Source organism: Frankia sp. AgB32 (genome assembly GCF_023243045.1).
Lineage (GTDB): Bacteria > Actinomycetota > Actinomycetes > Frankiales > Frankiaceae > Frankia.
On the sequence record NZ_JALKFX010000016.1, the window covers coordinates 1 to 85,570 of the forward strand.

The window sequence follows — 85,570 nt, forward strand, 5'->3', positions numbered from 1 at the left end:
CCCCCCGGGGGGCCCCCCCGGGGGGGGGGGGCCCGGGGGGGGGGCCCCCCCCCCCCCCCCCCGGCCACCGGGGGTTCCCTGGGCGCCGGCCTGCGCGGTGATCGCGGCGGTGGCATCGCCGTCGGCGAGCGGGCGCCACGCCACGCGGTACCGCCAGCCCTCCCCGTTCCCGCCTTCGTCCGGCGGCGCCGTGGGTGCGCCCGCCGTCCCGTCCAAGGCCGACGCCGACCCAGACGCCGGCGCTGGCGCCCCGGTCGGTGCGGGGGCGCTGGCCGGGTCCGGGGTGGCCACCGGCGCGGGCGTGGTCTGCGGATCCAGCCAGTGGCGGCGGCGCTGGAACGGATAGGTCGGCAGGTCGACCAGGTGGGCACGGCGCCCGAGCACCGCGCGCCAGTCGACGGGAACGCCGTGGACGTCGAGCCCGGCGAGGGCGGTGAGCAGGGTGTCGGCCTCGGCCCGCCCGGCCCGCGCCGACGCGAACGCCACCGCCTCCCCGCCGCGGCCCGCCGGCTCCCCCGCCCGTGCGCCAGGAGTCGGGGCGGGCGCGGGCAGGCAGTCGGGCAGCAGGGCGGTGAGGATGGCGTCCGGGCCGAGTTCGACGAACACCTCGGCGCCCTCGGCGTCCAGGCGGCGGGCGGCGTCGAGGAACCGCACGGCGCCGCGGGCCTGGCGCATCCAGTGGTCCGGGTCGCGCAGCGCCGCCGGGTCCGGGGCCGCGGCGGTGAGGGTGGACACGACCGGGATGGCCGGGCGCTGGTAGGTGATCCCGGCGGCGATGCGGCGGAACTCGGTGAGCATGCCGTCCAGGTGTGGGGAGTGGAAGGCGTGGCTGACCGACAGGCGCCGGGTCCGGTGGCCGCGGGCCGCCCAGCCGGCGGCGACCTGTTCGGCCTCCTCGGCGTCCCCGGCGATGACGACGGCGGCGGGCCCGTTGACGGCGGCGATGCCCACCCGGCCGTCGGTCGCCGCCAGCGACGCTGCGACCTCCTCGGCGCCGGCCCGGATCGCGATCATCGCGCCGCCGGGCGGGCAGGCCTGCATGAGGCGGCCGCGGGCGGCGACGAGGGTCACCGCGTCGGCCAGGGACCAGATCCCGGCGACGTGCGCGGCGGTCAGCTCGCCGACGGAGTGCCCGGCGAGCAGCGCCGGGGTGACCCCCCAGGAGGTGATCAGCCGGTACAGGGCGGTGCCGTGGGCGAACAGCGCCGGCTGGGTGTAGCGGGTCTGGTCGAGCAGGGCGGCGTCGGGGGTGCCGGCGGCGGCGAACATGACCTCGCGCAGCGGCCGGTCGAGGTGGGCGTCGAAACGTTCGGAGATCTCGTCGAGGTCGGCGGCGAAGCCCGGGTAGGCGCGGTAGAGGTCGCGGCCCATGCCCGGGCGCTGGCCGCCCTGGCCGGTGAACAGCAGTGCGACCCGGGTCCGCGTGCCGGGCGCGGCGTCGCCCTGGCTGACGCCGGGTGCGGGGTGCCCGCCGGCCAGCGCCGCCAGGGCCGCGCCGAGACGGCGCCCGTGCGGGTCGGTGAGCGCGACCGCCCGGTGTTCGAAGCGGGTCCGGCCGGCGAGGGTGTGGGCGACGTCGACCGGGTCGAGCCGCGGGTGGGCGGCGAGGTGCGCGGCGAGCCGCCCGGCCGCCGCCCGCAGCGCGTCCTCGGTCCGTCCCGACAGCACGATCGGCACCGGCGCCGCGACGAGATCCCGTTCCGTCACGACGCCGGTCGCCGGCCGCGGCTCGGTCCCGGCGGTGCCGCGCGCCTCGGGATCGGTCGGACGGGGCGGCGAGGTGAGGTCGGTGCGGTCCTGAGGGGCGGTGCCGGCGCGGAAGTCGGTGCCGGCGCGGGCGTCGGCGCGGGCGCCGGTGGCGCGCCGCGGTGTCGGCAGGGGCGGTGCGGGCGGGTCGGCGGCGGGCGCTTCCTCGATGATCACGTGGGCGTTCGTGCCGCTCACGCCGAAGGCGGACACCCCCGCGCGGCGTGGGTGCCCGGGGCGGCGCGGCCAGGCGACGTCGGTGACGAGCAGTTCGACGGCGCCGGCCGACCAGTCGACGTGCGGGGACGGCTCGCGCACGTGCAGGGTGCGCGGCAGGGTCTCGTGGCGCAGCGCCTCGACCATCTTGATGATTCCGCAGACCCCGGCGGCGGCCTGGGCGTGCCCGACGTTGGACTTCAGCGATCCCAGCCGCAGCGGCCTGCCCGCCGGCCGGTCCTGGCCGTAGGCGGCGATGACCGCCTGCGCCTCGATCGGGTCACCGAGGGCGGTGCCGGTGCCGTGGGCCTCGACGGCGTCGACGTCGGTGGGGCGCAGGGCGGCGTTGGCCAGCGCCTGGCGGATGAGGCGTTGCTGGGACAGGCCGTTGGGCGCGGTCAGCCCGTTGCTGGCGCCGTCCTGGTTCACGGCGCTGCCGCGCAGCACGGCGTGCACCGGGTGGCCGCGGCGGCGCGCGTCGGAGAGCCGTTCGAGCAGCAGCACGCCGGCACCGTCGGCCCAGCCGGTGCCGTCGGCGTCGGCGGAGAACGCCTTGCACCGCCCGTCGGCGGCCAGGCCCTGCTTGCGGCTGAACTCCACCAGGATGCCGGGGGTCGACATGACCGTGACACCGCCGGCAAGCGCCAGGTCGCATTCGCCGGTGCGCAGTGCCTGGACGGCCAGGTGCACGGCGACGAGCGACGCCGAGCACTGGGTGTCGACGCAGAGCGCCGGTCCTTCGAGGCCGAACGTGTACGCGATCCGCCCGGCGATGACGCCGGAGGCGTTGCCGGTGAGCAGCTGGCCCTGCGCCGCGCTCGGCGCGGTGTGCCACGCCGGGCCGTAGTCCTGCAGCGAGACGCCGGTGTAGACGCCGGCGCGGCTGCCGCGCAGCGCCCGCGGGTCGATGCCGGCCCGTTCGATGGCCTCCCAGGAGATCTCCAGCATGAGGCGCTGCTGGGGGTCCAGGGCCGCGGCCTCGCGGGGGCCGATGCCGAAGAACGCGGCGTCGAACCGGTCGATGCCGGGCAGGAAGCCGCCGTGGCGGGTGTAGGCGGTGCCCGGGTGGGCCGGGTCGGGGTCGTAGAGGCCGTCGAGGTCCCAGCCGCGGTCGTCGGGCAGGCCGGCGACGGCGTCCCGGCCGTCGCGGACGAGTTCCCACAGTGCCTGCGGCGAGTCGACGCCGCCGGGGAGCCGGCAGCCCATCGAGACGATGACGATCGGGTCGTCGGCGACGCGGCGCCGGCCGCGCCCGGTCGCGGGGCCGGCGTTGGCGCCGGGCGCCGGTCCGGTGGGGGCGGGCGGCGCGGCGCGCCCGGGCAGCGCGGCGGGGCCGGCGGAAGCGGCAGGGCCGGCGGGAGCGGCAGGGCCGGCGGGAGCGGCAGGGCCGGCGGGAGCGGCAGGGCCGGCGGGCGGGATGTTCGCGGTGGGGGCGAGCAGGGCGCGGTGCAGGTGCTCGGCGAGCGCCTCGGGGGTCGGCAGGTCGAACAGCAGCGTCGCGGGCAGAGCAAGCCCGGTCCGCGCGGCGAGGTCGACGCGCAGCCGCTCGGCGACGTCGCGGTAGACCCCCAGGGCGCGCCACGGTGCCCGTGGGTCGACGCGGGCCGCCCGGCCCGTCACGGCGGCCACGCGGGCGGCGATCTCGTCGATCAGCAGGTCGCGCCTGGCCGCGGCGGGTGTCGCGGCCAGGCGGGAGCGCCATGCCTGTCCGGGCGCGGCCTCCCCTGGCGCGCCGGTCACGTGGGCTGAGCGGCCCGGGGCTTGGCGCGTATCGCGCATGCGTACTCCCACGGTGCTCGGGAACAGGGCAACGACGGCCGGCGACGGTCGGCGTCCGCATGCGGTCGGGGGCGGCGACCGGGGCGCGGACGTGTCGGGCACGGTGAGATGTCCGTGCCCGCGCAGCGGCGACGCGCCTGCCGCCGGGGTGCAGCACTACTCGGGAGAAACGAAGATGATCATCCTGGCTGCATGGGGGCATCCTGCCCGACGCCGACCGGGGCCGACAAACGCCGGTGGCGCGTCCGTGCCGGCGCCTTTGGGGGGCCGGTGCGCGTCCCCGCAGGTCCCGTGGGGCGTTCCCGGGGGCCGTGTCAGGATGGTCACGCCGGGGCACTCGCGTGGGCATACCCCGCTCGGGCGGTCACCGGCCGCCCTTCGCCCGGCGCCGCCGGGCAGCCGCCGCAGCAAGAAGGAATCCCCGCTTGAGCACCGTCACGCATCTCAACCCGCCCGCGCTGCACTCCTCCCCGGCCTACTCGCAGGCGACGGTCGCGGTCGCCGGCCGCACCCTCTACATCGGTGGGCAGAACGGCACGGACGCCGAGGGCCGGATCAGCGGGGGGATCGCCGAACAGTCCCGCCAGGCGCTGCGCAACGTCCTGACCCTGCTCGCCGCCGCCGGCGCTGGCCCGGAGCAGGTGGCGAAGCTGACCGTCTACCTGGCCGCCGGGGTCGACCCGGCGCAGGCCTACGCCGCGTCCGCGGAGGTCTGGGGTCCGCACCCGAGCGCCGTCACCGTGCTGCTGGTCGCCGCGCTCGGCCGCCCCGAGGCCCTCGTGGAGATCGAGGCCGTCGCCGCGCTGGGCTGAGCGCGGCTGGGCTCAGCCGACGGGGTGGCCGTCCTGCAGGTAGACGGCCCGGTCGTCGCGGCGCGCGGTGAGGCAGGCGGCGACCCGGCGGGCCAGGCGGGGTTCCATGAACGCGGCGAGGCGCCGCGGTGCGACGAACGTCCAGTCGGACAGTTCGTCGGCGGGCAGCCGGATGCCGGCGGCCTGCGCGGGGGTCACCAGGCCGCCGTCGTAGACGACGGTGATGCCCTCGGTGCGTTCCGGTGACGGCGACACCCAGTCCAGCGCGAGCAGCCGGCCCGGGGCGCGGTGCAGGCCGAGTTCCTCAGCGACCTCGCGGCGCGCCGCCGCGTACGGGGACTCGTCCTGTTCGACGACGCCGCCGGGCAGGTCCCAGCCGGGCCGGTAGGTGGGCCGGACCAGCAGCACGTTCGCCCCGTCATCGGCCGCCCCGTCATCGGCCGCCCCGTCATCGGCCTCGCCGGCGCTGGCCGCACGGACCAGGACGCACGCCGCGCTCATCCGCTTGCGGGGCAGCCCCCGCTGCCACCGCAGGCGCGCCGCGGACGACTCCGCCGGGCGCGGGGGCGGCCCGCTCGGCGCGTCCGCGACGGCGCGGTCGGCGGACCCGGACCTGCCGCTGTCAGACACGCACTGATCGTAACCACCGCGGGCGCGGGGCACAGCGGATCCGCGCCGATCAGTGTCCGTCGATGCCGCGCTGGCACAGCACCCGGCGCAGTTCCCGCACGGCGACGTGGTGGCGGGACTTCACCGTTCCCAGCGGCAGGTCGAGCAGGCCGGCGGTCTCGTGCTGGGTGCGGTCGAGGCAGTGCAGCGCGACGAGCGTCTCGCGGTGCGGCGCGGACAGCGTCCGCAGTGCCGGGAGCAGGTCGGCGCGCAGCAGCACGGCGTCGAGGCCGTCGGCCGCGCGGATGTCGGCGACGCGGGTGTCGCCGTCGGGCAGCGGGGCGGTCTCCCCCGGGCGGGCCGCACGGCGGCGGTGCCGGTCGACGGCGAGGTTGCGGGTGACCTGGAACAGCCAGGCGCGGGCGTTGGCGTGGACGGCGAGCCGCTCGCGGTGGCGCCAGGCGCGCAGGAACGTCTCCTGCACCAGATCCTCGGCCTGGCCGGGGTCATCGAGGCTGATTCGCCGGGCGTAGCCGAGCAGGTCCGCGGCATGCTCGTCGAACAGGTTCTGGACGACGCGGTCCGCGGGTTCGCCGGCCCACAGCTGGTCGGGGCCGGCGGTGGGGTTCGCCATCGAGCCGGCCCTCCTCCGCGAGAAGTTCGCCGACCGCCCTGTGCGGGTGGTCGGCCACGCAGCGCCAGCCTAGCGATATGGCCCGAATTCATCTTCTAATGAAGTTTTGTCCATTTCTTAGATGCTAAATGGACATTCAGTGGTCATTGTTCGTTCAGCTGTCGGTGGCCGCGGCCACCTCCGCGGGCAGGTCCGCGGGTTCCAGCCGGCGCAGGTCCTCCGTGGTCGCCACGTCGAGTTCCGCCACCCGCTGGGCCTGGCTCTCCGTCATCTGCTGGAACACCTGGCGGGCGAGGCGGCCGTTGCCGAACCCGCGGTCGCGGGACAGCGCCGCGAAGTAGGCGTCGAGGGCGGCCAGCGTCGGGTCGGGCAGTTCGTACTCGTGGGTCCGGCACTGGGCGGCCACGATCTGGACGAGTTCCGCGCCGCCGTAGTCGTCGAAGGTGATGACCCGGGAGAACCGGGACGCCAGCCCCGGGTTGGACGCGACGAACCGGCCCATCTCCGCCGGATAACCCGCCACGATCACCACGATCCGGTCGCGGTGGTCCTCCATCAGCTTGACCAGCGTCGCGATCGCCTCGGCGCCGAAGTCGTTGCCCAGACCATGCGGCACCAGCGAGTACGCCTCGTCGATGAACAGCACGCCGCCGAGTGCCCGGCGGAACACCGCCTGGGTCTTCGGCGCGGTGTGCCCGACGTACTCGCCCACCATGTCCGAGCGGTCGGCCTCGACCAGGTGGCCGCGTTCGAGCACGCCGAGCGCGGCGAGCAGCCGACCGTAGAGCCGGGCCACCGTCGTCTTGCCCGTCCCGGGATTGCCGGCGAACACCAGGTGCCGGCTCAGCGGCGGCGCGGGCAGACCGGCCTCCTGCCGGCGCCGGACCGTCCGCATGAGCTTGACCTGCGCGCCGACGTCCTGCTTGACCCGCTCCAGGCCGATCAGCTCGGACAGTTCGCCCAGCAGGTCCGCCAGGCTCTCGGCCGGTTGCTCGTCGCCGTGGCCCGCGCCCGACCCGCCCGGTGCCGTTCCTCCCGCCGCGGCCGCCGCGGCCGCCGCGCCCGCCGCGCCCGGCAGGCGCACCTCCCGCACGCCCCGTACCTCGCAGCGCTCGAACCGCGGCTCGGCGTTCTCGGCGAGGCTCAGATCCATGTCGCAGTCCAGGATGCGGCAGCCGACGAGGCGGGGCGCGGCGCCCGCACCCACGTGCACGCCCGGGAACCCGGACCCGGCGATCTCGCAGTCCTCGAACACCCCGCCGCCGCCGTCTCCGACGAACAGGCCGTTCTTCGCCGGGCGCAGCAGCCGGGTCGAGCGGACCGTGGGGTTCGCCCCGGTCCAGACCACCAACGCCGAGGCGCCCGTGTCCGCCACCTCGCACCCGCGGATGCTGGCGCGGGCATCGCGCGCCAGCACCACGCCGGCCGTCCCGGTCCGGGCGACCCGGCAGTCCCGCAGCGTCGCTTCGGCCTGGGCGCCGATCTGCACGCCCGCGCCGGAACCGCCCGTGATCCGGCAGTCGGTGCACTCGGCCGAGGTGCCGGGTGCCACGGTGAGCCCGCAGGCGTTGCCGTCGAGGTCGCAGTCGGCGGCCTCGACCGTCGCCGTGCCGTCCGTCTGGATGCCGGACATCGCGCTGTCACTGATCATGACGGATCGCAGCCGCGCGCGGGCCGCGCCGGCGACGTGCAGGCCATGCTCGGGTGTCCCGCGCAGCCGGGTGTCGCGCAGCTCGCCGTCGGCGTCCGCGCCGAGGTGGACGTTGCTGTAGGCGCTGTCCTCGACGGTGACGCCGGTCAGGACGGCCCGCGCCGAGTCGGTGACGAACACGCCGTTCGCCGCGCTGGCGCGCACCGCGCCCCCGCCAGCGCGCAGCGACGCCTCACCGCGGGCGACCAGCCCGCTGGTGCCCGCCTCGTCGACATCGCAGTTGTCGAGGCGCAGCACGGCGTTGCCGAGCGCGGCGACCCCGGCCTGGGCGCTGCGCCGGATCCGGCACTCGCGCAGCGAGACCCGCGCCGCGCCCTCGGCCAGCAACCCGTCGGCGCCGGCCCGGACGATCTCGCATTGCACGAGACGGACGCCGTCAGGGTCATTGTCGCCGGTCCCGTCCTCCTCCCCGTCGTCGTTCCCGGTTGTCCCGGCGTCGCTCCCGGTCCCGACGTCGATCCCGGCTGTCCCGGCGTCGCTCCCCGTCCCAGCGTCGCTCCCCGTCTCGTCGTCGTTCCCGGTCCTGGCGTCGTTCCCGGTCCTGGCGTCGTCCGGGAGCGCTGTGGCCGGGGGCGCGCCGTGCACGCGGACTCCCTCGGCGCCCGGGTGCAGGAACACGCAGTCGGTCAGCGTGGCGGTGGCTTCCTGCTCGACGAGCAGGCCGCTGCTGGCGGTCCGGCTGATCTCGCAGTCCCGCGCCCGCAACCTCGCGCGGCCGCGCAACCGCACCCCCGGGCCGTCCACCCGGCTCACCCGGCAGTCGGCCAGTTCCAGGCTCGCCTCGCCAGCGACGACCACCCCGCAACCCGCCGCGCTCTCGATGACGCAGTCCGAGAGTGTCGCCGCCGCGGCGCCGAGCAGATGCAGTCCGGCCAGGGCGGCGCCAGCGAGGCGGCAGGTCGAGAGTCGAAGGACGCCGGCGGCGGCCTCGATCCGGCCCCCCACGATGTCGCAGTCGACCAGGTCGACCGTGCCGGCCGCGACGACCAGCACCGCGGCGGCGGGGTCGGCGCCGCTCAGCCCGACGCCGCGCAGGGCGACGTCCGCCCGTACGACCACCGCGGCCGGCCCGGCCAGCCACACCGTCCCCGGCCCGCTCTCGGCGACGAGACGCACCCCGCGGTCGAGAACGACCTGCTCCGCGTAGCGGCCGGGCGCGATCGTCACCACCCCGCCGTCCGGCGCGGCCCGCAGCGCCGCGCCGAGCGTCGGGAACGCCCCCGGCCCGACCCGCACGCCCGGCGCGCCGGCATCCTCCCCCGGCACGGGTACGTCGGACGTGGGCGCCGACCATCCCGCCCCGCCGACACCGCCGCCGTCCGCGACGCCAGCTCCCCCGACGCCGGTTCCCGCGACGCCACTGCCCGGAGTGCCGCTACCCGCGACGGTCCCGGCGACGCGACCGCGCCCCGTTCGCTCCCCGCCCCGCACCCTGCGCATGCTCCTACTTCCGTCCTGCCCGCTCGAATCCCTCGACACCGCATCCGACACCGCATCGAGCTCCGCGTGTGCGTTCAGTCATCGCCGCCCGTACCGGCGATCTCGGGTGGCGCGACGATGTGGCTCGGCGCGGGGGTGCCCTGGCCGACGTCCTTGGGCATCGTGATGTTGTCCTGGGGACGCACGCCGATCGCCTTGAGCAGCAGGAAGGCACCCATCGCCCGTTCGGCGACCCGTTCGATGTAGATCGCGGTGAGGTCGACCAGGCCGCCGCGGTGGAAGTAGCGCCCGGAGCCGGCCAGGTGGGTGATCGTCCGGGCGCCACCGATCGTCGAACTGATGATCAGCGTTCCGGCGCCGCCCCAGGCGCCGGCGAGGGCGGCCTGGCCGCCGTGGAGCGGAATGTAGTCCTTGGGCAGACCGAAGGCGGCCGCGTTCACGGCGTTCGCGACGTACGAGGCGACGAAGTTCACGACGATCGTGCCCTGGAAGTAGTCGTAGGCACTCTGCCGCCAGCGGGGCGGGTTCTCGGTCGAGGCCCAGTCGTTGTCCCAGAACTTGTCGTGGTTGTAGGGGCTGCGGTTCCAGTCCTTGCCGCTGTCGAGGTTGGCCAGGCCGTCCTTGTAACCCTTGGCCACCTTCCACCGGTCGTGGACCACACTGTTGGTGATCTTGAGTGAGGTGCCGACGGCGGAACCGGTCAGCGCCCGGAACCAGTCCTCCTTGTGCAGGTCGCCCTGGTTGAAGGCGAGGGCCAGCCCCACCTGGGCGGTGAAGTCCATCAGGAACTCCTGGGTGAGGTCCAGCGCGGCCTTCTGCAGCGTGCGGCGCAGCGGGCTGACGAACTCCCCGACCAGTCCGTCGATCGCCTTGTACTGCAACCGGTTGGATTCCCGCCACATCCGGTTTTTGCCGCGGAACTCACTGGCGAGGCCCCGGAACTCGAACTCGCGGCCGACGGGGCCGAACCCGCGGTGCTGGATCGACCAGCGGTTCAGCGGGCCGCGTTCCCACACCGTGCCGGACAGGGAACGGAAACGCAGCAGCCGGCCGCCCGCGTCGGTCTCCCGCCACTGCTTGTGGAAGCTCTCGGTCTCCCGGAACAGCCCGGGTTCGGGCTCTGTCCGGGTCCGGAACACCGCGCCGTGGTCGTACTCCCGCCAGGTTCCGTGGCCGATGGGGTCCAGCGGCCCCCGGGGCGTGTCGTAGATGAGCACCCGGCCGCCCGCCGTTTCCCGAAGGACGTTGTTGGTCTGCTCGTCGACGTCGCGCCACGGGGCGCGCCCGGTGCCCGCCGGGGCATGATCCTGCCAGGTGCCGTTCGCGAGCTGGAACTCACGCTTCACCTCACCCCCCTCCCTGGTGCCGTCGATACCGCGGATCTCCGATCTCCAGCTTCCATCCGCCTGCCGCCACGCGGCGAGCGACCTGCCCCGGTCCAGGGCCCGCAGGTCGCGCACCGCGACCTGCGCGTTGCCCATGAGGGTGAAATCGCGGTAGGAATCGTCCCAGGCGCCGGTCCAGCGCTTGTTGCGGCCACTGACGCGGATCCCCGTGTGGGTGCCGTCGTCCCACGTCCACGTGCCGGTGCGGGGGTCGCCCTCGGCGTGCACCGTGATCGGCGCGACGGCGCCGTCCGCCCCCGCGGGGCCGCGCCCCGGCCACTCGTCACGACGATCGATGATCTGCCCCATGGTGTTGCGGGTGATCGTCCGCGCGGGCGCTTCGGCCGGGGCGAACGCCGCGGCCGGCGGCTGGTTCGGGTCGAACCTGGGCCGGTCGGCGGGTCGGACCACGTGGACGATGTTGCCGTGGGTGTCGGTGTAGCGCACGACCCGCCATTCGGCGGCGGCGTCGCCGCCCTGGGTGGCGTCCACCCAGTGCCGGCCGTCGCCGGAGAAGAACCGGGTGCCCGACTGCCCGCCGTTCGTCCAGCGCAGGGTCCGCCCGGCGGGTTGCGGGACTCCACCCGGCGGCAGCGACTCCCAGGTGCGGTGCGCGCCCTTGCCGATCTCCAGGGTGCTGCCGTCGTCGAGTTTGAGCTTCCCCCGGACGAACAGGCCGTCGCGGGTGAAGTCGGAGTACGAGCCGTCGGGGGTGACCGCCCGTACGCCGGAGTGCAGAACGTTGCCGCCCGCGGTCTGCTCGGTCCACCGGAAGACCTGGTAACGGCTGTCGCCGCGGACCAGGCCGGGGTTGGGGAAGTCGACCGCGCCGAGTTTCCTCCCCAGGACCCGGGCGGCGAACCAGTGGGCGCCGGTGAGGGTGTCGGGGTTGCGCCACAGCAGCTGCGGCGGTTTCTGCTCGGCCCAGCGCGTGGTCACCAGATGGTTGCCGTTGTGCAGGACCTCCAGGGAGCCGGTGTCCTTGAGCTGCGGGGAGAACTCCTTGTAGGCGACGGACGGCGCGCCCTGGGTGATCGGGTGCTCGCGGTAGTGCAGGGCGTTCGCGAAGGAGTGGTACACCGAGTTGTACTGCTGGGCGGTGGCCGGGGTGCCGGTCGGGTCGTGGACGTCGAGCCAGGTCTGCCGCATGCGGCTGAACACGCGGACGCCCTCGGCGGCCAGCGTGCCGTCCGCGGTGAACCGGTACCAGCGCCACGAGCCGTCGGCCTGGGCTTCGGCGCGCACCACCCCGTCGGCGGTCGTACGCCCCTTGCGCACGGTGATGTTCAACGGCCAGTGGTGCTGGTCGTCGACCCACATCCGACCCTCGGGGAGGTCCGTGAAGGTGCGCGTGCCCCGCCCCGTCCAGGTGCCGGGCGTGCCGGCGTGGCTGCCCGCCCACGCGTGCCAGTAGCGCCGGCCGCCGGTGGCACGGAAGACCTCCAGCGTGGGTCGCGGATGGCCGGTGCCCGTCCCGAGGGACTCGCGGCTGTAGAACGGTTTGCGGTCGGCGCCGACGAGTTCGACGTCGCCGGTGACCTTCGTCGTGACGCTGCCGCCGCTGTTGTATGCCGCGCGCGGGTTCCCGTCCCGGTCGAGGTTGCCATGGCCGGCCCGCAACCGGCCGGTGCCGTTCGACCGCGTCCACGTTCCGTCCCGTCCCGGTGGTATCTGGCCGTCGCGCGCCGGCTTCGGCCGGTAGGTGACCGACAGGTGGGTGCCGTCGGCGGTGCCGTCGCGGCGCAGCACGGTGATGTGTTCCGAGAGCAGCTTGCCGTTGCTGGCGATCACCCGGTGGTCGCCGTTGTGCGGACCCGGGGCGGTGTCGGTGATCCGGTAGCCGACGCCGGGCTCGACGTCGACCCGCACGCCCGGGACCGCGGCGTTGTTGTGCAGCAGGCGGGCCTGAACGGCGCCGTGGGCGTCCAGCTGGGCGTGGATGAGGTTCGGCCCGGCGGTGCCGTAGGGGCTGGACGTCAGGACGGTCTCCTCGACGATGCGGCCGTCGGGGGTCTGGCGCATCATCTCCCCGGCCGCGTTGGTGAACCGGTAGTCGCCGTTGACGCCGTGGATCGCGGTCCACTCCCGGGGTGCCTCCGCCGGCAGGCCCGCAAGATCATGGCGGGCGGTCCCGGCGAGCAGGTCGATGTGCACCGTGCCGGCGGCGTTCCCGCCGAGGTCGGTGAGGGCGCCGCCGCGGGCGATGAGGGTTCCCCGCGCGTCGAACCGCTGCCAGGACGCGGCCGCCGCGTCGGTGAGCAGATGGTCCCCCGCCGGTGTGCGCTGGTAGGTGAGGCGCCGCGGGTCCTGTCCCGGTGCCTGGCGCAGGTCCGCCCAGCCGCCGTGCGGGTCGATCTCCACCTGGCCGAGCAGGCCGGCCTGCGGGTGGCCGGGCGCGCCCCGCACGTCCAGGCCGAACCGGGTCAGGGTCCCGTCGGCGCCGAACAGCTGCCACGAGCCGTCTGGGGCGGTGATCCGATGCTCCCCGGCCGCCGTCCGCAGATAGTCGACATTGACGTCGCCGTCCGCGCCGTGCAGCACCCCCGTCCCGGCATTCGGGTCGACCTCCAACCGACCCAACGCGAGGTTGTCCGCGCCCCGTACGTCCAAGCCGAACCGGGTCAAGGTGCCGTCCGCGCCGAACTGACGCCACGAGCCGTCCACCGCGGTGATGCGGTGCTCCCCGGCCGCCATCTCCGCGTAGTCGAACCGGGCCTGCTCCCCGCCCGGCCCGTGCAGCACCGCCGAGCTCTCGTTCGGGCTGATCTCCAGCTGTCCCAGCGGTCCCGCTCCCGGGCCGGCGTCGCGGACCGGCAGGCCGAACCGGGTCAGGTCGCCGTCGGCGTCGAACTCGCGCCACGTGCCGTCCCCGGCGGTGATGCGGTGCTCCCCGCCCGGCCCCGCCGCGTGGTCGTAGGTGACCGGTGCCCGTCCGCCCGGGTCGTGCAGCGTCGCCCTGCCCTCGCCCGGACCGATCTCCAGGTGGCCGAGGCGGCCCAGGGAGTCGGTGAGGGTCAGACCGCCGCCGGAGTCGGTGAGGATGCCCTCGGCGTCGTACACGCGGTAACGGCTGGCATCGTCCGGGTCGACGATCCGGAAGCCGCCGGCGGCCTCGGTGACCTCGCCACGGAAGATCACCTCGTCGTCGGCACCGAGGATGTGACCGTGGTGGGTCGCGCTGCCCCACAGCGAACCGCCGGAGGGGGGCTCGACGATGAGGTACAGGTCGTGCGCAAGGTCGCGGCTGACGATGCTCTCGCCGCGACCGGCGAACCCGAACAGGCCGGCCAGGCCGCCCAGCACGGTGTTCATGCCGCCGAGGATGCGGGGCCGGGCGAGCAGGGAACGGCGCAGCTCGTCGAGCTCGGTGTCGTGCAGGTGGGCCGGGTTGAGGCCGAGGGCGTCGAGACGCTCGTCGGCGACGCCGAAACGGGTCTGGGCGTCGGCCAGGGCGGCGGTGGCGTCGAGCTGGGCGGGGGTGGCGGCGTTCTTGGCCCTGCCGAGGACGGAGGCGGGGACCGAGCTGGTGGCGCGCGAGGGCGCACCCGGCCGTGGGTGCAGCCGGTCGTAGGCGTCCTGGGCGTCGGCGAGCTGGTGCAGCGCGATGCGGTACTGCGCCCAGGCCCGTTCGCCCGCCGCCGCGACGGGATCGGCGACCCCGCTGGCCCGCAGCGTGGACAGGAGTTTGTGGTGCAGGGATTCCTTGATCTGCAGGTCCTTGGCGGCCCGTGCGAGCCGCACCCCGGCCGCGGCGGGATCCGGCCCGGCGGAGGCCCGCGTGACCGCGAGCTGTTCCTGGGCGTGGCGGACCTCGCCGTTGCTGCGGGCGAGGTCGTCGAGGGCCGCGTCGAGGCCCTTCGCCTCCGTCGGCCCGGTGTGCGCGGGGCCGCTGGGCGACGGGCCGTCACCCGGCAGTCCGCCGTCGGACGGGCCACCGCGGGAGGGACCGCTGTGGGAGGGCAGGGGCCGGGTTGGCTGGGGGTGCGCGGGCGTCGGGTCGAAGTGGGGCGAGGCTCCCGCGGTATCCAGGCGCGGGCCGGGGCCGTGGCTGCCGGCCAGGGACGGCTCGCCCAGCCGGGCGCTCGCCCCGTCCGGGCCGGCGCTGGGCCGTGCGTGCGTCACCGTGACCTCGCCGCGGGGCGGCTCGGCGAGCAGGTCGAGTGCGCTACGGACCGGCTGGTCGCCCGGCCCGGAGCGCCGCCCGCCGGCGGCGGCGGCCGAACCCGCCGTGGTGTGCTCGCCGGCGCCGGGCCGGTGCGCCCCGACGCCGACCAGTTCGCCGGGACGGCCGCCGGTCGCGGCGCCGAGCGTGCCCTCGGCGCCGCCGGTGAGATGAGTGCCGCGGATCTGTACTCCGCCGGCGCCGATGACCAGCTCGGGGCCGGCCTGCGCCGGCAGGTGCCCCGGGCCGCCGCCTGCCGCCGCCGGCCGGGCCGGGGCCGGCGCGGCAGTGTCGAGCGCGCCCGGCGAGGCGGGGTGGCCGGCACCGGTGAGTTCCGGGCGAGCGGCCGGGAGCGCCGGGGAGCCGGGCTGGACGAGGTGTCCCGGCTGACCGTCGCCGAGGGTCCGCACGGGTGAACGCCCCTCGGCGACGCTCCCAAGGTCCACCGTGCTCCCCGAATGCGCCGTACTCCCCGCGTGCGTCGCGCCACCGGAATGCACCATGCCACCGGGATGCGAGGTGCCGCCCGCATGCACGGTGCCGGCGAGGCTCATGGTGCCGGCGGGGTTCATGGTTCCGCCGACGTGCATGCTGCTGGTGCCGACCATGATGCGGCCGTCGTCGGCCGCGTTGAGGTTGAACGCGACCCGGCCGTCGGAGAGCTGCAGGGCGCTGACGTCGCCGTTCGCCGCCGCGCGCAGTTCCGGCAGCGCGGCCACCGACTGGTCGGTGGCGTGGTGGGCGGCGAGGCGGGCCGGTGAGGTCAGGTCACCGGCGTTCAGTCCCGCGGTCGGGGCGATCCCGCTCAGGGGGTTGCCGTCGCCGAGCGGGTGCAGGCCGGTCGGCGACAGGTTCGCCGCCGTCGACACGCCGTGGGCCAGGGCGGGGCTCGACCCGCCGGGCAGCGTGGTGGCGAGGTTCTCCCCGGCGGTGGTGGGCAGGTGGACGCCGGCCAGCGACGAGCCGGGCAGCACGACCTGCCCGCCGAGGCCGCCGGCCTGCCCCGGGTGGGCGGAGACGCCGGCACCCAGCATGGAGTGGATACCCGAGACCCCCGCGGCGGGCTCAGGCACCAGCAGGCCGGAGTCGGCGTGTGTCATGCCGGGCTCGGGGACGTGCAGGTTGTGCAGGACGCCGTCGGTGACGCGCACCGCACCGCCGGCGGCCTGGAAGATCTTGACCCGGGCGGCGAGCGCCGCGTGGTCGCCGATCCCCAGGCCGCGACCGAGCACGGCGAGCCGGAAGGCGTCGTGCACGCCGAGGGCACCGATCTCCACCCCGTGGAGCGGCAGGAAGATCTTGAGCCATTTCCACTCGCCGAACTCGTTGCTCAGCAGTCGCGGTATCGCCCGCAGCCCGCTGCCGATCCCGCTGACGAGGTCCCGGGCGAGTCCGGGAACGGCCGCCACGCTGGCGGCGAGCGCCTCCGGCAGCCGGCCTCCGGCGGCGGCGATGCTGCCTAGCAGTTCCCCGGTGGCGGCGGGGAACCCCAGCACGGCGCCCTTGAGGGTGACCAGGCCGCGCGACGCGAGGACGTCGGCGACGCTGAATGTTTTGATCTTCCACAGGGAGCCGGAGCGGACGGTGCGGCCGATCGTGGCGGCGATGTCGCCGATGCCGTTGACGATGGTCGTGAGGTTGAGGGTGGTGACCGCGTGCCAGAAGTCGTTGCCGAGCCGGGCGATCGTCTTCCCCGTCGCGCTGACCGCGTCCTTGATGGTGGTCAGGGCGCCGCGGACGATGTTCTTCAGGGTGGCCAGCGCGATGAGCGGTTTCGTGGAGGGCCCGAGCAGGCCGAGCAGGCCGATCACCAGGCCCGCGATGTTCGTCTTGCCCTCGGCGAAGTCGATGACCGCCTTGGTGGCCAGGACCGCGTTCAGGCCGAGGGCGAGCAGGCCGATGGGCCCGCCGACGAACACGGCGACGACCGTGATCGCCAGCACGATCCAGCCGAAGATCTCCCAGAAGACCTCGCAGGCGGACTTCTTCGGGTTCGGTGAGTGGATGAACCCCCGCGCGCCGCGGATGGTCTCGGCGGCGCTCTTCGCGGCCCGCTCCTGGTCGCCGCCGGCGGCCTTGGCGTCGCCGGCGAGGGTGTCTCGGCGCTGGTCGTCGGCGGCCAGGCCGGCCGCCTGGGCGAGCGCGGAATCCGCCCGGGCCTGGGCGTCGCGCATCGCGGAGAGGTAGGAGCGCACGGCCGGCTCGGTCTGGTGGAACGCCTGGCGGACCCCGCCGACGAAGTCCTGGATGGCGGTGTTGACGGTGTCGCGCAGCCAGTCCGCGGTCTTGCCGACGAAGGCCCCCTCGCCGCTCTTGGCGACGACCTGGCGCAGGCCGGTGTCGGCGGCGTCCGCGTGCCCGGCCATGGTGACCATGAAATCGGCGACGCCCGCCAGCGCGTCGGGGTCGCCGGGGGTGGGATCGCCGGGCAGTCCGAGCGGGGACCAGTCGGTCGGTCGTGGCACGCGGCCCTCCTCGTGGCTGCCCGCGGCGGCTCCCGGTGTCCGCGTGCGCGGAAGGTGCCGCTGTCGAGAGCACCTTCGCTCGACGGGTACTGCGCCCCCGTCGGGTACTACGCGCCGACCCGGTCGTCTGGTTCACCGGTGAACCCTGTGGCCCACGGCGCGCGTAGTAGGAGGCAGTGGGCCGTCCCGCCGGCCCGTCGCCGCGGACAGGAGCCGGCATGGTTGATCTCGTGCTCGACTACAACCTGCTGCATGAGCTGGCCGCCAGCATGCAGAGTCTGCGCGGGCAGATCCAGACCGACGTCGAGTCCGTCGGGGGGCGCGCGGTCGTCAGCAGCCAGGGCGAGGTCGGGTCGGACGCGGTGGGCAGCGCGACCCTGTTCGCCGCGCTGAGCGCGTTCTACAGCACCTGCCACAAGCCGTTCAAGGACTCGATGGACAAGCTTGACGAGCTGGCGAAGCTGCTCGACAGCGTGGCCAAGGCCTACTTCGACCTGGACAGCGACATCTTCACCAAGGTCAACGAGGGCCGGGTGCAGGCGCAGATCGCCCAGTGGAAATCCAAGGAAGAAGCCTGGAAGCACTACCAGGAGACCAAGGACCAGGTCATCACCTACAAGTACTACGACGAGAACGGCGTGCTGCGGACCGCGACCATCCCGCTGTGGGGCAAGGACCGACCGCCGCCGCAGGACCCGGGGGCGGCGCCGACCACCCTGGCGGGGCCGGGTGGCACCGGCACCACCACCGCCACGGAGGTCGACGGTGACGGCAGGGTGATCTCCGAGACCAGCAACATCACCTCGCCCAGCGGGCTGAGCTACTCGGAGAAGACGACCTACACCTACCAGGACTTCAACGGCGACGGGACGACCGACACCGTCGACTACACCACCACCGTCACCCACTCGGACGGCAGTAAGGAGGTCATCACGCAGACGACGAACCCCGACCGGACCTACGTGGTGACCAGCACCACCGACGACGGGACGACCTCGACCACGGTCACCCCCAGTGACCACGGGCAGTACCACAGCGTGACGGTTGACCCCGACGGCAACACGACCACCACCTCCGTCGTGCTCATGCCCGACGGCACGGGCACGAAGGTCGTCACCGGCCCGAAGGGAACCGACACCTACACCGGCGATCCCGAGCGTGGCCTGTGGACGTCGACGTCGCACGAGGACCCGCCGTCGGACGACCCCTACACCCCCATCAACGAGTAAGGAGCGGCGCATGGCGGACATCACGATCGACTACGAGCAGGTGAACGGGGTCGCGACGCAGCTCAACGCCGCCGTCGCCGAGACGGTGCCGAAGCTGACCGCGCTGCAGTCGGCGGTGACGGGCCTGCTGACCAACGGCGGTGGCCTGTGGCTGGTGCGGTCCAGCCCGACGCTGCAGCAGCAGTACACCGATTTCAACACCTCGGTCACCAGCGCAGTCAACAACATCACCAGCTTCGCGCACCAGTTCAACAACATCGTCTCGCAGCTGCAGGCGATGGACGCGGCGATCAGCAGCACCTAGCCGGGCGCACCCGGCCGGACAGCAACCTACGGAGGAATCAGCACATGGCGGAGATCGACGTCGACTACGGCCAGGTCCGCGCCGTGGCCGGCCGTCTGACCAGCGAGGGCAGTGAGATCCAGAGCACGCTCACGCTGCTGCAGTCGCGGGTGACCGAACTGCTCACCAGCTCCGGCGGACTGTGGATGACGCAGTCCAGCCCGGTGATGAGCGCCCAGTACGCCGAGTTCAACGCGTCGCTGACCGCGGCGATCCAGAACATCGGCAAGTTCGCGGAGAGCTTCAACATGATCTCCCAGAACCTGCAGACGATGGACGCCTCTCTGGCGAAGCCCTCGGGGTCGGACGCCTGAGGGCTCAGCGCAGCACGGTGTGGGGGATCGTGATGGTGCGCAGCGTCCCGGCCGCGTCGGCGATGTGACCGCGGCCGGGACGCACCCCGGCGCGCAGCAGGCTCGGCGGGATCCTGGTCCCCAGCAGGTCGCCCTCCAGGGAGGACTGCGGCGCGAGCAGCACCCCCTGGCGGGAGCGGCGGGCCTCCCCCAGCCAGCCGCTGATCGACTGGCTCAGCGCCTCGCCGCTGCCCGCGAAGGCCAGCCCGACACCCCGGTCCCGCCCGGCGGAGACGATCTCGCGCAGCGGCGCCTCCAGCGGTGAGGAGAACCCGAGCAGGTCCACGTCGTCGACGAGGACGACCGCCGGTCCCTCGACGGTGAGGTTCGCGTCGAGCCCGGCGAGGGCGACCTGGGGGTGGGCGGCGAGACGGCGCAGCGGTGAGTCCCGCGGGGTGAGCACGACCAGCCTGGTGCCGCCGGCGAGCAGCGACACGGCCAGCGTCGCCAGCGTGTTGCTGCGCCCCGAGCCGGGGGGCCCGGCGATGAGGAACGTGTGGGCGCGCCCGGCGAAGTCGAGCAGCACCGGCGCGGCCGCGTCGCCGCCGACGCCGAGCAGAGCCCGCAGCGGGCCGCGGTCGGCCGGTCCGACCTTTTCGAAGGCGTCGGCGAAGGCCATCGGGGCGGGCAGCGCGGCGATGGGGAACGGCCGCCGCTCGGCGGGCACGTCGCGGTCCCGGCCCGCGGCCCGCACGGCGATCCGGCGCAGCGCCTCGGCCTGCGCCTGGCCGGCCGGGTCGGGGTCGAGCAGCGCGATCTGGATCTCGCCCTGGTCCACCGACCGCCAGCCACGACCCGCCGGGACGTGGGCGGGGATGCGCTGCGGCGGGACGCGGATCGCGGCGTAGTCGCCGCGGTCGCCCATCCGCAGCAGGACGCGGTGGTCGTTCAGCCCGGCGGCGCGGCCCGCGAGCAGGCCCCGGTCGGCGGTGGCGACCAGGTGCATCCCGGCGCCGGTGCCCTCCCGCAGCAGGCTGAGCAGGGCCTCGTAGAGCCGGCCGCCGTCGTGCTCGGGCAGGGTCGCGGCGAGGGAGTCCCAGCCGTCGATGAGGAGCAGCAGATGGGCGGGGGCGCTGCCGGCGGGCATCGCCGCGCGCAGTTCGTCCAGGCCGGCGCAGGAGTACTCGGCGAGCAGGCTCTGGCGGCGGGTGAGTTCCGCGCCGAGACGGTCGCAGAGCCGGCCGAGCCGTTCCAGGTCGGTCCCGCCCACGACGGCGCCGCAGTGCGGCAGGTCGGCGAGCACGGCGAGCGCGCCGCCGGCGGCGTCGATGCCGTAGAGGTGGACCTCGGCGCAGGTGTGCGCGCGGGCCAGCGCGCCGGCGAGGGTGCGCAGCGTCTGGGAGCGCCCGGAGCGCGGCGCGCCGAGGACGTAGAGGTGCCCGAACGTCGCCAGGTCGGCGCACACCGGCTGCTGGTGCTGGCGGTGCGGCAGGTCCACCAGCGCGTACGGCACGCCGCGGGCCACGCTGTCGCGCAGGAGTTCGTCGAGGTCGTCGAGGACCACCCGCGGGCTCAGCGCCGGCAGCCAGGGGCTCGGCTGGGGCTGGTGGGGGGTCCGCCCCGCGGCCTCGCGGACGAGGTCGACGAGCACGTCGAGGTCGGTGGGTCCCAGGTCGCCCCCGGCGGTCGGGTCGTCGTCGTGCGTACCGGCCGGGTCGGGCGTCGCCGGCGGCAGCGCCCGGCCCAGCGCGCTCCACGGCAGCGCCACGGGGCTCACCGGCCCTTTGTCCGCGTCGGTCCCGGCGCCGCCGGTCGTTGCCGGGCCGGCGGTCGTTGCCGAGACGGCGGAGGATACCGGGGGCGGCGCGGTGGGCGGGCGGTGGGGGGCGCCGCAGTAGGCGGTCTGGAACAGCAGCGTGGACCGGTGCGCCACCCGGGCCAGCGCCCGCCCGGGGGTCGCGGCCGGGATGAGGGCCGCGTCCCGGGTGTCGACGACGTCGGTGCTCTCCATCGGGTCGGTCACCCGCAGGGCGATGCGCAGGTTGGTGTTCGCCCGGATGTCGCCGGTCACCACCCCGGCGGGCCGCTGGGTGGCGAGCACCAGGTGGATGCCCAGCGAACGGCCCCGCTGCGCGAGGCTGACCAGGCCCGGGATGAAGTCGGGCACCTCCCGGGCGAGGGTGGCGAACTCGTCGATCACCAGCAGCAGCCGGGGCAGGGCGGGCAGCCCCGGGTCCCGCGAGCGCAGCGCCCGGTAGTGCGTGATGTCCTTCGCCTCGGCCGCCGCGAGCAGCTCCTCGCGTCGGCGCAGCTCCGCGGCCAGTGACTCCAGCGCCCGCACGGCCAGCGCCGGGTCGAGGTCGGTGACCATGCCGAGGGTGTGGGGCAGCCGCGCGCAGCCGCGGAACGCGCTGCCGCCCTTGTAGTCGACCAGGACGAAGACCAGTTCGTCGGGCCGGTTGTGGGCGGCGAGCGCGCCGACGAGGGTCTGTAGCAGCTCCGACTTGCCGGCGCCGGTGGTGCCCGCGACCAGCGCGTGCGGCCCGTCGCGGACGAGGTCGAGCACGACCGGCCCGTCGAAGCCGACGCCGAGGGGGAAGCGGGTCGACGCCGGCTGGGCCGCCCAGGCGGCGACGAGGACGCGGGGATCGGGCGGCCCGGGCACGCCCGGGCCGGTGAGCCCCAGCAGGTCCAGCAGCCGCACCCGGTCGGGCAGCCCGTCCCCGGCGTCGGGGCTGATGTCGCGCAGCGGAGCCAGCGCGCGGGCGACCCGCTCGCACCAGGGCACCGTCACCAGGTCGGGACGCACCCCGGGCACCTCCGGCACGTCGGTCTGGCGCACCGCCAGCACGTCGCCGTCGCAGCGGATGACGGTGGTGCACTCCTCGGGCAGCAGCCGCACCTCGGTGTCCAGGCAGAGCGCGAAGATCCGCACGGCCGGGCCCTCGGTGAGCACCTGGATCATTCCCGGCACGTCGCGCAGCCGCCGGGCTCCGTCCACGAGCACGACCACGTCGGGCTGGGTGAACATCACCGGTCCGAGCGCCGACTCGCGGGCCTGCGCGCGGACCCGGATCTGCGCCTGCAGTTCGGCGACGCGGTGCGCGACGGTCTCGGGGTCGTTGCCGATCGACACCGCGGGCCCACCGGCGCCACCCGCGGCGCCCGGGCGGCTGTGCGGCAGCCAGCGGGTCCATGCCCAGCTCGACCGGCCGCCGCTGTCGGTGAGCACGACGATCCGCAGGTCGCGGGGGCTGTGCAGGACGGCGCACTGGACGAGCAGCCAGCGTCCCAGCGCGTGCGCGTGCGCCCGCGTGCCGGCCACGCCCACCACGCCGCGGGCGGCGACGTCCACCGCGAGGGGTACCTCGGGGACGTTCCACCGCAGCCGATGGTCGTGATCGTCGAGGGCGGGGTCCTCCACCTCGACGAGGGACGGCTGGTCGACGGTGCCGACCCGCAGCAGGAGATGGTCCGGATCGGTGCGCCGGCGTTCCCACAGCCGGTGGCCCGGGCCGGTCGCGGTGAGCCCGACCGCCGCGGGATCGGGGGCGGCCTGGGCGCGGGCCGCGCGTTCGGTGCTGACCACGGCGCCCAGGTCGGCCGCGACCACGGCGCGCCGTGCCCGGTAGCGTGCCGCCTCCGTCCGGTAGCGGCGGCGCCCGCCGCGCCGTTCCTGGTTCCAGTTGGCGAACGCCAGCACCGGGCTGAACAGCATGATGACGACGAAGAACAGCGTGTGGAAGAACCACACGAACGCCAGGCCCAGCAGCATCGGCGCGATCATGAGCAGCAGCGGGATGGGCCTGCGCACGGGCGGCGTCGGCGGCACGGGGAAGCGCTGGCGGGAGGCGAGCAGCGGCGGCACGATCCGCGGCGGCCGGTTGAAGTCAAGGCCCAGCACATCCTCCGACGGCGTGATGGCCGCGTCGGCGGTGAAGCACTCGGCCAGTCGCAGCAGCGCCGGTCCGACGACGAGGTCCGAGCCGTCCGCCCAGGCGGTGGCGCCCGGCGCGGTGGCGCCCAGGGGCGTCCAGCGCGGTGGTTCGGGCGGGTCGGGACGGTCCCGCCGTTCGATGCGCATCGCCGCGTGGTGGGGCTCGGTCAGGCGAAGCTGTGGCGCGCGGGGCTGGGTCGTGCGCACCGAGCCCGGGGCGAGATCGGTCAGCCAGGTGTCCCCGTCGTGCCCGACGTGCAGGACCGCGGCCCGGGCGGGGACGTCGTCGGCGGTGAGCCGGATCGCGCAGCCCACGCCTGCGCCGATGTCGTGCGCGCCGACCCCGACCCGCCAGATCCGCCCGGCGTCGGGTCCGCCGACCACCCGCACCTCGAACCACCTGGCGGGTCCGGCTGCGGGGTCCGACGGCTCGTCCGGCGCGACCGGGTTGTCCAGTCCGATCCGCCGGCCCGTCAGGATGCCGCTGTCACCGACCGTCGCGGCCGGGTCCAGGGGTTCGCCGTCCAGGAAGCAGACCGGGTCCGGCGAGGCGGTCAGGCCCTCGGTGAGCGCCCTGATGGTGGTCGTGGGCCGCAGGCGCACCAGCACGTCACGCGCCCCCGGCCCGGCGCTCCCGCCGCCGGTGCGGCCCGCGCCCGCGGTGGCCTCCCGGGGGTCGGGGTCGGGGTCGGCTTCGACGGTGAGAACGACGTCCGTGGTCACTGGCCCGCCGCCGCGGCTCCCGCCGCGACCTCCACGGCCGGTCGCTCACCCGCAGCGGCGGCCTGCCGGCCCACGCCGCGCACCGGCTCCGGGGCAGCGAGCTCGGCTGCCTCACCGCCGGTGGCCCCGGCCGCCGTGCCCACGCGACGGCGGGCGTCGCCGTCGTCGTCCTGGTCGGCCTGGCCGACCCGGACGCGCTCGCCCGCGGCGGCCACACCCAGGGGTGGCGCGCTCAGGGGTGGCGCGCTTGGGGTCGGCATGGTCGGGGTCGGCATGGTCGGGGTCGGCATGGTCGGGGTCGGCGAGCCTGGGGTGTGCGAACCCAGGGGCGGCGAACTCGCCGACGTCGTCCCGGTGGGCACGGTGCCGGCGTTCGGCGGGGCGGCGTCGTTCCCGCCGGGTCGGCGCCGGGTCCGCACGCGGCGGCGAAGCGCACGGTCCAGGCCGCGTTCGAGGGGGGCGGCGTCCGCGTGGACACCGAGCTCGGGCACCGTGACGTGTCCGATCGGATCGATCTCAAGCCTCCACCGCGTCATCCCGAGCCGGCCGACGGTGAGGATCCGCAGCTCGGGATGCTGTTGGACGAGCCGGCCCAGCCGTGGCAGCTCGTCGTCGTCGATACCGGCACACACCAGCACGGTCAGGCCGCCGGCCGGTACCGTGCCCGTGCCGGTCGCCTGCTCGGGTGACCAGTCCGAGTCCGGCGGGCCGTCGAGCAGATCGAGTGCCTCGGACAACGACGGTCCGCGGTAACCGGGCAGGAGCCCCGCCGTGACCGACAACCGCACCCCACCAGCGGTCGTGAGGCCGGCGGCGAGCTGCGCGGCGATCGCCGCGGCGAGCCGACGGGCCCGCGCGGGCGGCCCCTCGATGGTCCCGACCGCCGGGAGCGCGGCCAGGTCCAGCAGTGCCAGGGCCGCGCCCGCGCCCGCAACGAGCCCCACCACGACAGGACAGTGCCCCTGCCCCTGGCCGGCGGGGTCGACGGCCGCGGAGGTGCCGACGACCGCGGGGTCGACGGGCACCCGCGCCGACCCGGCGGCCCGAATCCGCGCCCGGTTGAAGACAGGTCGCGGGATGCCCGCGCCACGGCCGAGGAGGGTGACCCGGATCGAGTCGGCGCTCACCGCGGCGTGCAGCGGTCGGACGCCCGCCGCGCGAGCGGCCGGCTCGGAAGCGGCCGCCTCGTCCGCCGCCGCGGCGAGCGCGGTGACCGTGTCCCGGGCGAGCGCCGGGTCTGCGAGCAGCGCGGCGACGGCGCGCACGTCCCGGCGGAAGCGGTGTCCGGCGGTGCTCACCAGGGCGAGGTCGCGCAGCCCCAGCGCGAACTGACGGCCCAGGCTCCGGATCGTCCGCCGCCAGCCCCACGTGCGGGAGAACCAGTTCGCGAACACCAGCGCCAGGACACCCGCGACGACGGCGGTGAGAACGAGCAGGACGACGCCGCGGTGGGCCCGCAGGATCTCAGGCACGGACCCACCGCTGGTAGGAACCGTCGTTGCACGGCAGCGTGTAGGCGCTGCCGTCACTGCCGCTGTCGAAGCAACGTTTCGTTCCGACGTTGGTCATACTCACGCTGCTGTAGCCGGCGTCGACCATCTTCCACCACTGGTTGGGCTTGCTCTGGCAGACCCGGCTGTAGGCCTGGCCCTTCGCGTTGCTGTCCAGGCACAGTCCGGTCGACTGGTTCTTCAGCATCACCTGGCCGTAGCCGAAGACCGCCCATCGCTCGCTGAGCCGGCCGTCGCAGGTGCTGGCGTAGATGGTGCTGTCCGCGCCGCTGTCGAGGCAGAAGCCGGTGGCGAGATTGGTGAGGATCGCCACCCCCGACTGCGGCTGCCCGGTCGCCGCGGGCGGCGCGGGTGCCTGGACGGGCGCCTGCGCGGGTGCCGGCGGCGCCGGCGTCATGGACACCTCGGGCACGGTCGTCGCCTTCGGGGCGGAGGCCGGCGGGAGGGCCGCCGGCCGGGCGGGAGTGTTCTCCTGACGGTCCGTGCCGGCGGCCGCTGGCGGGCCGGCGGGCTGACGCGCGGGCGGGACGACGGCGCCCTGACCCGCGCTGCCCGGCCCGGGCGCGGGTGTCGCGGCGACTACCGACGCCGCCGGGTACGTGGCGTCAGGCAGCGCGGAGACCGCGGTGCCGCGCGGTTCGGCCGGGCCCGGTCGCGGGAGCCCGGCGGCGGCGGGGGTGTTCGGCAGGTGTGTCGCCGCCGGACTGTCCGCGGTCAGGGACCAGCCGGCATCCAGGCCGGCGGCGGAACCGAGCCCACCGATCAGCCCGACGGCCACGACCGCGACCAGCGCGCCGAGTGTGCCCCAGGCGCGGCGCGGAAGCCCGGCGCGGGGCCGGCGTCCGGGTGGCGTCCGGCGCCAGGCGGCGAGGAACCGCTCGGCATCGGCGTCGGGCTCCGCGCGACCGCCGACCGCACCCGTGTACCCGCCGCCGGCAGCGCCATCGGCGCCAGGGCCATCGGCGCCAGGGCCATCGCCGCCAGGGCCACCGCCGCCAGGGCCACCGCCGTCACCTGCGTCGCCGCCGCCGGCATCGCTGTCGCTGTCGCCGTATCCGGCGTCGTCGTACTGTTCGCCGCCGGGCCCGTTGCCGCCGCGGCCGTCCGTGACCGTGCCGGGGCCGTCGATCACCGTGCTACCCGCTCCGGCGCTGTCGGTCGCGGCGCCAAGTATCACCGTGCGTGGTCCACTGACGCCATACGGCGGCGCCTCCGGCACACCGGCCACCCCTGCCTCACCTCGCCGCCACCCGCATCCGAACCGACGTAGCACGTCAAACCCGAAAGAATCGCAAATCGCCCGATTGGGCACGTTACCGAGGGCAGACAACCGGGTCGAGTGCGTCACCAACCGTTCACATGTGCGTTGCCGCGCGGCCACCAGCGGCTGGCGCGGCCGGCCCACCCCGTCCGCGCCGCCGGGCCCGCGGCGACCGAACGAAACACGCCCGTACTAGAGTGACGGCATGCTCGCCCGCGGGAGTTCCTGGCGGGCCGCCTGTCCGGCGGCCCCGCTGATGCGCGCGTAGCACCATCCACGAGCACGCGGCCGCCCCTCCGGCGGCCGCCGTGGTCAACTCCCTCCCCGGCGTGGAAGCAGCGGCCCCGGTCAGGCCGGCTGTGTGTCCCGACCCACGAGGACACCGACCATGGACCTGCTCCGCCCCCTGCTCGCCGCCGTCTCGGCCGGCGGCGATCCCGGCCCGTTCGCCCTGCTGCGCCGCAGCGGTGCCGACCATCTCGACGTGCTGCGCGGCGAGCTCGCCGTGGTCGACCGGATCGCGGACATCCCGCTGCCGACCGGGCCCGCCGGGCCGCGCACGCTCGCCGTCATCCCCTTCCGCCAGCTCGCCGAGCAAGGCCTGCCCTGCGTCGACGACGGCGCCCCGCTGGAGTGCCTGCGCGTCACCGACCACGGACATCTGTCGCTCACCGAGGCCCTCGCCGCACTGCCCGCCACCGGCCCCGCCGCCACCGGTGGCCACTTCGACCACGACGACGACAAGTACGCCGAGACCGTCCGCACGGTGCTACGCGAGGAGATCGGCCGCGGCCAGGGCGCGAACTTCGTCCTGCACCGCACCTACACGGCCACCCTCGGCGGGCCGCCGCTGGCCGCCGGGCTCGCCGCGCTGCGCCGCCTGCTGAGAGACGAACCGGGCGCCTACTGGACGTTCCTCGTCCACACCGGCGCCCGCACCCTCGTCGGCGCCACCCCGGAACGCCACGTCAGCGCCGCCGGCGGGACGGTGCGGATGAACCCGATCAGCGGCACCCACCGGCTGGGGCCCACCGGCCCCGACCAGGCCGGGCTGCTGCGTTTCCTCGCCGACGCGAAGGAGACCGACGAGCTGTACATGGTCCTCGACGAGGAGCTGAAGATGATGGCCCGCGTCGCCGGCGGGGGCGGGGGGATCAGCGGGCCGCGGCTGACCCGGATGGCCCATCTCGTGCACACCGAGTACCTCCTCGACGGCCGGGGCGACGCCGACGTGCGGGACATCCTGCGCGCGACGATGTTCGCGCCGACCGTCACCGGCAGTCCGCTGCGCAGCGCGCTGCGGGTGATCGCCCGCCATGAACGGCGCGGCCGGCGCTACTACGCCGGGGTGTGCGCCCTGCTCGGCCGGGACGGCACGGGCCACCAGACCCTCGACGCGCCGATCCTGATCCGCACCGCCGAGCTGACCGCCGACGGCGTGCTGCGCGTCCCGGTCGGCGCGACGCTGGTGCGCCACTCCACCCCGCACGGCGAGGTCGCCGAGACCCACACCAAGGCCGCCGGCATCCTCGCCGCCTTCGGCCTGCGCACCCTGCCCCCCCTCCCCTCCCCCGCCGGCCCCCCGCCCCGCGCCGCCCAGCTCCCGCCGACGACCGCGCCGGCATCGGCGACCACATCAGCGCCGGCATCGGCGTCCGCATCCGTGTCGACGTCCGCATCCGTGTCGGCGTCCGCATCCGTGTCGACGTCGACGTCGGTGGACGCGCGGGCGTTCGCGGCGCTGGCCGGAGCCGCGCCGATCGCCGCCGCGCTCGCCGACCGCAACGCCGCCCTGTCCCCGTTCTGGATCGACCGTCCGGCGCCGCGCTCGGCCGCCGTCGCGGCGCTGAGCGGCCGCTCGGCGCTCGTCGTCGACGCCGAGGACGCCTTCGCCGACATGCTCGCCGAGCTGATGCGCGCGCTCGGCCTGGCCGTCACCGTGCGCCCGTGGGACAACCTCACCAGGCCGGCAGCCGACGGCCGGGCACACCGCCCCGGGCACGCGGCGCCCGCGCACCCATCGACTGGGCGCCCCTCGGCTGAGGACGCGGAGCCCAGGCGCGCGACGCGCGGAGGCGCCACGGCCGCGAAGGCGGAGCCTGGGGACGCGGAGCTGCTGGTCATCGGCCCTGGGCCGGGCGATCCGGGCGCGGCCGACGGTGACGGCGACGCGGGGCCGAAGATGGCGGTGCTGCGCGGGCTGATCGCCGGTCGCCTCGCGGCGGGCCGGCCGCTGCTCGCCGTCTGCCTCGGCCATCAGCTACTCGCCAGCCTGCTCGGACTCGCGCTGCACCGCCGCGACGATCCCTACCAGGGCCTGGCCCGCACCATCGACCTGTTCGGCCAGCCGCGCCGCGTCGGCTTCTACTCGACGTTCACCGCCGTGGCCGGGGCGGACGAGCTGGCCTCGGCGCACGGCCTCGTCCGCCTCGCCCGCGACCCCGCCGACGGCACGGTGCACGCGCTGCGGGCCGCGACGTTCACGGGCCTGCAGTTCCATCCCGAGTCGGTGCTCAGCCGCGACGGGCTGGACATTCTGCGGGACGTACTCGCGGATCTGCTCGCACCCACGCCCGCCGCGCCCACCATCGGATAATCCTTTACGTCCGTCCTGCGCGGGAGTTCGGAGGCGACATGGTCATCATCAGGGCGGCCGGCGCGGCGGATGCCGCCGGCATCCAGGCGGTCTACGCACCGTACGTCACCGGGTCGCCGGCGACGTTCGAGGAGGCGGTGCCCGGCCTCGCCGAGCTGCGCGCACGGATGGCCGCGGCGCCGCGCAAGCCGTGGCTGGTCGCCGAGGCCGACGGCGAGATCGTCGGATACGCCTACGCCAGCGCCCACCATGCGCGGGCGTCCTACCGCTGGTCGGCGGACACGTCGATCTACCTGGCCGCGGCCGTGCACCGCCGCGGCCTGGGCCGGGCGCTCTACGATCGGCTCCTCGCCGAGGTGCGCGCGTTGGGATACCTCAACGTCTACGCGGGCATCACGCTGCCGAACGCCGCCAGCGTCACGCTGCACACCGCGGTCGGTTTCGAGCCGACGGGGGTGTATCGCAACGTGGGGTACCGGCTCGGGGCGTGGCGTGACGTCGCCTACTTCGGGATGGCCCTGGCCAGCCCGCTGCCGCCCGCACCCGCCGAGCCCCGCCCCTGGCGTCCCGGCACCGACCTGCCCGCCGGCGACGCGCACGGCCCGGACGGGGGCGGCGGCGCCACGCGCGACGGCGGGGACACGTAGGACGGGCACGGGGCTGAGCCTCGACGCGGCCCGCCGGGCGGCGGGCGCACCGGCGGGGCAGGGTGACGGTAGGCGGACGGTGGGGGGCGACGGTGGTTCGGACGGTCGGAATGGTGCTGCATCCGCGGCGTGACTCCGCGCGGGCGGTCGCGGCGGTGCTCGACTGGGCGGCGCAGCGCGACGTGACGGTCCTCGGCGTCGCCGGTGAGATCGAACGGCTGCGCTGCGCCGCGGTCGCGGTCGACGCCGCGGAGCTCGCCGTCCGCTCCGAGCTGCTGGTCAGCCTCGGCGGTGACGGCACGATGCTGCGGGCGATGCGCCTGGCCGACCGCGGGCACGCCCCCGTCCTCGGGGTGAACCTGGGCCGGCTCGGATTCCTCGCCGAGGTCGACGTTCCCGAGCTGGCCATGGCGCTGTCCGCGATCGACCGCCACGAGTACACCGTCGAGCCGCGCCTGGCCGTCGACGCCGACCTCGGCGTCGACAACGGCGTCGACAACGGCAGGGGCGCGCACGGCGCCGTCCCGGCGAAGACGTTCGTGGATGGTGGTGAGCGCTTCGGTGCGCGGACGATGAGCGCGTTCAACGACGTCGCCGTCGTGCGGATGCCGGGGCAGGGCGGCAGCGCCGCGGTGGAGCTGCGGGTCGGCGGGCGACCGTTCGTCCGCTACGCCGCGGACGCGGTGGTCGTGTCGACCCCGACGGGCTCCACCGCGTACAGCTTCTCGGCGGGCGGGCCGCTGGTCAGTCCGTCCGTCGAGGCGCTGCTGGTGACGCCGGTGGCGCCGCATTCGGCGTTCAACCGGGGCATGGTGCTGTCCGTGCACGACTCGCTGGCCCTGACCGTGCTGCCGGGCAGCGCCCGGCTCGCCGTCGAGATCGACGGTGCGGTGCACGTTCATCTCGACGCCGGGGCGACGATGACGATGACCTCCCGGCCGGCGGCGGTCGGAGTCGTCCGCCTCGGGCACACGACCTTCTACGAACGCGCCGCCCGCAAGCTGCGCCTGGCCAGCTCCGCCGAGGTCGACGGCCCCGCGCCCGGCCCCGGCACGAACTGAACCGCCACCACCACCACCACCACCGACGGCCGCGCCGGGCGATGCCTGGGAACGGGGCAACCTGTCGCTTTGACCGGGGTCCGCATCCGATTTATCCCTGTCGAAGAGGCAGCAGGCGCCTTTCCCACGCACCAAGCCGGCGCCGGGCAGCCGGCTGCGCCGCCGACTGGCGAGCGCCGGGGCGGCGAGCGGCGAGGCTACGGCGTCAGGAGGTGCCGGAGCCGGGGCCGGCGGCCCAGCGGCGGTCGTCGTCGTCCCACTGTTCGTTGCGGGCGTCGAGGCGGCGGCGCCAGTCGGCTGCCGCGTCGGCGCTGTCGTAGGGGCCGAGACGGCGGTGGCCCGGGGCATCCGGTGGGTTCTCGACCCGCTCGTGGTCGAGGCACCACCAGAAGCCCGTCGGATTCCACGCCGTGCTGTCCGCCGGCCGCCGGCCCCGGCCGGACACCGCCCGCTTCAACGTCGTCCACATACCCGATCACTACCCGCGCAGGGACCTTTCACCACCGGTCTCGCGGCGGCCGTCCACCCGCGCCGGCACCATCGGGCCGGCGGCGGGCGGGAGCCGGCCGTCTAGAAGGCGGCGGCGACCGGGATGACCTGGTCGGCGAGAATTTCCAGCGGGCGCAGCGCCGCCACGCCCGGCACCGAGCCGTGGTAATGGGTGATGCCGAGGTCGGCGAGGCGACGCAGGTCGGTGAGCAGCGTGTCGATGTTCTCGCCGTCGGCGCCGGGGTCGAGCGGGCCGATGACGGTCTTCTCGATCTCGTCGTAGTCACGGCCGACGTCGGCGCAGTGCCCGCGCAGGACATCGAGCTTGTGCTCGATGTCCGGGGCGTTGAACAGGTTGCATGCCTGCGCGAAGCGGGCGACCAGGCGCAGCGTCCTGCGTTCCCCGCTGCCGCCGATCATGATCGGCGGGTGCGGGCGGCGCAGCGCCGCCGGCACGTTGAGGGTGCGTTCGAGCTGGTAGTGACGACCCTTGTACGGGGCGTCGCTGCCGCTCCACATCTGCAGGCAGATCTCCAGGGCCTCCTCCAGGCGCTCGAAGCGTTCCGCCGTCGACGGGAACGGCAGGCCGAGGCCGTGGGCCTCCTGCTCGAACCAGGCGGCGCCGATGCCGAGCCACGCCCGGCCCTCGGAGAGCACGTCCAGCGTGGTGACCGCCTTCGCCAGCAGGCCGGGCTCGCGGTAGACCACGGCGCTGACCCAGGCGAGCAGTTCGATGCGGCTGGTGCGCGCCGCGAGGTAGCCGAGCGTCGTGTAGGCCTCGAGCATGTCGTGCTCGGGCGGGCCGATGCCGCGGATCTGCCAGAGATGGTCCATCACGCTGAGCTTCGCGAAGCCGGCGTCCTCGGCGGCGACGGCGACGCGGGTCAGGTCGGCGGCGAGGGTCGACGGTCCGCCGGGCCAGGTGAAGTCGGAGATGTGCAGGCCGAGGTGCATGGTCGCCCTTCCCGTCAGAGAACGGAGGATCCTCCGATTAGGGACTGTATCGCCATCCGGCCGGCCTGTGGCGGCGCACACCGGCACCGCCGTTCGGGTACCGCCACACGGTCGGCCCCCGAGGAGCACCGGCGGCGCCGGGCGTACAGATCGGGTAGGACGGGACGAGGCGTGGCGCCACCGCTTCGGACGATCACGGTCAGGCAGGACGGCTGGAGGCAGGGCAGATGGCGATGGCGATGGCGATGGCGATGACGCGAGCGGCAGCATGAGCGGGACCTCGGCGATCCGCACGCCCACCGGCCGGCGATGGCCGCCGCCGGAGGCCACCGCGGCGCCGGCGGCGCGCGAGAGCGCCGAGTCGCGGCTGCGGGTCAGCCCGGGCGCGAGCGGCCCGCAGGGGACGCGGGTGTCGATGCGGCTCGGGCCGTGGCTGGCCGGGCCCGGCGGGGAGCCGACCGTGGGCGCGCTCGGCGTACTCGCCGACGATGCCATCGGCCTGGAGATCTACGGGCGCCGCCCGCCGAACACCCATGCGGTGACGGCTGAACTCTCCGTCGACGTGGTGGCCCAGCCGCCGTGGGCGGCACCAGGGCTGGTCGCCGACGCGCGGCTGCACGGCCGGGACGCGACCGGCGGGGTCGCCGGCTGCGAGATCCGCGACGGCGCCGGTCGCCTGGTCGCCCTGGCCACCGGCCGGTTTCGCTGGGTCGAGATCCCGCCGCCGGTCACGGCGCGCGGCAGCGCTCCCCCGCCGGCACGGCTGGCGCCGGGCGCGCACCACTCGCTGCTCGACGCCCTCGGCCTCGCCGGGGTCGGGCCGACGCGCCACGGCGAGCTCGGCCGCCTCGTCCTGCCCGGCGGCAGCGTGTTCGGCGGCCTGGCGGACACGGTGCACGGCGGGGTTCTGCTGTGCCTGAGCGACCTGGTCACCGACGCGCTGGCCGAACCGGGCCGCCCGGAACGCACCACCGGCATCCGGGTGCACTACCTGCGGCCCGCGGAGCTGTCCCAGGCCACGACGGCGACGGCGCTGACCGTGCACCGCGGCCGTTCGGCGGTGCTCTACCGGGTCACGACCGCGGGCCCGTCGGACCGTCCCTGCACCATCGCGACGGTCACCCGCGAACGCGCCGCCCACTGACACCCCGGGTCCGGGTCGGTTCCGGCTTTCCTGTCACCTGACAATCGCGGGGCCGACGCTGGGAAAACCCGCCCGCGGGCCGGTGTGGGTCGTTCTGTACATCAGCCGACAAAGGTCATCATGATGATCGCCGAGCTGCCACAGTTGCCTCACCAGTATATCGGCACGAGTGCGCGGGGGTCACCATGTCACGTCGTTTCGCCATGCCCGTTCCCAGGTTCGGAGTGTTGCTCGCCGCGGTCGCCCTGACCCTCGGGCTGACAGCGGCGACAACGCTGACCGCACCGGCGGCGCACGCCTCGACCTGCGCCAACAATCCGTATCAGGGAACCTGGAAGGCCACCGATCCGAACGGCCATCTCATCGTCGTCGTCCTGGACTTCCCGAACTGCTCGGACTGGAACAGCGTGAAGGTACAGGTGGTCTCGCACGCGTTCCTCGGGCTGCACAGCGGCCCGGACTACTGGGGTTACGCGAGCAGCGTGAAGTGGGAGATCTACGGCACGGCGCTCACCGCCAACTTCCGGTTCTCCGGGCTTACCGAATCGCTGTTCATCACGCCGCCGTCGGCGTACACCGGGCTGCCGGTCGTCGAGACGGAGTACTTCGCCAACGGTAGTCCCTACACGTTCCCCAAGCAGTACCTCGCCCGCGCCTGAGTCGCGTCCCGGGTGGCGGTCCCGATCCGGTTGGCCGGGTCGGGACCGCCGATGGGGCGTTCGCGACGCCGCGGGGAGATGCCCCCGGCGGCGGGTGTGGTTACGCGGCCGGCGCGGTTATGCCCGGACCGCGCGGATGCTTTCGCGCAGGGAGCTCATCGTCGCGGCCAGCGCGGTCGGCTCGTGGCCGCAGTGCGCCATGCAGTTCTCGCAGCGCGGGTCACGACCGCGGCCGTACCGGTCCCAGTCGGTGGTCTCGACCAGTTCCTTGTACGTCCTGGCGTAGCCGTCGGCCATCAGGTAGCAGGGCCGCTGCCAGCCGTACAGCGAGTAGGACGGGATCCCCCACGCCGTGCAGTCGAAGTCCAGCTTGCCCTCGAGGAAGTCCAGGTAGAGCGCCGAGTGGTTGAGCTTCCACCTGCGCCGCCGGCCGTCCGCGAATGCCTTGCGGAACAGCTCCCGGGTCTCCTCGACGCCGAGGAAGGTCGTCTGCCCGGGCGCCTTCTCGTAGGCGTACGCGGGTGAGATCATCATCCCGTCGACGTCGAGTTCGTTGTTGAGGAAGTCCAGCACCTCAATGACGTTCTGCGGGGTGTCGGTGTTGAAGAAAGTGGTGTTCGTGGTGACCCGGAAGCCGCGCCGCTGGGCATCCTTGATGTTGTCGACGACCTGGTTGAACACTCCCTTCTTCGCGACGACCTCGTCGTGGCGCTCCTCCAGGCCGTCGATGTGCACGGCCAGCGAGAGATACGGCGAAGGTGTGAGCTTGTCAATCTTCTTCGGCAGCAGCAGCGCGTTCGTGCACAGGTACACGAACTTCTTGCGCTTCACCAGTCCTTCGACGATCTGCTCGACCTGCGGGTGCATGAGTGGCTCGCCGCCGGCGAGGCAGACGACGGGGGCGCCGCACTCGTCGGCGGCGGCCAGCGCCTGTTCGACGGGCATACGCTGCTTGAGCACATCCGCCGGATGCTGGATCTTCCCACATCCGTCACAGGCGAGATTGCAGGCGAACAACGGCTCCAGCTCGAGAGTGACGGGAAACTTCTCCCGTCGCAGCAGCTTCTGCTTCAGCAGATAGCCGCCGACCCTGATCGCCTGACGTGGCGGAATGGGCATAGTTACCCTCCTGGGAGTTGGTGTGGCTTCGCCGGGTGGGTGGGATGGTGGACTGCTGCCGCCAGTGTAGGTTCACGCCCGGTCAGCTTCGGAATCCGCCGATGGTGAGTTCGCGTACGCATCCGGCATCGGCATCGGGAGCGGCCCGCCCAGGTGGCGAAAGAAACACCCCAGCCGCCCGCGAAACGGGGGCTGACGTCGGCGGGAACACCGCGCGCCGAACCAAAACGTATGCGGGTTTGTTACTCCCTGCACTGTTGTTTTTCTGGTGTCGGCGGCGGTCATCGGCTGGCCTTTTCGACGGACCGTCGATGCGGTGGCCCACCCGGGCCGGTGGGACGGGCGGGCTAGGCTGACGCCATGCGCGTTGTGCTCGCGTCCGCCTCGCCGCGCCGCCACGCGCTGCTGACCCGTCTCGGCGTCGCGTTCGACGTGGACGTCAGCGGGGTCGACGAGTCGCGTCCGGCGGCGACCGACGCGCCCGGGATCGCCGCCGAGCTCGCCGAGCTCAAGGCCCGGGCCGTCGCCGCCCGCCATCCGGGAAGTCTCGTGCTCGGCGGCGACACCCTGGTCGAGGTCGACGGCCGAGTCCTCGGCAAGCCGGCGACGCCGGCCGACGCACTCGCGATGCTGCGCGGCCTGCGGGGCCGCACCCACCGCGTCGTCACCGCCGTCGTCGTGCTCGACACGGCCACCGGCGTGGCCCGCGGCGCGGTGGCCACGACCGCGGTCACCATGCGCGAGGTTCCCGACGCCGAGCTCGCCGCCTACGTCGCGACCGGCGAGGCGATGGACGCCGCCGGCGCCTACGCGATCCAGGGCGGCGCGGCCGGGTTCGTCACCGCCGTCGACGGCGATCTCGACACCGTCATCGGCCTGCCCACCGCCCTGGTCCGCGACCTGCTCACCGCCGCCGGCGCGGCGTTACCCGGTTCCGGCCCCGCGCAGGCACTCTGACCCGCCGCGTCGGGCGGGGGCGCGGGTAGGTCCGGGCCTCGGACTCGTGGCTCGCGGTCCTCAGGCGGGACCGGCCCGGCCGGACAGGATCAGCCGGCGGCGAGGCCCGCGCGCTGGCGCCATCGACCTACGCCGCGCTGCGACCCAGGGCGTTCAGATGGCGAAGTCCTCGCCCTGCCAGACGCCGCCCTTGGGCGGGTGGATGGTGGCGCCGGCGCTGGTCGGTTCGCGGTGGGCGTCGCCGGTGCCGGTGTGCGCGGCGGCCTCCAGGCGGTCGACGCGGGTGAGCAGCGACTGGAGGCTGAGGCCGACGAGGTCGGGCATGCCCTCGTCGTGCGCGGGGCGCGGCCGGCTGCGGGTGATGACCTGGCCGGGGACGCCGACGACGACCGAGCCCGGCGGCACGGCGCGCACGACCACCGCGTTGGCGCCGATGCGGCTGTCGGCGCCGACGGTGAACGCGCCGAGGACCTTCGCGCCGGCGCCGAGCACCACCCGGTCGCCGATGGTCGGGTGGCGCTTGGTGGGTTCGAGGCTGGTGCCGCCGAGGGTGACACCGTGGTAGATCGTCACGTCGTTGCCGACCTCGGCGGTCTCCCCGATGACAACGCCGGTGGCGTGGTCGATGAACACCCCGTCGCCGATGCGGGCCGCGGGGTGGATCTCGACGCCGGTGAGCGTGCGGGCGACGGTCGCACCGACGCGGGCCGGCAGCACCGCCCCCCGCGTCCACAGCCAGTGGTTCACCCGGTACGCCCACAGGGCGTGCACACCCGGGTAGCACAGCGCGACTTCCAGGGTGGACCGGGCGGCGGGATCGCGGTCGCGGGCCGTGCGCAGATCCCGGCGCAGCGTGCGCAGCATGGGGTCAGTCCCCGAGGCCGGCGAACAGCGGGGTGGACAGGTAGCGCTCGCCGAAGTCGGGCAGGACGACGACGATCAGCTTGCCGGTGTTCTCCGGGCGCGCGGCGAGCTGCAGCGCGGCGGCGACCGCCGCGCCGGAGGAGATCCCGACGAGCAGCCCCTCCTCGCGGGCGAGGCGGCGGGCGAGGACGAGCGCGTCCTCGGCGTCGACCTGGACGATCTCGTCGACGATCGCGGTGTCGAGGACCTTCGGGACGAAGCCGGCGCCGATGCCCTGGATGGGATGCGGCCCCTTCGCGCCCCCGGAGAGCACCGGGGAGGCGGCGGGTTCGACGGCGACGAACCGGGCCGACGGGCGGCGCTCCTTGATGACCTCGGCGACGCCGGTGATCGTTCCGCCGGTGCCGACGCCGGCGACGAGGATGTCGATCTGTCCGTCGGTGTCGCGCCAGATCTCCTCGGCGGTGGTCGCCCGGTGGATCGCCGGGTTGGCCGGGTTCTCGAACTGCTGCGGCATGAAGTAGTTCGGGTTGTTCTTCGCGAGCTCCTCGGCCTGCGCGATCGCGCCCCCCATGCCCTCGGGGCCGGGGGTGAGCACGAGCTGCGCGCCGTAGGCCCGCAGCAGCATGCGCCGCTCGACGCTCATCGTCTCCGGCATCGTCAGCACGCACTGGTAACCGCGGGCGGCGCACACCATCGCCAGCGCGATGCCGGTGTTACCGCTGGTCGGCTCGACGATGACCGTGTCCGGACCGAGGACGCCGGCCTGCTCGGCGGCGTCGATGAGCGCGAGGCCAAGGCGGTCCTTCACGCTGTGCGCCGGGTTGAACGACTCCAGCTTCGCGACGACCTGCGCACCGACCCCGTCGGTGACCCGGCGCAGCCGCACCAGCGGTGTGTTCCCGACCAGCGCCGTGATGTCCTCGGCGATCCTCATCGACGTCCTTCTCCTCGCATCGGCGCGCCCGTTTTCGACCCCGGGCAAGGGTATGCCGCGGGTGGAGCGCGCAGCAGGCCATTGGAAAACAGGCACTGTCGGGCCCCGGCCCGTGTGGGGGTACGCGGCGCGGCGGCGTCCCGTGGCAGCCGTCCGCACGCATGCGGGATGCTCCTGGTGGCCGCGGGGCGACCCTGCATCGCCAGGAAGGCCGGTTTCCCTCAGGACGGCTTGTCACCACCACCAGTCGGCGGCGATCAGCTACGGACGTCGGTGTAGGTCGTGACGGGCAACGCGTTGCCCGAGCTCGGCTGAGCCGTGGTCCCCTCCGAGCAGGCCGGCCCCGCCGCTGGCCGTGGCGCAGGTCGGTCAGACCCGCCCCCGGCACACCTCCGAGTGGGCGGCGTCTCGGCTGGTGCCGACGGCGAGATCAGTGGCCCCCGCAGCGAGTCGCCGGTGCAGGACACAATCCGGGCCGCGAACAGTCGGCGCAGCGCGCGGTTCGTGCCCAGTACCGCCCCGGCCGCCGGCGGCGTCTCGTCACCCGCAGCCACGGCTGTCATGTCATGTCAACGATGTCGCGCATCGACGCACGGTACGGCCGGGCAGGCTCGGCGGCGAGCGGGTTTTGCCGTGCGCTCGGGCGGTTCGCCGACGTCAGAGGCCGCCTGGTCGCCGAGGTGTTCGAGTGCTGCCGGTAGGGTGATCTCCGGTAGCGGTCGGGCCGGGCGGCGGCGGAGTTCACATGGGGTGCGGCAGTGGCGCGTGAGGTTATCTCGATCATCAACGTGTGGTGCGACAACACCGGCCGTCATCCGCACGACCGGGTCGCTGCCACGACGAGCGCCGCGCTCGCCTACGACGGCCAGCTCGTCCGCCTCGACCTGTGCAGCGAATGCCGCGACGAGATGACCTCCGTGCTCGGGGAGTACGCCGAGTTCGGCGAGTCGACGTCGCTGGCACGCGGCGCGAAGATCGACACGGCCTGGACGGCGATCGAGGACAACGACGCGGGGAGCGCACCGCCCGAGGCGGAGTCGGCGAAGGCCTCCGCCGCCACCCGCCCGCGGCCCCGGGTGCGGCGCCCGCACCAGTCCGCGTCGACGACCGAGGTCCGCGCCTGGCTGGGCGACCACGCCGACGATCATGGCCTGCCCGTCCCCGCCCGGGGCGCGCGGCTGTCCGCGCAGCACAAGGCCGCCTACGACCGCGGCCACGGCTGGGACGAGATCGACGGCACCTGGCGGCCCACCGACCCGTCGCCGACGGCGCCCACCGACTCCGACAACGCCGACAGCACCGACGACGAGCGCGACCGCGATTAACTGGGCCCGCCAGACGCCTGTTTTTGCGCGAACCTGCAGGTCAGAGCCTCCAAATTTGGAACTCGAAGTCCTCCAGATCCCGAATTCGAGCCGCTCGACTTCCCTAGATCGATTAGACTGCTGGCCATGACCACCCCACTGCACGGGCTGGTGCCCCGGCGGCTGGCACCGATCGTCGCGAGCCGCATGGCGGAGGAGCCCGTGGTGCTCCTGCAGGGTCCTCGGTCGGTGGGGAAGTCCACCCTGCTCCGCAGCCTCGCCGCCGAGCTCGGCGCGGAACTGGTGGACCTCGACGACGTGGCCGTCCGCGACGCCGTGGCCAGGGATCCCGGGTTGTTCGTCTCCGGTGCACGGCCGGTCTGTATCGACGAGTACCAGCACGTTCCGCTCGTGCTCGACGCCATAAAGGCGGAGCTCAACCGCGATGGCCGGCCCGGCCGGTTCGTCCTCACGGGTTCGGCGCGGCACGAGGCGCTGCCCCGCGCCGCCCAGGCGCTCACCGGCCGGTTGCACCGGCTGCCCGTCTACCCGCTGTCGCAGGGCGAGCTGCGCGGGTCCCGTGAGCATCTACTCGACGACCTGTTCACCGAGCCGGCCGCCGCCGTCGCGGCCGCCGCGGGCCGGCCGTCGCGGACGAGCCGGGAGGAGTACATCGATGCCGTCACCGCGGGTGGTTTTCCCTCGGCGCTGGGACGGGCGTCCCTGGCCTCGCGCAACCGCTGGTTCGACGACTATGTGAGCCTCAGCGTCGAACGCGACGTGCGGGACGTGAGCAGGATTCGCCAGGCCGCCTCGCTGCCGGCCCTGCTGGAGCGGCTGGCCGGGCAGACCGCGCAGGTACTCAGGATCGCTCGGGCCGCGTCCAGTGTCCGCCTCGACGAAGGGACCGCGCAGAGCTATGTGCGGCTGCTCGAGGCGGTGTTCCTGCTCTACCGGCTGCCGGCCTGGGGCACCACGCTCACGACCCGCTCGACCGCGTCACCGAAGATTCATGTGCTGGATTCCGGGGTCGCCGCCCGGCTGCTGCGCCTGACCCCGGCGAAACTGGCGGCGCGCAGCCCGACGGCGCTGACCGAGTTCGGCCACCTGTTGGAGACGTTCGCCGTGACCGAGCTGCTCAAGCAGGTCTCCTGGGCGGACTGGCTCGGCGGGGTCGGCCACTGGCGCACGCACGACGGGGAGGAAGTTGATCTGGTGGTCGAGCGCGACGACGGCGCGCTGCTCGCCTTCGAGGTCAAGGCGGCAGGTCGGGTGCCGGGAGAGGATCTTGCGCCGCTGCGCAAGCTGCGCGACGCGGCCGGTGATGCGTTCGTCGCCGGGGTGGCGCTCTACCTGGGAGCGCGTTCCTACACCTACGAGGACCGCCTGCACGTCATGCCCGTCGATCGGATCTGGGCACCGTAGCCGGGGCCGGACCCGGAATCGGCGTGTGTCGGTGGGCCACTCCCACCCGAATATGCCGGACAGTGGTTACCTGGCTCCCTGGAGTGGCCGAAGCCGGGATGGCGAACGACCACCTTCCGAGGGGCGGTGGCGAGCGCGGTGAAGGCGATCAGGGTGGCGGCGGCCGCGGCGATGACGGCCACGGTCACGATGACCGGCGTGGCGCTGGCAACCGGAGTGGCGCTGGCTGCGGCACCCGCCGCGGTGGTGCAGCCGGCCGCGGTCGCGGTGGTGCAGCCGGTGGACCTCGGCGCCCTGCCGGGCATCACCACGAACAGCGCGACCGCGATCAACGATCGCGGCGACGTCGTCGGCTCCGGCTACAACTCGGCCTACGACAGCCACGGTTTCCGCTGGTCGCGGGGGGTGCTCACCGCCCTTCCCGACACCGCGCGGGCACCGTTGAGAATCACCAACGCCGGGCAGATCGCCGGCAACCTCCCGGGCCGCTCCTACTCCCCGGGTTTCGTGATCCGTCCCGGCGGCGCGCCGCTCGGCCTCGGGTTCTCCGTGGCCGACCAGGGCGAGGGCGGCCAGGTGGTCGGGACGGGCCCGGTCGCCGGCGGGACGCACGCGATGCTCTGGCGCGACGGCCACACCTTCGACCTCGGCGCGCCCGCCGGTCACACCAGTGACGCCCGCGCGGTCAGCGACAACGGGTGGATCCTCGCCGAGATCCAGAGCGGCGATCACCGGGACGACCACTTCGCCCGCTGGATCCAGGGCCGCTGGGTGCCCCTGCCCACCGCGGGCGGCTACGGCTCCGACATCAACAGCCGCGGTGACGTCGTCGGCTGGGCCACGACCCCGGCAGGCAGCACCCACGCCATGCAGTGGCAGGGCGACCGCGCCATCGATCTGGACCCGCAGGATCCCCTCAGCACGGCGCTGGCCATCAACGACGCCGGGCAGATCCTCGGGTCGACGTTCGACCCGGTCACCGACCTCGGGCACATCCTGCTCTGGGATCAGGGCCGCCGGATCGACCTGGGCACCTTCGGCGGCGAGTTCGCCCGGCCGATCGCCCTCAACGGCCGCGGCGACGTCGTCGTCCTGACCAGCACCGCAGCGTTCCGCTGGAGCCACGGCCGCACGGTGCGCCTCGCCGGCGCCGGCGTGCCCACGGCGATCAACAACCGCGGCCAGGTCGTCGGCACCCTCCTGCGACCCGACGGCACCAGCCACGCCGCTCTGTGGACCTGACCGCGGTGACAGCGGCGAAGAGCGCGATCAGCGGTCCAGTGCCGTGTGGTAGGCGGTGAATCCCTCGGCGCCGAGGAGGTCGGTGTAGCTGTCCGGGGCGTCCAGGCAGGAGTCCAGGTCGGCGGAGCCGACCAGGGCGGCGAGGCGCTGGCCGAGCTCGATCGGATCGGGCCGCAGTTCCTCGCACAGCCGCAGGTGCAGCGCCGCGAGGGCGTCGGCGACCTCGCCGGATTCGTCGGTGTCGTAGGCGTCCCAGGCGTCCAGCAGATACCCGGCGAGTTTGTCCCAGACGCCGACGGCGTCCTCCACCACGTCGACGAACCCGGCGCTCGCCGGGCGCACCGCGACGATCTCCAGCTCGGCGAGCATGTCCCGGCCCGCGTCCAGCAGATCGTGCAGTTCCCAGCGGTCGTTGCTGTCCGGTATCCGCCCGGTGTGACGCACCAGGGCGCGCAGCCGCGCCAGCTCACCGGCGTCCGCCGGCCCGAGCCGGCCGGCCCGCTGCAGCACCCTGGCCTCGAACAGCCGATCCTCCGCGGCCTGCGTCACGACGAGGCGCACCAGCTCCGCCCGGGTCAGACTCGCCGCCGCCTCGGCGACCAGCCGATCCTCGTCACCGTCGGTATCGGCGGCGCGGGACACGGCCATCGAGGTCCAGGAGATCCCCGCGTCGCGGGCGGCCAGCACCGCCGCTACCGCATGCTCGCAGGGCTGACCGGCGCTGTCGCTGTCGCGGTCGCAGTCGACCACCAGCGCTCGGCTGACCACGGTGACGAACACCTGCGTCTGCCCACCCCGAGGCTCCGCCACCGAGGCCCGCACCCCGCCGTCGACAGAGGTCAGCCCACTGACCGACCCCTGTGCGACATGCTCACGCCCGGCCTGCCCAGCACTGGGACCCGCTGCCGCGATCAACGCTTCAACATCCACCGAAACCGCCACGCGCACATCCAACCGCGCACCGCGACCAGGCCATCGTCCGGGGTCTGTCGACCCACGAAGGCGACGGGGGCAGTGCCCCGGCCGGACTCCGGTAGTGCCGGCGTCCCACCTCCAGCGTCCGCCCGTTGCGCCCGGCCAGGGCGGCGATTCCCTCAACCGGACAAAGGCGTGCCGCTCACGAGCCACGTTCAGAGATCCGCGAGGTCAAGGCGGTCGAGGAGACTGGGTTTGCGCGCATGGCGCTGCCGGAGGTCCGCGCACCGCTGGGTGAACTCGTGCGACCGGGCGTTGCGCTCGGTCACGATCCGAAGGTCGGCGAGGAGCGCTACAGCCGTGTCGTAGTCGGTCTGCTTACGGGTCTCGATCAGCGCGTCCACACGGGCCCAGGCCGCCGGTTCGTCTCGGGCCAGCTCTGCCAGCCGTTGTTCGTGGGCGAGAACCCGGGCGGCTTCGCGGCGTGCTTCCTCCTTGGCCTGCATCGCGGCCTGCCGGCGCTGCCGTTCGGCGCGCCCGTGCGCCGCGCCGTCCAGAAGATCGCCCACGGTGCGGCCGGGCGGAGCAACAACGCTCGGGCGGGTGTCATCGCGGAATCGGCGCAGGAGCTCCAGCCGGACGGCCGCGGCCTGATCCTGCGCGACGCGCAGTATCAGGCGATCCTTCTCCGCTCCTGGCAGTTCCCTCACCCAGGCGGTGAGGCGGTCGGGATCGTCGGCGGGTTCGTCGAGCGGCGGGCTTGTCTCGGCCGCGATCGCGAGCAGGTCGTCGTCGAGGCGGAGGAAGTCGGCCAGCGCGCGCTGCGACGCGGTGAGGGCGCCCAGCCCGGCGGGTACCGGCGGTTCGCGTTCGCCGTCCACGTCTCGGTCAAAGGCATCTTCGTCACGCTCCCACCTGCCATACCCGGCCAGCCAGGCCAGATACAGCGCGCGAAGGTCACCGGCGGCGAGCTCGGCCCGAATGCCGACGATGGCGGACAGGAATCCCTGCGGTTCAAGGTCCCAGTCGCCGGATTCGTCCTCGCTCGTGAGATCGAGGACGAGATACTGACCAGCGGTCCGGACTGTGACATGGTTGTCGACGCAGTATCGCTCGACCGCCTCCAGACCGAGCAGGCTTCGCGGCAGGCGGAGCAGAATCCGCCGGGTTCCCCAGTTGGCCAGATAGAGGTGGGCGTCGTAGTACCGATCCACCAGCTCGTCCGGATCGCCGCGGAAATCGCCCCGGTGATACTCGTTGACGAAGCTGGTGGCGGTGATCCTGGCCCGGGTGGACAGCGCGCGCACCGCGGCCAGGGCCTGCGCGTCGAGGGGCCGGTCTACCGCGAGAAACTCGTAGTACTGGTACTCGCTCAACGCCCGTCCCGCGAGTGCTTCGCCGTGAACGGAACCGCGCGGAAGCCCGAGTCGTCCCCCCGGTGAAAGAACAGATGACCGGTGAGCGCCCCGTCCTTGCCCAGCTCGACCCAGCCGCGCCCGCTGACCTCATCGCCCTCGTCGCTACCGACCCAACTGAACTCCACGAAAGGCCGGCCGTCGCGCTGGGTGAAGTGGCAGTCCATCTCCCCCCGGACGGCGATGAATCCGAACTCGCCTGTCCCCTTCCCGGTGAACGCGATGAAGCCGGGCCTGACGAGGTCGATGGCCTCCTGATCCCACAGGTCCATCGCCACGATCCGCCATCGCCCTGCCAGGCCCGCCATACGATCCTCCACCGTCGCCGTTGCCGTCGGGTGCCCGAAGCGTATCCGGGCAGGCGGATACGCCCCGAGTGCACGCTCGGGTGCTCAGGACACTCGCGCGGCCCGGGACGTTACTCGCTGTCGGGATGGTGCGTTCCGGCTGTGTCCGTCATGTCGTACGAATAACCTGCATCGGTGGATCTGGATCCGTTGAGTGTCCCGGCTCTGGTCGCCGTCATCACAGCAGTCCTGGCGGGCACCGCGAGTGAGGCCGGCGTACAGGTGTGGAACGCGCTGCGGAGCCTGGTCGGCCGGGCTTTCGGCTCCGGTTCGACCCCGGACGAGCTGGTCGAACGGGACCTCGCGGGGCCCGAGGCCGACGCGGGGGCGATCGAGACGCTGTCCCGGCACCTGGCCGCCCGGGCGCTGCTCGATCCCGACTTCGCCGACGCGCTGCGGGCCTGGACGGCGACCGCGACCGCGACCGCCGGGGAGGACGCCGCCGGGTCGGTGACGAACATCGTGGGCGATCAGGCCCACATCGAGGGCGGCCTCGTCCAGACCCGTGACGTGTACGGCTCCATCACTCTCGGCGGGGCCGGCCACGGAAACAGATCGGCACGACCGACAGCGACGATGGGCGAGAGTTCCCGTCGGGCCGGACGCCGGCCTGGGCCACGGTGCGTCGCCACCGCCTGGTTCTGGCGATTGTCCACAATGTCACCTCGATGACCCGACTTCTGGACGTGCTGGTTGTCTTCGATGCCGACCCGCGGGTCCAGGTGGTGTTCACCTGGACCGAATCCTCACCCTTCGCCCACGGCGTTCAGGAGTTTCTCGACGCGGCGGGCGCCCTGACCATTCCCTGGTCGCAGGCGATGACCATCGACGTCGATCTGGCCATCACCGCCAGGCCCGCCCGCCGACGCGTCGAGGGCAGGGCAGCGGTGATCGGTGTTACCCGCGCGGCTGGCTGCCCGGGCTTTCAGCGAACAGTCATGGAGTGCGCGAACGCGAGTTTCTCAGTCACCGTTCGCCCCTCCGGGGACCCAACCATGGTCCAGGTGGACGGCAATGGACCACCGATATCGCCACACGGTAGACCCATGTCCCGGTGACGCCTCGACCCCCGGCCGGAGGTGACTGGCGATCGTACTAAATTCAGGTTTTTACGCCGTCCCGCACGTCGTCGACGAGCGGGGAAGGATTCACTGATCCGCGGGGGATGACGTGCGTCTTGTTCATGCCGCTGACCTTCATCTGGACAGTCCCCTGCGCGGGCTGTCCAGGCTCGGCGACGACGCACTGGCCCATCAGCTACGCGAGGCGACCCGCCGGGCGTTGGAGAACCTCACGGAACTGACGGTTACCTGCGGGGCGGACGCGCTGCTGCTTGCCGGCGACATCTACGACGGGAACTGGCCGGACTACGCGACCGGACGGTTCTTCGGGGACCAGCTCAGTCGGCTGCACGACGAAAACATTCCGGTGTTCCTGGTCCGCGGCAACCATGATGCCCAGAGCACGATCACGCGGTCCCTGCGCCTGCCCCCGAACGTCACCCTGTTCGACACCGACAAGGCCGGCACCGCCGTTGTCGACGACCTCGGGCTGGCGGTGCACGGGCAGAGCTATGCCACCCCCGACGTCGGGACGAATCTGGCCCGGGCCTACCCGGATGCCGTCGCCGGCCTGACCAACGTCGGGTTGCTGCACACCGCCGTCCAGGGCGCCGAGGGCCACGCGCCGTACGCGCCGTGCACCGTCGATGATCTCACCCGGACCGGTTACGACTACTTCGCGCTGGGCCACGTCCACACCCACCGGACCTTCGGTGACGGCCGGCGGGTCGCCGCGTACAGCGGGAACCTGCAGGGACGCCATCCTCGGGAAGGCGGTCCGAAGGGCGCACTCGTCGTCGACCTCGAACCTGGCGAGGCACCGCGGATCCGCCTGGAACCGTGCGATGTGGCCCGCTGGGCGACGCTGCGCCTCGACGTGGCGGCGTGCCGCACGTTCGACGACGTCCTGAGCTGCGCCGACCAGGCGCTGCGCGCGGCGCGCGCCGAGACGGGTGAGCGGCCGCTGGTCGCGCGGGTCACCGTCGTCGGCGCCTCCCCGGCCGCGCCCGCGCTGACCGACACCGAACGCCTGCACGCGGAACTGGCGGCGCTGGCGGCCGGGATCGACGCGGTGGCCCTGGAGAAGATCGAGGTCAGGGCGACGAGCCCGCGCCCGCCCACCACGGTCGACCCGGAGCTGGCAGCGGGGATCCGTGCCGCCGTCGAGGGCTTCGCCGGGGACACCGAGCGGCTCGCCCGTCTCGCCGAACCCCTGGAACGCGAGGTCGGACGAGACCTGCGGCGCGCGGGTCTGCTCGACCTGGGCGATCACGCGGTGCTGGCCGAGCTCGCCCGCCGGGCCGGGGCCGACCTGTTCACCCGGCTCGCCGGCGACGGCTGCGAGGAGCAGTGATGCGGATCCGCTCGTTCGGCCTGGAACGCTACGGCGCCTTCGAGGGTCGCGAGGTCGCGTTCGGCGCGGGCCTGACCCTGGTGGTCGGCGACAACGAGACGGGCAAGTCGACGACGCTGGCGGGACTGTCGGATCTGCTGTGGGGTTTCCGCCCCCGCCATCAGGACCACACCTTCGCCGTCGGCACGCTGAGCCTCACCGCCCGGCTCGACCTGCCCGGCGGGCAGGAGGTCGATGTGCGCAGGCGCCGGACCGGGCTGTCGACGAGCCCGGACGGGCAGCCGTTCGCACCGCTGTGGGGCCACGACGGCCGTGAGCTGTGGCGCCGGGCGTTCGGCCTGTCGCTGGCGGATCTGCGCGACGGCGCCGACGCGGTCTTTCGCGGCGCGGGGGACCTCGCGGAGCTGGTGTTCGCGGCCCGCAGCGGACGGGCGGTGCACGAACTCGCCCAGGCGTTGGAGAAGGAACGAGACGGGCTCTACAAGTCGCACGGCAACGGCCGCAGGTCCCAGGTCCGGGCGGCGTGGAACGAGTTCACGCGGGCCCGCGACGGCGTCGAGGACGCCATGGTCAACGGGGAACTCGTCGCGGTCGCGGAGACCGAGCTGGCCCGGCACGAGGGCAGGGCCAGGGCCGCGGCAGCCCGGCTCGGCTCGGCCGCGGCCCGCCATGCCCGCGCCGAGCAGCGGTGCCGTGCCATGGCGGAGGTCCAGACCCTGCTCGGCCTGCGGGCCGAACGTGCCCGGCTGCTCGACGGCGGGCTGGTGCTGCCGGCCGGGCAGCTCGACGCGTTCGACGCCGTCCTCGACGTTCTCGACGACCTCGACACCGCGACCGGTGAGACCGGGTGGCTGCGGGCCGAGCACGACGAGAAGGCCGCCGAGCGGGCGGAGCTGCGCCTCGACGAGGCGCTGCTCACCGACGGTGACGCGATCAGCCGGCTGGAACGCCACGTCGAGGCCCGGACCGGGGACACCGCCGTCGCCGCCGACCACGACCGGGCCGCTGCGGAGCAGGCCGGGGAGGCCATCCGGCTGCTCCATGACCTCGTCGGCCCGGATGATCCGCGCCCGGCCGGGGAGCTGCTCGCCGCGCTGCACGTCCCCGTCGACGTCGCGGCCGGCCTGGACGCGCTGGGCGCCCGCGTCGACGCCCTGGGCGCCGAGGTCGCCCAGGCCGAGGAGACGGTCCGGGTGGCCTGCGCGCGGGAGGATGCCGCCGCCACGGTGGCGCCGCACGATCCGATGCTGATCGGACTGTTGCGCGACGTGGTCACCACGATCCGCGCGGACGGTTCGGCCTCGGCGCTGTTCCGCGCGTCTGTGGACAGTGCGGCGACCGCGCTGGGGGATCGTCGCGACGCCCTCCGCCACGCGGGCGCGGGCGTCGTGGACGCGGCCGCGCCCGCGGCGCCGAGCCGGGAGAGGGTCCGCGACGCCTGCCAACGCCTCGCGGCGGCCGAAGACGCCTGGGACGGCACCGCGACGCAGGCCGCCGCCGCCGGTCAGGCCGTGGAGCAGGCAGGTCAGCAGCTGGCCCGCAAGGCCGACGGGCAGCGCCTGCCCGACCCGGCGGCCCTCGCCCGGGTCCGCGCGGAACGCGACGATCTGTGGGCCCGGCTCACCAAGGCCGCGGCGGACGGGCTGAGCGCGGCCCGCGCCGAGGAACTGCTCCCCTGCCTGGCCACCACGACCCGCCGCGCCGACGACCTCGCCGACGACCTGCTCGCCCACGCCTCCGCCGCGGCGAAACACGCCCAGCTCCAGCGCGCTCTCGCCGAGGCCACCGAGCGCCACCGCGACGCCCTCACCGCCCACGAGCACGCCCATCACGCGCGGGACCAGGCCCGGCGCGACTGGGACGCCTTCTGGACCGACCTCGGGCTCACCCCACCGACACCGGAGCAGGCCGACGACGTCCGCCGCGCACTCGACGACGCCCAGGCGGCGCAGACCACGCTGCTCGCCGCGGAACGCCGCGGCACTGCCCTGAGCGCCCAGGCCGATGCCCAGCGCGCCACCCTCACCGAGGCGCTCACGGCCCTGGGCCAGCCGCCGTCCGGCGGCGACCTCGACACTGTCCTCGCCGCCGCCGAACGGATCCTCACCGACGACGACGCCGCCCGCGAGGAACGCGCCAGCACCGCCCTGCACGCCCGCCAGACCACCGAGGCCCGCCGGGCCCACGCCGGGAAGACCGTCGAGCTGGACACCGCCCAGGAGCAGTGGGCCGCCGCGGCGCGAACCGCGGGCCTGCCCGCGACGATGACCCCGCCCGGCTGGGTGGCGCGGCGCGGCACGCTGGCCCAGGCCCAGGCGGCCCACCACGCCGCGACGCAGGCCCGTGCGAGCGCGGCCGACGCCCGCCGCCGCCTCGACGCCTTCACCGAGGAGATCGCCGCGCTGGCCACCCGCCACGGCGAGGACGGGCCCGGCGACGCAACCCCCGCGGCTGTCCTGGACCGCCTCGCCGCCCGACTCCGCGGCGCCTGTGAGGCCCAGGCCGCCGCGAAGGTCCTCGACCGCGCCGTCGCCGAGCTCACCGACCGTCTCGACAGCGCCGCCGAGCAGCACGCCACCGCCACCGCACGCCTGGACCGGCTGCGGGACGAGGCGGGCCTGTCCCGGGACCAGCCGCTGGCCGACATTCTCGACCGCAGCCGGGCGGTCCAGGCCGTGCGGGCACAGGAGACGGCCACCGCGGCGATGATCCGCACGGCGGCGCCCGAGGACGATCTCGAAACCCTGGTCAAGGAACTCGCCGACCGCGACGACGCCGACCTGGACCGGGACCTCACCGCCGCCGCGGAGGACCGCGACGCCTGCTCCGCCGCCCAGGACGCGGCCGCCCAGGTCCTCGGCGCGAGCCGCGAACGGCTCCGGCAGCTGCGCGACGGCCGCAGCGTCGCCGAGCAGCACGCCCAGGCCCAGGAACACCTCGCCCTGGTCGCCGAGGGGGCCGAGCGCTACCTCATCGCCACCATCGCCCAGCAACTGCTCCGCGAGCAGCTCGAAGCCCATGCGCGCCGCCACACCTCACCGCTGCTCGGCGACGCCGGGCGCCTGCTCGAACGCCTCACCGGCGGGACGTGCGTCGCGCTGCGCGCCGAGGACCGCGGCGACCAGCGGTCCCTGCGCGTCGTGCGCGCCGACGAGCTGGAACGCGCCCCCGGCGAGCTGTCCGAGGGCACCGCCGACCAGGTCTATCTCGCGCTGCGCCTCGCCGCGATCGACCAGCTGCAACGCGACCGGGCCGCCCGCGGCGACGTGCCCCTGCCCGTCGTCCTCGACGACGTGCTGATGGCCTTCGACGACCACCGCGCCGTCGCCGCCCTGCACGTCCTCGCGGAACTCGCCCGCCACTGGCAGATCATCGTGTTCAGCCACCACCGCCACCTCGCCGACCTCGTCGCCGCCGATCCGGTCCTGGCGGCAGCCACCCAGATCAGCCGGCTGCCCCAGGTGACCCCACCGCCCGGCCTGCGCGCCGCGGACCGGATCAGGGCCTCCGTGGCCACCGCGACCGCCACCGCCGGTCCCGGTGACATTGCCGTTGCCCGTTCCTCGCTGCCCTCGGCATCCTCCGGTCGTCCCCCGCGGGAACGGCCGTCAGCTCCGGCCGTCGACCACGATCGGACGGAGATCCGTCGGTGGGCCCGGGAACACGGCTACCATGTCGGCGACCGGGGCCGCATAGCCCAGAACATCATCGATGCCTTCCACCAGGCACACGCCCACTGACGCCCGCTCCGTCACCCGTGACCCCGCTCAGCCATGCCCGAGAAGCATGATCGACATAATTCTGGCTCATACTGGGCGCATGTGGAGGTCGTGTTGCACCCCGAGGTCGAGCAGTGGTTCCTCGATCTGTGCCGCACGGACTCCATCACCGCGGATCTGGTCGCCGAGGCAATCGACGTGCTCGCCGAGAACGGGCCGGGTCCTGGTCGCCCACTGGTCGACAGGCTCAAGGGCAGTACCTATCACCATATGAAGGAACTCCGACCAGGCTCGACCGGCACAAGCGAGATCCGAATGATTTTTGCCTTCGATCCGCATCGTGAAGCGGTCTTCCTCATTGCCGGCGACAAGTCCGGCGCCTGGCGCTCCTGGTATCAGACCGCGGTCCCGCTCGCAGACGAAAGATTCAGCGAACACCTGAGCTCACTCAAAGCACAGGAGGGGTCATGACCACACCGGCGAGCTGGCGTGATGTCAAGGCCCGTGCGCGCGCGGCCGATCCCGAATGGGACATCGCCGCACGCACGTCCCGCCGCTCCGAGATGCGAGGGCGGATGCTCGCCTCGGTCAGTGGCGCGCAGCTCGCCGAGATCCGCGGGCAGCTCGGCGTCACCCAGGCACAGCTCGCCGAGGCCACCGGCCTGACCCAGGCGAGGATCAGCCAGATCGAGAGCGGCACGGCCACCGGACTGGACGTCCTGCGCGCCTACATCACCGGCCTCGGCGGCCACGTCGACATCGTCGCCCGCATCGGCAACGTCCACCTCAACATCGCCTGACCGCGCGCCTTCGACGGGAGGATCAGTCGACATCACCTTCGTCAGGCGCACGTCAGCTGACCACCCGATGTTCTCCGTTACCCGCGCAGCAGGGTGACCGGGCGGCCGGCGGGGCTGAGGGTGGTGGTGATGGCGGTGCGTTCGTCGATGGCGGGGGCGGCGGGGCGCTGGTCGAAGATGGCGAGGGCGCCGGTGTCGAGACCGAGCCGGTCGAGGTAGCGGTCAAGCTGGGCGAGGCCCTGGCGCAGCGGATCCGCCCAGGTCGGGCGCCAGGTCTTGATTTCCAGCGCCTCGCGCTGGACGCGGCGGGAGCCGTCGGGGGCCCGGTAGGGCCAGCGGACATGCAGGTCGATGCGGCCCGAACCGACCGCGTATTCACGCTCGACGAACCCACCGCCGTTCACGACCCGCCGAAGGTAGCCCATGAGGATCAGGTGGGGGGCCGCCTCGGGGTAGAAACCCGTCCCGAGAAGGAATTCGCCGTTCTCGATCCACCAGTCGGCGAACTCGTCGAGCACCTTGGGAAAGTCGAAGCTGCCGTCCGGTCGGACGAACGAGCGGGGATCGGCGGTGACGCTTTCCTGGACGCTCGACGACAGGACCCGAGCGATGACCTCCCGGTAGATCGGATTCGCGACCCGCACGGGCGCCGTCGCCGCGATCAGGCCAAGATCACGGACGTAGACGAGGTCGTCGTCGTAGGGCTCGAGGGCGAGCGGATCTCCCGTCAGCAGGGGGGCGATGATGCGCCGGACCCGCGGTTCGGCGAGCCTGGCAGCCAGCGAGTCCAGATGCGTGGCTCGCTCCAGGACGAGTCGTTCCTTCGCTTCGTCCAGCTGCGCGACGCTGATTGTTTCAGTGCTGGCCCCCGTCATTTTCTCGACGACCTCGCGGGCGAGCGCGTTGACCAGCCACGGCTGGCCGCCGGTCAGTTCGTAGGCATGGTCGACGGCGCCGGGGGCGAACCGCTGCCCGGTCTGCGCGGTGTGCTGGCCGTAGAGCTCGGCGACCTCGGCCGGGGTGAAGTCCCCAAGCCGCAGGGATTCCACTTTCACGTTGAACGGGCTCGCGGTCCCCAGCCGGTCAGGATCGCCGCCGGCGAGAACCTTGTAGTCGCGCACGTCGCGCAGACCGCACAGCGCGACGGAGACGGGGAAGTCCCGGGATCGCGTCGGGAAGCCGGCACGCAGCTGGCGCAGCACGCTGATCAGGCTCTGTCCGCGCAGCGCGTCGATCTCGTCGAAGAACAGCACGAGGGGCCGCGGGCAGGTCAGCGCCCACGTTCGCAGGGCCACCTGGAGCAGGCTGCCCGCCGACTCCGCGGGCCAGGCCGACGGACGGAGATCCGGCGCCAGCTGACTCTCGGCGTTGATCCTGATCTGCGCGAGAATGTCATGGTTGGCCGCGCCGTAGTCGTCACCGGCAGCTTCGGCGACCTCGCAGGAGAAATGTAGTGCCGCGTGGCGGCCCCCGGGCGGTCAGGTCCTGCGCGAGCGCACGCAGCGCCGTCGTCTTACCGGTCTGGCGGGGGGCGTGGACAACGAAGTAGGCAGACTGATCGACCAGGCCCGGCGCCTCCGGCAGCCGTTCCAACGCCGGGATCATGTAATGATCGACCGGGTCACACGGACCAGCCGTGTTGAACCGACGGCTCACCCGATCACTCTTCCCAAGCGTCCTTCACGCAGGTCCGCCACGGCATGCTCCGCTCGCCAGCCTACCTTGATCGACATGCGGCGAAGATCTGGTGATCCAGACGCAGGAGGAGCCGTGACGACACCGTCGAACCGGCGAGTGCGGAGGCGTCGATGATCCGCGCTCAGCGCATGCCGGTGGCGGCTTGTGCGTCGGACAGCGTGGGCCAGCCGGTGCCGAGCATCATCCAGCCGTCGTGGCCGGAAAGGCGGTTGATGGGATCGTGCACCTTGATCTGCCAGTTACCGGCGCTGGTTTCCCGGGCGTAGGCGGATTTGCCCTCGTACGTCCCGTAATAACTACCGAGATCTGCTGTCGGCTCGACGTTCGCGGGGCCGGGTACGTCTTCGGAGGTCATGTGCGGCTCCCACCGGGCGGTCACCGGGACACCCGGCGGTGAGCGGTCCTGCTCGCGGGGCGCAGCGGATGGCAGCGGTCCCCGACCCGGGTCGGTTGGTCCTCAGCACCCTTATCGTAGGCCCTCGTTGCCATCCGGGCCGCCAACGGCTCGCGCGATCAGGTCACAGGCCCGACGCCGCAACGGCGCCGAGATGGTGGCCGCCGGCCCGGGCCGACTCGGCACGTCACGCCCGGTCAACCGGTTGGGTCGGCGGTGACCTGGTCGCGGGTGTGCAGGGAGGCGAGGTCTGCGGCGGCGCGGCCCGACGCCCATCCCTCGCCGTCGGTCGCCGTCACCGACTGGGAGACGATGTCCGGGAACATCGTCTCGGTCGCCTCCCGGACGGAATCGGTGCGGGCGGCGAGCACGGGCAGCAGCCGGTCGTCGCCCGTCTCGGCCGCGGCCTGCTCGCTTGCCTGCTCGGTCGCGGCGCGCAGGCGCTGGCCGATGCGGATCGCGAACGACGCGAGGAACGACTGGCGGAACGACCGGGTGCGGGAACGCCCGTGGCGGTCCTGGCGGGACCCGGCGCGCATCATCGCCGAGGTCGCCTGGACCAGCAGCGACGTGTAGAGCAGTTCGACGGCGTCGAGATCGGACTCGAAGCCGATCACGGTGGTGAAGCCGAGGCTCTTCGACCACACCGCTCGGGCGCGGTTCGCGTCGGCGACCACGTCGAGCAGGCTGGCCTTGGCGACCTCGTAGGGGTTGTCGACGCCGATCCGCCGGCCCCCGGCTTCACGCGGGTGTCCTGTTTCGCCGCGAGCAGTGCCTCGTCGATGCTGTGCCGGGCCATGAGCTGCTGGGCCTTGGCGGTCAGCGCCTCGGCCTCCTCGGCGAACCCGGTCGACTCGGCCTTCGCCAGCAGCCCGCGGACCTTGTCGAGGATGCGCGTGTCCGCACCGTGACCGGCGGTGCTGGTCCCGCCCTGGCCGGTGCCCGGCGGCGGGCACAGGGTTTCGATCCTGGGCATCGCGTGCAGCACCCCGAGCAGGACCAGGGCATCAGCGAGCACCGCCGCCCGGTCGCGGCCCTCCCGCTCGCCCCAGCGGTCCAGCCACTCGTCGTCGCGCTCCCACCAGACGGCGGCGTCGAGGCCTCGCAGCTGCGCCGTCCACCGCTCGTCCACGGTGGCGGCGGCATACCGACGCATCTGGGCGGCGATCGCGTCGACGGCGAGCCGGGCGTGACGCTGGCCCGCCTGGCGGATCACCATGCGGTGCACGTCGAGCGGCTGCCAGCCGTCCTCCCACGTGGCCTCGACGACGCGGTCGAACCAGCCCACCAGGCTGCGGTTGACAACCCGGCGCCCGCCTGCCCCGCCCGGCGGGTCGGCGAGAATCTCCACCTGCTTCGCGAACGCCTCGTGGTCCTCGGCGAGCTGTGCGTTGACCCCGGCGGCGACCAGCAGGTCGGCCACCTGCAGGAGCTGCTCCCGCTGGCTGCGTTCCTCCTGGAAGAATCCCGCCGAGGAGCCGGCGGCCCGGGCTCGGCCGTGGCTCGTGCGCGCCTTCTGCTTGGCCTTGCGTCGTTCACGGTTTCGGCTGCCCATTCCCACCCCTCACCCTGCCCGGTCTCCTGCCCAGTGTCGCAAACGCCGGTCGGCCCACCCGGGTCGGTTCCCGAGACTGAAGTGGGCCTGGCTGTGGTCTCGACGGGGCCGGGTCGACGCCGACCGCGCGCCCGCGGCGGGCAGGGCCGGATCAGGGTTGCCAGTGCGGCTGGGTCAGAGGTCGGCGCAGGCCACTCGCTTGGTCAGGGCGCCGACGGGGTGGATGACCACGGACTTCGCGCCGTCGCCGACGGGCCGGGCGTTGGTGACCGTCGCCGTGCTCGCGCCGGCGGCATCGGCGTCGACGGTCAGATGCACCTCGTTGGGCGGCGTGGCCGGGCCGTTCGGGTCGAACATGAAATGGCCACCGCCGTTGTCCTGCGCGCATGGCTTGGCGTGCAGGTGGGCGACGTAGTGCGCGTTCGGCGCCAGGCCGGTCACCGCCACCGTGAGGGTGGTCCCGGTGGTGGCCTCCTGCGCCAGCCAGGCGGTGCCCCGGACCCCGTCGAGCCCCGCCGGCCGGGTGTTCAGCAGCACGAACGTCGACCTGCGCGCGCCGGCGATCTGGCTGGCCGGCGTCGCCGACGGATCGATCATCGGCGCCATGGACGTCGTGGCCGACGCCGACGCCGTGGTCGACTCATGGGCCGATTCCGGGGCATGGGCCGAGACGCCCGCCGGCGCCGCGGTACCGGACGCCGTGGTGTCGTCCCCGCAGCCGGCCGCCAGTGCGGCGATCACGATCAGTCCACCGATCATCCCTGCGCCGGCACGTCCCCGCGTGAGACCGCGAACCATGAAAATCTTCTCCCGCCTGTGGCTGTGTCGGTCGACCGCCATGGTCGACCGCGACGCACCACCTTGGCGCGCTCCGACGCGCCAGCACCCGAACTGTCGCGAATGCGCCAGGTCGACCCGCCGGACGAGCCCCCCTGACCAGGCACGCGTGTTGCAGGTGCGTCGTGAGCAGCCGTCGGAGGCGTCGCGTGTGATCTCGTCGGTCGCGAAGCGGCTGGATGTGCATCCGGCGACGCTGCGGCTGTGGGTGAACCAGGCTGAGGTCGACCCTCGTCCGGGAACCACCTCGCCGGACGTGGCGCGTATCGCCGAGCTGGAACGTGAGAATCGTGAGCTGAAGCGCGCGAACGAGATCCTGAAAGCGGCGTCGGTTTTCTTCGCGCGGGAGCTCGGCCCGCGACTGCCGCGGTAGTCGCGTTCATCGACCAGCGCAAGGAAGACCTCGGTGGGGTCGAGCCGAGCTGTGATGTGTTGCGGGTTGCCCCGTCGTCGTACTACGCCGCGAGGAAGCGTCCGCCGTCGGCGCGTTCCCTGCGCGACGCCGAGCTCCTCGTCGAGATCGAGCGGGTGTGGGAGGAGGACTACGAGGTGTACGGCGCGCGGAAGGTGTGGCGGGTGTTGAACCGGGAGGGGATCGCGGTGGCCCGGTGCATGGTGGAGCGCCTGATGCGGGCGGCCGGGCTGACCGGGGTGCTGCGCCGCGGGGCCAGGCCCCGCACGACCCGCGCCGATCTGGCCGCGCCCAGGCCGGCGAACCTGGTGGACCGGCAGTTGACCGCGGCGGGCGGACTGGTCGGCGATGAACCAGCCGGTCGGACGCCGTTCGGCCTCATAGCTGTCGAGCAGGGCTGGCGCCGCCTCACCACGCAGCACCGCGGCGGGTTTCCAGGCGAGGTTGTGGACGTCGGCGATGCCGGTGTTCGCGCCGGATGCGGCGTACGGCGGCAGGACGTGCGCGGCGTCGCCCGCGAGGTGCACGCGGCCGGTGGAGTAGCGGTCGGCGATGGCGGCGAGGGCTGGCGGCTGGCGCTGCGGGCGCTCGGCACGTCGGGCTGGCAGGCCGTCGAGCGCCATCCGTGGTTCGCGCGGCTCGCGTTCAGTCGTCCGCCGTTCGGGCCGCTCGCGCTGGGCGTCCACGACGCCGCACTCGCCGAACTCGAACCGCTGGGTCTGCCGGCGGCGACCCGGATGGGTTTCGTCTCCACCGTGCTCGGCCACGTCCTCGGTTCCGGTCTCGCCCTGCTCGAGGAACGGACGATGCGGGCCCGCACCGGCCTGACCACCGACGCCGACCTCGCCGCCGCCGCCCCCTACCTCGACCAGATCGCCGCCACCGGCCGGTTCCCGCACTTCAGCCGCTGGGCGGCCGAGCCCGACCGGATGAGCCCACCGCCTCAGACCTTCGAGGCCATCCTGGAATGGCTGCTCGACGGCCTGTCGTCGCTGGCCGGGTGACGCACGCCAAGACCGCCGGTATCGCGGCGCGTCGCCGGACTCAGCGCTGGAGACCGTTCCAGGACCATCGCGGGAGGGCCAGTTCCGCCGGGACGTCGTCGGCGGAGTCGTGGTACGCGGACATGGTTGTCGTGGTGGCCCAGGCGAAGTAGTCGTGCAACGCCTGCCGGAGCGGTTCGCTGAACGCCGGGCGGACGTCGCTCAGCGCCCGGTCGAAGCAGGCGATCGCCCGGCGGTCCATCTCCTCGTGCGGGCCGTTGCCGCTGTGCATCCGCACCACTGACGTCTCGTCGCCGTAGGCGTCGGAGTACGTCGCCGGCCCGCCGAGGGCCTGCGCCCAGTAGGTGGCGAGGCGTTCACTGTGCTGCGGATGGAACCCGTGGCTGAACCCGTGGCTGACGACCTCGTCGGCCATCACCCGTCGGTGCCACGCCTCGGCCAGGCGCAGCAGACCCTCGCCGCCGCCCGCGGCTTCATAGATGCTCTGCATGGCCCCAAGAATGACAAGGCCAAGGTACTGATGACGGCGCGGTGAGACCGACGGCGCGGTGAGACCGACGGCGCGGTGAGACCGACGGCGCGTTTCGGACTGGCACTCCCAGCCGCGACCCGACGGAATCCCATGGAGCGTCCCATGTGATCATAGTTTTGGGTAATCGACCGGTGACGTATAAACGATGACTGGATCACTTTTGGTGTCGGCAGGGGAGCGCAGTGTCACACTCCGGAAGTACCGACTTGGCTGGCGCTGCGGACGAGGGCGGCGACGCGGTCAGTCCCGCGCCGACCGACCCGACCGCGGGTGCATCAGCGGGTCCCGCTGCGTCCTCCGCCCTGCTGGCGAAGGACATCGAGCCGCTGCGCAGGGCCCGCGTCGCCAGGACCGCCACCCTCGGTCTGCAGACGGAGGACCTCACCGCGGAGCGCCCTGCGCCCGAGGCAACAGGTTGGTCCTGCGCAGGGTGGATCAGAAGTCGGCGCAGGCCACCCGCTTGTCCAGGGCGCCGACGGGGTGGATGACCACGGACCTCGCCGCCTCCCCCACCGGCCGGGCGTTGGTGACGGTCGCCGTGCTCGCACCGGCGGAGTCGGCGTCGACCGTCAGATGCACCTCGTTGGGCGGAGCGGCCGGGCCGTTCGGGTCGAACTTGAAGTGACCCCCGCCGTTGTCCACCGAGCACGGCTTGGCGTGCAGATGGGCGATGTAGTGCGTGTTGGGTGCCAGACCGGTCACCGCGACGGTGAGGGTGGTGCCGGTGGTCGGGTTCTGCGCCAGCCAGGCCGTGCCGCTGACCCCGTCCAGCCCCGCCGGTCTGGTGCTCAGGAGCGTGAAGGTCGACTTCTGCGCGCCGGCGATCCGATCGGCCGGGGTCGCCGACGGATTGATCATCATCGGACTCATGGACGGCTCAACCGACGCCGACGCCGACGCCGACGGCGAGACGGTCGTCGCCGCAGCGCCGGAATCCGACGTACTGCCATCACCGCAGCCGGCGGCAAGCGCAGCGAGCACGACCAGGCCCGCGACTGCCATCGCGCTGGCACGTCCTCGCACAAGACCGCGAATCATTAAACTTTTCTCCTGCCCGTGGCTGTGTCCGACGACTGCCATGGTCGACCACGACTCACGACCTTGGCCCGCTCCGACGCGCCGGCGCCCGAAGTGCCGCAATTATTCCAGGTCATCCCTACGACGAATCCCCTCGGCCAGGCCCGTCCGGGGGCCCCCGGCTTCGTTGGCCTCTCCCCCTACCCGCCGAGGATGCGGGAAGCCGATCTGCGTCATCCCAGTTCCGAGCACGACGTCCTGGTCGGTTCTGCCTGTTCGTTCGACCACGTAGAACGGCTCACTCCTCACCGTGAAGGTCGTCAGGTTCGCCGATCTTCCCGATCCCTATCTGTGGATGTGGAAACAGCCACCGACGTTTCTCGTCGAGGCGCTGCGTAGCAGGTTCCTGGGGCTTGGCGCGGCGCCGCTCGCGTCCGCGCTGGCCGCCGGGTCGATCGGCGGATGGTCCGCGGCGGTTCCCGATCCCCCGGGTTTTCATCCGGCTCGGGCCGACGCCTACCGCCGCCCTGTCTCGGCCAGGGCGTGCGTCTGGTGTGGGGGCCACCGGGCACCGGGAAGACGACCGTCCTCAGCCGCGCCATCTGCGATCTCACTGGCCAGGGAGACCGGGTGCTGCTGGTGTCCGCCACCAACATCGCGGTGGACAATATCGCGGTGGACAATGCCCTGCTGGGCGTGGTGAAACAGCGGCGGCACACCACCGGCCAGATCGTCCGGGTAGGGCCACCGCAGCTGAAAGCGACCGCCGACGACCCCGACGCCTGCCTCCCGAAGACCGAGGTGCTCGACGCGGCCACCGCGAGTGAGGCGGCGGCGCTGCGCAGCGCCGGGCGTCACCGTCAGCTCGAGGACGCGCTCGCGTTACTGGAAGCCCAGCGGGGAGTCGCCCGATGGCGCGCGAAGGACCGTCGCGAACAGCTGCAGGCCGAGCTGCGTACGGCCGAACAACGGGCCCGCCAGGACGCTGCGGACGCGGCGCGTGCACGTGTCGTCGCGGACGCCCGCGGCGAGGCCCTTGACCGGCACCTGAGCGCGCTGATCGCCCACATCCCGTACACCCGTGACCAGAGCGATACCCACCAGGCCGGCTTCCGCCAGGCGTGGTCTGCCCATCAGCTGGCCGACCAGCAGGTCCGTGAGGTGCGCCGAAAGGCCGACCTGCGGCAGCGGCAGGCGCGGCGCGCCAAGGAGGCGCAGACCCTCACCGCCGACGCCGAGCAGCGGGGTTGGCCGGCCCGTCACGCCACGATCGAACGTCTGCGGCCGCAGGCTGCCGAGGACAGCCGGGGGGATCTGAATGCCGAGCTCTTCGCCCATCCGCCGCACTGCGGCCAGTGCGGCGGGACCAGCATCGAGATCCGGCGCCGCAAGAACGACACCTGGTTCTGGCGCTGTTACGACGGCGTCTGCAAGGCGGACCCAAGGGCGGAAACAGGAGCAACGCGTGGACACAGGACATAGCCATGGCCGGCGGAAAACCGGTGGGCAGGGCGATGGGGTGATGCGACGCTGACGGCACGGAAACCCCTGCGACCGGGTCCCCGCATCTCACGCCCACCCGGGCGCGCGACCGGTTCGACGACGACCTGGACCGGATCCGCGCGGTTCTCGACGAGGCGCGGATGTGCCATGTCGGCGTGGTCGTGGACGGCTGGCCGCATGTGCTGCCGACCCTGCACGTCCGCCGCGGCGACACCCTGCACCTCCACGGGTCGGTGGCCGCCCGGATGCTCGCCGCCGGCAGCGCCGCCGCCTTGCCGGTCTGCGTGACGGTGTCGCTGCTGGACGGGCTCGTGCTGGCCCGTTCGGCCTTTCATCACTCGGTGAACTACCGGTCGGTGCTGGTCCGCGGCCTGGCCACCCCCGTCACCGACGAGACGGAGAAACGCGCCGTGCTGGACGCGTTCGTCGACCGGACGGCGCCGGGCCGCTCGGCCGCCTGCCGCCCCCCGAACCGCCGGGAGATGGCCGCTACCACGGTGCTGGCCATCGCGCTCACCGATCCCGCCACCAGGTCACCCTCAAGGCGCGCACAGGCGGGCCGGTGGACGAGCCCGAGGATCTGGCCCTGCCCCACTGGGCCGGGGTCATCGCGGTCCACACGGTCGAAGGCGAGCCGCAACCAGCCGCGGACCTGGTCGACCTGACCGCGCCGATCAGCGCATGACAGCAGGCCGACTCACCCTTCCCGAACATGGCCGTTGATCTTCGCCTCGGAGACCTCTTCGGCTCGGTTCGACGATCTTGCGGAGCTGGCCGGCCGCGTCGCGGGTGTACGGGTCGTCGGACAGGATCGTGCGCAGCTCAGACCACTTCAGGTCGGTGCCCGCGGCGGCGCGCACCGACCGCGCCGTGGCCACCAGGGCGTCGAGCGTCGCGATCTCCGCCCGCAGCTCCGCCCGGGTGCGCGCCGCCGTCGCCGCGTCGGTGACCTCCTCCAGCCCGACGACGTCCTCCTCGGCCAGGTCGAGGGCCAGCTCGTCGAGGCAGACGGCCAGCGATCCGCCCGCCAGCGGCGCCAGTGACCTCTCGGCCTCGCGCGTGAGCCGTCCACCGCCGTCGACGAGCTGCTGGCGCAGGCGCTCGCGGCGGCGTTCCAGGCTGCGCAGGATCGCCTCCGGGCTGGAGGCGAGCCGCCGCTGCAGGACGGTCATCGCGAAACCGACCGTGTTGCCGCACTGGACCTCACCGCTTTCCCGCAGCCGGTCCGCCCGCCCCATCTCGTAGCGCACATAGTCGGTGACCGCCTCGTAAAGCTCCCGCTCCGCCGGTGACAGCGTGAAGGGCACCGTGTAGGCACGGCACTCCGGGAAAAACGGCCGGCCGTCGAGCGTACGCAGATTCTCCTTGAGCAGGCGGCGCCTGAGACCGGTCGTGTCCGCGACGCCGCCGTCGGCGGTGAAGTCGCCTCGAACCGGTCCGGGTCGAGCAGCGCGAGAAAGGCGTGGAAATCCTCGTGCCGGCCCGCGTGCGGGGTCGCCGTCATCAGCAGCAGATGGCGGGTGCGGTCGCGCAGCAGTTCGCCGAGTTCGTAACGCCGGGTGGTCCACAATTCGTAGCCGGAGTAGTGCGCGGACATGCGGTGTGCCTCGTCGACGATGACCAGGTCCCACTCGCTGGCCGCCCGCAGCCGGACGAGCAGGTCATCGTTCCTGCTGAGCTGATCCATGCGGGGCGAGCAGCAGCGGATGGCGTCGAAGACCTCGCTGCCGGGAGCCGCCGCCAGATCAGCGCTGGGCCGCTCGAACACGAGCCCGAACCGTTCCCGCAGCTCGCCCTGCCACTGGTCGATCAACGATCCCGGGACGACAATGAGGCAACGCCTGACGTCGTCCCGCAGCACCATCTCCTTCAGGTAGAGACCGGCCTCGTGCGAGCGTCGCAACACCGATCTGCGCGCCACCCCGTCATCACCACGGTATTCGACGAGGACGCCCGGACCGACCCATCGGACCGAGCTGACCACAACCGCCTCGCCGTGCGCGATACCGGCGACCCGCAGCCCCGGTCGCAGGTCCTCCAACGGCATTCCCGCAGGTACCAGGCCGCTGTCGTCCCCCTGGACCCAACCCCCCACCACCGCGACCGTGAACATTGACAGTCCACCATATGCACAGAGCCTCCACGGCCGCGGTGGCACGTGATAGAACCCGGAACAGTCCTTTCTTCCCTGACCTCGGAGGAAGTATCTTGGCCGCACGACGCCCCGCTCGGACGCGGCAGCGCACCCGCTCGCCGCGCAGCACCCGGAAAAGCACCCGCCGTGAACGCCGTAACCTGCAACTTCTCGCGTTCACCCTCGTCGCCCTTGCCGGAGTTTCCCTGGGCGTGTCGTGGCGGTGGTGGTGCATTCCGGTCGCGGCGCTCGCCATCGCCTTCACGCTGGCCTTTCGCTGGCCGACGCTGTGCCGGGCACACCGCACGGACCGCGGCGTCTGCGAGGCCACGGTGAATGGCTGGCTCACCGGATGCGAGCATCATGTGGCCGTCAAATGGCGTGATCTGCGCGCGGTGCTGTGGCCACCCAACGAGGTTTCGCCCTTCCACCGGGCGGCGCTCGCCGTGCGTATCCCCGCCCGGGAGGCTTACGCCCAGGCCATCCTCGACGGCGCCCCGCGACACATCACCCTGCGCAACCTCGCCACCGCGATGGTCCTGGTCATCAGCTTTCTGCTGACAGTGCTCGGCATCGCTCTCGGCTGACCGACGAACCGCCATCACCGCCGCCGGCAACGAGCACGGCGATCACAGCCACGTCGGCGATGTCAGCCACCTCGTTCGCCGGTGACCTCGTCGCGGATGCGCAGGGAGGCGAGGTCGGCGGCGGCGCGGCCGCAGGCCCATCCCTCGCTGTCGTTGGCACGCAGGGACTGGGCGGCGATCCGCGGGAACATCGTATCGGTCGCCTCCCGGACCGCGTCCGTGCGGGCCGCCAGCGCGGGCAGCAGGCGCCCTTCGCCGGCTTCGGCCGCGGCCGCCTCGCAGACCTGCTCGGTCGCGGACCTCAGGCGCTGGCCGATGCGGATCGCGAAGGAGGCGAGGAACGACTGGCGAAACGACCGGGTGCGGGATCGTCCGGCGCGGTCCTGGCGGGAACCGGCCCTCATCATCGCTGTCGTCGCCTGGACCAGCAGCGACGTGTAGAGCAGTTCGACGGCGTCAAGGTCGCCCTCGAAGCCGACGACCGTCGAGAAGCCGAAGTGCTTCGACCACACCGTGCGGCAGCGGTTCACCGTGGCCACCACGTCGAGCAGGCTGGCCTTGGCCACCTCGTAGGGGTTGTCGATGCCCACCCTGCGGGCGGCCGGTTCCGCGGGGTTCCCGGCCCCCGCGGCGAGCAGTGCCTCGTCGATACTGTGGCGGGTCATGAGCTGCTGGGCCTTGGCGGTCAGCGCCTCGGCCTCCTCGGCGAACCCGGTCGACTCGGCCTTCGCCAGCAGCGCGCGGACCCGGTCGAGCATGCGTGGGTCAGCGCCGCGGCCGGTGGGCGGGGCGGCGCGGGGCGGGGGTTCGCGTCGGGCGGTGCCGGGCGGGGGACAGAGCACCTCGAGTCGCGGCAGCATCGCCAGCAGGTTGAGAACGAAGTGGGCCTCGGTGAGCGCCTGCGCGCGGCCGCGACCTTCGTTGTCGGCCCAGGCATCGAGCCAGTCGTCGTCGCGGTCACGCCACGCGAGGACACCGAGGCTGTGGAGCTGGGCTTTCCAGCGCTTGTCGACGGTCACGGGGTCGTAGCGGCGCATCTGGGCGGCCATGGCGTCGACGACGAGGCGGGCCTCCGCCGGGCTGGCGCGCCGGCTCACGACCCGGTGCGCGTCGGCCGGCTGCCAGCCGCGCTCCCACGCGTCCTCGACGATGTTGTCGAACCATCCGGCGAGCACCCGGTTGACCAGCCGGCGTCCCCTCGACCCGCCCGGTGGATCAGCCAGTATGTCGACGCACGACGCGATCGCGTCGCCGTCCTCGGCGAGCATGGCGTTCAGCATCGCCGCGACCAGCGCGTCGATCGCGTCGACAGGCGACGCGCTGCCGATCGGTTCATCGCCGGCCCGTTCCGCGCCGGCTCGCTCCGCTGTCCTTCCGGCGGCCCGTGCGCGGCCACGAGCCGCGCGGGCCTTCTGCGTTGCCTTGCGGCGTTCGCGGTTACGGCTACTCATCCTCACCTCGCACACGCTCTGCCCCACCCGGGTCTTCGCATGTCAGCTTTCCCATGTCGGCCGGAGTGAGGCTACGAATAAAACTCGAGTCTCGGGAGGCCGGTCTTTTCCAGCGCCACCGGAGAAGCTTGTCGCTAACCCTAGGGCATGACAGAAAGGTTTGGGTCGTCCTCGCGGAAAATGCTGCCTACAATCGCCAGAAGCCAGCAGTGAATCAGCCGATGAGAGGCAGTCCGAAATCAATCAAACCGACAATGACGATAAACCGTGTTACCAGCTTCAGGATTGAGTGGCACCGAAGACGGCCAGCCGCAGCGCGGACAGGTCGGTGAGGTCGGCGAGCACTGCCGCCGCACCGGCGGCGGCGAGCTCAGCGGCGCTGTCACGGCCGGTGGCCACGCCGACCGGCCGGACACCGGCATCGAGGGCGCCCTTCACATCGTGGATCGTGTCGCCGATCACGACCACGCGGCGCCGGGGAAAGATGACGTCGTGGGTGGCCTCGGCCTGGGTGACGGCGAGGGTCACCAGCACCGCCCGGTCAAGCGCGGCATCGCCGTACCCGCCGACGTCGAGGTCAAGATGTTCGGTCAGATTGAAGGCAGCCAGCTTGGTCTCGGCAACGGGCCGGAGATTACCGGTGACCACCGATTGGACGATGCCCGCTCCGACAAGATCAGCGACGGCCTGATGGGCGCCCGGCAGTGCGTGGCCGCGGGCCCGCATCGTGCCCCGCAGCTCGCGGGCGGCGTCGGCCATCGCCGGGTAGAAGGCGCTGAGCAGCGGCTCCGGGTCGGTGACGCCACCGAGCCGCAGCGTTTCCAGAACGATGGCCCGCTCGGTCCGGCCGGTGAGATCGGCCAGTTCGTCGAGCGGCCGGCCGACGACCTGCTCGAACGCACGGGAGTAGAGCCCCCGGCTCACGCCTCCACTGTTCAACAGCGTGTGGTCGATATCCCACAGGACAAGAGCGGGCGCGGCCACCCACGCATGCTTTCACATTCGGGTTCGCCCCCGGGCCGCAAAGCCGCCGACCGCCCAGCCGACAGCGACCAGCGCCGGCATGCGGGCGCACCGTGCCCACCTCACGTCAGATCGAGGCGCCGCCGTCGATGACCCGGTCGTGCCCGACGGCGAACGCCGCCTCGGTGGACAGCAGCCACAGCACGGCGTCCGCGACCTCCTTCGTCGTCGCGGCGCGTCCCGCCGGATTCGCCGTCCGCAGCCGCTCGTCGCGCTCGGCCTGGGTCTCCCCGAGGCGCAGCGACATCGGCGTGTCCACCGGCCCGGGGCCGACCGCGTTGATCCGCACGCCGTCGCCGATGTACTCCAGCGCCGCGGCGCGCGTCAGCGCACTCGCGCCCGCCTTCGAGGCGACGTACGCCCCCATCCCCGGCAGCCGGGCGTGCGCACCGAGGTTCGAGGCGAGGCATCTGCTCGTTCCTTCGACGCCTCGCTGGCGCGACGCCGTCCTCGATGTTTGAGACCGATCGATCTGTTATCCGGCGCATCTTGCTTCGCGGCCAGTCGCTCGCCGCACGTCAGACGGCGGCCGCCGCCAGGACGCCCAGGGCCTGTTCCGCGGCCATCGACAGGCTGGTTCGACCGTTGGGGCTCTTGCCCAGCACCCTGACGCCCTGAAGGACGGCGAGCAGGAAGGCCGCCAGCGGTCGCGGATCGACATCCGCGCGCAGCTCGCCCTGCGCCCGGCCGCGCTCCAGCGCCGCCGTCAGCGCCACCTCCACGGTCGTCCAGCTCGTCTCGACCCGGCGACACACGTCGGCGTCCACAGCTACCCGTTCGATCGCCGCGTTGACCACCAGACAGCCACGGAAACCCTGAGCTCCCAGGCTCTGCGCGACGTAGCCCTCGACGACCATGCGCACCAGGGGCAGAACCGGGCCCGGGGGCCGAAAGCCGCCGCACGATCTCCGGATCGCGCTGCCGGATGTAACCGGTCCAGGGCCATCAGGTACAGCTCGTGCTTGCCCCCGTAGATGGCGTAGATACTTGCCCGCGCGACATCCAGGCTCTCGACGAGGGCAGACATCGACGTGGCCTCGTAACCCCGCTCCCAGAACAGCTCCAGGGCGGCCTGCAGCGCCACGTCCTCGTCGAACTCCTTCGTGCGGGGCATGGCGCAACGTGGTCAGGCGGCGAGGTTCATCAGTTCGACGGGCTCGCCGGCCCAGCGTTCCGGCTCCGCGGTCGCGATGACCGCCTCGACGGGTCGCTCGGGTTGCGGGGCTGCCGCGTGGCGGGTGTGCGCCGCCCCCCAGGTCCGTCTGCGGGCGACGGCGATGGTGGCCGGCAGGTCGAGATCCAGGATGCCGACGCCCGGCAGGGACGCGATGTGCTCGGCGACGCCGCGGCGGATGCGGTCAGCCTCGACCAGTGCGCAGGTCGGCGCGTACAGATGGATGCCGCCGCCCTCGCCGGCCTGGCAGACCAGCCGGGAGGCGCGGCGGTTGCCGCGGGCGATCAGGAGCATCGCGGTCGGGTCCAGGACCACGTGCAGGGGTTGGTTCATCGCGTTGCCGGCTGCCGGTACCGCGCGAACCAGCGCTGGAAGTCGGCCTCGTGCTCGGCGGCCTCTGCCGGTGTCGGGTCGTAACCGGAGAAGGCGAACAGGGCTGCGAGCGCCCGCTCCGAGCGTTCGCGCCGCTCCTCCTCCGAGTAGACCTCGACCGAGTGGGCCAGGCGTGTCAGGTACGCCCGCAGTGACATTCCGGATTCCTGGGCGATGCGTTCCAGTCTTTCGCGGACGTCTTCCGGGACGCGGATGAGGGCTTCGGTCACGGCCATGTCATCTCCTGTCAGCAGGCGCGCCGGACGGTGTCCGATTAGCCTACGACAAGTGAAGGGCAAGTTGATCTGCTTTGAGGAAAATGCTGTCGAGTGACCTGTGCGGAGCGCACAACCGGCGAGGAACGCCGACGCCCCCCCCCCGGGGGGGGGGGGGGGGGGGGGGGGGGGGGGGGGGGGGGGGGGGGGGGCGGGGGGGCCGGCGGGGGGGGGGGGGGGGGGGGCGGGCGCGGGTTCCTCGGCCACCTCTCCGCCGTAGGAGCGGATCAGTTCCGCGAGGCCGCCCTGGAAGCCCTGGCCGATCGCGGCGACCCGCCAGACCCCCTTGCGGTAGACGTCGCCGATCATCACGGCGCGCTCGCTGCTGAAGTCGGCGCCGGTGAACGGGTAGCGCAGCACCTCGGTCCCACCAGCGACGACGCGCAGGTAGCCGGCGGAGATCGCGGCGGCGCTGCCCGCGCCGTCCAGGGCCGCGCAGAACGACAGCCGGCCGATCGAGGCCGGCACCCGGTCGAGGTTGATCCGGAAGCCCTGGCTGTCACCCTGCTGTGGGCTGACGAGCTGGATCGACGACTCCGGCGAGTTGGGCTGGTTGAAGAAGACGAAGTAGCGGTCGTCGGAGAGCCGGTCGTCGGTGTCCAGGCCGAAGCAGGAGATGTCCCACTCCCCCGGCGCGTTGATCTGGATCCCGACGTAAAGGTCGGCGCTCTGGGTGATCGTCGACAGCTGCGCCTTCTGCCCGCGACCGAACTGGGTGACCAAGGCACTCCCTCCCTCGCCTGCCACCGGCCGCGCCGACCGGCCAGGCCCGTCCGCCTGCGAACCGGACTGCGGGCAAACTAGCAGCTACCCGCCAGCTGACCGAACACGCCAGCCGCCCGGACCCTGTCAGTGACAGGACAGCGGGCGACACCGAGGACATCAGCGTCGCAGCCGTCGCGCCCGGGGCGGCCGAGGTGTCGTTCACTGTACGGATGCGCTATATCGAGGGCAGCGTCACCACAAGCCCGAAGCGGATCTCGAAGATCGGTCTTGGTACCTGGCAGTTCGGTTCCCGGGAATGGGGCTATGGCAGCGGCTACGCCGCCACGGACGCGGCCGCCATCGTCCGGCGGGCCCTGGAGCTCGGGATCACCCTGTTCGACACGGCCGAGGTCTACGGCGCGGGCCGCAGCGAGCGCATCCTCGGCGCCGCCCTGGCGAACGACCCCGACGCGTCGCAACGCGCGTACCTCGCCACGAAGATCATGCCGGTGCTCCCGATCGCCCCGGTCGTCGAGCAGCGCGCGGTCGCCAGCGCCGCCCGCCTCGGCACCCGCCATCTCGACCTCTACCAGGTGCACCAGCCGAACCCGCTGATCCGCGACCAGCGGACGATGCCGGGGATGGTGGCCCTGCGCACCGTCGGCCTGATCGGCGACGTCGGCGTCAGCAACTACTCGCTGGACCGCTGGCGCCAGGCCGACGCGGCGCTGGGCGCCCCGGTGCTGTCCAACCAGGTGCAGTACAGCCTCGCCCGGCCGCGCCACGGGGCGGCACTGCTCGAGTTCGCCGCGGCGGAGTCCCGCATCGTCATCGCCTACAGCCCGCTGGCGCAGGGACTGCTCTCGGGCCGTTACGACGCCTCGAACCGGCCCGCCGGGCGGATCCGCTCCGTCAACTCGCTGTTCCTGCCGGAGAACCTGCACCGGGCGGCCCCGCTGCTCGACGCCCTGCGCGAGGTCGCCGCCGCCCACTCCGCGACCCCGTCACAGATCGCCCTGGCCTGGGCCATCCACCATCCCCAGGTCGTGGCGATCCCCGGCGCCTCCAGCGTCACCCAGCTCGAAAGCAATGCCGCCGCCGCCGACATCACCCTCGCCGCCGACGAGTACGACGCCCTGAGCGCCGCCTCGGCCCGCTTCACCCCGACCACCGGCCCCGCGAGCCTCGCCGCCCTGGCCCGCAGCGCCCTGCACCGCTGAGATCCCGCTCGCCCGCACGAACCCCTGCCCCACATCGCCCATCACCCGGCGCGACAGCCGTGCGTGGGAGGGACGGTTCCTGACTCTTCGGCAGGCTTCGGCGGGGACGAATCGGACACGAAGCCCTGCGGAAGAGTCAGGTAGACCCGTTCCCACGCATCCCTGCCGCCCAGGGCCGGCAGCCATCGCCGCCACCACCACTCGCCGTGACCCCCGGCTGCGGCCGGCGGGGCCAGAGTGGTGTTGACCTCACCTCCGGTTGAGGTTCTAGCGTCGGCTCCCGAGGGGCCGTCACGACGCCGCGAGGCCCTGCCCGCCGCGGAAGGGACAGCCATGACCCCGCACGTGCCGGAGTACCCCGACGAGGTGCTGGCCCGCCAGCCGATCGGCTACTGGACCGGCGAGGCCTACCGCACGATCGTCGGCCAGATCCGCGCCGACCTCGCCGTCGAGGGGCTCACCCAGCCACACTGGTGGATCCTCAACCACGTCGCCGGCGACTCCGGGACCTGGGACCGGGACGGTCTGGTCCGCCGGCTGGCGCGCTTCGACGATCTCGACACCGACTTCGACGCGGTCCTCGACGACCTCCTCGGCCGGGGCTGGCTGGCTCGCTCGCCCGCCGGGGCCTTCGTGCTCACCGCACGGGGCGAGGCCGGACGACAGCGGGCGGCCGAGCGCGGCGCGCGGACGAACGCGCGCATCCACGAGGGCATCAGCGCCCAGGGGTACGCCGCCGCCCTCACCGTGCTACGCCGCATGATCGCGAACCTCGATGGCGAGGCCGACCTGCCCGGCTGACCCTGGCTGGCTCCGCGGGCCCGCGCGCGGACTCAGCCCGCGCGGACGGTGCCGTCGGGAGCGTAGACCTCGTCGGAGGAGATGATGTGGAACGGCGGGCAGACGCCGGACGAGTGATGGGCCGCAGCCTCCAGGGCGAGGCGCACGCGGTGCTCCGGGTCCTGGCCGCGGGTGCTGTGCAGCGAGCCGCAGGCGTACTCGTCGCCGCTGCCGACCGCGTAGTACTCGTCGACGCTGCGGCCGATCTGGTAGTCCGAGTCGATCCGGTAGAGATGGCCCCGGATCCCCACGAGGAACAGCCCGCCGCTCTCACTGCCGGAGTCGTTGCGGGCGAAGCCGCCGTCACGCAGGCAGTCCCGGACCACGGCGATGAAGTCGGTCGCCATGAACCGATCCAGATCCCAGTCCTGTGGGGACGGCGGGACGAGGCTGTAACGGAGCAGTTGGCCCATCCGGAACGAGTCGGTGAAGCCCATGATGAACTCACCGTTGCGAAATACCTTGGTATCCGCACGCACAGTGATGGACCAGCCGGCCACACCGGCGCTGTCCCCACCGATCACGACCCGGCCGCCCTGCTGTACACCGACGATGCAGGTCACGAAGCGGAATGCTACCGGTTCGAGACGCAGACAGATGCCCCACCCGTCGCTGTCCGCCGGCTTCGTCACGGACCGTCCCGAGTGCCCCGACCGATGTCGGCTTGCCGACCCCGCCGACCTCCCCCCGACGGGGCGCCGTAGAACCGCGGCGAGGATGTGTGGCGCGGCGCTCGGGACGGCGCCGGCGCGACGACGGCACCGGCCTGGCCGGGGAGAAGGGCATACGACCATGGTGATGAAGCGGTTCATGTCGCGGCTCGGGCTGGGCAGCGCCGAGGTGGAGACCGTGCTCGACCGCCCGGACACACAGCCGGGCACCGTGGTCACGGGCCTGACCACGGTCACCGGCGGCAAGGTCGACCAGGAGATCGAGAAGATCCTCGTCGCGCTGGAGGCGACCGTCGAGGTCGACCGCGGTGACGAGACCTGGTACGAGCAGGTCACCTTCGGTTCGCAGCAGATCGGCGGTGGTTTCACGATCCACCCGGGGCAGCAGGTCAGCGGCCGGTTCGAGCTGCCAGTGCCGTGGCAGACCCCGATCACCGACGTCGGCGGCTGGCACCTGCGCGGCATGAAGATCGGCGTACGTACGAAGCTGGCGATCTCCGGCGCCGTCGACCCCGGTGACCTCGACCCGGTCAGTGTGCACCCGCTGCCGATCCAGGAGGCGGTGCTGGCGGCGCTGGGCGACCTTGGCTTCCACTTTCACTCCGCGGACGTCGAGAAGGGCCGCCTCGCCGGCTCCGAGCTGCCGTTCTACCAGGAGATCGAGATGCGCCCGGGCGGTGAGTACGCCCGCCGGATCCGCGAGCTGGAGGTGACCTTCCTCGTCGACGCCGCCGGCACGGACGTCGTGCTGGAGGCCGACCGCCGCGGCGGTCTGCTCTCCGCCGGCGGCGACGAGCTGAGCCGTTTCCGGGTCGCCCACCACGACCTGGACCGCCGCGCGCTCGCCGGCCTGCTGCACCAGCAACTCGAACACCTCGGCCGCCGCCGCGGGCTGTTCCGCTGACCGACGGGCACCCGATGCCGGCCCGGCGGCGGCCTGGACGGGTTCAGGACCCGTCGCGGTAACCGACCGTGACGTTGCCTGCGACCGTCCAGGCCCGCAGCCGGTGCGCCGCGGCGGCGTCCCGCCCGATCGAGACGTCCCGGGTGCCGCCGGCGGTGTGCACGTCCGCGTCGTACGGCGGGGCGCCGGGTGGCAGGTACACCTCGACGGATCCCGCGACGCTGCGTGCGTTGACGTCGTCCGGGGCGACCTCGGTATCGACGAGCACGTCGCCGGCCGACGTCGAGACGTCCACCCGCCGGGCGCGGGAGTCGACGATGGACACGTCGCCGGCGCTGCTCGTGGCCTCGATGTCGCCGCGGGGCCGGTCGACCTCCACGTCGCCGGCCGTGCTGAGCAGCCGTACCGGGCCGTCCAGGCCGGTGGCCGCGACGTTGCCCCCGGCGGTGTCCACATCGACGCGTGTCCCGGTGGGCACGCGCAGGTAGAGCGTGGCCGTGCAGTCCCAGAAGGCCCGGCAGTGCCGGGACACACGCACGGTGTCGCCGTCGACGTGGGTGCTCAGGGTGGGTGGCCGCAGGACGCCGCCCAGCCGCGCGACAACGCCGATGCCGCCCGGCTCGCCGCCGGCGGTGGCCGCGGGGAACGAGATGCCCGCCGCGGGCGTCTCCCCGGGGCCGTAGAGGTAGACGTCGCTGGCGGTTCCCTCGACGACGAGATGGGTGACCGAGGCGGGGAAGGCGCGCGCCTCGACACGATGCTCCCGCCCGGTGGTGCCCTGGATGACCGCGATCGCCGCGCACAGGGTGAACACGACCACGGCCAGGGCACCGAGGGCCAGCACGGCGCGCCGGCCGCGAGGTCTCCGCCGCACGGGTCCCGGCCCGTCGACGGGCGGGAAGCCGCCGAAGCCGCCGACGCTGCCGGGCGGGGCGGGCGGTGACGACCGGTCGAGCGTCGCGGAGACGGACGGCGGGCTGGCAGCGGGCTCGGACATCGTGGGCTCAGGCATCGTGGGCTCGGACATCGCGGGCTCGGACATCGCGGGCTCAGGCATCGTGGGCTCAGGCATCGCGGGCTCAGACATCGTGGGCGCTCCTGCGAACGGATCCTGGTGCGGCCGGCGGCCGGTCGGTGCCGGCGTCGGTCGAGTCGAGGAAGCGCAGCACCGCGAGTACGCGGCGGTGGTCGTCCCCGTCCACCGGAAGATCGAATTTGGTGAAGATGCTGGTCACGTGCTTCTCGACGGCGCGCTCGGTGATCTGCAGGGCGGTGGCGACGGCCAGGTTGGTACGCCCCTCGGCCATCAGCCGCAGCACCTCGGTCTCCCGCGGGGTGAGCCGGTCGAGCGGGTCGCGGCGCCGTGAGCGGACCAGCAGCTGGGTGACGACCTCGGGGTCGAGCACGGTGCCGCCGGCGGCGACACGGCGCAGCGCGGCGTGGAACTCGTCGAGGTCGGACACCCGGTCCTTGAGCAGGTAGCCGACGCCCCGGCTGGCCTCGCCGGCCACCAGGTCGACGGCGTAGCGCTCCTCGACGTACTGGGACAGCAGGAGCACGCCGACCGCGGGCCACTGCCGGCGCAGCACCAGCGCCGCCCGCACCCCCTCGTCGGTGAACGTCGGCGGGAGACGCACGTCGACCACGCACACGTCCGGGGGCGCGGCGGCGACCGCGCGCAGCAGCCCTTCGGCGTCCTCGACGGCGGCGGTCACGGTGACGCCGAGCTCCTCGAGCAGGCGGGTCAGGCCCTGGCGCAACAGGACCGAATCCTCGGCGATCATGACTCGCACGGCAGCTCCAGACGCAGGGTCGTGCCCACTCCGGCCGGGCTGGTCAGGCTGAACGCGCCGTCGACGGCGCGGGCCCGGTCGTGCAGGCCGGTGAGGCCGGTACCGTCACGTTCCCGGGCGCCGCCGCGGCCGTCGTCGGCGACCTCGACGACGAGGCGCCCGTAGCCGCGGCGCACCAGTACCCGGGCCCGGGACGCGGCGGAGTGCCGGGCGATGTTCGTCAACGCCTCGGCGACGAAGAAGTAGGCGACGGCCTCCGCGTCGGGATCACGCCGTGGCACCCTGTCGATGTCGATGTCGACGGGCACCGGGCAGCGGGCCGCGAGCCCGGACAGCGCCGCGTCGAGGCCGCGGTCGGTCAGCACCGAGGGGTGGATGCCGCGGGCGAGGTCGCGCAGCTCGGCGAGCGCGCGCTTGGTCTCCGTGTGCGCCTCCGCGACGAGGTCGGCCGCGCCGTCCGGGTCCTCGCCGAAGCGCGCCCGCGCCCGTCCGAGGGTCATCGCGACGGCGACGAGGCGCTGCTGCGCGCCGTCGTGCAGGTCGCGTTCGATGCGGCGGCGCTCGGCGGCGGCGGCGGCGACCATCCCGGCCCGGCTGGACTCGAGGTCCTCGACCCGGCGGGCCAGCACTTCCTCGCCGCGCGGCGAGAGCAGCCAGCGGGCGACCTCGTAGTGCGCGGTGGCCAGGCCGCGGGCGAGCCATGGCGCGGCGAGCAGCGCGGCGGCGCCGAGGCAGACGTGCAGCGCGAGCGAGCCGCCGTAGCCGAGATCCAACCCGAAGACCCGCTCGGGGGCGCCCAGCGCCGGGGCGTACGCCGGGAACAACAGGAACGCCAGCCCGCCGCCCCAGGCGACGAACAGCAACCAGCCGCCGACCCAGCCGAACAGCGGCTGGACCACCAGCGCGTAGACCACGTCCAGCCAGCTGCCACCGGACCGCAGCCGGCGCAGCTCGCCGCGCACCAGCGCCGGCAGCCGGCGCAAGCCACCGCCGCCACCGACGCCGCCACCGACGCCGTCGGGACAGCGGGCCGGCGAGTACCGCAGCGCCAGCCGCCGGCCCAGCAGCGTCTCGAACCGCCACGCGTCGACGCTGGTGGCCAGCCGGGCCGAGAGCAGCGCGAGCCAGATCAGGGGCACGCCGACGAGTCCCACCAGCGTCAGCGGCACGCCGACGACGAGCAGGATGAAGACCATCAGGAAGACGGGCAGGGCCAGTACCGCGGTCAGCGCGGTGAACACCGCACTCACCCAGGCCGTCCCGGCGTAGCTCCTGCCCACCAGCGCCCGGGCCCCGCCGGCGGAGACGCCGGGGCGGACGAGGCCGTCCTGCTGAACCGTGCTCACGATCGCCTGCCTTCTCGCGTCGACCCGACGTGGCGCGCACCGACCCCGGGGCGGATGGCGGACCGCCCGGTCCTCGCTGCTGATCTAGACGGTAGGGCGCGGCGGGTCGGCCGACGACAGAGCTGCCCGGTCAGTCCGGGCGGGGGCTACCCGTACCGCCGCCATCCCTTGCGGACGGGACCGCCGGCAGGCGTGGCGGCCGGGGCTCACGGGGGATCGACGTCGCTCGCGAACCGGCAGGGCCACGGTGGGTGGTCCTTCTGTCCGGTGCCGTGTCTGTTTTATCGATATAGAGCCGTTTTATCGGTATAGAGCCGTACGGAGCGACCATCGGGCTGCCTCGAGACCGGCCTGTCCACGGCGTGCGGTGTCGGCGGACGGGCCGGGCGCGGCGCGGCTAGAGGCGGCGGGTGAGTTCGAACGAGGAGATGGTGTAGCCGGTGCGCAGCGCGAGGCGGTGCGCCTCGTGCCGGTGGGTGCCGGCGGTGAGGTGCATGTGCTCGCAGCCGAGCCGGCGGGCCTCCCGTTCGGCCCAGGCCAGCAGCCGGGTGGCGTGCCCGCGGCCGCGGGCGGCGAGCAGGGTGGTGAGGTCGTCGATCGCGAGGGTTCGGCCGTTGGCCAGCGACGTCACCTCACGGAAGCCGAGCGCGGCGACGACCCGGCCGAGTTCGCCGTCCCAGGACGCGACGAGGCGGTAGCCCTGTGGCCGCTGCGCCTCGTTGACCAGCCGGACGAAGCCCGTCGAGGTCAGGTGCGGCCGCAGCTGACGCATCGGGTCGAACGCCAGCCAGGTCCGTTCCGCGCCCAACTCCTCGATTTTCACCCTTCGTATTGTGACAGTGCCGACTCCGTGATGTTCGGGCTGTTCGGCTGGGTGTCCCCCGGGCCGCGGGAACGCCGCTCCGCCGGGACTACCGCCCGATGCCCGCGTGGCCGGCGCCGTCGCCCACCGGCTGGGGTTCGACGACCTCGGCCGCGCGGGCGACGACGAGGTCGGCGAACGGCGGCTGCCCGAGCGAACCGCCGGCCCGCGTACCGTCCGGGCCGAGTGCCGAGCCGAGGCGTTCCGGGCCGACGAGTTGCGGGCCGACGAGTTGCGGGCCGACAAGCTGCGGGCCGACAAGCTGCGGGCCGACAAGCTGCGGGCCGAGTTCGATGCCCGCCTCCCGTGGCTGGGGCACTCGCGGCTCCAACAGGCAGCCGGCGAGCCAGTCGGCGGCGGCGCGCACGAACCGAACCCGGTTGGTCAGCCCCACCACCTCGTGCCCCTCCCCCGGGAACAGCAGGTAGCGGCAGTCCACCCCGCGGGCGGTCGCGGCGGCGACGGCCTGCTCGGCCTCGATCACCGGGACGTTGGTGTCGTTGGCGCCGTGGACGACGAGCAGCGGTGCGGTGAGCGCGTCCATCCGGTGCAGTGGCGAGAGCGCCCGCAGGAGTTCCGGCTGGGTGCGCGGGTCGCCGTACTTGGTGAGCGCCGACGCCGCGATCCACGGTTCGGTGTGCCGGTAGAACGTCTCCAGGTCGACCATGCCGCAGACGTCCACGCCGACGCGGAACAGCTCCGGGAAGCGCACGAGGGCGGCCAGGGTGAGGTAGCCGCCGTAGGAGCGGCCGGCGACACCGATGCGCTCCGGGTCGGCGTCCCCGGCCGCGACGAGCTCCCGCACGCAGCTCGCCACGTCCTCGATGCCGTCGGCGCGCCGTTCCAGGTGGTCGGCCTCCTCGTAGGAACGGCCGAACCCGCCCGAGCCGCGCACGTTCGGCGCGAACACCGCGACCCCGCGCGCGACCAGGGCCTGCAGCAGCGGGTTGTAGGTGGGCCGCTCCTGCGCCTCCGGACCGCCGTGCAGGTAGATCAGGGTGGGCTGCGGGCCGGTCGTGGACGACGGCCGGTACCACCAGCCGGACAGCGTCCGCCCGTCGTGCGCGCGCACGGTCCGTGCCACGGGCCGGACCAGCGCGGCAGCCCGGGCCGGCGCGCGGGAGACCAGACACCGGTAGACCACCGCCGGCATCTCCTGGCCCACCGCCGGCAGGTCGCGGACCGGCTGCGCACCGTGTCGCGGGCTGGCGCCGCCCGGGCCGGCGGCGGCCGGCCGGGGCGTCCCGGTGGCGTTCGCGGGCAGGTCGCACGTCCAGATCTCCGGCGGTGCCAGGGAGTCCTCGACGGCGAGAACCAGCTCGCGCCCGTCGGGGCGGGCCAGCAGGCCGGTGATGACCGCGCGCGGCGGCGCCGGCAGCGGCTGGCTACGCCCGCCGGCGAGGTCGACGAGAGCGAGCTCGCTGCGGCCCGCGACGTTCCAGGCGACGGCCGCCCGCGTGGCGTCCGGGCCGAGCGGCGCGAACCACTCGACGTCGGCGTCGGCGCGTTCGGCGACGACGAGCGCCGCACCGGCCGCGTCCACCGGGACGTCGAGCAGCGCGACGCGTTCACGGCCGAGGTCGCAGGCCAGCAGGGCGCGGCGCCCGGCGGCGGTGAACCGGCCGGCCAGCGACGTCGCCGACCCGCCGGGCAGCTCCCAGGAGGCGTACGTGTCGCCGCCGGCCGGCGGCACGGTGAGCCGCACGTCGACGACGAGCACACGGCGGACCCCGCGCGGGCCCTCCCGCAGCAACAACCGATAGGCCCCCGCGAGCGGGTCGACGCCTGGAGCCCGGTCACACCCGGCGTCGCTGTCGGTGCTGGTGCTGGTGCTGGTGTCGGTGTCGGTGGCCGACGGCGCGGCGGGCAGTGGCACGACGTCGAGGACCTGCAGGGCGATCCCCTCCGCGAGCACGGTGCTGCGACCGTCCAGGGCGACGAGCACGGCGGCCGTGCAACCCGCGGGGTCGGCCCGGTCGGACTCGGTGACCAGCAGCGCCCGGCCGTCGGCGGTCCAGCGGGCCGGCGCGGCGGCCCGGCCGTTCCCACCGGCGAGCCACCGCACGCCGACCGCCTCGCGGGTGGCGCCGGGATCGACGATCCGCACCTCGGTGAGCTCCCCGCCGCCGGGTGCCACGTGCACGGCGATCAGGTCCCCGGCCGGCGACCACAGCGCGGCCCGGACATGCCCGGGGCCGGTGTCGAGGCGCCGACGCCGGCCGTCGGCCGAACGCACCCACAGCCGCGGCCCGTCGGGGCCGTCGACGACGTAGGCGAGCCGGCCGTCGTGCGCGAGGGCGGGCGAGCGCACGCCCACGGCGGCCATCCACTCCTCGGGAAGCTCCACCGGGACGGCGCCCGCACCCGCGCGCAGGAGCTCGCCCGCCAGGGCCAGCTCCGCGGCTCTACCCAGCTCCGCGCCGCGGCCCAGCTCCGCGCCGCGGCCCAGCTCGCCCCGGCCGAGTTCCCCGGCGCTGGCCGGAGCCGCCGCGGTGGCCGGCAGCTCGCCGGCGCGGCCGCGCGGGGTCAGATCGTCGAAACGGCGCAGACGGGCCATGTCACTCCCTCGGCAGGTCCGGCGCGATCACGTCACGCCATGGGTCTGCAACCACATCTCCAGCAGCGCGGCCTGCCACAGGGCGTTGGCGCCGAGGGTGGTGCGGTTGTCGTTCGGGGCGGCGAGCATCGCCTGCACCCACGACGGCCGGTACAGGCCGCGGGACTTGGCGGCCGGGTCGGACAGCGCGTCGCGGACCCGGTCGAGGAACGGACCGTGCAGGTGGCGGATCGCCGGCACCGGGAAGTAGCCCTTGGGCCGGTCGATGACGTCGACCGGCATCAGCGGGCGGCCGATGTCCTTGAGCACGCCCTTGCCGCCGGAGGCGAGCTTGAGCTCGGGCGGGCAGGCGGCGGCGAGCTCCACCAGCTCGTGGTCGAGGAACGGGGTGCGGGCCTCGAGGCCGGCGGCCATCGTCATGTTGTCGACGCGCTTCACCGGGTCGTCCACGAGCATGATCGTCGAGTCGATCCGCAGCGCGGCGTCGACGGAGGTCTCGGCGCCGGGCCGGGCGAACCGGTCGGCGACGAACCGCCGGGACGCGTCGGCGTCGAGGAGGTGGTGCGGCTCGACCATCGCCGGCAGGTCCCGGTGCGGCCGGTCGGCGAAGACCCGCAGGTAGGCGTCGACGGCGTCGCCGCGGGGCACCTCCGCCATCGGCGGATACCAGGAGTAGCCGGCGAAGACCTCGTCAGCGCCCTGCCCGGACTGCACGACCTTGACGTGCCGGGACACTTCCTGGGAGAGCAGGTAGAACGCGACGCAGTCGTGACTGACCATCGGCTCGCTCATCGCGGCGACGGCGGCGTCGACGGCGGGCAGCAGCCGGCTGCCGGGCACCCGGATCTGGTGGTGGTCGGTGGCGAAGTGCCGGGCGATGATGTCGGAGTAGGCGAACTCGTCGCCGGACTCGCCGCCGGCGGCCTCGAAGCCGACACTGAAGGTGGCCAGGCCCGTCTGCCCGGCCTCGGCGAGCAGGGCGACGATGAGGCTGGAGTCCAGCCCGCCGGAGAGCAGCACGCCGACGGGAACGTCGGCGACCATCCGGCGGCGCACGGCGGTGCGCAGCCGCTCGGCGATCGCGTCCTGCCAGTCCTTCGCGTCCCAGCCGGCGTGCGCCGGGTCGCGGGTGAAGGCGGGGCTCCAGTAGATCTCGTCGGTGCTCGTGCCGTCGGGTTCGACGACGCGCACGGTCGCGGCGGGCAGCTTGCGGATCCCGGCGAGGATCGTGTGCGGCGCCGGCACCACCGAGTGGAACGACAGGTAGTGGTGGAAGGCGACGAGGTCGATGTCGGAGCTGATCCCGCCGCCGGCCAGCAGCGCCGGCAGGGTGGAGGCGAAGCGCAGCCGCTCGGCGTCGGCGGCGTAGTACAGCGGCTTGATGCCGAGCCGGTCGCGGGCGAGCACGACGCGGCCGGTGTCCCGCTCGGCGACCGCGAACGCGAACATGCCGGCGAAGTGGTCGACGCAGTGCGTCCCCCACCGGTGGTAGGCCTTGGCGATCACCTCGGTGTCGGAGGTGGAGAAGAACCGGTAGCCGGCGGCGCTGAGCTCGTCGCGGATCTGCTGGTAGTTGTAGATGCAGCCGTTGAAGGCGGTCGTCAGGCCGAGCTCGCTGTCCACCATCGGCTGGGCGCCGCACTCCGACAGATCGATGATCTTCAGTCGGCGGTGGCCGAACGCGACCGGCCCCATGGACCAGACACCCACGCCGTCCGGGCCGCGCGGCACCATCGTGGCCGTCATCCGCGTCACCGCGTCGACGTCCGCCGACCGGCCGTCGAACCTCAGCTCACCACTCAACCCGCACATGCGCGCTCCCGTCGGTCGGCCCAGCGATCAGGCGTGGTCCCTTCCCCGAACGTTCTGCCCGGCACCCGGGTGAGTGGTGGTCCGTCCACCCTCAATGCCGGACGTTTCACACTCGTATCACTCGGGTTGCGGTCCCACGCCGGTCGGGGACACCCAGGTCGCGGGTCACCCGCCGCAGGCGGGAACCACCCCGGTGGTGGGGGTGACCACCCGCGACGGGGGATGGCAACGGCAGACCCCGGCCGCCACAGGCAGCGGCCAGCGAGGGCCAGGGAGGCCCGGTGGGTCAGGTGGGTCAGGTGGGTCAGGTGGGTCAGCGGCGGGGGATCCAGGTGTCCTTGGAACCGCCGCCCTGGGAGGAGTTCACGATGAGGCTCCCGGGCGGCGCCACCCGGCTCAGCGCCGCCGGCACCACGACCGGTTCACGCCCGGCGTAGACGAAGGCCCGCAGGTCGACCGCGCACGGCTCGAGCTCGCTGTCATGCCAGGTGGGATGGGTCGACAGGTCGATCACCTCCTGGCCGATCCAGCGCCGGGGGTCGGCGAGGACCTGCTCGCGGACCTCGGTGAGCTGGTACGGCTCGGCGTGCGGGCCGATCACCACCCCGGAGCCGCCAAAGCCGTCGACCGGCTTGACGACGAGCTGGTCGAGGTTGGCCAGCACGTGCTCGCACTGCTCCGGGTCGCCGCAGACGTAGGTGGGGACGTCGTCGAGGATCGGCTGTTCGCCCAGGTAGTACGTGACCATCCGCGGCACGTAGGCGTAGACGACCTTGTCGTCGCCGACGCCGTTGCCGGGCGCGTTCGCGACGCTGACCTGCCCGGCACGCAGGGCACGCAGCAGCGCCGGGCCGAGCGGGGCGCCGTCGGCGGCGGTCGCGCCGAACAGCTCGTCCTCGTCGATGCGCCGGTAGAGGACGTCGACGCGGCGGCGCTGCCCGTCGGCGAGGTGGTGCACGCCGTCGTCGTCGGCGAGCAGGTCGCCGGGTTCGAGCAGCGCGACGCCCATCTCCTCGGCCAGCAGCTTGTGCTCGAAGTAGGCGGAGTCGCTCGGGCCGCTGGTCAGCACGGCCAGCGTGGGTTCGCCGTCGACGGCGGCGGGTGCCGCCGCGACGAGCGCGTCGCGCAGCAGCGTGGGCACGCCGTCCAGGCGCAGGATGCCCGAGGGCGGCCCGAGCTCCGGCAGCACCGACGCGGCGAGGCGCCGGCCTTCCATCGCGTAGGCAATCCCGGACGGCACCCGCAGGTTGTCCTCGAGGACCAGCCAGCCGCCGTCGCCGCCGCGCACCAGGTCGATGCCGGCGGTGGTGACCCGGATCGCCTCCGCGGGGACGGCCCGGCCCCCGTGGCGCAGCCCCGGCGCGTCGTTGACGATCCAGGACGGCACGATGCCGTCGGCGACGGCGGCGCGCTCGCCGTAGACGTCGTGCAGGAACGCCTCGAGCGCGCGGACCCGCTGGCGCAGCCCGGCGGAGAGCACCGACCAGTCGTCGGCGGCGATGATCCGCGGCACGATGTCGAACGGGAACGGCCGGTCCGCCGACTCGCCGTCGACCCGGAAGACGATGCCCCGGTCGGTCTGCTCCGCCTGGCGGGCACCGACCCGTTCGTCGAGGGCGTCCGGGCCGAGCCGCTCCAGCGTGCGCATCACCGCCCGGTACTGGGGCCGCACCGCGCCGCGTTCGTCGACGATCTCGTCGTAGCCGGTGGGCTGGTAGCGCTCCAGCAGGTTCGGCGCGATCTGGTCGGGCGCGGACACCGCGGGCGCGACCCCGAGGGTGGTGCCGGCCGGCGGGACGTCGCGGGTCTCGGCGAGGATCAGGTCGGCGACGTCGGTGAGCAGTCCGCGCCGCGCGAAGGCGCGCCGCTGGCGCTGCGCGGAACTGCCGCGCCCGGCGGCCTGCTCGGCGAGGTTGTCGATGAGTTCCCAGTCGTCGAGCTGTTCCAGCTGCGGGCGGACCTCCTCGAGCAGCCGGCGCAGCATCGCCCGCGCGGGCACCGGCCCGGTGCCGAGGATGTCGACGAGGTCGCCTTCCAGGCCGGAGCGGGCGGCCCGCCAGGTGGCGGCGCGCAGCAGCTCGGCGCGGGGTGGCGGCGCCTGGCCGCCGGCCTCGATCTCCTCGATCGCCCGGCAGACCAGCGCCCGGAACAGCCCGGCGATGAGGATGACGTTGTCCACGTCGGGGCAGGCGTCGCAGATGCGCAGCTCGACGGTGGGCAGATGCGCCGACGGGCGGACGTCGAAGTAGACCATCCCCGGGTCACTGATCACCCCGGACTTGATCAGGTCGGCGATGAGCTGGTCGTACTCGGCGGCGGTGCGGAACGAGCCGGCGACGCCGGCGGTGGGCCAGCGCTGCCAGACCAGCGTGCGCATGCTGGCGTAGCCGCTGTCGGCGCCCATCCAGTACGGCGAGCTGGCCGAGAGCGCCAGCAGCATCGGCAGCCACGGCGCCGTCCAGGCGACCACGGCCATCGCCAGGTCCCGGTCGGCGACGTCGACGTGCACCTGGGCGCCGCAGATGAGCTGCTCGCGGGCGACGATCTGGTAGTCCTCGGTCATCTGCTCGTACCGGGCGTCCCGGGAGACGTCGAGCAGGTCCATGTCGAGGATCGGCACGGTGCCCGACGCCGCCGGGCCGAGCCCGAACCGCCCCGCCACCTCGGCGAGCTGGCGGCGCAGATCAAGCAGGTTCGCCCGCAGTGCCAACAGATCCGCCGTGGGCGCACTGTTTGTCTCCACGACGGATTTCAGCAGTTCCGGCGAGAACGACTCGCCGTCGAGGCGCTGAAGTATTTCCTCGGCCCGGGGAACGAGCTGACGAGTGGTGAGATCGAGGATGTGGAACTCTTCCTCGACGCCGACCGCAACAATTCGTGCGTCGCCCATGGCCGCCTACGCTACGGCCGGCCGGTTACGCATGCATGACGGCCGTGTATCTCGCACCCCGGCAGGTCGGTACCCGGCAGGTCGGTACTTAGGAGCAGACATGCCACCGCCTCGGCCCAGGTCGGCGTCCCGACCGAATTCGACGTATTCGTCCCGCCCGACCGGTGCGATCAGCGCGCACCGACCCGTCGGCCGGCCCACGGCTGCGCCGGCCGGTCACGATGCTTTCTCCTTGTCCCACCGGCCGTCGCTAAAACGTGACGAAGCCCGCAGGCGGCGGGTGGTTACGGTCGGGACGTACACGCGTCACCCACACGGAGAAAGCATCACGAGATCGGTCCGGCGGGTGGGTGCCCGTTCACTCTCCGCGGGTTAGGCGGGGATTATCCGCGGATCCGGCGAGGTCGGTCCGTCGGCCGGGATCGGGATGAGGTCGAGGCCCGCACCGGGCAGGGCGACGCGGAACTGGTCGGCGAGCAGCTGCCAGTCGCCGACCCGGGCAGAGGTGGCTCGGTGGGCCAGGCCGATGCGCCGGTGCGGCGCCGGGCGGCGGAAGGTCGCGACCGCGAGGCCCCGGCCCTCCCCCACCTCGACGCCGACGGCGCCGGCGGGCAGCAGGGTCAGCCCGAGCCCCCCGGCGACCATCTGCACGATCGTGGACAGGCTCGCCGCGCGCAGCGCCGAGCGTTCCCGCGCACCCGCCTCGCGGCAGACGTCGAGCGCCTGCGCGCGGAAGCAGTGGCCGTCCTCCAGCAGCAGCAGGTCCTGGCCGGCCAGCGCGGCGGTCGGGACGGCGGCGCCGCCGGCGAGCGGGTGCCCGGCCGGCGTGACCAGGACGAAGTCCTCGTCGTAGAGGGGGATCTCGGTGATGCCGGGCTCGTCGTTGGGCAGGGCGAGCAGCGCGAGGTCCAGCGCGCCACCGCGCAGCTCGGCGAGCAGTGTGGCGGTCTGCGCCTCCCGCAGCCGCAGCCGGGCCTGCGGCCACCGGTCCCGCAGCGCCGGCAGCAGCCGGGGCAGCAGGTAGGGCGCCACGGTCGGGATGACGCCGAGGCGGATGTCGCCGACGAGCGGTTCGCGGGCGCGCACCGCCACCTCGGCGAGGTCGTCGACCGCGCCGAGCACCCCCCGCGCACGCCGGACGACCTCCTCCCCCACCCCCGTGAGCAGCACGCTGCGGGTCGTGCGCTCGACGAGCTGGACGCCGAGGGTGCGTTCGAGGGCGGCGACGGCGCTGGACAGCGTCGGCTGGCTGACGTGCAGCCCGGCGGCCGCCCGGCCGAAGTGGCGGTGGTCGGCGACGGCGACGAGGGCGCGGAGCTGGGTGATCGTGGGCTGCGGACTAGCCATAGAGCGAGGCTATCAAAATTGCCTAATCTTTTGATTTCTCTTCTTGGTCGGCGATGACGAGAGTGGGTCCCGTACCCCCGACCCCTCGAGAGGAGCACCTCACGTGCTGACCGTCGGCGACGCCTTCCCCGCCTACGACCTGACCGGAGTCGTGTCCACCGACCCCGACACCGCCTTCGCCCGGGAGACCGCCGCCAGCCGCGCCGGCCGCTGGCGGGTCGTGTTCTTCTGGCCGAAGGACTTCACCTTCGTGTGTCCGACCGAGATCGCCGCGTTCGGCCGGATCAACGACGAGTTCGCCGACCGCGACGCCCAGGTCCTCGGCGTGTCCACCGACAGCGAGTACGTCCACCTGGCCTGGAAGCAGAACCACCCGGACCTGACGAACCTGCCGTTCCCGATGCTCGCCGACCTCAAGAAGGAGCTGACCAGCGCGGCCGGCGTGCTCGGCGACGACGGGGTGGCGCAGCGCGCGACGTTCATCGTCGACCCGGACAACGTGATCCAGTTCGTCATGGTCACCGCCGGCAGCGTGGGGCGGAACCCGGCGGAGGTCCTGCGGGTCCTCGACGCCCTGCAGACCGACGAGCTCTGCCCGTGCAACTGGCAGAAGGGCGAGGCGACCCTGGGGGCAGCGGGCCCGGCCCCGGTCGAGGTGACGGTCTGATGTCCGTCGCCCGGCTCCGGGAGCTGCTGCCCGACCACGCGAAGGACCTGCGGCTCAACCTCGGCTCGGTGACCAGCCAGTCGCAGCTCTCCGCGCAGCAGCTGTGGGGCACCGTGCTCGCCGCCGCGATCGCCAGCCGGGGACGCACCACGCTCCTCGAACTGGAGGCCGAGGCGCTGGAGCACCTGAGCACCGAGGCCGCCACCGCGGCCCGCACCGCCGCCGCGGTCATGGCGATGAACAACATCTACTACCGCTCCCTGCACCTGCTGGAGGACGCCGTGCCGGACGGCGGGGAGTACTCCCGGCTGCGGGCCGGGCTGCGGATGAACGCGCTGGCCAACCCTGGTGTCGACAAGGTCGACTTCGAGCTGTGGTCGCTGGCCGTCTCGGCGGTCAACGGCTGCGGCCGGTGCCTGGGCGCCCACGAGCGTGAGCTGCGCGGTCGTGAGGTCGCGCGCGAGATGATCCAGGACGCCATCCGGGTGGCCTCGGTCGTGCACGCGGTCGCCGTCACCATCGAGGCGGCCGAGATCTCCAGCGGCGCCACCGCGACGCCCGCCGCGGTCTGACCCGCCTCGTCCGCACCGACACCGCACCGCACCGCACCGCACCGCACCGACCAGCACCGCACCGACCAGCACCGCACCGACCAGCACCGCCCCCCCCCCGCGCGCCCCGCCCCGCCCCCCCCCCGGGCCGCCGGGCCGGGGCCGGGTGGGG

The 85,570-nt window shown here is 73.5% G+C and carries 67 protein-coding genes, 5 pseudogenes and 1 other annotated feature; of the genes and pseudogenes, 30 read left to right on the forward strand and 42 right to left on the reverse strand.

Translation table 11 applies throughout. The features are described from left to right. The coding region (locus MXD60_RS07240; RefSeq protein WP_518467511.1) for a type I polyketide synthase at positions 1-3,741 on the reverse strand (3,741 nt) is incomplete at its 3' end. A gap of 425 nt (positions 3,742-4,166) precedes the next feature. Here MXD60_RS07240 and MXD60_RS07245 point away from each other — a divergent pair. Then, positions 4,167-4,553 (forward strand): RidA family protein, encoded by a 387-nt coding sequence (locus MXD60_RS07245; protein WP_248818207.1) that lies wholly within the window; start codon positions 4,167-4,169, stop codon positions 4,551-4,553. Positions 4,554-4,565: 12 nt separating this feature from the next. Here the strand turns inward: MXD60_RS07245 and MXD60_RS07250 are convergent, their stop codons facing one another. The 4 genes from MXD60_RS07250 to MXD60_RS07265 form a co-directional block, all read right to left on the reverse strand. Next, complete coding sequence (locus MXD60_RS07250; protein ID WP_248818208.1) at positions 4,566-5,183, reverse strand: NUDIX domain-containing protein; 618 nt, start codon at positions 5,181-5,183, stop codon at positions 4,566-4,568. 49 nt (positions 5,184-5,232) lie between these two features. Then, positions 5,233-5,796, reverse strand: a complete 564-nt coding sequence (locus MXD60_RS07255) for a sigma-70 family RNA polymerase sigma factor (protein ID WP_248818209.1) — start codon at positions 5,794-5,796, stop codon at positions 5,233-5,235. 154 nt (positions 5,797-5,950) lie between these two features. After that, positions 5,951-8,947, reverse strand: coding sequence for a right-handed parallel beta-helix repeat-containing protein (locus MXD60_RS07260; RefSeq protein ID WP_248818210.1), 2,997 nt, complete (start codon positions 8,945-8,947; stop codon positions 5,951-5,953). Between the two features lie 74 nt (positions 8,948-9,021). Further along, positions 9,022-16,959, reverse strand: a complete 7,938-nt coding sequence (locus MXD60_RS07265) for a hypothetical protein (RefSeq protein WP_248818211.1) — start codon at positions 16,957-16,959, stop codon at positions 9,022-9,024. Positions 16,960-17,177: 218 nt separating this feature from the next. On the opposite strand from MXD60_RS07265, the gene MXD60_RS07270 reads away from it, so the two are divergent. Genes MXD60_RS07270 through MXD60_RS07280 form a run of 3 tightly spaced genes read left to right on the forward strand, consistent with a single transcriptional unit; the run spans position 17,178 to position 18,845 of the window. After that, positions 17,178-18,188 carry an LXG domain-containing protein gene (locus MXD60_RS07270; RefSeq protein WP_248818212.1) on the forward strand — a complete coding sequence of 337 codons (1,011 nt, stop codon included), beginning with the start codon at positions 17,178-17,180 and terminating at the stop codon, positions 18,186-18,188. Between the two features lie 10 nt (positions 18,189-18,198). After that, a complete protein-coding gene (locus MXD60_RS07275) occupies positions 18,199-18,492 on the forward strand; it encodes a hypothetical protein (protein WP_248818213.1) in 294 nt (97 codons plus the stop codon). A 44-nt stretch (positions 18,493-18,536) separates the two neighbouring features. Further along, positions 18,537-18,845 carry a WXG100 family type VII secretion target gene (locus MXD60_RS07280; RefSeq protein WP_248818214.1) on the forward strand — a complete coding sequence of 103 codons (309 nt, stop codon included), beginning with the start codon at positions 18,537-18,539 and terminating at the stop codon, positions 18,843-18,845. Positions 18,846-18,849: 4 nt separating this feature from the next. On the opposite strand, the gene MXD60_RS29310 is transcribed toward MXD60_RS07280, so the two are convergent. Genes MXD60_RS29310 through MXD60_RS29315 form a run of 3 tightly spaced genes read right to left on the reverse strand, consistent with a single transcriptional unit; the run spans position 18,850 to position 26,223 of the window. Continuing rightward, positions 18,850-23,484 (reverse strand): FtsK/SpoIIIE domain-containing protein, encoded by a 4,635-nt coding sequence (locus tag MXD60_RS29310; RefSeq protein WP_248818215.1) that lies wholly within the window; start codon positions 23,482-23,484, stop codon positions 18,850-18,852. Then, complete coding sequence (locus MXD60_RS07290) at positions 23,481-24,956, reverse strand: hypothetical protein (protein ID WP_248818216.1); 1,476 nt, start codon at positions 24,954-24,956, stop codon at positions 23,481-23,483. Before MXD60_RS07290 ends, MXD60_RS29310 begins: the two co-directional genes overlap by 4 nt. Continuing rightward, a complete protein-coding gene (locus MXD60_RS29315) occupies positions 24,949-26,223 on the reverse strand; it encodes an RICIN domain-containing protein (protein ID WP_248818217.1) in 1,275 nt (424 codons plus the stop codon). Before MXD60_RS29315 ends, MXD60_RS07290 begins: the two co-directional genes overlap by 8 nt. A gap of 421 nt (positions 26,224-26,644) precedes the next feature. Here MXD60_RS29315 and MXD60_RS07300 point away from each other — a divergent pair, with 421 nt between their 5' ends. The 3 genes from MXD60_RS07300 (at position 26,645) to MXD60_RS07310 (ending at position 30,560) form a co-directional block, all read left to right on the forward strand. Next, positions 26,645-28,852: a chorismate-binding protein gene (locus tag MXD60_RS07300; RefSeq protein WP_248818218.1), complete on the forward strand. Its 2,208-nt coding sequence runs from the start codon at positions 26,645-26,647 to the stop codon at positions 28,850-28,852. 38 nt (positions 28,853-28,890) lie between these two features. Next, positions 28,891-29,499, forward strand: a complete 609-nt coding sequence (locus MXD60_RS07305) for a GNAT family N-acetyltransferase (RefSeq protein WP_248818219.1) — start codon at positions 28,891-28,893, stop codon at positions 29,497-29,499. A 110-nt stretch (positions 29,500-29,609) separates the two neighbouring features. Then, positions 29,610-30,560 (forward strand): NAD(+)/NADH kinase, encoded by a 951-nt coding sequence (locus MXD60_RS07310; RefSeq protein ID WP_248818220.1) that lies wholly within the window; start codon positions 29,610-29,612, stop codon positions 30,558-30,560. Positions 30,561-30,765: 205 nt separating this feature from the next. Here MXD60_RS07310 and MXD60_RS07315 read toward each other — a convergent pair whose 3' ends face one another. Beyond that, positions 30,766-31,029, reverse strand: a complete 264-nt coding sequence (locus MXD60_RS07315; RefSeq protein WP_248818221.1) for a hypothetical protein — start codon at positions 31,027-31,029, stop codon at positions 30,766-30,768. Positions 31,030-31,130: 101 nt separating this feature from the next. Further along, on the reverse strand, positions 31,131-32,003 hold the full coding sequence (locus MXD60_RS07320; protein WP_248818222.1) for an LLM class F420-dependent oxidoreductase: 873 nt from the start codon (positions 32,001-32,003) through the stop codon (positions 31,131-31,133). A 268-nt stretch (positions 32,004-32,271) separates the two neighbouring features. Here MXD60_RS07320 and MXD60_RS07325 point away from each other — a divergent pair, with 268 nt between their 5' ends. Further along, positions 32,272-33,147: a PaaI family thioesterase gene (locus MXD60_RS07325; RefSeq protein WP_248818223.1), complete on the forward strand. Its 876-nt coding sequence runs from the start codon at positions 32,272-32,274 to the stop codon at positions 33,145-33,147. A gap of 203 nt (positions 33,148-33,350) precedes the next feature. Beyond that, the gene (locus tag MXD60_RS07330) at positions 33,351-33,806 is read left to right on the forward strand and encodes a hypothetical protein (RefSeq protein WP_248818224.1); all 456 of its coding nucleotides are present in this window, start codon (positions 33,351-33,353) and stop codon (positions 33,804-33,806) included. A 117-nt stretch (positions 33,807-33,923) separates the two neighbouring features. On the opposite strand, the gene hpnH is transcribed toward MXD60_RS07330, so the two are convergent. Beyond that, positions 33,924-34,925 carry an adenosyl-hopene transferase HpnH gene (gene hpnH, locus MXD60_RS07335; protein WP_248818225.1) on the reverse strand — a complete coding sequence of 334 codons (1,002 nt, stop codon included), beginning with the start codon at positions 34,923-34,925 and terminating at the stop codon, positions 33,924-33,926. 360 nt (positions 34,926-35,285) lie between these two features. On the opposite strand from hpnH, the gene MXD60_RS07340 reads away from it, so the two are divergent. Beyond that, complete coding sequence (locus MXD60_RS07340; protein WP_248818226.1) at positions 35,286-35,882, forward strand: Maf family protein; 597 nt, start codon at positions 35,286-35,288, stop codon at positions 35,880-35,882. A gap of 153 nt (positions 35,883-36,035) precedes the next feature. On the opposite strand, the gene cysE is transcribed toward MXD60_RS07340, so the two are convergent. Together cysE and cysK are read right to left on the reverse strand one after the other, a co-directional pair. Further along, entirely contained in the window at positions 36,036-36,746 is a 711-nt protein-coding gene (gene cysE / locus MXD60_RS07345) for a serine O-acetyltransferase (protein WP_248818227.1), read from the reverse strand. Between the two features lie 4 nt (positions 36,747-36,750). Further along, on the reverse strand, positions 36,751-37,683 hold the full coding sequence (gene cysK, locus MXD60_RS07350; protein WP_248818228.1) for a cysteine synthase A: 933 nt from the start codon (positions 37,681-37,683) through the stop codon (positions 36,751-36,753). A 758-nt stretch (positions 37,684-38,441) separates the two neighbouring features. On the opposite strand from cysK, the gene MXD60_RS07355 reads away from it, so the two are divergent. From MXD60_RS07355 to MXD60_RS29320, 3 genes are all read left to right on the forward strand, one after another. Next, positions 38,442-39,008 (forward strand): hypothetical protein, encoded by a 567-nt coding sequence (locus MXD60_RS07355; protein WP_248818229.1) that lies wholly within the window; start codon positions 38,442-38,444, stop codon positions 39,006-39,008. A gap of 126 nt (positions 39,009-39,134) precedes the next feature. Further along, positions 39,135-40,412 carry an ATP-binding protein gene (locus MXD60_RS07360; protein ID WP_248818230.1) on the forward strand — a complete coding sequence of 426 codons (1,278 nt, stop codon included), beginning with the start codon at positions 39,135-39,137 and terminating at the stop codon, positions 40,410-40,412. A gap of 126 nt (positions 40,413-40,538) precedes the next feature. Next, positions 40,539-41,654, forward strand: a complete 1,116-nt coding sequence (locus MXD60_RS29320) for a hypothetical protein (RefSeq protein ID WP_248818231.1) — start codon at positions 40,539-40,541, stop codon at positions 41,652-41,654. A 27-nt stretch (positions 41,655-41,681) separates the two neighbouring features. Here the strand turns inward: MXD60_RS29320 and MXD60_RS07370 are convergent, their stop codons facing one another. From MXD60_RS07370 to MXD60_RS07380, 3 genes are all read right to left on the reverse strand, one after another. After that, a complete protein-coding gene (locus tag MXD60_RS07370) occupies positions 41,682-42,596 on the reverse strand; it encodes a hypothetical protein (RefSeq protein ID WP_248818232.1) in 915 nt (304 codons plus the stop codon). 188 nt (positions 42,597-42,784) lie between these two features. Beyond that, positions 42,785-43,945 carry a hypothetical protein gene (locus MXD60_RS07375; protein ID WP_248818233.1) on the reverse strand — a complete coding sequence of 387 codons (1,161 nt, stop codon included), beginning with the start codon at positions 43,943-43,945 and terminating at the stop codon, positions 42,785-42,787. Further along, complete coding sequence (locus MXD60_RS07380) at positions 43,942-44,292, reverse strand: hypothetical protein (RefSeq protein WP_248818234.1); 351 nt, start codon at positions 44,290-44,292, stop codon at positions 43,942-43,944. The genes MXD60_RS07375 and MXD60_RS07380 overlap by 4 nt, the downstream gene beginning before the upstream one ends. 189 nt (positions 44,293-44,481) lie before the next feature. Here MXD60_RS07380 and MXD60_RS07385 point away from each other — a divergent pair, with 189 nt between their 5' ends. The 6 genes from MXD60_RS07385 (at position 44,482) to relB (ending at position 51,265) form a co-directional block, all read left to right on the forward strand. Beyond that, on the forward strand, positions 44,482-45,003 hold the full coding sequence (locus MXD60_RS07385; protein ID WP_248818235.1) for a hypothetical protein: 522 nt from the start codon (positions 44,482-44,484) through the stop codon (positions 45,001-45,003). A gap of 14 nt (positions 45,004-45,017) precedes the next feature. After that, positions 45,018-45,389 carry a hypothetical protein gene (locus MXD60_RS07390; RefSeq protein ID WP_248818236.1) on the forward strand — a complete coding sequence of 124 codons (372 nt, stop codon included), beginning with the start codon at positions 45,018-45,020 and terminating at the stop codon, positions 45,387-45,389. Positions 45,390-45,501: 112 nt separating this feature from the next. Continuing rightward, positions 45,502-46,746 carry a metallophosphoesterase family protein gene (locus MXD60_RS07395; RefSeq protein WP_248818237.1) on the forward strand — a complete coding sequence of 415 codons (1,245 nt, stop codon included), beginning with the start codon at positions 45,502-45,504 and terminating at the stop codon, positions 46,744-46,746. After that, positions 46,746-50,486: an AAA family ATPase gene (locus MXD60_RS07400; RefSeq protein ID WP_248818238.1), complete on the forward strand. Its 3,741-nt coding sequence runs from the start codon at positions 46,746-46,748 to the stop codon at positions 50,484-50,486. The genes MXD60_RS07395 and MXD60_RS07400 overlap by 1 nt, the downstream gene beginning before the upstream one ends. 90 nt (positions 50,487-50,576) lie before the next feature. Further along, the gene (locus MXD60_RS07405; RefSeq protein WP_518467520.1) at positions 50,577-50,936 is read left to right on the forward strand and encodes a type II toxin-antitoxin system RelE/ParE family toxin; all 360 of its coding nucleotides are present in this window, start codon (positions 50,577-50,579) and stop codon (positions 50,934-50,936) included. Continuing rightward, complete coding sequence (gene relB / locus MXD60_RS07410; RefSeq protein ID WP_248818240.1) at positions 50,933-51,265, forward strand: type II toxin-antitoxin system RelB family anti-toxin; 333 nt, start codon at positions 50,933-50,935, stop codon at positions 51,263-51,265. The genes MXD60_RS07405 and relB overlap by 4 nt, the downstream gene beginning before the upstream one ends. A gap of 77 nt (positions 51,266-51,342) precedes the next feature. Here the strand turns inward: relB and MXD60_RS07415 are convergent, their stop codons facing one another. The 5 genes from MXD60_RS07415 to MXD60_RS07435 form a co-directional block, all read right to left on the reverse strand. After that, positions 51,343-52,560, reverse strand: coding sequence for an ATP-binding protein (locus tag MXD60_RS07415; protein ID WP_248818241.1), 1,218 nt, complete (start codon positions 52,558-52,560; stop codon positions 51,343-51,345). Between the two features lie 524 nt (positions 52,561-53,084). Next, a complete protein-coding gene (locus tag MXD60_RS07420; RefSeq protein ID WP_248818242.1) occupies positions 53,085-53,318 on the reverse strand; it encodes a hypothetical protein in 234 nt (77 codons plus the stop codon). Between the two features lie 236 nt (positions 53,319-53,554). After that, the gene (locus MXD60_RS07425; protein WP_248818243.1) at positions 53,555-54,034 is read right to left on the reverse strand and encodes a DUF7168 domain-containing protein; all 480 of its coding nucleotides are present in this window, start codon (positions 54,032-54,034) and stop codon (positions 53,555-53,557) included. Continuing rightward, positions 53,971-54,912, reverse strand: a complete 942-nt coding sequence (locus tag MXD60_RS07430) for a DUF2786 domain-containing protein (RefSeq protein ID WP_248818244.1) — start codon at positions 54,910-54,912, stop codon at positions 53,971-53,973. The genes MXD60_RS07425 and MXD60_RS07430 overlap by 64 nt, the downstream gene beginning before the upstream one ends. Before the next feature lie 174 nt (positions 54,913-55,086). Beyond that, positions 55,087-55,710: a superoxide dismutase family protein gene (locus MXD60_RS07435; RefSeq protein WP_248818245.1), complete on the reverse strand. Its 624-nt coding sequence runs from the start codon at positions 55,708-55,710 to the stop codon at positions 55,087-55,089. Positions 55,711-55,858: 148 nt separating this feature from the next. On the opposite strand from MXD60_RS07435, the gene MXD60_RS30230 reads away from it, so the two are divergent. Next, positions 55,859-56,122 (forward strand): transposase, encoded by a 264-nt coding sequence (locus MXD60_RS30230; RefSeq protein WP_518467531.1) that lies wholly within the window; start codon positions 55,859-55,861, stop codon positions 56,120-56,122. Further along, positions 56,080-56,196, forward strand: a sequence feature (AL1L pseudoknot). Its footprint overlaps the gene before it by 43 nt. Then, positions 56,179-56,400 (forward strand): annotated as a pseudogene (locus tag MXD60_RS30235) (IS3 family transposase); the annotation flags it as partial. Its footprint overlaps the feature before it by 18 nt. A gap of 159 nt (positions 56,401-56,559) precedes the next feature. Here MXD60_RS30235 and MXD60_RS07445 read toward each other — a convergent pair. Beyond that, positions 56,560-56,847, reverse strand: a pseudogene (locus tag MXD60_RS07445) (FAD-dependent monooxygenase); the annotation flags it as partial. Between MXD60_RS07445 and MXD60_RS07450 the strand changes: the two are divergent. Continuing rightward, positions 56,731-57,165 (forward strand): annotated as a pseudogene (locus MXD60_RS07450) (TetR/AcrR family transcriptional regulator C-terminal domain-containing protein); the annotation flags it as partial. The pseudogenes MXD60_RS07445 and MXD60_RS07450 sit on opposite strands and share 117 nt — an antisense overlap. A gap of 40 nt (positions 57,166-57,205) precedes the next feature. On the opposite strand, the gene MXD60_RS07455 reads toward MXD60_RS07450, so the two are convergent. Further along, positions 57,206-57,655: a group II truncated hemoglobin gene (locus MXD60_RS07455; RefSeq protein WP_248818246.1), complete on the reverse strand. Its 450-nt coding sequence runs from the start codon at positions 57,653-57,655 to the stop codon at positions 57,206-57,208. A gap of 477 nt (positions 57,656-58,132) precedes the next feature. After that, positions 58,133-58,699 carry a superoxide dismutase family protein gene (locus tag MXD60_RS07460; RefSeq protein ID WP_248818247.1) on the reverse strand — a complete coding sequence of 189 codons (567 nt, stop codon included), beginning with the start codon at positions 58,697-58,699 and terminating at the stop codon, positions 58,133-58,135. A 477-nt stretch (positions 58,700-59,176) separates the two neighbouring features. Between MXD60_RS07460 and MXD60_RS07465 the strand changes: the two genes are divergently transcribed. Next, on the forward strand, positions 59,177-60,196 hold the full coding sequence (locus MXD60_RS07465) for an AAA domain-containing protein (RefSeq protein ID WP_248818248.1): 1,020 nt from the start codon (positions 59,177-59,179) through the stop codon (positions 60,194-60,196). A gap of 161 nt (positions 60,197-60,357) precedes the next feature. Further along, positions 60,358-60,882: a pyridoxamine 5'-phosphate oxidase family protein gene (locus MXD60_RS07470; RefSeq protein WP_248818249.1), complete on the forward strand. Its 525-nt coding sequence runs from the start codon at positions 60,358-60,360 to the stop codon at positions 60,880-60,882. A 9-nt stretch (positions 60,883-60,891) separates the two neighbouring features. On the opposite strand, the gene MXD60_RS07475 is transcribed toward MXD60_RS07470, so the two are convergent. Next, on the reverse strand, positions 60,892-61,524 hold the full coding sequence (locus tag MXD60_RS07475; protein ID WP_248818250.1) for a hypothetical protein: 633 nt from the start codon (positions 61,522-61,524) through the stop codon (positions 60,892-60,894). A gap of 128 nt (positions 61,525-61,652) precedes the next feature. Continuing rightward, positions 61,653-62,330 (reverse strand): annotated as a pseudogene (locus MXD60_RS29755) (DUF8742 domain-containing protein); the annotation flags it as partial. A gap of 95 nt (positions 62,331-62,425) precedes the next feature. On the opposite strand from MXD60_RS29755, the gene MXD60_RS07480 reads away from it, so the two are divergent. Further along, positions 62,426-62,938 (forward strand): hypothetical protein, encoded by a 513-nt coding sequence (locus tag MXD60_RS07480; protein ID WP_248818251.1) that lies wholly within the window; start codon positions 62,426-62,428, stop codon positions 62,936-62,938. Between the two features lie 62 nt (positions 62,939-63,000). Here the strand turns inward: MXD60_RS07480 and MXD60_RS07485 are convergent, their stop codons facing one another. The 7 genes and pseudogenes from MXD60_RS07485 to MXD60_RS29765 all read right to left on the reverse strand — a co-directional run. Further along, complete coding sequence (locus MXD60_RS07485) at positions 63,001-64,389, reverse strand: DUF2786 domain-containing protein (RefSeq protein ID WP_248818252.1); 1,389 nt, start codon at positions 64,387-64,389, stop codon at positions 63,001-63,003. 279 nt (positions 64,390-64,668) lie between these two features. After that, positions 64,669-65,373: an HAD family hydrolase gene (locus MXD60_RS07490; protein ID WP_248818253.1), complete on the reverse strand. Its 705-nt coding sequence runs from the start codon at positions 65,371-65,373 to the stop codon at positions 64,669-64,671. A gap of 106 nt (positions 65,374-65,479) precedes the next feature. Continuing rightward, entirely contained in the window at positions 65,480-65,884 is a 405-nt protein-coding gene (locus MXD60_RS07495) for an SDR family NAD(P)-dependent oxidoreductase (RefSeq protein ID WP_308222396.1), read from the reverse strand. A gap of 46 nt (positions 65,885-65,930) precedes the next feature. After that, on the reverse strand, positions 65,931-66,269 hold the full coding sequence (locus MXD60_RS30240) for a TetR family transcriptional regulator C-terminal domain-containing protein (RefSeq protein WP_248818271.1): 339 nt from the start codon (positions 66,267-66,269) through the stop codon (positions 65,931-65,933). Then, the gene (locus tag MXD60_RS30245; protein ID WP_518467526.1) at positions 66,182-66,526 is read right to left on the reverse strand and encodes a helix-turn-helix domain-containing protein; all 345 of its coding nucleotides are present in this window, start codon (positions 66,524-66,526) and stop codon (positions 66,182-66,184) included. The genes MXD60_RS30240 and MXD60_RS30245 overlap by 88 nt, the downstream gene beginning before the upstream one ends. Before the next feature lie 12 nt (positions 66,527-66,538). After that, positions 66,539-66,919, reverse strand: coding sequence for a PIN domain-containing protein (locus MXD60_RS07505; protein ID WP_248818255.1), 381 nt, complete (start codon positions 66,917-66,919; stop codon positions 66,539-66,541). 410 nt (positions 66,920-67,329) lie between these two features. Then, positions 67,330-67,956 (reverse strand): annotated as a pseudogene (locus MXD60_RS29765) (TerD family protein); the annotation flags it as partial. A gap of 194 nt (positions 67,957-68,150) precedes the next feature. Between MXD60_RS29765 and MXD60_RS07515 the strand changes: the two are divergent. Further along, a complete protein-coding gene (locus tag MXD60_RS07515) occupies positions 68,151-69,158 on the forward strand; it encodes an aldo/keto reductase (RefSeq protein ID WP_308222395.1) in 1,008 nt (335 codons plus the stop codon). A gap of 333 nt (positions 69,159-69,491) precedes the next feature. Beyond that, positions 69,492-69,959 (forward strand): winged helix DNA-binding protein, encoded by a 468-nt coding sequence (locus MXD60_RS07520; RefSeq protein WP_248818257.1) that lies wholly within the window; start codon positions 69,492-69,494, stop codon positions 69,957-69,959. A 32-nt stretch (positions 69,960-69,991) separates the two neighbouring features. Here MXD60_RS07520 and MXD60_RS07525 read toward each other — a convergent pair whose 3' ends face one another. Then, positions 69,992-70,561 carry an Ntn hydrolase family protein gene (locus MXD60_RS07525; RefSeq protein WP_248818273.1) on the reverse strand — a complete coding sequence of 190 codons (570 nt, stop codon included), beginning with the start codon at positions 70,559-70,561 and terminating at the stop codon, positions 69,992-69,994. A 229-nt stretch (positions 70,562-70,790) separates the two neighbouring features. On the opposite strand from MXD60_RS07525, the gene MXD60_RS07530 reads away from it, so the two are divergent. Next, entirely contained in the window at positions 70,791-71,573 is a 783-nt protein-coding gene (locus tag MXD60_RS07530) for a sporulation protein (protein WP_248818258.1), read from the forward strand. Between the two features lie 43 nt (positions 71,574-71,616). On the opposite strand, the gene MXD60_RS07535 is transcribed toward MXD60_RS07530, so the two are convergent. From MXD60_RS07535 to MXD60_RS07570, 8 genes are all read right to left on the reverse strand, one after another. Next, complete coding sequence (locus MXD60_RS07535; protein ID WP_248818259.1) at positions 71,617-72,660, reverse strand: DUF4097 family beta strand repeat-containing protein; 1,044 nt, start codon at positions 72,658-72,660, stop codon at positions 71,617-71,619. Beyond that, the gene (locus MXD60_RS07540) at positions 72,653-73,366 is read right to left on the reverse strand and encodes a response regulator (protein WP_248818260.1); all 714 of its coding nucleotides are present in this window, start codon (positions 73,364-73,366) and stop codon (positions 72,653-72,655) included. Before MXD60_RS07540 ends, MXD60_RS07535 begins: the two co-directional genes overlap by 8 nt. Then, positions 73,354-74,712, reverse strand: coding sequence for a sensor histidine kinase (locus MXD60_RS07545; RefSeq protein WP_248818261.1), 1,359 nt, complete (start codon positions 74,710-74,712; stop codon positions 73,354-73,356). The genes MXD60_RS07540 and MXD60_RS07545 overlap by 13 nt, the downstream gene beginning before the upstream one ends. 397 nt (positions 74,713-75,109) lie before the next feature. Further along, entirely contained in the window at positions 75,110-75,535 is a 426-nt protein-coding gene (locus tag MXD60_RS07550) for a GNAT family N-acetyltransferase (protein WP_248818262.1), read from the reverse strand. Between the two features lie 88 nt (positions 75,536-75,623). Further along, a complete protein-coding gene (locus tag MXD60_RS07555; protein WP_248818263.1) occupies positions 75,624-78,131 on the reverse strand; it encodes a prolyl oligopeptidase family serine peptidase in 2,508 nt (835 codons plus the stop codon). A 27-nt stretch (positions 78,132-78,158) separates the two neighbouring features. After that, positions 78,159-79,943: an N-acetylglutaminylglutamine amidotransferase gene (locus MXD60_RS07560; protein WP_248818264.1), complete on the reverse strand. Its 1,785-nt coding sequence runs from the start codon at positions 79,941-79,943 to the stop codon at positions 78,159-78,161. Positions 79,944-80,256: 313 nt separating this feature from the next. Further along, positions 80,257-82,833 (reverse strand): carboxylate--amine ligase/circularly permuted type 2 ATP-grasp protein, encoded by a 2,577-nt coding sequence (locus tag MXD60_RS07565; protein WP_248818265.1) that lies wholly within the window; start codon positions 82,831-82,833, stop codon positions 80,257-80,259. A gap of 372 nt (positions 82,834-83,205) precedes the next feature. Then, the gene (locus tag MXD60_RS07570) at positions 83,206-84,180 is read right to left on the reverse strand and encodes a LysR substrate-binding domain-containing protein (protein WP_248818266.1); all 975 of its coding nucleotides are present in this window, start codon (positions 84,178-84,180) and stop codon (positions 83,206-83,208) included. Between the two features lie 103 nt (positions 84,181-84,283). On the opposite strand from MXD60_RS07570, the gene MXD60_RS07575 reads away from it, so the two are divergent. Both MXD60_RS07575 and ahpD read left to right on the forward strand, forming a co-directional pair. Continuing rightward, complete coding sequence (locus MXD60_RS07575) at positions 84,284-84,847, forward strand: peroxiredoxin (protein WP_248818267.1); 564 nt, start codon at positions 84,284-84,286, stop codon at positions 84,845-84,847. Then, the gene (ahpD, locus tag MXD60_RS07580) at positions 84,847-85,419 is read left to right on the forward strand and encodes an alkylhydroperoxidase, AhpD family (protein WP_248818268.1); all 573 of its coding nucleotides are present in this window, start codon (positions 84,847-84,849) and stop codon (positions 85,417-85,419) included. The genes MXD60_RS07575 and ahpD overlap by 1 nt, the downstream gene beginning before the upstream one ends. Positions 85,420-85,570: the final 151 nt, after the last annotated feature.

Excerpts from the sequence above, each read along its gene's own strand:
- MXD60_RS07255 (WP_248818209.1), bottom strand. The coding sequence starts at position 5,796 with ATGGCGAACCCCACCGCCGGCCCCGACCAGCTGTGGGCCGGCGAACCC.
- MXD60_RS07260 (WP_248818210.1), bottom strand. The coding sequence starts at position 8,947 with ATGCGCAGGGTGCGGGGCGGGGAGCGAACGGGGCGCGGTCGCGTCGCC.
- MXD60_RS07270 (WP_248818212.1), top strand. The coding sequence starts at position 17,178 with ATGGTTGATCTCGTGCTCGACTACAACCTGCTGCATGAGCTGGCCGCC.
- MXD60_RS07275 (WP_248818213.1), top strand. The coding sequence starts at position 18,199 with ATGGCGGACATCACGATCGACTACGAGCAGGTGAACGGGGTCGCGACG.
- MXD60_RS07280 (WP_248818214.1), top strand. The coding sequence starts at position 18,537 with ATGGCGGAGATCGACGTCGACTACGGCCAGGTCCGCGCCGTGGCCGGC.
- MXD60_RS07300 (WP_248818218.1), top strand. The coding sequence starts at position 26,645 with ATGGACCTGCTCCGCCCCCTGCTCGCCGCCGTCTCGGCCGGCGGCGAT.
- MXD60_RS07305 (WP_248818219.1), top strand. The coding sequence starts at position 28,891 with ATGGTCATCATCAGGGCGGCCGGCGCGGCGGATGCCGCCGGCATCCAG.
- MXD60_RS07310 (WP_248818220.1), top strand. The coding sequence starts at position 29,610 with ATGGTGCTGCATCCGCGGCGTGACTCCGCGCGGGCGGTCGCGGCGGTG.
- MXD60_RS07315 (WP_248818221.1), bottom strand. The coding sequence starts at position 31,029 with ATGTGGACGACGTTGAAGCGGGCGGTGTCCGGCCGGGGCCGGCGGCCG.
- MXD60_RS07320 (WP_248818222.1), bottom strand. The coding sequence starts at position 32,003 with ATGCACCTCGGCCTGCACATCTCCGACTTCACCTGGCCCGGCGGACCG.
- MXD60_RS07325 (WP_248818223.1), top strand. The coding sequence starts at position 32,272 with ATGAGCGGGACCTCGGCGATCCGCACGCCCACCGGCCGGCGATGGCCG.
- MXD60_RS07330 (WP_248818224.1), top strand. The coding sequence starts at position 33,351 with ATGCCCGTTCCCAGGTTCGGAGTGTTGCTCGCCGCGGTCGCCCTGACC.
- hpnH (WP_248818225.1), bottom strand. The coding sequence starts at position 34,925 with ATGCCCATTCCGCCACGTCAGGCGATCAGGGTCGGCGGCTATCTGCTG.
- MXD60_RS07340 (WP_248818226.1), top strand. The coding sequence starts at position 35,286 with ATGCGCGTTGTGCTCGCGTCCGCCTCGCCGCGCCGCCACGCGCTGCTG.
- cysE (WP_248818227.1), bottom strand. The coding sequence starts at position 36,746 with ATGCTGCGCACGCTGCGCCGGGATCTGCGCACGGCCCGCGACCGCGAT.
- cysK (WP_248818228.1), bottom strand. The coding sequence starts at position 37,683 with ATGAGGATCGCCGAGGACATCACGGCGCTGGTCGGGAACACACCGCTG.
- MXD60_RS07360 (WP_248818230.1), top strand. The coding sequence starts at position 39,135 with ATGACCACCCCACTGCACGGGCTGGTGCCCCGGCGGCTGGCACCGATC.
- MXD60_RS07380 (WP_248818234.1), bottom strand. The coding sequence starts at position 44,292 with ATGGCGGGCCTGGCAGGGCGATGGCGGATCGTGGCGATGGACCTGTGG.
- MXD60_RS07400 (WP_248818238.1), top strand. The coding sequence starts at position 46,746 with ATGCGGATCCGCTCGTTCGGCCTGGAACGCTACGGCGCCTTCGAGGGT.
- relB (WP_248818240.1), top strand. The coding sequence starts at position 50,933 with ATGACCACACCGGCGAGCTGGCGTGATGTCAAGGCCCGTGCGCGCGCG.
- MXD60_RS07420 (WP_248818242.1), bottom strand. The coding sequence starts at position 53,318 with ATGACCTCCGAAGACGTACCCGGCCCCGCGAACGTCGAGCCGACAGCA.
- MXD60_RS07430 (WP_248818244.1), bottom strand. The coding sequence starts at position 54,912 with ATGGGCAGCCGAAACCGTGAACGACGCAAGGCCAAGCAGAAGGCGCGC.
- MXD60_RS07435 (WP_248818245.1), bottom strand. The coding sequence starts at position 55,710 with ATGGTTCGCGGTCTCACGCGGGGACGTGCCGGCGCAGGGATGATCGGT.
- MXD60_RS07455 (WP_248818246.1), bottom strand. The coding sequence starts at position 57,655 with ATGCAGAGCATCTATGAAGCCGCGGGCGGCGGCGAGGGTCTGCTGCGC.
- MXD60_RS07460 (WP_248818247.1), bottom strand. The coding sequence starts at position 58,699 with ATGGCAGTCGCGGGCCTGGTCGTGCTCGCTGCGCTTGCCGCCGGCTGC.
- MXD60_RS07465 (WP_248818248.1), top strand. The coding sequence starts at position 59,177 with ATGGTCCGCGGCGGTTCCCGATCCCCCGGGTTTTCATCCGGCTCGGGC.
- MXD60_RS07470 (WP_248818249.1), top strand. The coding sequence starts at position 60,358 with ATGTGCCATGTCGGCGTGGTCGTGGACGGCTGGCCGCATGTGCTGCCG.
- MXD60_RS07485 (WP_248818252.1), bottom strand. The coding sequence starts at position 64,389 with ATGAGTAGCCGTAACCGCGAACGCCGCAAGGCAACGCAGAAGGCCCGC.
- MXD60_RS30240 (WP_248818271.1), bottom strand. The coding sequence starts at position 66,269 with ATGGTCGTCGAGGGCTACGTCGCGCAGAGCCTGGGAGCTCAGGGTTTC.
- MXD60_RS30245 (WP_518467526.1), bottom strand. The coding sequence starts at position 66,526 with ATGCCCCGCACGAAGGAGTTCGACGAGGACGTGGCGCTGCAGGCCGCC.
- MXD60_RS07505 (WP_248818255.1), bottom strand. The coding sequence starts at position 66,919 with ATGAACCAACCCCTGCACGTGGTCCTGGACCCGACCGCGATGCTCCTG.
- MXD60_RS07520 (WP_248818257.1), top strand. The coding sequence starts at position 69,492 with ATGACCCCGCACGTGCCGGAGTACCCCGACGAGGTGCTGGCCCGCCAG.
- MXD60_RS07530 (WP_248818258.1), top strand. The coding sequence starts at position 70,791 with ATGGTGATGAAGCGGTTCATGTCGCGGCTCGGGCTGGGCAGCGCCGAG.
- MXD60_RS07535 (WP_248818259.1), bottom strand. The coding sequence starts at position 72,660 with ATGTCTGAGCCCGCGATGCCTGAGCCCACGATGCCTGAGCCCGCGATG.
- MXD60_RS07555 (WP_248818263.1), bottom strand. The coding sequence starts at position 78,131 with ATGGCCCGTCTGCGCCGTTTCGACGATCTGACCCCGCGCGGCCGCGCC.
- MXD60_RS07560 (WP_248818264.1), bottom strand. The coding sequence starts at position 79,943 with ATGTGCGGGTTGAGTGGTGAGCTGAGGTTCGACGGCCGGTCGGCGGAC.
- MXD60_RS07565 (WP_248818265.1), bottom strand. The coding sequence starts at position 82,833 with ATGGGCGACGCACGAATTGTTGCGGTCGGCGTCGAGGAAGAGTTCCAC.
- MXD60_RS07570 (WP_248818266.1), bottom strand. The coding sequence starts at position 84,180 with ATGGCTAGTCCGCAGCCCACGATCACCCAGCTCCGCGCCCTCGTCGCC.
- ahpD (WP_248818268.1), top strand. The coding sequence starts at position 84,847 with ATGTCCGTCGCCCGGCTCCGGGAGCTGCTGCCCGACCACGCGAAGGAC.